The organism is Desulfovibrio legallii, from assembly GCF_004309735.1.
In the GTDB taxonomy this organism is placed as follows: Bacteria; Desulfobacterota; Desulfovibrionia; order Desulfovibrionales; family Desulfovibrionaceae; genus Desulfovibrio; species Desulfovibrio legallii.
Window position 1 is genome coordinate 114,920 of record NZ_SIXC01000005.1, and the last position, 112,573, is coordinate 227,492.

The following is a 112,573-nucleotide window of genomic DNA, read 5'->3' on the forward strand; positions in this document are numbered from 1 at the left end:
TGCCCTGGTGGCCTCCATGATCCCCGACGTGGCCCCCGCGCCTGTGGGGCGCGGCCTCACCCTGCACCAGACGCTCTTTCCCATTCTTCCGGGGCTTTCGGTAAGTTTTCGGGCCGACGCCTTTTCTATGGTTTTTGCCCTGGTGGCTTCATTTTTGTGGATTATCACCGTGTTCTACTCGGCGGGCTACATGCGCGGCCTCAAGGAGCACGCCCAGACCCGCTTCAGCGTCTGTTTCGCGCTGACCCTGTTCGGAGCCATGGGCGTGGCCTTTGCGGACAACCTCTTTACCCTCTACCTGTTCTATGAGGTGGTCAGCATCTGCACCTACCCCCTGGTGGCCCACCACCAGGACGAAGAGGGGTATGAAGGCGCGCGCAAGTATATCGTCTACCTGACCACTACGGCCAAGGGTCTGGTGCTGCCCGCCATGATCGTCATCTACGTGCTCACGGGCAATCTGGACTTTGCCCACAACAGCCACGAGGGCATCTTCCACGGCGGGGTCAGCAATGCCCTGGCCACGGTGCTCTACGTCTGCTGCCTGCTGGGCTTTGCCAAAAATGGCATCATGCCGCTGCACCACTGGTTGCCGGGGGCCATGGTTGCGCCTACGCCGGTGTCGGCCCTGTTGCACGCTGTGGCCGTGGTGAAGGTGGGCGTGTTCTGCACCACGCGGGTCATGCTCTACGTCTTCGGCACAGACCTGATGAAAAGCCTCAACCTGGGCGTGCCCACGGCCTATTTTGTTTCCTTCACCATCCTTACGGCCTCGGTCATCGCGTTGACCAAGGACAACCTTAAGGCGCGGCTGGCCTATTCCACGGTGAGCCAGCTTTCCTACATCATTCTGGGCGTGGCCCTGCTTACCGTGGACGGCATTCAGGGCGGCATTGTGCACATTGCCAACCACGCCTTTTCCAAGATTACGCTCTTTTTCTGCGCCGGGGCTATCTATGTGGCCACGCACAAGAAGTGCATTTCGGAGATGAGCGGCCTGGGGCGCACCATGCCCTTTACCTTTGCGGCCTTTGCGGTGGCTTCTCTTTCCATGATCGGCGCGCCGCCCGTGGCGGGCTTTGTGACTAAGTGGAAGCTGCTGACCGGGGCCATGGAGATGCCCGCCCATGCCGTGGGCATCATGCTGGTGCTGCTGGCCAGCACCTTGCTGAACGTGGCTTACTTTGCCCCGGTGACCTACAAGGCCTTTTTCGGCAAGCGCCCGGCAGGAGAGGCGACGCAGGGCATCCGCGAGGCCCCGCTGGCCATGGTGGTGCCCATTCTTCTGGCCGCAATCGTGTCTGTGCTTCTGGGCGTCTATCCCGACGCCATCATGTCCTTCGTGAAGGCGGTGACAGGATGATAGTCAGAATCATCGAATTTTTCCGCGCCAGGCTCAAGGGCACTATCCGCGCCTGTCTGGTTTTGCTGGCCTTGGTGGTGCTGTGGGACGCCCTGTTTGTTCCCAAGGAGCATGTGCACACCTTTATGGAGCGCCTGCCAGGTTTCTGGGCTGTCTTCGGCTTTGTGGCCTGTGTTGTAATCATCATCGTTTCCAAGTGGTTTGGCCATTTGGGCATCATGACCCGCGAGGATTATTACGATGACTGAACCCTGGATCCATCCCTCTGCCGTGCTCCTGCTGGGGGCTGCGCTGTTGCCCTTTGTGCCCAGGGCGGCGCGCAAGGTCTTTCTGGTGCTGGTGCCCGTGCTGGCCTTTGCCGCCGTGCTGCTCATGCAGGGGCACAACGGCGTGTACGGCGTGGTGCCCTTCATGAAGTGGACGCTGACCTTCGGCCGGGTGGACGCCCTGAGCCTGGTTTTTGCCTACATCATGACGCTCATGTGCATCATCGGCACCGTTTATGGCCTGCATGTGGAGCAGCCGGCCCAGCACATGGCTGCCTGGATCTATGTGGCGGGCTCTCTGGGCGTCATCTTTTGCGGCGACTACCTGACGCTTTTTCTGTTCTGGGAGGTCATGGCTTTTTCATCCGTATTTCTGGTCTGGTTCCGGGGGCGCAAGGCCTCGCTGGGCGCGGGCTACCGCTACCTGCTGGTGCACACGGCGGGCGGCCTGCTGCTGCTGGCCGGGCTGGTGCTGCGCTACCGGGCTACGGGCGACCTGAGCTTTGGGCCCATAGGCGTGACCGACCCGCAGGCGTATACCTATCTGATTATGGCGGGCTTCATTCTCAACGCCGCCGTACCGCCCCTGCACGCCTGGCTGCCCGACGCTTACGGCGAAGCCACGGTGACGGGCGCGGTGTTCATGTGCGCCTTTACGACCAAGACGGCCGTGTACGTGCTGGCGCGCAGTTTTGCGGGCATGGAGGTGCTGGTGCCCCTGGGCGTGGGCATGGCTCTCTACGGCGTAGTCTACGCCGTGCTGGAAAACGACGCCCGCCGGCTGCTGGCCTACCACATCATCAGCCAGGTGGGCTACATGGTGGCAGCCGTGGGCATAGGCACGCCCCTGGCCATCAACGGGGCCTGCGCCCATGCCTTTGCCCACATCCTGTACAAGGGCCTGTTGTTTATGGGCTGCGGCTCGGTGCTGCAGATGACGGGCGTAAGCAAGTTTACCCAGTTGGGCGGGCTGTATAAAAAAATGCCCCGGACCTTTGTGTTCACGCTCATAGGGGGGCTTTCCATTTCGGCCTTCCCGCTGTTCAGCGGCTTTGTGAGCAAGGCCATGATCGTGTCCGCCGGTTTTGAGGCCCACAACTACTGGGCGGGCTTTCTGCTTACCCTGGCTTCGGCGGGAACCTTTTTGCACACAGGGCTGAAGGTGCCGTACTTCATCTGGTTCGGCAAGAACAACTGCTCTGAAGAAACCTGGAAGCGCGCCTGCGATCCGCCCAAGAACATGCAGGTGGCCATGGCCGCGGCGGCCTTTTTGTGCATCTTTATCGGCTGCTACACGCCGTATCTCTACAACATGCTGCCCTTCCCCGAAGCGGCGGCCGCCTATGATCCGTACACGGCGGCGCACATTTCAGAGACGCTGCAAATCCTGCTTTTTACGGCTCTGGGCTTCTTTTTGCTGCTCAAAAAGCTCACGCCCGAACCCACCATCAGCCTGGACCTGGACTGGTTTTACCGCATGGGCGGGCGGCTGTTCTACTGGTTTGCGCGCAAGCCCGTGCAGTCTGTGGATACGGCCGTGGGCCAGACCTGGAACCGGCAGGGCATAGTGCCGCTGATGCGCTCCGCGCGCTTCTGGTCCTGGTTTGACTGGCACGGCATAGATACGGTGGTGGACGGCGCGGCTCGGAGCGTGCGCGCTCTGGGCGGGGTGCTGCGCCTGGTGCAGAGCGGCAGGCTGCAAACCAATATTGTTTCCATGGTCGCGGTAATGGCTGTGGTGCTCACGCTGCTGGCGCTGGTCTGAACGGATCGGGAAGGAGATGGCCACCATGGATTTTTTGAGCATGAACACCCTGGGCTTTCCCATTCTTTCACTGCTGATTTTTCTGCCCCTGGCCGGGGCGGCGGTGGTGCCTCTGCTGCGCGGCGACAACCTCGTGCGGCTCTGGACGCTGGCCGTCACCTTGGTCAATGCCGGGCTTTCCCTGCCGCTGTACACGCATTTTGACCCCACGTCGTCCCTGTTCCAGTTTGGCGAGCACCGCCCGTGGATTGAGACCTTCAATGTCAATTATACCTTGGGGGTGGACGGCATTTCGCTTTTGCTGGTGCTGCTGACTACGCTCATCATGCCCATCTGCGTGCTGGGCTCCTGGCGGTATATCCAGAGCCGGGTCAAGGAGTTTATGGTCTGTTTGCTGGTGATGGAAACGTCCATGCTGGGCGTGTTCATGGCCCTGGACCTGGTGCTCTTTTACGTGCTCTGGGAGGCCATGCTCATCCCCATGTACCTGCTTATCGCCGTGTGGGGCGGTCCGCGCAAGGCCTACGCTTCGGTGAAGTTTTTCCTGTACACTCTGGCCGGATCGGTTTTTCTGCTGGTGGCCATTGTGGCCCTGTACATCAATCAGGGCACCTTCAGCATTCCGGCGCTTATGGGGCAGCAGTACGCCGCCAACTTCCAGCTGCTGGTCTTTCTGGCCTTTTTCATCGCCTTTGCCATCAAGGTGCCCATGTTTCCCTTCCACACCTGGCTGCCCGCAGCCCATGTGGAAGCGCCCACGGCGGGCTCCGTACTGCTGGCTTCTGTTCTGCTCAAGATGGGCACCTACGGCTTTCTGCGCTTTTGCCTGCCCATTACGCCGACGGCGGCCATTGACCTGTTGCCGGCCCTGCAGTGGCTTTCCGTGGCGGGCATCCTTTACGGCGGCCTGACCGCCCTGGCCCAGCAGGACATGAAAAAGCTCATTGCCTATTCCAGTGTGGGGCATATGGGCTTTGTGACCCTGGGCATCTTCTCCCTGAATCAGCGCGGTCTGGAAGGGGCCATGCTGCAGATGATCAACCACGGCGTGACCACGGGCGCCCTGTTCCTCTGCGTGGGCATGGTCTACGAACGCTCCCACAGCCGGGAGCTGAACGACGCTGCCGGCCTGGGCAAATTTATGCCCATCTATGTGACGTATCTGACGTTCTTTTCTCTCTCGTCCTTAGCCTTTCCCGGCACCAACAGCTTTGTGGGCGAGTTTCTCATCCTGGCCGGGGCCTTTTTTAACAACAAGATCGTGGCGGTCTGCGCCGTGCCCGGAGCCATCCTGGCCGCCGCCTACATGCTGCGGATGCTGCAGCGCGTCATCTGGGGCGGCACGCACAACCCGGACCAATCCCATATGCGGGATCTGGGCTGGCGTGAAACCGTGACCCTGGCGCCTTTGCTGGCCTTTGTTTTCTGGATAGGCCTGGCCCCGGAGCCCTTCCTCCGGGTCATGCGGCCAAGCCTGGACCATCTGCTGGCCCAGACCGGCTACCAGGCCCACAACGCCCTGGCCCTGGCCGAGCTTTTTGCGCGTTGACCCGAACCCCAAGCACAGACAAGGCCCACGCATGAACGCACATCTCTTTGCCCCGGAACTGGTTCTTCTTGCCGGCTGCCTTCTGGCCTTCGGCATGACCCTTACGGCATGCCGCCCGCAGAGCCTGCGCCTGGTGGCGCTGGGTGTGGGCGCGGCCTTTGCCGTGGCCTGTTTTGTCAGCCTTTCCGCCACGGGAGAGCTGTTTTACGGCGCTTACCGGGTGGATCTTTTCTCCCAGCTGGTCAAATGCGCCCTGGCCACGGGCTTTACCCTGCTGACCCTGTTTGGTGCGGACGTGCGGGGTGTTTCCGTGCGGATGCGGGCGGAATACTACCTTTTTCTGCTCACGGCCCTGCTGGGGCTGACCCTGCTTTCCAGCAGCGTGGAGCTGATCACCCTGTTTGTGGCCCTGGAGCTTTCTTCCTATTCCCTGTACCTGCTGGTGCCCATGCGCACGCCGTCGGAGAGCCTGCGCCTGCCCATGGAAGCGGCGGTCAAATACCTGCTGTTCGGCGTGACGGCTTCGGGCATCATGCTCTTTGGCATGAGCTGGATTTTTGGCCTTACGGGCACCACCTATCTGGCCAAAGCCCTGCCCGTCATGCACGCGGCCGGCGTGCAGGTTACCGCCGCCATCGCCCTGTGCATGCTGCTTTGCGGCATGTTCTTCAAGTTGGCCGTGTTCCCCTTCCATTTCTGGGCGCCTGACGTCTACCAGGGCGCTTCCAACGACACCACAGCTTTTATTTCCTCCTTGCCCAAGGTGGCGGCCGTGGCCGTGCTGGCCCGCTTCTGCGCTTTGGCTGAACCGGGCCCCGGACCGCTGGTCTGGCTGCTTACGGCGCTTTCCATCGCCTCCATGTGTTACGGCAACCTGGTGGCTCTGGTGCAGACGGACGTCAAGCGCATGTTGGGCTTTTCGGGCATTGCCCACGCGGGCTATATTTTGCTGGGCATGGTGACCTTGCAAAGCTGGGGCTTTGGCACGGCCCTGTACTACGCCACGGGCTATCTGTTCATGATGCTGGCAGCCTTTCTGGTGCTCTGCGCCGTGGCCCCGCAGGGCGAGAACCCGGCCGTGCGCGACCTTAACGGCCTTGCCGGGCGCTCACCCCTGTTGGCTTTTGTGCTGGGCGTGAGCATGTTTGCCCTGGCGGGCATTCCGCCCTTTGTGGGCTTTATGGGCAAGTTTCTGCTGCTGACCGGGGCCTGGAAGGCGGGGCACAGCGTTTTGGTGGTTATTGCCGCCATCAATACGGCCATAGGCATCTATTATTATTTGCAGGTGGTGCGCGCGGCCTACACTGAAGCCGCCCCTGCGGAAGCGGCCGCGCCGGCCCCGGCCGTGGGCACGCGTCTGGCGGGCATCTGCCTGGTGGGGCTGGTGGTGGCCTTGGGCGTGGCCCCTGAAAGAATGGTGCAACTGGCTATGGAGGCCGTGCAGTCTATCTGGTAGGTCTGCCGCTGCCGCCTTGCTTTACGGCCGCCTTGGGCGGCCGTTTTTTGTGGCGCGCCGGTTCGCCGGAAGCGTGAAGATCCTTGTGTCGCGCTTGCCGCAGCATATGGACGGGGCGGAGCACCGGTCGCAGCCGCCAAAGAGTGTTTGCTGCGGGGTGCAGAGGGGCATCGCGGGGTAGAGAATTCGGCCGTGTTGCGGCAGGGGGCGGCATTGAAGTGCAGAAAAACGGCCCCGCAGGGGCGAAATTGCGCGCGGCCCGCCGTACGGAGAACTTCCGTCCGACGGGCCGCGGCATAACGGATGCGGAGTCAGCGTCAGGCGGCTTCCGCTGCCAGGGCTTCTCCCTTTTTATCAAGCACGTCGCGCATCCTGTCGCCGTCGAGCTGACCGGTCATCTTGGCCACGGCGATGGTGCCCACGCCATACCCCACCAGGTTGGTGAGGGCGCGGGCTTCGGACATAAAGCGGTCAATGCCGAAGATGATGGCAATGCTTTCGGGCGGGATGCTGCCCACGGAACCCAGGGTGCCGGCCAGCACGATAAACGCGCCGCCCGTTACGGCTGCCGCGCCCTTGGAGGATATGAGCAGCACGGTCAGCAGGATCAGTTCGTCACTGAGGGTCATGGGCGTGTTGGTGGCCTGGGCCAGAAAGACCGAAGCCATGGTCAGGTAAATGGCCGTGCCGTCCAGGTTAAAGGAATAGCCGGTGGGGATGACCAGGTCCACCACGCTCTTATGACAGCCAAGGCGCTCCATCTTGTGCAGCATATTGGGCAGCACGGATTCGGACGAGGAAGTGCCCAGCACGATGAGCAGCTCTTCCTTGATGTAGCGGACAAATTTGAGCACGTTGAAGCCGCAGAGCCTGCCGATGAAACCCAATACCACGACCACAAAGAGGATGCTGGTGATATAGAAGCAGACGATCAGCTCACCCAGCGAAACCACCGAACCGATGCCTTCCTTTGCCGATGGTGAAGGCCATGGCCCCGAAAGCGCCCAGGGGAGCCACATACATGATGATCTTGATGATGCGGAACATGACTTCCGAAAAACTTTTGATGAAATCAAAGACGATTTGCCCCTTGGCTCCGCTGAAGTGCAGCGCAAAGGCAAAAAGAACGGCCACCAGCAGCACCTGCAGAATTTCGCCGCTGGTAAAGGCTGAGGCAAAGGTCTTGGGAATGATGTTCATGAAAAAGTTGACCAGGTTGTTGCTGTGAGCCTTGCCGGCGTACTGATCGGCCAGATGTCTTTCGGCTTCGCCGAAGGTGCTCACGTCCACATTCATGCCTACGCCGGGCTGCGCCAGATTGACGACCACCAGGCCGATGATCAGGGCCACAGTGGTGAGCACCATGAAGTAGGCCAGCGCGATGCCGCCGGTTTTGCCCACAGACTTCACGTCCGACATGCCGGCAATGCCCGTAACAACGGTACAGAAGATCAGGGGGGCGATGATCATTTTGATGAGATTGATAAAACCCCTGCCCAAAGGCTGCATCTTAACGGCGATATCGGGGTAAAAATGTCCGAGTAAAATGCCGATGGCAATAGCGATCAGCACTTGAACATAAAGAATTTTAAGATATTTCAGCATAAGGCCCCCTCGTGTTGTTGCAGTTCAGTCTTTGCGGCAGCACCTTCAAGAGTACGATAGTTTGGCGTGGGAGGTGGACGGTCTTGCGGGACGGCCGACGCAGGCCGTTATACCGCGTTGTTGTCGGCGGTGTTCGGGTGTGGGGGAGGGGGGCGGGAGGCATTACGCCGCAACGAGAGGTGTTTTTCAGGCCTGTGGGCGTGATTTCGGCGGCGTCCCCGGCAGCGGGACGGCTCGACGCAGTGGTCAGTATGCCTGAAGGTACAGATGGTTGGCGGATCGTAGGGTCGGTAATCCATATGGAACCTCTGCGCTGCAGGTGCAAACCGTGGAACCTTTCGCATACGGACAAGATCTGTTTTGGATAAAGTCATATTTTGATACCGCATCGCCGCAATTATTGGCAATCAAAAGAAAAATTTCGCAGCCGTTTTGGTACAGCTTTTTTTGATAACTGCGTATAATAAAAGGATGAAAATAATTGTTGCAACTATATCCACAAAAAGGTGCGGTCGCTTGTGCTGTGCGGCTAGAGCAGTTAGCGAATGAAATGAGCTAACTGCTCTGCAAGGATTTTCTTGAAAATCCTTGCCACGAAATGCGAGAAGGCAGGCTTTTGCCTGCCGTAAGCGAGCATTTCAAGTGTTAAATGCTCTAAGCGTCGAAGGGGGCATCTTGCTGCCAGCGACAATGCATAGGGGCAAGGCCGCTTGCCAACGGGAAAAGGTTGTGAGGGCGCAGGCAGGAAAGGGCAAAGAAAAGCCCCCGCACGGTCTGGCCGCACGGGGGCTGAGCTGTCCAAAAGGGGCGTGGAGCGCCCCCCCAATACTGTGTTTGTAACCTTACTCTTCGGCCAGGACGCGCACGGATTCTCCATAGGCGTCCTTGACGGTAGTCTTGATGCCCATGAGTTCATTCCAGCGGCGGAAGGTGCCTACAAAGACGAAGATCATCAGCACCATGACCAGGCAGGCCAGGGTGGCCAGCAGATACTTGCCGTTGGGGATGTAGTCGCCCGCCACCTGCAGATAGCCGGCCCAGAACGTGACCGCCGCCATGAACACGCCGGGTATGGCCGTGAGCAGGCAGAGCTTGCCGCGGTTCATACGCAGCAGCATGGTGGTGCTGACGATCAGGGCGCAGGCGGCCAGCAGCTGGTTGCTCATGCCAAAGAGCGGCCAGATGCTGCTGATGTTGCCGGTGTAGACCAGGTAGCCCCACATGGAGGTGAAGATCAGGCTGGTAATGACCACGCCGGGGGCCCAGTTCTTATCGCCAAAGGGCGCGTAGACCTTGCCCAGCATTTCCTGCAGGAAAAAGCGGCCCACGCGCGTGCCGGCGTCAATGGCGGTAAGGATGAACACCGCCTCAAACATGACGGCGAAGTTGTACCAGTAGGCCATCAGGCTGTCCATGTACGGGATTTTGTGGAAGATATGGGCCATGCCCACGGCCAGAGAAACGGCCCCGCCGGGACGGGCGTGCAGGTTCAGGCCAATTTTTTCTTCAAAAAATCCCAGGTCCACGGTATTGAGGGCCGGGTGCGCGGCTACCAGGGCGTCGAACTTGGCCGGGGTAGCGTTGATGGCAAAGTAGTCGCCGGGCATGAGCGTGCAGGCGGCGATAAGGGCCATAATGGCCACAAAGCCTTCCGTCAGCATGGCGCCGTAGCCCACAAACAGAATGTCGCGCTCATTGGCGATCATCTTGGGTGTGGTGCCCGTACCGATGATGGCGTGGAAGCCGGAAACGGCCCCGCAGGCAATGGTGATGAAGATGAAGGGCAGCACAGGCCCGCCGATGACGGGGCCGCCGCCGTTGATGAAGGGGGTAATGGTGGGCATGAGCAGCGTGGGCCGCACAAAGATGATGCCCAGGGTCAGCATGAGGATGGTGCCGATTTTCAGATAGGTGGAAAGATAGTCGCGCGGCACCAGCAGAAACCACACCGGCAGCACCGAGGCGATGAAGCCGTACACGGCAATGGCAATGGCCACGGTGTTGCGGTTCCAGTCAAAGGCCCAGCCCAGCACGTCCTGTTTCATAAGGTCGTGCCCGCTGAGGATGCCGATAACCAGCAAAACCACGCCCACCACGCTGGCCAGGATGACGCTGTTCTGCTTGTAGCGCATGATCAGGCCCATGAGCATGGCTATGGGCATGGTGATGACCACGATGAACAAAGACCAGGGCGCGTTGTGCATGGCGCTGATGCAGGCCAGCGAAAGGCCCGCCAGGGTCAGAACCAGGATGCAGAGCACGGCGATGCCGGCTACGGTGCCGGTTACCGGCCCCACTTCGCGCGTGGCAATGGCCGCAAGGCTCTGCCCTTTGTGGCGCACGGAAGCAAACAGAATGACCATATCGTGCACGGCGCCGCCCAGCACGCAGCCGATCAGAATCCAGAGCGCGCCCGGCAGATAGCCGAACTGCGCGGCCAGCACCGGGCCCACCAGCGGGCCAGCGGCGGCGATGGCGGCAAAATGGTGCCCGTACAACACAAATTCATTGGTTTTGACATAGTCGTGGCCGTCGGCAAAGCGCACGGCCGGGGTGGGGCGGCTGCCGTCCAGCCGCAACACTTTGTTGGCAAGAAAAATGCCGTAAAAACGGTAGGCGATGGCAAAAACGCACAATGCCACAAAGACCAGAGTCAGGGCATTGATATGCTCCAGAGCTTCCATCTGGCTTCTCCCGTCAGAACTGTTTACGAATCCAGCGGTCACGCATCCTTGAGACCGTGATCGTGGCAATAGCCAACATACTTGAATTATTGCTTCCTTCCCCCCAAACGCCTCCTTGCTGCAAAATTGTGCGTATACACATGGGCGGGCTGTACCATGCCGAACATTCCCGCTGGTGTGCTCAGATAGTGAAGATGTACTTTTGCCTACACCAAACAAGTTTTACTGTCCATAACCCCGCACGGCGCGTGGCGCGTGGGTTGTGCGGCATACATTTCCCATTAAATACGTCAGGAATATATCCGTTGCGCGCCAAGGCCCTGCCCTCCGTCCGGCTTGCCGCCCTTGCATTCGCCCCGGCTCGGTACTATGGTAAGACATACCGGCTGGGGGAGCCCACACAAGGCTGAGAAAGGGTGATCGCGCCCTGACCCCTAGAACCGCGCAAACAAACGCGGTTCTGCACCTGACGCGGATAGTGCCGACGAAGGGAAGCTGGCCAGCCTGCCACAACGCAGGTTTGTGCTCGCCCGCAGCCGTAATGGTCTGACGGGCGTTTTTTGTGCCGCATGCGAGCCGTTTCGTCATGAAGCCCTGCAGCGGGGCGCCCGCCGGTCCGTTACTCACCAACCTGTAGTTTGGAGGTGCGTTATGGACATCCTGGTCAACGGCGTGGCTGAGCCCCACCCGCAAGGGTGCAGTGTGGCCGACCTGCTTGCCGCGCGCGGGCACGACCCCGCGGCGGTGGTGGTGGAGCGCAACGGGCAGATCCTGCCCCGCGAGCGTTTTGCCCAGACCCGGCTTGCGGACGACGACCGTCTGGAAATTGTGCAGTTTGTGGGCGGCGGCTAACCGCCGCGTCCCGGCTTCGGCCGGCGGCGTTTTTCCCGGATTCCTCTTTCCGTTGAAACCACGACCCGCAATTTTTTTGCAGACGGAGCAAACATCATGGAAGATTCTTTTGTCATCAACGGCGTGACCCTCAGCAGCCGTCTTTTTATCGGCACCGGCAAGTACGGGGCGGACAGCCTTATTCCGCAGGTGGCCGCCGCCAGCGGCGCTGCCGTCATTACCGTGGCCATGCGCCGGGTGGATCGCCAGAATCCCGCCGATGCGGCCGACCCGGCCCGACAGGGCGTTATGGCCCACATCCCCAAAAATCTGCGCCTGCTGCCCAATACGTCGGGCGCGCGCACGGCCGAAGAAGCCGTGCGTCTGGCCCGCCTGGCCCGCGCAGCCGGCTGCGGCGACTGGATCAAAATAGAAGTCATCGCCGACACGCGCCACTTGCTGCCCGACGGCTACGAAACTGCCAAGGCCACGGAAATCCTCGCCAAAGAAGGCTTCACCGTGCTGCCCTATATTAATCCCGATATCTATGTGGCCCGCGCCTGCGTTGACGCCGGAGCCGCCGCCGTCATGCCTCTGGGCGCGCCCATAGGCACCAACCGGGGCCTGCGCACCAAGGAAATGATCGGCATCCTCATTGACGAGCTGGATCTGCCCATCGTCGTGGACGCGGGCATCGGCCGGCCCTCCCAGGCCTGCGAGGCCATGGAAATGGGCGCGGCCGCCTGCCTGGTCAACACGGCCATTGCCTCGGCCGAAGACCCTGTACGCATGGCCGCCGCCTTTGGCGCGGCGGTCAAAGCCGGGCGCGAGGCCTGGCTGGCCGGCCCCGGCGCGGTGCGCGTCCAGGCCGAAGGGGCGCAGGCGTCCTCGCCGCTGACCGGCTTTTTGCGGTAATGCTGCGGGATAGGGCATTGCAGCGTTGCAATACCCTGGCGGTTGCCCAAGCAGCCGCCCCCTGTGGAGGCACAAGCGCAAGGTATTTGCGCGGTTAAGCGCCGGAGCGAGCGTGCCGTAAACTTTTTGCTGCCGCTCCGGCAGGCACGCGGTTTTTGAGGGCTTTTGCGGCAACGGCCTTTTGCCGGTCGGGAAGCCGCACACCGCGTGCGGAACTGCAGCTCTGCCCCTATGCGTGCAGGAAGCTGCGCACAATCTGCAAAGAACGTACGACAGGTGACCTATGGAAACCTTTGAAGAATATCTGCAGCAATGGCCGACTGAGCGCCGCAGCGCCGGTGCGGCCCGCGCCACGGGCGATGCCGTCCTGGCCGTGCTGGAAAAGGAATCGCTCACCCCGGCCGATTTTTTAACCCTGCTCTCGCCAGCGGCCCAGCCGCATCTGGAAGCCCTGGCCCGCAGGGCGCACGGCCTCACCCAGCGGTATTTCGGCCGGGCGGTCAACATCTTCACGCCCCTTTACATCTCGGACGTCTGCACCAACCAGTGCCGCTACTGCGGCTTCAACGCCAAAAACAAACAGCCTCGCCGTCACCTCAGCGTAGACGAGGCCTGCGCCGAGGCCTTTGCCATTGCGGACAGGGGCTTCCAGCATATTCTGCTGCTCACGGGCGACGCCCGCAAGCTCTCTTCCCCGGAATACATCGCCGCCGTGGCCAGGCGCATCAAGCCGCGCTTCGCTTCTGTGGGCATTGAGGTCTACTCCCTCACCACCGAGGAATACGCCCTGATGGCGGCCGCCGGCGTGGAAAGCATGACCATGTTTCAGGAAACGTATAACCAGGAACTCTACGCCTGGCTGCACCCGGTGGGGCCCAAGCACGATTATGCCTTCCGGCTCAATGCGCCCCAGCGCGCCGCCGAAGGCGGCATCCGCTGTCTGGGCCTGGGCGCGCTGCTGGGGCTGGAATCCTTTGAGCAGGATGCTTTTGCCACGGGCCTGCACGCCTGGTGGCTGCAACGCCGCTATCCTGGCGTGGATATGAGCGTATCCATCCCGCGCATCTGCCCCCATGAGGGCAGCTTTGAGGTGCAGCACGGCGTGGACGACCGTCATCTGGTGCAGTACGTTACAGCCCTGCGCTGCTTTTTGCCCCGTGCCGGCATCACCTGCTCCAGCCGCGAGAGCGCCTTCATGCGCGACCACCTGGTGCCCCTGGGCGTTACTCGCGTGTCTGCCGGGGTTTCCACCGCCGTGGGCGGCCGCGCCACCGCAGACCTGCACAATCCCGGCCAGTTTGAGATCACCGACCACCGCAGTCTGGATGAAATGATGGATTCCCTCGTCCGCCTGGGTTATCAGCCCGTGCTCAAGGACTGGGAACACCCCGTGGCCGTGTAGCCGTCCACGTCGAAGCCAGGGCATTGCAACCCGTTGCAATGCCCTGGCGGTTGCGTAAACAGACGCCCGGTATGTGGGGAAAAACGGCGTCGGGCCGTTGGGGCCCGACGCCGTGACAGTGTCCGCAGCGCGGCTGCAGGCTATTCGCCGCGGCTTTTCTGGTGCTCGGTCATGACCTTTTCGACCACGGGCTGCGGGGCCTCTTCATAGTGGTCAAATTCCATGGTGAAAAAGCCCTGGCCGCCGGTCATGGAGCGCAGGTCCGGGGCATAGCGCAGCACTTCACTCATGGGCACATGGGCCTTGATTTCCGTGGCGCCGCCCTGGGAATCGGAACCCAGCACCTTGCCGCGGCGGGAGGAAAGGTCGCCGATGACGTCGCCCATGCTTTCGTCCGGCACGGAAACGGTGAGCAGGACGATGGGTTCCAGCAGCACGGGTTTGAGGGTTTCCATGGCTTTTTTGAAGGCCAGGGACCCCGCCACTTTGAAGGCCATTTCAGAGGAGTCCACCGTGTGGTAGCTGCCGTCGTAGACCTTCACGCGAAAGTCCACCACCTGGCAGCCGGCCAGAAAGCCGCGCGCTGCGGCTTCCTGCACGCCTTTGTCAATGGCCGGGATATACTGGCGGGGGATGACGCCGCCCACGATGGCGTCTTCAAAAATATAGCCGGAGCCGCGCGGCAGGCCTTCCATCTCAATCCAGCAGTCGCCGAACTGCCCCCGGCCGCCGGACTGTTTTTTGTGCCGCCCCTGCACCTGGCACTTGCCCCGCACGGTTTCGCGGTAGGGCACCTTGGGCGTTTTGAGCACAATATCCACCTTGAAGCGGCGTTTGGCCTTTTCTACCGAAAGCTCAATGTGCAGCTGGCCCATGCCTGAAAGCAGGATGTCGCCGGTTTCTTCATCGCGGCCCAGGCGCAGGGTGACGTCTTCGTCCAGCAGCCGCTGCATGGCGGTGTAGACTTTGTCTTCCTCGCCTTTTTCCTTGGGGGCCAGGGCGTAGGTGATGAGCTGCGGGGGCAGGTCGGGCACGGGCAGGCTGAAGGGGGCTTTTTCGTCACACAAGGTGTCGCCGGTGCGGGTATTTTTGAGCTTGGCCACAGCCACCAGCGCGCCGGGGCCCACGGCTTCCTTGCAGGGGGTCTGGGTTTTGCCCAGCAGGTAGAGCAGCCCGCCCAGGCGTTCGCCCTCGCCGCTGCGGGCGTTTTTAAGATTCATATCGCCGCCGAGCGTGCCGGAAAGCACTCGCAGCAGGGAGAGCTGCCCGGCAAAGGGATCCGCCAGGGTTTTGAATACAAAGCAGGCCACCGGGGCTTCGGGGTCGGGCGCGCGTTCCGCGCCGTCTTCGCCCACAAAGGCCGGGCGGTCCAGGGGGGAGGGCAGCAGGGCCTCAATGGCCTCCAGCAGGGCTTTGCCGCCCTTGTTTTCCAGGGAGGAGCAGGCCAGCACCGGGGTCAGCTCGCCCTTGAGCACGCCTGCGCGCAGGCCCGTGCGCAGGTCTTCGGGGCTGAGGCTGCCTTCCTCCAGATATTTTTCCATGAGTTCTTCATCGCTTTCGGCGATGTTTTCTACGGCAACGTCGCGCAGCAGGGTTACGTCGTCAGCCAGGCCCGCGGGGATGTCCGCGTCGGCCACGTCGCCGTCGGCGCCGTACATCCGCGCCCGGCCTGCGAGCACATCAGCCATGCCCACCAGGGTCTCGCCCTGGCGTATGGGCAGCTGCAGGGCCACGGGCTTGATGCCCAAGGCGGTCAGACCGTCAAAGGCCATTTGAAAATCGGCCCGGTCGCGGTCCATTTTGTTGATGACCAGCAGGGCGGGCAGGCCGGCGGCGCGTACCATGCTCCAGAATTTTTTGGTCAGGGGGCGCACTCCGTCCACAGCGTCCAGCACAAAGACCACGCTGTCCACGCCTTTGAGCAGATATTCCATATCGCCCGTAAAATTGCCGTCACCGGGGATATCCAGCAGGAAATGGCGGTTTTTGTTCCAAAGGTAGGTGGCGCAGGCGGGCTGCACCGAACCGCGGCGGCGCACTTCTTCGGGTTCGTAGTCCAGGCAGGTGCTGCCTTCTTCGATGGCGCCCAGGCGGCTCACGGCCCCGGCGTTGAAGAGCAGCATCTCCGCCAGAGACGTTTTGCCGCAGCCGCCGGTGCCGACGAGTGCGAACGTGCGTTGCATTTCCAGTGGAGTAGGCATGGTTTTCTCCCTTGCTAAGCGATATGGCGGGCGCGTCGGGCGCTGGCCGGATGTACGGAACAAAGGACGGGCAGTATCCTCCTGAAAAGGCGGCTCAAGCTCATGGATTGCGGCTTCTGGTCCGGCGTCGGTCCCCGTGCGGACGGGGGCCCGGCGTCGCGGCAAAGGCGGCCGCCCCGCTTGGCCCATTGTCTTGTACCCTACAGGGTTGCCGTCAAAAAGGGAAGAGGGGCGGTGCGGCGGCGGGAAGGGGATGGCTCCTCTGCCCTTTTTGACGGCAACCTTTGTGGCGGGTGGGGACGCGCGTCGGCGGGTCAGTCTTCGGCCCGACGGGAAAAGCGCGGCACGGAAAGGTGACAGGCCCCGCGCCCCGTGCGCCGGGCAAAGTGCTGGTGGTAGGCCTCGGCCGGGTAGAAGGGCCCGGCGGGCAGCACCTGGGTGACCACGGCGTAGCCCAGGCCGCGCAGCGCGTCCAGCAGCCGCAGGGCCGTGTTTTTCTGGTCTTCATCCACATAGAACACGGCGGAGCGGTATTGCTCCCCCACATCCGGTCCCTGGCGGTCCAGTTGGGTGGGGTCGTGGATTTCAAAAAAGCGGCGCAGGATCTGTTCGTAGCTGATGCGGGCGGGGTCGAAGGTCAGGCGCACGGCTTCGGCGTGGCCCGTGAGGCCGGTGCAGACCTCTTCATAGGTCGGGTCGGGGGTGTGGCCGCCCGTGTAGCCGGACTGGGCCGAACACACGCCGGGCAGACGGCCCAGAGCGTCCTCCACGCCCCAGAAGCAGCCCCCGGCCAGCAGGGCCAGCCCCGTGCAGGCGGCGTCCGCGTCCGGCCCGGTTGCGCCGGGCTGCGGAGCGGCGGCTTTGGCCGTGGGGGCCGCCGGGTCTTTCCCGGCCGGCACAAAGTGCAGGGAAAGGGAATTGACGCAGTGCCGGGTGTTTTTGGGGGTAAAGCCTTCGCCTTCAAAAACGTGGCCCAGGTGGCCGCCGCAATGGGCGCAGACGATCTCCGTGCGGCGTCCGTCGGGGTCGGGCAGGCGGCGCACGGCCTGGGGCAGGGCGTCGTCAAAGCTGGGCCAGCCGCTGCCGGAGTCAAACTTGTCTTCGGCGCGGAACAGGGGTGTGCCGCACTGGCGGCAGAGGTAAGCTCCCGGCGTTTGGGTATGTACATAGGCTCCGCTGAAGGGCGGTTCCGTGGCCTTGTGCAGCAGGACGGCGGCTTCTTGCGGCGAAAGTGGGGGCATGGCGGGCATCAGGAATCCTCCTCATAGCCGTGGGGATGGCTCTGGTGCCAGGCCCAGGCCGTGGCGATAATGCTTTCCAGCGGGGCGTGGGCGGTCCAGCCCAGCACCTGGCGGGCGCGCTCCGGCGCGGCTACCAGTCGGGCTGGGTCGCCGGGCCTGCGGGGGCCGATTTCGATGGGGATGTCTTTGCCGGTGACCAGGCGGGCCGCGTCAATCATTTCCCGCACGGAAAAGCCCCGTCCGTTGCCCAGGTTACAGACCACGCTCGCGCCGCCGGCGCGCAGATAGTGCAGGGCGCGGCAGTGGGCGTCGGCCAGTTCCAGTACGTCCAGATAGTCGCGTATGCAGGTGCCGTCCGGAGTGGGGTAGTCGTCGCCGAACACGGTGATGTGGGGCCGCAGGCCCAGAGGCACCTGCAGGATGAGGGGCACCAGGTGGCTTTCGGGCCGGTGGTCTTCGCCCATGCTGCCGTCGGGCCAGGCCCCGGCCACGTTGAAATAACGCAGCACTACGGCGCGGATGCCGTGGGCCCGGCCCGCCCAGTGGGCCATGCGCTCCATGATGTGTTTGCTTTCGCCGTAGGGATTGGTGGGTTCAAGAGGCGTGTCTTCGGGGATGGGCACGCTGGCGGGCTCGCCGTAGACGGCGGCGGAGGACGAGAACACGATTTTGTCCACGCCGTGGCGCAGCATGGCTTCCAGAAGAACCTGCATTCCATGGATATTGTTGTTGAAATAGGGCAGGGGCTGTTCCACGCTTTCCCCCACCAGGGACCAGGCCGCAAAGTGCAGCACGGCCTCTATCTTATGGCGCGCAAAAATGGCGTCCAGTTGGGCCGGGTCGCGCATGTCGCCCACATACAGGGGCACGCCTGCGGGCACCGCCGCCCGGTGGCCGGTGCGCAGGTTGTCCAGCACCACGGGTTCTTCGCCGCGCGACTGCAAGAGCCGCACGTTGTGTGAGCCGATGTAGCCGGCGCCGCCGCAAACCAGTATGGACATACCTTTTCCTTTCGTTGGGGGTGACGGGGCCCCGGCGCAGCGGGGCCTGATTCCAGTCTGCCCCGCTGCGCCGGCTTTGACAAGAGTGCGCCGCAGCGGCCGAGACAGGAATGATTCCGAAAATTTTACTTGACACAGCTTCGATCTATTCTTATTAAAAAACTATGTTGAAGCGGAAAACCTCCATATGCGTCATCCTGCTCATGGCCCTGCTTGCGCTGGGCCGGGCGCAGCCCGCCTTTGCCGACGGGTGCGGTCAGGCCGCGCCCGCAGGGGCGGTCTGCGCCATGGGCGATGCTGCGCCGCTTGCGACGTGTTGCGCCACAGCCATGCACGGGGGGTGGGGTGCGTCAGCCGATGTTGACGGCGCAAGCGCCGCCAACGCGGGTCACGCCAATGACGCGCCCGCCCCTGCGGGGCAGGCCTGCTCCATGCAGCTCTGCCTGCAGTTCTCCGCTTCCATTCTGCCGCAAGCGCTCACCGTGACTGCGCCGTCGCCTTTGGCGGAGCCCCTCGCGGTTTTGGGCGAAAGCGTCCTTCCTTTCCGTCTTGTCCACGATCTCTTCCGTCCTCCCCGTTCGACCACCTTCCGGGGATAGTGTCGGGCCTGCGGCCTTCCGTCCTTTGCGGGCGGCCTGAACGCCGGGGCCAGACCTCCCCTCCGGGCCGGTGCGGCGCGTAATGGCGCGGCGCGTCCGGCGTGCAATCCGAGATTCTGTTTTGGCAACCTTCGTGCGCGTCCGTACCTGCGGCGCGGCGGGCGGGTTGCGTGGATTGACCCCAGAGGTGGTGCCTTATGGATACTACGCGTGTGCCGACCGTGGTGGCCCTTGTGCTGACACTGTGGCTTGCCGCCTGCTCTCTTGCGCCGGAATACCAGCGCCCGGCGGCCCCCATTCCGTCTTCGGTGACGGATGCGGGCTACGGCCCCGACGTCGTTGCTCCGGCCGCAGGGCAGCCTGCGGATGCGGCGGCCCCGGGCTGGCGCGATTTCTTCACCGACGACCAGCTGCGGGCGCTTATTGCGGAGGGCCTGCAGCAGAACCGCGACCTGAAGCTGGCCGTGCTGGCCGTAGCCGAAGCCCGCGCCCAGTACGGCGTGCAACGGGCTGAACGCCTGCCCCAGTTGTCGCTGGACGGCAGTGATACGGTTTCCGGTTCCTTCTATGATCAGAAACCCAAAGACAAGTTTGCGCCCATGCTGACGATTCCGGCTTTTGAACTGGACTTCTTCGGCAGGGTAAAAAACCTCAGCGGCGCGGCTCTGGAACGCTACCTCGCCAGTGAGGAAGCGGCTAAAACCGCGCAAATCAGCCTGGTGGCGCAGATCGCCCAGAGCTGGGCCGACCTGCGCCTGGCCCGCGAAAGTCTGCAGCTGGCCCGCGAAACAGCGCAAAGCTGGCAGGCTTCTTACGCCTTTATGGAAAATCGGCTGCGCTCCGGCCAGGCTTCGGTGCTGGAGCTGGAGCAGGCCCGCGGCGCGGCGGCTTCGGCCCAGGCGGCGCTGGCCCAGCAGGAGCAGGAGGCCGTGCGGGCCGCCAACGCCCTGTCCTTGCTGTTGGGCAGCTTTGAGAAGCGAAACCTGCCCCCTGCCGTACCCCTGGCCGAGCAGGTCATGGCGCCGCTGCCGTCCAGCTTGGCCTCGTCCGTGCTGCTGCGGCGGCCGGACGTGCTGGAGGCCGAGCACAAGCTCCGGGCCGCCAATGCGGACATCGGCGCGGCGCGGGCGGCCTTCTTTCCCGTCATCAGCCTGACAGGCAGCGCGGGCTACGCCAGCGGCGCGCTCACAAGCCTGTTTGACGGCGCGGCCTCGGTCTGGACTTTTGTACCGCGTCTGGTCCTGCCCATTTTTACGGCGGGACGCAACAAGGCCAACCTGGATCTGGCCACGGTGCGGAAAGAAAGCTCCGTGACAACCTATGAAAAAACCCTGCAGACGGCCTTCCGCGAAGTGGCGGACGCGCTCATGACCCGGCAGCACTACGCCGGGCAGCTGGCGGCGCAACAGGAATACCTGGCGGTTCAGCGTCGGGTGCTGGCCCTGGCCAAGGGCCGTTACGCCAGCGGAACCATCAGTTATATTGAAGTGCTGGACGCACAGCGTACGGTCTATGCCGCCGAACAGGCCCTTTTGACCATCCGGCGCAACCAGCTGGTCAACGACAGCAACCTCTACGCCGCTCTGGGCGGCGGGCAGACGGAACACGCGCCCGCTCCCGCGGTGCGGCCCTGACCAAAACCCTTATACCCATACCATGAGGAAGATCATGAATACCCGTATCTTTGCTTTTGCCGCAGCCCTGGCCCTGACCCTCTCCTTTGGCCTTGTTTCCCGCAACGTTTCTGCCGCCCAGAGCCTGGACCACGCGGCCCACGGCGCGGCCCCGGCCGTCGATATGACGCAGAACGGCCCGATGGCCGGCATGAGCCACGACGCCCCCGCAGCCGACGCCGGACAGGTGTATACCGCCCAGGGGACGCTGGTGAGCGTGGACGCGACCATGCCCAGGGCGGTCATCAAGCACGCCCCGGTGACAGCTCTGAACTGGCCGGCCATGACCATGGGCTTCGCCGTGGAGGACGCCGCCTTGCTGGATGGTCTCAAGCCCGGCGACGCGGTGCGCTTTGACTTCCGTATGGAAGGGACCAAGGCCGTCATCGTGGATCTGGAACGCCGCTAACAAAGCCAAGCCCGGCGCGCGGACGCCTGTCCGCGCGCCGCAAAGGAATACGCCATGACTGCGAAACATCTGCTGCTGGCCGCTGCTCTGCTTACAGGCGGCCTGGCTTTGGGCTACGCCTTGTGGGGACACGGGGGAGCCGCGGGGGGCGAGGCCCCCGGCGGCAGCACGGCTGCCGCGCCCACGGGCGAACGCAAGGTGCTGTACTGGTACGACCCCATGTATCCGGGCACCCACTTTGACAAACCGGGCAAATCGCCCTTTATGGATATGGACCTGGTGCCGCGCTATGCCGACGCAGGCGATGGCGCGGGCGTGCGCATCGACCCAACCCAGGTGCAGAACCTGGCCGTGCGCACGGAAAAGGTGCGGCGCGGTCGGTTGATTTTTGCCCGGCAGCTGCCCGCCAACATCAGCTACAACCAGTACAGTATGGCCAGGGTGCAGCCCAGGGCTGAAGGCTTTGTGGAAAAAATTCAGGCCTATGCTGTGGGCGACGCCATAGCCAAGGGCGCGTCCCTGGCGGAAATCACCGTGCCCCAGTGGGCAGCGGACCAGAGCGAATACCTGCTGCTCAAGGCGCAGAAGGGCGACCCCGCCGTGGTGCGCGGCGTGCGGGAAAAAATGCGCCTTACGGGCATGCCGGAAGAAATGCTGGCCGCCGTGGACAGGACCGGCCGGGTGCAGACCCGCATGGCCCTCAAGGCTCCGGTGGCGGGCATCATCACCGCGCTGGACGTGTACCCCGGCATGAACGTGGGCAAGGACAAGACCATTGCCGTCATAGAGGGCGTGGACCCCGTATGGGTAACGGCCAACGTGCCGGAAAGCGACGTACACCTGCTGACAGGCCGAAGTCGCGTGCGCCTCAGCGTGGCGGCTTATCCGGACCGGGTTTTTCAGGCGGAATCTTTCACCTTGCTGCCCGACGCAGACCCGGCCACGCGCACCGTGCCCCTGCGCCTCAGCGTGCGCAATCCGGAAGGGCTGCTCCGGCCCGGCATGACCGCCACCATAAGCCTGCGCGGCAGCGGGCCGGAAAGCCTGCTCATCCCCACCCAGAGCCTCATCGACTTCGGCGAGGAGCAGCGCGTCATTGTCCGCGCGGCAGACGGCAGCTTTGTACCTCGGCGGGTAGAGGTGCTGCGCTCCTCGCGGGAGCAGACGGCCGTGGCCTCCGGCCTGGAGGAAGGGGAGGACGTGGTGGCTACAGGCCTCTTCCTCATTGATTCCGAAGCCAATCTGCGCGGCGCTCTGGAAAAGATGCGGGCAAACGTCGCCCCGGCGGAAACTGCGGCGGCCCCGGCGGCCGGTTCCGCAGTTCCGGCAGGTGCTGCGCCTTCGGGTGGACCGCAGACGGCACAGGATGCGCCGTCTGTCCCGGCGGCGCAAACGGGGGCGGGCCATGCCCCCGATCACGGCCAAAGCGGCGCGGGCGCTGCGACGTCCGGCGGGAGGCAGGGATCATGATCGGCGCTCTTATCCGCGCCTGCGTGCGCAACCGTTTTTTTGTGCTGCTGGGGTCCGTTCTGCTGGCCGTCTGGGGGGCCTGGGCCGTTTACCATACGCCTGTGGACGCCCTGCCCGACCTTTCGGATACCCAGGTCATCATCCGGACGTCCTATCCGGGCAAGGCCCCGCAGTTGGTGGAGGACCAGATCACCTATCCGCTGACCACGGCCATGCTTTCTGTGCCGGGGGCCACCAGCGTACGCGGCTATTCTTCCTTCGGCGATTCGTATGTCTACGTCATTTTTGACGACAAGACAGACCTCTACTGGGCCCGCAGCCGTGTGCTGGAATACCTGAACCAGGTGCAGGGGCGGCTGCCCGATGGCGTGACGCCCGCCCTGGGGCCGGACGCCACGGGCATCGGCTGGATTTATGAATACGCCCTGGTGGACAAAAGCGGCAAACACGACCTGGCCGAGCTGCGCTCTTTGCAGGACTGGATGCTTAAGTTTGAGCTGGCCGCCGTGCCCGGCGTGGCCGAGGTGGCTTCGGTGGGCGGCGTGGTCAAGGAATACCAGATCGTTGCGGACCCGGTGAAGCTGGCGCAGTACAACATCCCCCTGGGCGCTATTGCCAGCGCTGTGGGCAAGGCCAACCAGGAGGCCGGCGGCTCCGTCATCGAGCAGGCCGAGGCCGAATATATGGTGCGCGCGGGCGGCTATCTGCAAAGTCTGGACGATTTTCGCAAGATCGTGCTCAAAACCGCCGCCGACGGCACGCCCGTCTATCTGGAGCAGGTGGCCACGGTGCGTCTTGGCCCGGAAATGCGCCGGGGCCTGGTGGAGCTTAACGGCCAGGGCGAGGTGGCGGGCGGCATTGTGCTGCTGCGTTCGGGCGAAAACGCCCGCGCGGTCATCAACGCCGTGCGTGAAAAGCTGACCGAGCTGAAGAAAAGTCTGCCCCAGGGCGTGGAAATAGTCACTACCTATGACCGCAGCCAGCTCATCCAGCGCGCCGTGGACAACCTTACGGATAAACTTAAGGAAGAATTCCTGGTGGTGGCTGTGGTCTGCGCGCTCTTTCTGCTGCACCTGCGTTCGGCCATGGTGGCCGTGCTGGCCCTGCCCCTGGCCCTCTGCGCGGCCTTTATCACCATGTACTATCAGGGCATCAGCGCCAACATCATGTCTTTGGGCGGCATAGCTATCGCCGTGGGGGCCATGGTGGACGCCTCGGTGGTTATGGTGGAAAACGCCCACCGCAAGCTGCGCCGCTGGGCGGACGCCTCGCCCGGCGAACCCCTGACCGAGGCGCGCCGCTGGGAAATCATCACCGATGCGGCGGTGGAACTGGGCCCGGCCCTGTTTGTGAGCCTGCTCATCATCACCCTGTCGTTCATTCCGGTCTTTGCCCTGGAAGGGCAGGAGGGCAAGATGTTCCGCCCCTTGGCCCTGACCAAGCTCTATGCCATGGGCGCTTCGGCCATTCTGTCCGTGGTGGTCATCCCTGTGCTCACGGGCCTGTGGGTGCGCGGCAATATCCCGTCGGAGGAGAAAAACCCCATCAGCCGTTTTCTCATCCGGCTGTACAATCCGGCCATCCGGGCCGTGCTGCACAGGCCCAGGACGACGTTGGTCGTGGCCCTGCTGGTGCTGCTTTCCACCCTCTGGCCCCTTGCGCGCTTGGGCGGCGAATTTTTGCCGCATATGGACGAAGGCGATCTGCTCTACATGCCTTCCACCCTGCCGGGCGTTTCTGTGGCCGAGGTGGGCCGCATCCTGCAGCTGACGGATAAAATGATCAAAACCGTGCCGGAAGTGGATACGGTTTTCGGCAAGGCGGGCCGGGCCGAAACGGCCACAGACCCCGCACCGGTGGAAATGCTGGAAACCACCATCCGCCTCAAACCCCGCGAGCAGTGGCGCAAAGGCATGACCATTGAGAAAATCATTGAGGAGCTGGACGCGGCCGTGCGTCTGCCGGGCATGGCCAACCTTTGGGTGCCGCCCATCCGCAACCGTATTGATATGACCTCCACCGGCGTAAAAAGCCCCATAGCCGTGAAGGTGTCCGGGCCGGACATGGCGCAGATCGACGCCACGGCCCTGCAGGTGCAGCATGTGGCCGCCAGCGTGCCCGGCGTGGTTTCCGCCCTGGCCGAAAGCCTTACCGGCGGCCGCTATGTGGACGTGCGCGTCAACCGGGAGCGTGCGGCCCGCTACGGCATGAACGTGGCGGACGTGCAGCTTTTCGTTTCTTCCGCCGTGGGTGGGGAAAAGATTGGCGAGACCGTGGAGGGCGTGGCCCGTTACCCCATCAATCTGCGCTATCCGCAGCAGTACCGCGACAGTCTGCCCGCCCTGCAGAGCCTGCCCGTGCTGACCCCCGCCGGGGAGCAGATCACCCTGGGCGACGTGGCTGACGTGCGTATGGTCTCCGGCCCCACCATGCTCAAGAGCGAGCAGGCGCGCCTGGCCGGCTGGGTATACATTGACGCGCGCGGGCGGGACATGGTTTCCGTGGTGCGTGACCTGGACAAGGCCATCCGCGAGCAGATCAGCCTGCCTGCCGGGGTGAGCGTGTCCTTCACCGGGCAGTACGCCATGCTGGAACGGGCTACGGAGCGGCTGACGCTTATGGTGCCCGCCACCCTGCTGATCATTTTTGTGCTGCTCTACATGGAGTTCAAAAGCGTACGCGAATCCCTGCTGATCATGCTCTGCCTGCCCTTCTCGCTGGTGGGCGGGGTGTGGTTCATGTACCTTAAGGGTTACGCCATGTCCGTGGCCACGGGGGTGGGCTATATTGCTTTGGCCGGGCTGGCGGCGGAGTTTGGGGTGGTCATGCTCATCTATCTCAAACACGCCGTGGCGGAACGGCCAGGTCTGGCTTCGCCCGCCACAGCCACGGCGGCAGAGCTGGACGAAGCCATCCACGACGGCGCGGTGCTGCGCGTGCGCCCCAAGGCCATGACTGCCGTAACCACTGTGGCGGGCCTGCTGCCCATCTTCTGGACGGCGGGCACGGGCTCGGAAATCATGACCCGCATTGCCGCGCCCATGTTTGGCGGCATGATCAGCGCAGCGGCCCTGTCCATGTTCATTCTGCCGGCGGCCTACAAGCTGCTGCTCGCCGCCCGCCTGCTGCCGCACGGCAGGCCGCAGGCGTAGCGCGGCAGCGTGATACTGCGCCACAAGGCCGGAGAACCTGCAGGTTCTCCGGCCTTGTGCGTTATGAGGGGGAGGTTGTCGCGCGGGCTCGCGTGCGGCGCGCGCCCCGGCGGGACGGGCTAGAGGTTTTTGAGGACGTCTTCGGCGAAGGAGGCCACGGCGTCGGGGTCGTTCATGGCGTCGCCTTCCATTTTGAGGCCTTCGGCGATGATGGTGGCGCCCAGATCCTTGGCGCGCTCTTCAATGGCGTTGACGGCCCCGCAAAAATGTTCGTATTCCCGGTCGCCGGAGGCAAAGGCGGCCACCTTGCGGCCCTTGAGGTTCATCTGGTCGAATTCGTCAAACAGAGGGGCGAAGTCGTCCTGCATTTCCAGGTCGTCCGTGCCCCAGGCCGAGCAGCCCATGAGCACGGCGTCGTAACCGTCGGCCAGATTGTCCGCCGAGGCTTCGGCAGCGTTGAGCAGCTTCACGTCGTGCCCGGCCGCGCCGATAAGCTCCGCGAGCTTCTGGGCGATGCTTTCCGTGTTGCCCGTGCTGGAACCGTAGAGAATGAGAACCTTGCTCATGAGGCGAACTCCTCCCGGCATGGCCGGGGATTAAAATTGAAATCCATTTTCACAAAAGAAGTAAAGACCTTCGTCCTTGCTGTCAAGGGGATATCCCGCAGGGATTTTATCAGGGGTTGCGGACCAGTGCCGGGGCAGCCCGGTGGGGTCCGCAGACTGCCCGCGTTGGCGCAGGGTTTGGGGCTGATGCCGGGCGGATCTGTGCGGGGCCCCATGCGTCGCCCTCCGGCGCATCTTTTTGATTCTGGTCCGAGAAGACGGCGTGGGGGCCGCGTGTCCTGCCGGGGCGCAGGCCTGCCTGCGGATACAGTGTGGAACCTGCTCTAGGAGTAAGGCGCTCAAGGGCGGTTCAGAAGTCCAGTTTGAACTGCATGCCCAGGCCCAGTTGGGAATCGGGCTGGCGGTTGTTGCCGGGGCGTTCGCGTTGTTCGTTTTTAAGGATGAGTTCTGGGCCCACGCCGATGCTCAGATCCTCCGAGGGGGCCATATCCGCATAGGCGCGCACCACATGGCGGCTTTCCAGGGTCAGATTTTCGTCCGGGGCGCTGTTTGGGTCGGCAGGGGATTCGCGCCAGGAGGCGCTTTCGTCCGCCACCTGTACGTTCATGCCGCCCCGTTTTTTTTCTTCCTGCTGGGCTTTGTCCAAGGCGGAATTGATGCCGGCGGCCGTGTCCACACTACCGGATTTTTTACCCACGGCCCGCTGCTGCAGATTTTCGGAGGGCAGGCCCTTTTGCCAGGCGTTGCGGCTGGAATCCGCCGGGCCAAAGGCCCACGGGCGGGCGTGCAAGCCCTGAGCCTGGCGGTGGGCAACCGGGTGACGGGGCGGGGCCTTCTTGCCCGCGTAAGATTTTTGGGGCGTGCCCGCTTTGGACGGCACAAGCCGGGCCTTAGCGCCGGTTTTGCCGGGCGCGGCAGGCTGGGGCTGGTCCGCACCTGTCGGGCCCGCAACAGCGGGCGCGGCCGCAAAAGCGACCACAAGCAGGCAGCAGAGCAAAAAAAGCCACAGTCTGACCATAGGCACAAGTGTATGCGGGGGACAGGCCCCCTGTAAAGGGTGGGCCGGCGTCCTTGCCCGGGCCCGTGGGCAATCCGCCTGGGGTTTTGTCAGCGTTGGGCCGCGTTGCCCAGCACCACCACGGCTTCTGGGTGGACCTGGCGCACGGCTTCGTGCATGGCGGCAGCATCGGCAAAGGCGCGGTAGGGGCCCAGGGTCTCATCGCCCATGGCGGCCTTGTAGCGCACGTAATAGGCTTCATCGGGGCTCAGGGGGGTGCCGCTTTCGTCGCTGACAACCTCCAGGGCCACGCGCCCCACGCCCTTGTTGCCGATATCGATCTGCTGGGCTGCGGCGTAGGAAAGATCGATGATGCGACCGCGTACAAAGGGGCCGCGGTCCGTCACACAGACCATGACACTTTTGCCGTTTTCCTGGTCCGTGACGCGCACTACAGTGCCCATGGGCAAAGTGCGGTGAGCTGCGGTGAAGGTGTACATGTCGTAGTTGAGCCCGCTGGCCGTGGGGCCGCCGTGAAAGTCGCGGCCATACCAGGAGGCCTTGCCCGTCATGATCTCGCTTTCCTGGGCGCGGCGCAGCCACACGTCACGGCTGTCCACGCTTTCGCGCGTCACACGGCTTTGCTTTTTGCCGTTTTTGCGCTGCGTTTTCTGCTTTTGGGCGGAGGTTTTTTTGACGTTGCGCTTGGCGTTGCGCACATCTTTGGAAGCGGATTTTTTGGAGGCGGCTTTGGAAGAAGCGGAAACCTTTTTGACGGAAGCATCGCCGGAAGAAGCCGCGTCGGCTTTAAGGGGAGCGACCAGGAGCATACAGGCTGCCAGGACCGCCGGCACAAAAAGCCAGCGTGAATACTGCATGACCATTCCTTTGTTGTTGTTCGAGGCTGGCCGGCGAATTTGCCGGACGGACCGCGCCCGCAGTCCTGACCCCAGAAACCTTCCTCTGGCGGCGGCAGCGCCTTGCGCCCCGTTCCGCCGGTTTCCCCGGGGAATGCCTTTTCTGATGCATCAAGTGTACCGTAGGTAAATGGTTTGTGTCAAACTGTGAATAAACTTTTTATTTCAATGGATTAGCATGAAATTTTTTCTAAAAAAAGTCAAAAAAACGGCCGCCGTGGGTCTTGTGACGCCCGAACGTTTTGTCTGTTTTTTGTCGCCGTACCGCAGCGGCCAATGGCGTGGGGGCAGCATAAAGGTCTGGTTCAGGGCCGGATGATTTTGTCCGCCAGGTCAAGGCTGGTGACAATGTCCAGCATGTTGGAAGTTTCGCCTACGGCCTTGGCTTCCAGCAGGCCGTAGTGGGTGAGGCAGGTGCCGCAGACCAGCACGGAAACGCCGTCGGCGGCCAGACGCTGCAAAGCCTCCAGGGCCGGGCCCGGTGTGGCGGCCAAGGTGACGCCGCCGTTGATGAGGATCACCCGCCAGAGGTGGGAGCCCAGTTCCGGCAGGGTGGTCAGAAAGTTGGTCATGAGCTTGGCGCCCAGGCCGTCATCACCCCTGCCCAGGGTGGGCGTGGTGATAAGCGCCAGGGTACGCGGGCCGTTTTTTGCCGCAGAGGCAGCGGGGCGGGCTTCCGGCGCGGCGGGCGGCTGCCCTGCTGCTTCGTCGGCGCTGGCCGTAAGGCTCCAGCAGGCCGGTCCTTCCTGCGCCACACTCACGGCAAAGCCCTGGCCGCGCAGAAAGCGGCTTACATTATCCACTGCGGGTTCGTTGTCTACCAGCAGGCGCAGGTCTTTGGCGCCCGCCCGCAGCAGGTCGCGGCAGCGCACCACCGGCAGGGGGCAGGCCAGGCCGCGGAAATCGGCTGTTTCCATATGTCCTCCTCACGCTCCGCCTGGGGCGGGCCGCGTCAGTTGTGGTTTGTGCACGGCCCCTTAAGAATAGAGTTGAATCGGCCGATAAGCAAGCAAGGGCCGCGTCGGCAGATGCAACGCGCGGCCACGCGCAACATAAGGCGGGTTGGTTATGGGTATTGGACTGCAGGTGTTGGTGCTGGCGATTCTGGGGGCCCTGACTTTTTACGCGGATCTTGGCGGCGACAGGCTGATTTTTGTTGGGCTCGCGGCCCTCTGCGCTCTGGCCGACATGGCCTTGTGGCTGCAGGCGCGCGCTCAAAGCCGGAAACTCTACGACTACACAGGCACGCTTATTGACGTCGGCGATAATGCCCTGCACGGCGATGCCGCACAACGCGCCCTGCACTGCCTGGAGCAGCTGCGTGCGGCCGCGGCCCGCCAACCGGAAAACGACGCCGCGCTTGTGCGGCTGCAGGAGGAAAATGCGGACCTGCACAGTCGGCTGACAGCGCTGGAGGCAGAGAAGGAAGCCTTGCGGCAAAAGACCGAGCAGGGGGGCAGCGTGCTGCACAAGGCCCACACGGTCTGCAACAAACTTTCTGAAGAGGTGCGCGGCCTTTCGCATCTGATTACGGCCGTGAACAAGGGGGTGGAGGTGCAGCGCGACCACCTGGCCGAAACAGCACAGGCCATGAAGCGGGTGGCCGCCACGGCCAGCGAGGCTTCGGTACAGGTGCGTGGACTCTCGGACAGCGCCCAGAACTCCAGCGCCAGCGCGGCCACGGGCGAGCGCGAGGTGGAGGGATCCGTGGCCTCCATTGAACGGGTCAAGGACACCATTGTGCAGCTCAAGGAAGCTATGGCCGGGCTGGGCGACAAGGCAAGCAACATCGGCCAGGTCATGTCCGTCATCAATGAAGTGGCGGATCAGACCAACCTGCTGGCGCTCAACGCGGCCATTGAGGCGGCACGGGCCGGCGAGGCCGGGCGCGGTTTTGCCGTGGTGGCCGACGAGGTGCGCAAACTGGCTGAAAAGACCATGGGCGCCACCAAGGAAGTGGAAGAGGCCGTGCGGGCCATTCAGGACGAAACCCGCCGCAACGTGCTTACGGTGGACAGGGCCGCCCAGCTTAGCGTGGACGGCGCGGAGCAGGCCTCGCGCGCCGGCAACTTCATGCGCGATATTATCCATGCCATGACGGAAACGGCCAGCAGCCTGCAGGTCATTGCCGACAACGCGGCGGAGCAGTCCAAAAACAGCGCGGGCACCAACGGCGCGCTGGAAGAAATCCGCAATGTGGCCGAAAACACGGCCACGGCCATGGAAAACTTTACCGCAGCCCTGCTTTCCTTCCAAAGCGGCATGGAAGAGCTGGACATGATCGTCAACGCCCTGGTGAGCGGCGACTACGACCAGGCCGCCACAGACCAGTTTGTGCAGTGGACGCCCAAGCTGGACCTGCACGTGCCCATGGTGGACCGGCAGCACAGGATGCTGGTGGGCTATATTAACGAGCTCTACGAAGCCATGGCCCACAACCGCACCAGCAAGGAGCTGCAGGCCATTGTCAAAAAACTGCGCGACTACACGGCCACCCACTTCAGCGACGAAGAAAAGCTCTTTGCTCCCACCAGCTACCGGGGCACGCAGGAGCATATCAAAATCCACAGAAAATTTGTGGCCAAGCTGGACGAAGTGGAACAGGAACTGCAAAACGGCACGGCCACGGTGAGCATGGAGCTGCTTACCTTCCTCAAAGACTGGCTTGTGCAGCACATTATGGGCACGGACCCGACCTATGTGCCCTACCTGTCGGCCGAGGACAAGGATCCGGAAGCGGACCTGAAGAGCGCGGCGGTTTAGCGCCGGTTTATCCTGAACGTGCGTTGGCGGTCTGACGACTTGCCCGGGCTGCACGTCCGGGCCCTTGCTTTTACCGTATTTCAGTGTTACGATTATTTTAAAGATAACTTTAGGGCATTGCAACGTTGCAATGCCCTAGCAGTTGCGTGAGCAGACGCCCGCCATGGAGGCGCAAGCGCAGCTTTAGCCGTTACGTCGCAAGAGCTTGGCCCGCTACGACGAAGGAAGTTCCGGGCAAAGACAGCGGCGCTGGCTACGGATGAAGACGGCACCGCTATGTATTTGCGCGGGTAAGCGCCGGAACTCGTGTGCCGTAAACTTTGTGACTACCTCTTTTCAAAGGTAATCTGCTCTAGAGCATGTAACACTTGAAATGCTCGCTTACGGCAGGCAAAAGCCTGCCTTCTCGCATTTCGTGGCAAGGATTTTCAAGAAAATCCTTGCAGAGCAGTTAGCTCATTTCATTCGCTAACTGCTCTAAAAGCCGCCACATTCTGCCGCCCGCAAGGCGGGGCCGGCGCGTAACAACGCATTTGAAGGTAAGATAAGGAGTCTGCGGCATGGGTCGTTCCGCGCATCCCCTCCCGCTTCCCGTCCTGACGGTTTCCGCCGTCGGCGCTCCGGCTATGGCTGCGGAGCCCGGAGTGGGCGCGTCGGAGGCGGCGGTCTTGCCTGCTCTGCCCGCGCCGGAATCCGGCGGCCGCCTCGCGTGCTGCAGAGGGGTGTTCTCTTCCCTGCTGCTGCACGCCGCTCTGGTCATCCTGGCGTTGGCGGCTCCGCTGACCGGCGGCGGGCCGCAGCCCGTCCCCTTGCTGCGGGTCACTCTGGTCAGCCTGCTGCCCGGCCCGGCGGTTTCCATGCCTGCGGCCCCTGCCGCGCCCACAGCCGCCGCGCCCGCCCCGCCGTCAACGCTGTCTGCCGCGGAAGCGGCTGCGTTGGCCCCCAAAGCCGTTACCCCGTCCCCCGTGCCCCGCAAAGGCGCCGCCCTTGCTCCCAGACCGCGCGCGCCGGCCCGGCCCGCATCCGTGCGGCCCACGCCCGTAAAGCCAAATCCTGCCCGGCCTGCCGCTGCCGGTTCCGCGCCCGTTGCCGCAAGTCCGGCCAAAGCAGCCGCCGACGCTCCGGCAACGGCCTTGGGCGCAGGCACGCCCGGCCCGACGCCCGGCGCGGCCCAGGGCGAGATTCGGGGCGAGGCCCTTTACACGCCCAGCCAGCTGGACAGGCCTCCGGCCGTCACCCGTCCGGTACGGCCCCACTATCCGGACAGCGCCCGCAGCCGCCGCCTGGAAGGCCGGGTAGTGGTGCGGCTGGTGGTGGAATCTTCCGGCCTGCCGGGCCCCTGCGCCGTCCACGCGGCCAATCCGCGCGGCTATTTTGAGGACGCCGCCCTGGAGGCCGCGCAGCGCACGCGCTTTCGTCCCGGCAGCAAGGACGGTCGGGCCGTGCGCACGGTGGTGCTGCTGCCCTTTGATTTCCGGCTGCAATAGCCTGCGATAGCCCGCGGAAAAGGGGCGGGTCGCTCACCGCTCCCCAAAAAAAGCGGAGAAAGCCTTTGGTGCAGCTTTCTCCGCCCGTGTAGGCGCATATGGAATTCCAGGCTCCAGGACCGGGAGGGCGCGTAGCGCCGCTACCCCCGGAGCCGTTCCACCCGGACAGGAATGCCCTGGCGCACAGCGCTGCCCGAATCGCTTTCGGTCAGGGCGGTAACGCCTTTGCGGCTGGGGTCGCCGGGCACAAGGTCATTAAGGTTCATGCCTGTGCCGCAGCCAGGTACAGCGGGGATGCGCCTTCCGTCCACCCAGACGTCGGCGGCGCCCAGGGCCTTGTGCCCAAAGCCGTGTTCTACGGCCACTACGCCGGGCATAACTGTTTCCGTCACCGTGACCTGCGCTTCAGTCGCGCCGCCGGGGCTGACCAGACGCACGCGTTCCCCTTGCAGTACGCCCAGGGCGCGGGCGTCGTGCGGGTGCAGAAGGACCATGTTCACTGGTTTGATGGTCCGCAGACGCGGCGAAACAATGGCGTAGGAATTGATCAGGTTGGATTTGAACGAAATCATCAGTAAAGGATAGTCTCGCTCGCTCCAGTGCTGCCGCAGGGGCGTGCCGTCGCTGAATTCTCCGGTCCGCAGGGTAGGAAGGCCGCTGTAGTGCCGCCCTGTCTGCCAGTGCACAGCCTTGGCGGCGTCTTCGTTGTATACGCACAAGGCGCGGGTCCAGCGGCTGCCCAGTTTATCGCCGTCGTAGCTGGCGGCAAAGGGCGCGAAGAGGCCGCCCCGGCTGTAGATGCGGGCCACGGGGCCGCGTTCTTCGGGCGGCAGCACGGCCGTAATGTCCGGTAAAATGCGCCCGATGCCCGAAAGCCGCGTGTCTTCCGCACTGGGTGCGGCCTGAACCTGCCCCTTGCCGAAGGCCATGTTAGCGGCCAAGCGCAGATAATAGTCCTGCGGCGTGTTCAGGGGGTGCAGCGCGCCGTCCGCGCCGGGGATGGCCTTATCCCCAAAGCCGGGCAGATCCATGCGTCTGGCCACGGCAATGAGAAACTGCTCCATGCACACGGGTTGTCCTTCGGCGGTCTTTTGCTGCGACGGGGCCACAGCAGGCCAGCGGGCCGTGGACATGCGGGTAAGCACGCCGCACCAGGCCCCGGCAAAGCCGCCCCAGCCCTCGTACATGCAGGGGTCCGGCACCAGGTAGTCGGCATAGGCGTTGGTTTCGTTGTGAAAGGCGTCGATGCCGATGATTAGGGGCAGATTTTTGGGTTCGCGCAACAGCGGGTCCATAACCTTGTGCAGCCCGCCGTGGCCGTACAGCACGTTGCCCGTCCAGTTGATCCAGGCTTTAAAGGTAAAGGGATAGCCGTTGGCGTGGCCCAGCAGATGCTCGCCCGGCATATTGGGGGGCGTCAGCGGAAACCAGGGTGAATCTGCCGGATAAGGATTGAGGCCCGCCGCCTTCCTTTTCCGGAAGGCCGTGGATTTTTCGTAGGGGGCGCGGCAGCGGTTGGCCGGAAAGCCCTGCGGTCCCTTTTTGCCGGGAAAGTTGTTCAGATCGTAGCGCGGCCCGGTATAGGCGGCCTTATGGAAGTTCGGCGGGGGCACGGCCACGCCGCCTTTAACGTTAAGGTTGCCGATAAGCGTGTTCAGGGTCAGGGCCGCAAAGGTGGCATTCATTCCGGAAAGGCTCATCATGCCGCCGTGCACGTCCACCACGGCCCGCTTGCCGTGGGCGGTAAACTCTCGCGCCAGGTCTTCTATGGTTGCACGCGGTACGCCGCAAAGCGCGGCATACTCGTCCAGACTGTGGGCGCAGGCTTCTTCCTTCAGCAACTGCAGGGCCGTGGCCGCTGTGGCCGTGGTTCCGTCGGGCAGCGTTACCTCGCCGCGAAAGAAAAGCGCCGCCGTGGGGCACTGCCCCGCCGGGGTCAGCTCTCCTTGAAGGCTCATGACCAGGGGCTCGCCGGGCAGGGGGGTACCGTCCGGGCCTTTTTGTCCCGTGGGGGGCAGGCGCAGTATTTTGTTTTGCTGCGGGCCGGAAAGGCAGACCAGGTGGGTGGCGTTGGAAAAGGCCGCTTCCCCGGCAGAAGTGGCGGCCTCCAGGGTGGGGTGGCTCAAAAAGGCCGCGTCGTGACGCGCGTTTTCCAGAATCCAGCGGATCATGCCCAGGGCCAGGGCCGCGTCTGTGCCGGGCCGCACAGGCACCCAGCGGGCCCGGTCGCGCGCGGCGTCAGTGACGGAAAGGCGCAGTACCGGGTCAATGACCACATAGTGCAGGTTGCCCAGGGTGCGGGCCTCGGCCACCATGCGGGCCGAGCGGTTGAAGGGGTTGCCCGCCTGGGCCGGGGCCGTGCCCCAGAATAAGGCAAATTCGCAGTGCTCAAAGTCCGGCTTGGCGTGCGTGTTGGTGGCCAGATTGTTCAGGGCCATGCCGGAACCCATGCGGAAGGAAAGCCCGCAGTAAGCCCCGTGCTTGCCGAAGTTGCGCGTGCCGTAGGATTGGATGCCGAAACGCTGGAAGAAAAAGACCTCCCGCCCGTCGTCAAAGGCGTAGGTCAGAAGCAGGCGGTTGGCGTGGGGGCCGAACTCCGGGTGTTCCGGATTGGCTGGGCCGGGTGTTTCACGGATGGCGCGCAGGCCGTCCACCGGCCCCTCGCCGAACAGGTCTCCGCCTTCCACCACCTCTTCCACCAGCTGCTCAAAAGAGATGCTCTTCCAGCGGCCTTCGCCGCGCTTGCCTACCCGTTTAAGGCACTGCCGCACGCGAAAGGGGTTTGTTTGGGCGTCGGTCATGGCCGCGCCGCGTCCGCAAACAGCGGCCCGCCCGCTGTGCCCGGCCAGGGGGGATTCAGGCGCATCGGCTCTGGCGGAAAGGGCGCGCAGGGCTTCGCTTACGGGAGTCTGCATGGGCAAGGCGTGGGAGGACGCCAGCGGATTGTAGGGATTGCCCGCCACGCGCGTCACCTGCTCCTTGCCCGCATCAATGTGCAGACGCACGCCACAGAGCGTGGTGCAGCCCCAACAGAGGTTGAAGGCGGTGCGGACGCCCTGACCGGGACTGACCTGCCCCTGGGCGTCCACCGAGTATTCGGGTTCCAGAGCGTTTTTGTTCACGGGGTCGCGCACGGGTATGCCCGCCGTGCCCCGCATAATGCCGTCCAGAACGTTCTTGCCCGCACCGGCCGAGGCGGCGGCCAGTGCCCCCGCGCCCAGCAGGGCTGCGCCTGTGCCCAGAAATTTACGTTTCTTCGCGTCCATGGTCCTATCCTTCCAGAGTGGGGGCGGCCGGCGGCAACAGCCGGGGCAGGAGCACGGCCACCAGCACGGCCAGCCCCGCCGTGCCGGCAAAGGCGGCCAGCGCGTCCGGCCGCAGCAGGTCAAAAAAGGCGGCACGCGCCGGATACAGCGCAGCGTTGCGCCCAAAGATTTCCCCCATGTGTACAATCTTCCACAACAAAAGTACGCCGGACAGCAGCGCGGCAAGCCCCCAGGCCGTCCGGCCGCCGCGCCCCGTATTGTGCAGCAGCAGCAGGGCCGTCAGCCCCAGCAGGACCATGAGCGTTTCCGGCCCGTGCCACCAAGGTCCCACAAAGGGGGCAAAACCCTGGGGCGCGGGCAGCAGCAGTGCGGCCAGAGCGCAGAGCGGCACAAGGGCGGGCGCGGTGCGGCGCAGGCCTTCCGGCGGGGCGGAGCAGCGCCCCAGCACGGGCCAGAGGCGCAGGGCCAGCAACAGGGCCAGGCCTGCAGCCCCGGCGGTCCCGCCCGCCAGCAACACGGGCGTGGCCCAGAGGGCGGACCAGAGCGGACGCCCCACGCAGGCGCGCAGCTCGCCCGTGGCATAGGCCAGCACCAGTCCCCCCAAAATCAGGGCGGCCAGCGCCAGGGCAAGCCGGACCGGGGCGATCAGGCCCCCTGTGCGGACCGCAGGTTCCTTGCGCCGGTGCAGCCAGAGCAGGGCCAGGGAGCAGAGCAGGGCCAGGGGCAGAATATAGGCTCCCCAGGCCGTCCACGACGAAAAAGCCGGATGGGCCACAAATTCCCAGACGCGCAAGGGCTGTTCCAGGGGCACGAACACGCCCAAAAGGCCGCAGGCCAAGGCGCAGAGGGCCGTGAGGGCAAAGAGGTAGGCCCAGGAAGCGGCGGCGTGCCAGGCGGCCAGCCCCGCGGCCGGCAAGGCTACGCCGCCCGTCAGGATCATAGTCAGGGCCAGGGGTTCCCAGGCCCCCCACTGGGGCGGTCGGGCAAAAGGCACGAGGTCAAGAAATTCAGTCATGGCTGGCCCTCCCTGCCGGATCCACGGGCAGCGGCTCCGGCACGCCGTTCGCATGGATGAAGCGTGCGTCCAGGCCGAGGTAGAAGACGTGCGGCCTGGTGTCTTTTTCAGGATACAGCACGGCCACCTTGCCCGTGTAGGCGGCCAGCAGGCGGCTGACCGGACTTAGGGGGTCGTGCAGGTCGCCAAAAACGCGCGCGCCGCCCACGCAATTTTCTACACAGGCGGGCAGCAGGCCGGCGGCCATGCGGTGGGCGCAGAAGGTGCACTTGTCCGCCGTGTGGGTTTCGCGGTTCAGAAAGCGCGCGTCATACGGACAGGCCTGCACGCAAAAGCCGCAGCCGATGCAGGTGGCGGCGTTGATGAGCACCAAGCCGTCCTTCCGCTTGTAGGTGGCGCCCACCGGACATACGGGCACGCAAGGGGGATTTTCACAATGGTTGCAGAGACGCGGCAGCACGGCCAGGGCAGGGGCGTGACCGGCGGCCGGATCGCCGCCCAGAGCGTATTCGTTGACCGTGGTGCGGAACTCGCCCAGGGGTACGGCATTTTCCGCCCCGCAGGACACGGTACAGGATTGGCAGCCCACGCAGCGGCGCAGATCCACCACCATGGCGTAACGCGGGCCTTGCGGCGCATCCGCCTGAGCCGGATCTGCAAGCAGACCGGCCGCGCTCACGCAGCAAAGGGAAAGGAAGGTTCTTCGGCGCATCAGGCCCTCCATTAACACGATCCCGGCGAAACCGTGACTGTTGCATGTCAATCGTAATTAGACCAGTTTTGTAGGCTTTGGACCTCTGGCTGTCAACTTTGGACCATTTGGCACAATCTGTTGCCAGGCTGGAGAGGAACCGGCCCGCCGCGCGTGGACAAAAAAAGGCGGGGGCAGACCGCAAAGGTCCACCCCCGCCGCAGCGGTCAGGAAGTACGCGCGCGTGCTATCGGGGCGCGGCGCTGGATTCCAGGCGGTTTTGCCCGTCCCAGACCTGGTCGGCCTTGGGCAGCACGGGCAGCAGTTTGGTCCAGGGGTTCTTTTGCAGGAACTCGCCGTCCTGCTGCAGCTTGCGGCTCAGCTCCAGAATGGGCGGCACCACTTCCCTGATGTCCTTGGCCATGATCGGCGCAATGGTGAACTGCGTGGCCTCGGTGGCCAGAGCCACGGCGCGCTCGCTGCATTCCAGCGACACGGCCAGCGTGTTCATGGTCTTCACGGGGTTATGGAAGCCCATGCTGTTTTCGGCCGAAACGTAGTCCCAGAAGAGCTGGCCCTTGCGGACCATCTCGCGGGCTTCGGTCATAAGAGCGTCATAGTTGTCGGGTCGGGGGCCTTCATAGGCATTGGCCAGGCGTACGGCCTCATGGGCCTTGACCGAAAGCGCCTCGGCCCTGATGAGCTGCTTGTACGCCTTTTCCTGTGTATAGAGCACGCGGCTGCGCAGGTAGTCCGCAGTCTTGTCGGCGTGGCACTGGCGGCAGGCGCGCATTTCAGGATCCTTCATGGGCGAGGTCATCCAGTGGCTAGAAACCTTTTTGCCGTCTTCTCGCACGTACTGCATGTGGCAGTCGGCGCAGGAAACGCCCGCTGCGCCGTGGGGGCCGTCCTGGAAGGTTTCGTAATCCGGGTGCTGCATCTTGATCATGCCCACCTTGGAGGCGGCGTGCACCCAATCCACAAAGGGGCCGGGCTTGCCGTCGGGGCCCTTGGGGCCGTGGCTCTTGTAGTACTGGTACATGTCTTCGGGGTTCTTGCCGTTGTCCCAGGGGAAGACCGGACGCAGCTTGGGGCCGTTGTCCTGGTGGGTAAAGTAGTATTCTACATGGCACTGGGCGCAGACCAGGGTACGTTTTTCGTTGCGGCTGAGCTTGTTCCAGTCCTGTCCGCTGCGTTTGAGCCAGTCCTTGAGAGGCTCGGAGTAGGGGCGCAGCTCCATGGTGGCCGGGTCGTGGCAGTTGGCGCAGCCGATGGTTTCGTCTCTGGCGTCGATGGATTCCTTGCCGCGAAATTCGTTGACGTCCTTGGACCAGAAGGAATCGCCGTACTGGGCGATCCAGTTCATCATGCGCGGCGTTTTGCAGTTCCAGCAGGTGGCGGGCATGTTGCCCTTGCCGTCCGCGCCAAAGCGGTTGAGGCGATCAATATTGACAAAGTCTTCCACCGCGTGGGTGTGCCCGCGCGTTTCATTGTATTCATACATAAAAGGGTAGCCCAGCCAGAGATTTTTAAGATAGGGCTGGGCGTGCTTGAAGCCCTTGGGCAGCGGGTTGACGCCGTCGTTCTTGTGGTAGGGCACGGAGCCTTTGTACTCCGTCATCACCTTGTCTTCGTCGTTTTTCATGTACGAAGCGTGCTGCTGCGGAAAGGCTGCCTTGAAGGCGGAAATGCGCGTTTCCGTTGCGGCAATGCCCGTCTTGTAGGTGGGGGCCTTGAGCTCGGTGGAAACATCTTCACAGCCGCCAAGCGCCAGCACGGCCAGCAGTGCGGCCCCGGCAAAAAGAGGAGAAACTACGGTCTTATTCATAGGCTACCGTCCTTGTGCTGATGGGCCGCATGCGCATGTGGGCCACGTTGCGGTGACAATCCACACAGTAGGGTTTGGCGTCCATACTGGCCACGTTGACGTTGGTCTGGGCGTGGCAGGCCTTGCAGTTGGCATTGACGACGTCACGGGTGTGCAGACTGACGGGGTGCGGCACGTCCTTGCCGGTGATGTTGCCCCAAAAGTCGCGCAGGCCCTCCTGGGCCTTGAATGGCAGCTTGACCAGCAGGTTGTGCGGCGCGTGGCATTCGTTGCAGGCCAATCGCGCGTGCGTGCCTTTCTTCTGGGTGACGGCGGCCTCTTCCATGATGTGACAGGTGGAGCAAAAAGGCCGACTGTCCGTGGTCGTCATGGCGTAGGCCAGCACGCCCAAAAGCGCCATGCCCGCCACAACGCCGCCCGCCAGCCACTTGAGCCAAGGTCCATGGCGGGGTGTTCCCATAAAGCCTCCTTGGATGCGTTGCCCGCGGCCCCCATGACCACGGTTTGGCGGCATACATCAAAAAGCATACCAGTTTCTTATTTCCATCTGTAAAAAAAATCACATTATTTTTCAAGCAAGTACAGAAAGCTACAGCATGGCGTCGGTTCGCGCTGTTGCTTTTTTCATAAAAAAAAGACAGTATTCATAAAAATCAGACAAGCCAGGTGCCATTGTCATGTCCCCCATATGCCCTTTTCGCTATCCTCCCGGTCGCCTGCTCTGGCTGCCGCTGGCGGCCTGCGCGCTCTGGCTGGCCCTGGTCTTTGGGCTCTACCGTCAGGCTCTGCACGCGGAAACCGCGCACCGTCTGGAGCTGGAGCGCACCAGGCTGGCCACAGTGGCCCAGCAGCTGCTGGACGTACGCAACTGGAACGCGGCCCACGGCGGCGTCTATGTGCGCCAAAGCCCTTACGGCCCACCCAATCCCTGGCTGCCGGAGGAAGACCGCACCCTGGCCGTTGCCGACGGCCGCACCCTGGTGCTTATGAACCCCGCCTACATGAGCCGTCAGCTGGCCGAGCGCGTGGCCGAACCGGGCCTGCGCATCAGCATCGTCAGTCCGCATCCCCTGCGTCCGGACAATCTGGCCGACGCCTGGGAAAGCGGCGCGCTTGCCCGCTGCACCGAAGGCGCACGCGAAATTTTTGCGCCGCCGCAGGCTGATGGTCAGGGGCGTCTGCGCCTGCTCAGTGTGCTTACGGCAGGGCAGGACTGCCTGCGCTGCCACCATGACCGCGCTGAAGGCGAAATCCTGGGCGGCATCAGCGTGAGTCAGGACGCCACGGATTTCCAACGCGGTCTGGCAACGCAGGTCCGCCACATGCACCTGCTCTACGGCCTGCTGGGGCTTACGGGCGTGCTGAGCGTCGGCGGCGCCAGTCTTTATCTGACCAGGCGACGCTGGCTGGCGGAGGAAACCAGCCGCCTTAAAAGCGCCCTGCTGGCCCGTCTGGGCCACGACATGCGCACCCCGCTTTCTGCCATGCTGGGCATGGCAGAGCTTTTGCGCCGTCCGGACCTGCGCGCGCCGGAAAAAAACCGCGCCTTGGACTACCTGACCCAGGCGGGCGGGGCCCTGCTGGAAATGGTCGGCGACATCACGGACCACGCCGCTCTGGAACAGGCTGCGCCCCCCTTGCGGGAAATCCCCTTCAATCTGCGGGCTTGTCTGGAGGAATGCCTGGCCCTTTACCGTCCTGTGGCCGAGGCCAAAGGCCTTTTCCTGCGCCTGGAGGCGGCCCCGGACCTGCCCCAGACCGTGACGGGCGACTGCTTTCGCCTGCGTCAGGCTCTGGGCAACCTGGTCAGCAATGCGGTGAAATTTACGGAACTGGGCGGCGTGCAAGTGGACGTGCGCGCCCAGTCTGAGGGGGACCGGCTGCGCTGCGTCCTGGCCGTGACGGACACGGGCCCAGGTCTGCGGCCGGAAGAGCAGGAACGGGTCTTTGCCAATTTTCAGCGCGGGGAGGCCGCTTCCAGTTGCCCTGGCACGGGCCTGGGCCTGGGCATGGCCCGCCAGCTGGCCCGACGTATGGACGGCGAGGTGCGCCTTTGCTCCAGCCCTGGCCAGGGGGCGCGTTTTACTCTGGAAGTTCTTTTGCGCCCGGCCGCGACACCGGCCGCGTCCGCCGCGCTGCCGCCGGAGCCCGCAGGCCCTGCGCCCTCTTCCGGGGCCCTTGCCGCGCCGCCCCTGCCGAGGGCCGCAGGTCGGGACGCGCTGCCCGGTCTGCGCGTGCTGCTGGTGGAGGACAATCCGGCCACGGCCTACTATCTGCAACAGATGCTGACCCGCGCCGGGGCTGCCGTGCGCGCCCTGGACGACGGCGATGCGGCCCTGGCTCTGCTGCGGGACGCCTCCCGCGGCCCTTGGGATGTGCTTTTGCTGGACGCCTGCCTGCCCGGCCGCAGCGGTCTGGACCTGCTGGAAGCCGTGCGTCAGGGCCGCACCGCCGTGCCCAGCGACCAGAAAATCCTGCTCTGCACGGCCTCGCCGGCCATGACTGAAACGGCCGAAGCCCGCCGTCGCGCGGCCCTGGCCGACGGCCTGCTGCGCAAGCCCTTTACCTTTGCGGTCCTGCGTCAGGCTCTGGCGGCCACCCTTGGCCCGGCAACACCTTTGCCGGTCTGGGACCGTCAGGCCGCCCTGGCCGCCGTGGACAACGATCCCGCCCTCCTGGCCCAACTGGCGGCCGTGGCCGCGCAGGATCTGCGGCAAAGGGCCGCTGCCCTGGCCGCGCTGCCCCTGGAGGCCGCCTGCGGCCCGGAACTGCGCCGCCAGGCCCATGCCTGCAAAAACACTGCGGGCAGCCTGTGCCTTGAGCCCTTGCGCCGTGCCGCCGCCGCGCTGGAGCAGGCCCGCCCGCAGGATGCGCCTGCCGCCCGCACGGCGCTGACCGCCGCCCTGGGCCATGCCCTGGAAGCCCTGGAAGCCCTGGAAGCACCGGAAGCCTGAACACGGACGTCGCGGTATCCGTATGATGGCCGCGTAAAACCTGATTTGGATGCCTATGGCCCGCATACTGGTGATTGACGACGAAGCGCTTATGCGCACCATGGTTACGGTGGCCTGCGCCCGGCTGGGGCATGAGGCTCTGGCGGCGGCGGACCTGCGGACAGGTCTGGAGCAAGGCCGCACCGGCGTGGACGTGGTCCTGCTGGACGTCTGGCTGCCGGACGGCAATGGCCTGGAGTGGCAGAACGACTTTGCGCATCTGCCGGGCCGCCCCGACGTGATCATTGTCACCGGCCACGGGGACGGCGACGCGGTGGAAGCGGCCCTGCGTTCCGGCGCCTGGGAGTTTTTGTGCAAGCCCTTGCACGTGCGGGATATTGAACAGTGCCTGCGCCAGGTGCTGACCTTTCGTCAGCAGCGCAACCCCGCTACGGAGGCTCTGCTCCTGGACAGCGGGCACATAGCCGGTTCCGGGCCGGAAATGTGCCGGGCCCTCAAGCTCCTGGGGCAGGCGGCGCGCAGCGAGGTCAACGTCCTGCTGCTGGGAGAAACGGGCGTGGGCAAAGAGGTTTTTGCCAAGGCCCTTTACCGCAACAGCCCGCGCGCGGCGCGGCCCCTGGTGACGGTAGACTGCGCCTCCCTGCCGGACACGTTGGTGGAAAGCCACCTCTTCGGCCACAGCCGGGGGGCCTTTACCGGGGCGGACCGGGCGCGCGAGGGCCTGTTGCTGGCGGCAGACAAGGGCACCCTGTTTCTGGACGAGGTGGGCGATCTGCCCCTGACCGTACAGGGCTCCTTTTTGCGCGCCCTGGAGCAGCGGCGTTTTCGGCCTGTGGGCGAAGTGCGCGAGGTGTCCAGCGACTTCCGCCTGGTGGCGGCCACCAACCGCGACCTGGAGGGGATGGTTCTGGAGGGGCTGTTCCGGGCTGATCTGCTCTACCGTCTGCAGGGCCTGACCATCCGGATTCCGCCGTTGCGGCGGCGGCGGGACGAGATCCCGGCCCTGGCGCGGCAGGCCGTGACGCGCTTTTGTCTGCGCAACGATCTGCCGGAAAAAGCCTTGGCGCAGCCCCTGCTGGACGTGCTTTTGCAGTATGCCTGGCCGGGCAACGTGCGGGAACTCATCCACAGCCTGGAACGCGCCTGTCTGGCCGCCGGACAGGCGGATGTGCTGTTGCCCGCGCACTTGCCGACACGCGTGCGGGTGGATGCGGCGCGCCGCCGCCTGGCTGGCGTGGATTCGCTGACCTGTTGTTGTGAAGGCCGCGCCGCCGGGCGGAACGCCAAGGGGCAGGGCCATGCCGGGCGGGATCAGGCCGGGCGGGATCAGGCCGGGCGGGACCGGAATGCAGAAGCCCAGAACGGGTGGATGTGGGACGATCGGGGCCTGGACGACTGGCCGCAGGCCTGGACGGAAGCGGACGGCACATCTCCGGCCCGGAGCGCCAGACCGGATACTCCAGAGCAGTGGGCCGCCGCAGGCCGGGAAGCGTCCGCCCCCCTGCCGGCGGCAGACCAAACGGGCCACGCGCCCTTGCCTGGCCTGCGCCAGTGGAAGCGTCAGGCCGAGGCGGCCTATGTGCGCCGCCTCTGGGCCCAGTGCGGGGGCGACGCCCGTCGGGCCGCGGCCGCGGCCGGGGTTTCGCGCGGGCACTGGTACGAATTGCTCAAGAAGTACGTGGCCGGCTAAGGCCTTGCCGTTTTGATAATAGACATTTGTAACGTGGTCTAGGCATGTTGGCGTGCAAGGGCTTTAAATCAGCCCCAGGTACTGGAACAGCCAGACAAAGCCCGTGAGGGTAAGCAGGCTTACGCCGTTGGAAAGCACGGCGGTGAGGGCGGCCTCTTCCGGTACGGCCTTGTAAACTTCGGCTATGACTGTGACCAACAGGGCCGTGGCTGTGGCGCTGACCAGCACGCCCACTACCAGCCAGCGGCCGCCGACGCCCAGCCAGGCCAGGGCGGCCCAGCAGAGCAGGGGATGGATGAGCAGTTTGCAGCCAAGGTACCAGCACTGCCGCAGCACGGTGTGGCCCTGGGCGCGGCGGCGGGCCAGCAGCAGCTTCTGGTGCAGGTCGAGCCCCAGGGCCAGCAGCATGCAGGGCGCTGCCGTGTAGCCTATCAGGCTGGCGGCGCGGTCCAGCGGGGTCCACAGCCCCAGGCCGGATACGGCCAGGGCCATACCCAGCAGGGTGGAGAGCAAGATGGCGTTGCCCAGGAAGAACACGCGCAGAAAACGCCCCAGCCGGACCAGCGTGCCGGATCCGTCCCGGACTGCCGCGCTGTTAAGCAGGTCCAGCCGCCCCTGGGCCAGAATCATGACCACATTGGGCGTGAGGGTGGCAAGCCCCGCCGCGAGCATGGCCTCTTTGTCGCCGGGCAGCAGATTGGCCACAATGGGCAGGCCCACGAAGGCCGCGTTGCAGGCCGAGCAGGAAAGCCCGCTGACGACCGCCGGGCCTGTCCCTCGGCGGCAGAACAGCCTGTCCCCCGCATAGCCCAGGGCGTAGACTGCGAGCTGGGAGCCGATGACCCCCACCCAGAAGCCCCAGCGGGCCAGGTCCTGCGGGCGCGCGTCGGCCAGCAGATGCAGGATGAGCAGGGGCAGGGCCACCCGCAGCACATAAATCCCCAGTACGGCGCCGGCGCTTTCGGGCAGCACGTCCCGGCTGCGCAGGGCAACGCCCGCGAGGATGATCAGAAAAACCGGCACAACGGCGGCAAGAGCGTAGAGCATGAGAATACGGCGACGATTGTTTGGCCCGCCTGCGACCGCCGGGCATATGCCGACGCCGCGGGCGGGCCGTGTAGTGTTTGCGGTAGGGGCCTTGCAACGTTGCAACGCCTTGGCGGTTGCGTAAGCAGGCGTCCGCCGTGCACGGTTAAGCGCCGGAACGGGCGGTCTTTGACGTTGCTCTCCGGGCGTGCCGGGGCAAGCCCCGGCAACGGCCTTACTTCTTGGCGGGCGCGGCCTTCTGGTCCGCGTCCTTGGGGGCCTGTTTGGCGTCCTTGCCGGCCTTCTGGTCAGCGGCGGGCGCAACGTCCTTGCCGGCGGCCTTGTCGGCGGGCGCGGCTTCCTTGGCTTCCTGGTCGGCTTCTTTGGCGGCGGGCTTGAAGTCCACCTTCTGCTTGTTGACGGCAGCCACGATGTCGGCGGTGACGTCGGCCTTGGCGTCATAGGCGGCCGCAGCCTCGCTGTTGAGGATAACGGCGTAGCCCTTTTCGGTGCGGTAGCCGTTGATGACGCGCTGAACCATATCGTAGAGCACGTTGATCACGTTCTGCTGCTCCGTCTGCATGCGCTGCTGGGCGGCCATGTAGATGGTCTGCAGTTCTTTTTGGGCCTGGGCGTCGTTGGGGTTCTTCTGCAGTCGGGACTGGATGTCGTTAAGCGAAGACTGCATTTCGGCCTGGATGCCTTCCAGGAATTTGACGCCGGCTTTGCCCGGTTCGCTGTCGCGCATGATGCGGGCCATGTCCACCACGGCCAGCTGGGGTTTGGCGGTATCAGCCTGTTGGCAGGCGGGAAGCAGCAGGCAAAGCCCCAGGGCCAGGGGCGCAAAGAGAGAAATTCGCATGGTAGTGAGCACTCCTTGTGGGATATCCCGACGGTTCTCCGGGCGGTCGGACGGGCCCGCTGCGGCGTGGGGATCAAAAGTAGCCGGCGACGCGAAGGTCCGGACCGCCGTCGGCCGTTCAGATGTACGTTGTTTTGCCGTCCGCCACAACCTTTTTCCAGGGGCATTCAGCGCAGGGCCGCATAGTGGTCCTTCATGCGCCGCACCTTGGCCACATAGAACCGCGTTTCGCGCGCGGGCAGGCGGGAGGTCAGGTCGGCATAGAGCTCCGTCGCGCTCATGGTGTTGATGCGGGCCACGGCGGCCGCGTCCGTAGCTCCGTAAAGCCGTAGAAAACGGTTGGGGCCCATGTTGTAGGCCGCCACAACGCAGTATTCCCGCGCCAGTTCGTCTTCCACTCCGGCAAAATAACGGGTCAGCAGAATGTGCAGGTAGGTGGTGCCGTAGCGGATGTTTACCTCCGGCACGCGCAGTTCGTCAAAGCCGATTTCCCCGCGATGGCCGTACAGGTAGCGGTGCACTTCGTCGCTGGCTGTGTCTGGCAGAATCTGCATGAGCCCCATGGCCGACTTGTTGCTGACCAGAGTGGGCGAAAAATCACTTTCGCTGTGAATGATGGCGTAGACCAGGTCTGTATCCAGGTCGTAGCGGCGGGCAAAATTCTCTACCAGCCGACGGTAGCGGGCCGCGCGGGCGTGCAGGGCGGCGGGGCTTGCGTCTTCGCCCGTGAAAGGCGGGGCAACCGCTTGCGGCGCAGGGGGCTGCCAGGGGCTGTAGCCCGCCAGCGTGCCGGGCCCCGTCAGCCAGCGCAGGGGCCGTCCGCCGGTGTCCAGGGCGTCGCCGTAGAGCGGCGGCAGGCTGCCCAGCAGCAGGGGAGGGCTTGCGCCGTCCAGAGACAGCAAGGGGGCAAAGCCGCCGGGCTCGCCCACGGCGGCCCGCAACTCCGGCGGCCATGCGCCGTGCGGAGCAGCGGGTCCGGCACGGCCCTGCGCGGCACCGGCTTTGGGCGAGGCGGCCGTCACTGGTCTGCGCACAGCCCACTGGCGCGCGCCGTCCCCCAGGGGCACGATGGGCGCAGGCAGGTCTGCGGGGGTCAGGCTCACCACGCGAGGGTTGGCCCGCCGCCGCAGCTCCGGGCCTTCGGTCTGCGGTACAAAGCCCGCCAGCAGGCCCAGCACCAGCAGGGCTGTCAGCAGACCGAGCATGAGCAGTAAAAGAGCAGTACGGCGTTTCATGGCAAACCTCATTACGGGCTCTGGCGTGCAGGGCCCGCCGCAGGTAATGCAATTCTTCTGCCACTAAAAAAATAACCTTTGTTTCCGATTTGTTGCCGACAACTTGTGAACAGTGTGACACATGCGGTCAATTTTCTGAACGGCGTTGACCGGACGGCCCCGAAGCCGTATACTTTTTTTTCGACGGAAAAGCGGTTTCAGGAAAACGCGCGTCCGGTTCCGCAGATGGGCGGGCGCGGCTGGTTCCGGACGGGCGACCGTCCTCGGGGCCGCTTTGGCCCTGTCCAGGCCTGCGGGTATGGAGTTCACCGTGTCACAGCACAGTCCCGAGTATATCCGCGAAGAAATCAAGCGCCTTCTCAAGTATGCCCCGCCGGAAATGCGCGTCGCCGCGCTGGCTCTGTTGCCGGCGGCCAAAAGAACCCTCAATACGGGCTACCATCCCGCCGTACGCGGCGTGCCCATGCGCAGCTGGCGTTGCCTGCTCATGCTGCTCACCTCCGTGGCTTCCATGCAGAATGACACGGAAATGCTGCTGCGCGTGTCCAACGACCTGCTTTCCATTGCCGACCGCATGGCCCCGCCCAGCGAGGTGCTGCGCCAGAGCGCGGAAATCCTGGTTCACGCCCTGTATGCCGAAATGTACGTCTGTCGCCTGCGCACGCCCAACGGCGAGTGGGTGGTGAGCACGGCTAACCAGGTGGACGGCAAAAGCATCCCCATTGTGGCCCCCATGCTGGAAGAGGGCCTGCGCAGACACCCGGTCATGCGGGCCATCCTTGAAGGGCACACCCGCTATGTGGTTTCCAACAACCTGCACGCCCTGGACCGTGGGGGCGAATCTTTCGACTGCATTATTTATAAAGAAGGCTACCGCTCCCGCCTGGCCTTTGTGCTGCGCGAACGCAGCAACCGTCCGCCTTTCGGTCTGGTCATGCTTTACACCAAGCGGGAATACGGCTTTGAGAGTTTTGACGAACGCTTTCTGTCCAAGTGCGCCAGCATTGTTTCACTTTCCGTAGGCCGCCGCGTGGCCGTGGCCCGCGACACACTGGAAAAGGCCGCCGGGGCTATGGCCCACTACGGCAACAACGCCCTCAACGTCATGCGCAACCAGGCGGAATATTGCGGCGAACTGGTGGAGGACATCGACGCCAACCAGGCCCGCGCCCTGCGCCTGGCCCGCGAACTTTTGGCCGAATTTCCTGAAGACTCGCGCGGCCGCAGCCTGGCCCTGGAGCTGGAAAGCATCCTCGCCCGCACAGACCTCACCGAGCTGGCCGGTCATCTGGGCGGCGTGCTGGAAGGCAACAGGCGCATGACGCGGATCATCAATTCGTTGATGAAGTCCGCCGAGCGCCCCCGGCTTATGCACTACGCTTTGGGCCACGACGTGCTGCGTCTGGAAGACGACAATCAGTAAACGGGCACGGCCTGTGCCCCCCTGACGGCTGCGTGTGCCGCAGACGCCGCAGACGCCGCAGACGCCATAGAGGACGCCGGAAACTATCGTGAACACGCGCGCCGCACGCTTCTTTCCCTTTCTGGAAACCCTGCGGGGCTACTCCCGCGCAGACTTCCGCGCGGACCTGCTGGCCGCCGTGACGGTGACGCCCATGGCCGTGCCTCAGGCCATGGCCTACGCCATCATCGCCGGGGTGCACCCGCAGTACGGCATCTACGCCTGCATGCTGCCCGTGGCCCTGGCCGCCCTGTGGGGCTCTTCCCGCTATATGGCGGCCGGGCCCACCAACGCCATCTCCATGGTCATCTACTCCACCTTCGCCACGGTAAGCGTGGGGGGCGTGCTTATTTCCAGCCTGCCCGAAGCAGCCCGCATGGCCTACGTTTTCGGGCTGGCCGTGCTCTGCGGGCTGATCCAGATCGGCATGGGCCTGGCCCGGCTGGGCGACCTTGCCAATTTCATTTCCCATTCGGTCATGGTGGCTTTTACCACCGGCGCGGCCCTGCTCATTGCCGTGGGGCAGATCAGCACGGTGCTGGGCCTTACCGGGCCCAAACCCGCCGGCTTTTTTAACCAGATTTTCGCCGCACTGCACGGTCTGCCCCAGGCCAACATCTGGTGCCTGGCCCTGGCCGTACTCACCGTGGTTCTGACGCTGACCTTCCGGCGGGTCTCGCGGCGCTTTCCCGCCTCACTGGCGGCGCTGGCCGTGGTCACGGCCGTCAGCGCCCTGTTGGGCGCGGGGGAGCGCGGCGTGCCCCTGGTGGGGGCCATCCCCAGCGTGGTTCCGCCCCTTTCCCTGCCGCCCGCTTTTGATCTGGACGCCCTGCGCGATCTCTTTATGCCCGCCCTGGCCCTGGCCCTGCTGGGCACGGTAGAATCCCTGGCCATCGGCAAGCAACTGGCCAACGTCAAAAATGATTCCTTTGACGGTAGCCAGGAGCTCATCGGCCAAGGGCTGGGCAACCTGGCTGCCGGGCTTACTTCGGGCATTCCCGGTTGCGGCTCTTTCACCCGCAGCGCTCTGATGGTTTCCTCAGGCGGGCGTACGCGTATGGGCACGGTTTTTTCCGGTATTCTGGCTCTGCCCATGCTTTTCCTTCTGGCCCCGCTCATCCGCTGGCTGCCCCTGCCCGCCCTGGGGGGCATACTGCTGCTCATTTCTTTCAAAATGATCGACGTGGAGGCCATCCGCCTGTGTCTGGTGGCCACCCGCGTGGACCGTGTTGTTCTGCTGATTACCTTTCTCTCCACCTTGTTGTTTGATCTGGAAAAAGCCATCTTCATCGGCGTGCTGCTCTCGCTGGTCCTGTTCATTTACAAGACCTCCCACCCCCGTGTGCGCCGTCTGCAGCCCGGCGACCCCCTGCTGCGCGAGGCCCCGGCCGATCTGCCCGACGGCGTGGCCGTGTACGTCATCGAAGGCACGCTCTTTTTCGGGGCCATCCATGAGCTGGAACGTCAGCTTTATGAAGAGGACCGCGAACCCGCCCGACTGGTGCTGCTGCACCTTTCGCGCGTGTTCTGGCTGGACGCATCGGGTGCGCACGCTCTGGCCCAGTTTGTGGAGCGCTGCTATGCCCGCAGCATGCCCGTCATTCTGGTGGTGGGCAGCAGCAGCGTGCGCAATATTTTGCAGCGCACGGGCATTCTGGACTACCTCAGCAATGGCTTTGTGGCCGACACCATCAACGAGGGCCTGCGCCTGGCCGCCACCCTGCTGCGCCGCGTGAGCTGCCGCGACGGCCAGTGCGCCTTTCCCATGCCTGCCATGCCCGCTTGGCGGGACGACCAGGAGACGGATCCCCTGCTCTCGGCAGGCGAGGCCGGGGCCGCCGCAGGCCTTGCCCCCACTCAGGCGGACCAGCTGCCCGGCCCTCTGCGCTCCGCGCCCGGCAATGCGGCCGCAAACGCCGCGCAGGCCCGCTCCAACGAGCCCGCCCCGGCCCGGTCCACACCTGCAGCCGAAGCCCGCGTGACCCTTACGGGCCCGCAGCCGCCTGCGGGCGGTCCGGCGCATCCCGCATCCGAGGATGCGGCCGCAAGCGTTGTCTCGGCGGCCCCCTCCGCCGACGGCCCGGCAGGCTTTGTCCCCGCGCCCCAGCCAACGCCGTCCCCCACCGCCGCCCCCGCGCCGCCCGCGGGGCGCAAATCCGGGTCGGACCCCAAAGAACTTGCATGAGCCTGTCCCTGCCTTCTTGTCCCGCCAATCCCGCAGCCTTGCCTTTTGGGCGGGAATTCCCCTGGCTGGCCCCCCTGGCTGGGTACAGCGATCTGCCCTTTCGCCTGCTCTGCCGGGAGTACGGGGCTGCCGTTTGCGTTACGGAGATGGTCAGCGCCAAGGGCCTGGCCTACCAGAGCCCCGGCACCAATGAACTGCTCCAGACCCTGCCTGAGGATCAGCCCCTGGTGGTGCAGTTGTTCGGGGCTGAGCCCGTTTTTCTGGGTCGGGCCGTAACCCTGCTGCGCGAGGCGGGCTTCGGTTGGTTTGACCTGAACATGGGCTGCTCCGTGCCCAAGGTGCTGCGTCAGGGCGCGGGGGCGGCCATGCTGGACCATGTGGACAACGCCCTGGCCGTGGCCCGGGCCATGCTGGCCGCCGCCGGGCCGGGGCGCGTGGGCTTTAAGCTGCGGCTGGGCCTGGACGCGGCCCGCCCCGTGCTGCCCGACTTGGCCCTGCGTCTGGAGGACGCCGGCGCGGGCTGGCTGACCCTGCACCCCCGCACGGCGCGTCAGGGCTTTGGCGGCACGGCGGACTGGGAGGCTCTGGCCCGGCTGGTTCCGCGTTTGTCCATCCCCCTGCTGGCCAGCGGCGACCTGTTCAGCGCGGCGGACGGCCTGGCCTGCCTGGAGCGCACGGGCGTCGCGGGTCTCATGTACGCGCGGGGCGCGCTGCACAATCCCGCTGTTTTCGCCGACCACGCAGCCCTCTGCCGCGGCTGCGTCCCTAAACCTCAGGACGCTGTCGGCCTTAAAGCCATGATTCTGCGCCATATAGCCCTGGCCCGCCGCCACTGCCCCGGCCGGGCAGCGTTGTGGAAGATGCGCTCGGTGGTGCCCCGCTATGTGCGCGCCCTGCCCGGAGCGCGTGCCCTGCGGCAGGAGCTTTGCCGCTGTGAAGACTGGGAGGCCGTGGCCGCCGCGCTGGACAAATTCCTGGACGGCTGCGACAGTGGTACGGCACAGAGCCATCTTTTTTGAACACGCTTTGGAACAAACGGCTTGTCACGTTTTTGAGGAGAAATCGGTATGGAGGTCATCCGCGCCGGAACCGCGGGGTTCTGCATGGGCGTAAGTCTGGCTCTGCAGAAGCTGGAGGCCGCCCTGCGGGAGCGCACGGCGGATACGGAACGCATCTGCACCCTGGGCCCCATTATCCATAATCCGCAGGTGCAGGAAGAGTACGCGGCCAAGGGCGTGGCGCGTCTGGACGACCCAGAGCAAGCCCGCCCTGGCGATGTGGTGGTCATCCGCGCCCACGGCGTCACCCGCCAGACCGAGGAGCGCCTGCGCGCCGGCGGCGCGCGCGTACTGGACGCCACCTGTCCCAAGGTCAAAAAGGCGCAGCTGGCCATTGCCCGCGCCACGGCCTACGGGGCGGTGCTGCTGCTCTTTGGCGAGGCAGATCACCCAGAGGTGCGGGGCCTGGTTTCCTACGCCGGGGGGCCGGCCCACGTTTTTGGCGGCATGGAAGAGCTGACGGCTCTGCCCCTGCCTGTGGACCGGCCTTATGTGCTGGCCTCGCAGACCACGCAGGACCGTGCCCTGTTCGGTACTATTGAAGCCTATCTGCTGGAGCGCCTGCGAAAACTCACGGTGCTTGCCACCATCTGTGACGCCACGCGCGAACGCCAGGAAGAGGCCCGCAACATCGCCTCCCGCGTTGACGCCATGGTTGTGGTGGGGGGGCGCGAAAGCGGCAATACCCGCCGTCTGGCGGATGTGGCCCGGGCCGCAGGCATACCCACCTACCATGTGGAGCGCGTGGACGAGCTGCAGGCCGACCTTTTTGCGCAAAATCGGCGCGCAGGCCTAACGGCCGGCGCATCCACGCCGAAAAGCCTCATAGATGCGGCGGAAGAACGGCTCGCGTCCTTGTAGGGCGGAGGTATTTTTGTCATTGTTTCAAGGCGGGCGCAGCCCGAAACAGCCCGCAAGGCCGATCTGCGCGGGATATTTTTGCTGGAGGCAGCATGGCCCAGACCAATATTTTGCTGGAAGCCGGCACCAACGAACTGGAAGTGGTGGAATTTTATCTGGACGAGGCCGTGCCCGACCAGACGGACGTTGCGGCGGACAGACCCGCTGACGCGCCTCCGCCGCCCGACCGGTACCGGGGTTACTACGGCGTCAATGTGGCCAAGGTGCTGGAAATCATCCGCATGCCCAAGGTCACGGAACTGCCTGAAGTGCAGCACCCCAGCGTGCTGGGGGCGTTTAACCTGCGTTCGCGCATCATCCCCCTGGTGGACTTGGCCATGTGGCTGGGCAAAACCCATCCGGCCTCGGAAGATCAGCCCAAGACCATTGTGACGGAATTCAACAACGTCACCACAGCGTTTATGGTTTCGGGCGTCAACCGCATCCACCGCATCAGCTGGGAGCGGGTGGAACCGCCCAACAAATATGTGGCTGCCGTGTCCAACAATACGGTCATCGGCGTGGTTAAGCTGGAGGACCGCATCGTCTTCCTGCTGGATCTGGAAAAAGTGGTGGCAGACCTGAACCCCAAGCTGGGCCTGCGTCTGGACGACCTGGGCGCGGACTGGACCAATACGGGCTACAAAGCGCTGGTGGCGGACGACTCCGCCCTGGTGCGTGAAATGCTGCGCGACCTGCTGGAAAAGGCCGGCTTTGCCGTGGAGGTGGTTTCCAACGGACGGGCCGCCTGGGACAGGATGGAAGAATTCAAGCGCCGGGCGGAAGAAACCGGGTGCGACATCAACGATTTTGTGCACGTGATGGTTTCGGACATTGAAATGCCCGTCATGGACGGCCTCAACCTGACCCACCGCATCAAGACCGACCCGGTGCTCAAAAAACTGCCGGTGGTATTGTTTTCCTCGCTCATCACGGACAAGCTGCGCCACAAGGGCGTGAGCGTGGGCGCGGACGACCAGATTTCCAAGCCCGAAGTCACCCAGCTGGCCCAGCGGGCTTTGGCCTTGATCAAGGCGCGGGAGCATCCTGCGTAAAGGGGGCCCGCCGGGGGCGGGGGAACTCTGACCGGGAGTTTTTGTCGCCCTGCGGCGACTGGAGAAAAGGGGGGCTGACCGGGAGTTTTTGTCGCCCTGCGGCGACTGGAGAAAAAGGCGTGTCCTGACCGGGACTTTTTGTTGCCCTGCGGGCATGGCGGCCTGGTTTTTTTATGGCATTTGGGCCGCCTCCGGCGAGGGCAGGGGGCCAAGGGCGGGGCTGCGCCCCCCCTTAGGCCCCCTACAACCCCCATAACCCCCCGCTTTCCCAGGGCAGCCCCACCATGTTCGGCGCGGCTGGGACGCGCCGCTTGCGCGACCGCGTCCCTTATGCCGGGCGCAACAGCCGCAGGCCCTGCAGCCTAAATCTATTGTCGTGTCCCGCGGCCGGTATCCTTCGCGCCGCACAGGTTCTCCTCGCGTTTGCTCTCACCTTTCCCCTTCTGTCGGTTGGGCGTCAGCCCGACTGTGCCCGGCGCGGCTGGGGTGTGCCGCTGCGCGACCACACCCCTTTATGCCGCGCGCAACTTCCGGGGGGAGTCCAAGACGTGGATGTGGTAGCTGCGTTGAACAAAGCCGGGCTATGGCGTGTATGTAGTAGCTGCGGTGAGCAAGGACGGGCTATGGCGTGGATGTGGTAGCTGCGGTGAACAAAGTCGGGCCATGACGTGGATGTGCAGGTGCGGGGTGGCAAAAGCCCGCACCGTGGTCATCTGCCATGCAGAGTTGTTTCGGGCAGGGTACGCCCGGCGTATTCCTTCGGGGAAAAAAGTTTTTTGAAGGATGGGGGGCGTGGGGGGAAGGGAACTTTTGTTCACAAAAGTTCCCTTCCCCCCACAAAAAAATCTCCCCTCTAAAATGTCCACTCGCTGCGGCGGCCGTGGTCGAAGACGGTGTGGCGGGTGAAGCCAAAGGCTTTGGCGTAGGAGGCCAGGCGGGCGAAGCCGTAGCCCACGTCGGCGGTGCCGTGGGCGTCGGAAGCAAAGCTGATCTGCAGGCCCAGTTCCGCTGCGGCGGCCATGATGGGGGGGGCGGGGTAGATTTCGCGGCAGGCCTTGCGCAGTCCGGCGGAGGAAACTTCCATGCTCATGCCCGCGTCGCGCAGGGCGGTGAGGCCCTGGCGCACAAGGGCCATGCTTTCGGGTTTGGCCAGCCAGATGTGGAACTGCTCCACGGAGAAGATTTTGATCAGGTCCGGGTGGGCCGCAATGTTGAACAGGCCTGAGCGCAGCATGGCGATCCAGGCGGCGAAGTAGGCGCGGTAGTGCTGTTCGCATTCTTCCTGCGAAAAAGCCTTCCAGGGCTCTGCGCCGTCGTCAAAGCCCCAGTGCCCCACAAAATGGACGCTGCCCAGCAGGTAGTCGAAGTTGTAGGCCGCGCAGCCTTGTCGGGTATAGTCTTCCTGTCCTTCCAGCCAGTCCATTTCCATGCCGAACAGCACCCGGCAGGGGCCGTGGGCATTGGCGGTCTTGAGCTCCTGCACTTCGCGCACATAGTCCGGCAGGTGGCGGGTGAGCTGCTCGCGGTATTCGTGGGTGTAGTCAAAGCCCGCAGGCCGGGGGGAATGCTCGGAAAAGCCCAGCAGCGTAAGGCCGCGGGCCACGGCGGCCGCGTGCATGGCGGCGGGGGTGTCGCTGCCGTGGGAATAGCGGGTGTGGGTGTGCAGGTCGGCGAGAATCATGGGGCGTTCCTTATGGGGCAGGGGCGGCGCGTGCGGCGACAAAGGGGCGTGCCCAGGCGTCGGGGCCCGTGGTCAGGGGTTGTCGTGGGAGCGTGCCGCGGGCCTGGGGCGGAAGACCCAATATTTGCACGCCGCATAGACCACCACGGGCACCAGCAGCAGGGCAATGGGCATGGCGGTTTCGTATTTCAGCCCCAGGCTCATAAGCAGCCAGACGATGAGGGTGTTGAGCGTCAGTCCCAAAGCCTGGGTGGCGGCAAAGCGGGGCAGCATGGCGCTGTGTGCGGCTTTTGTGTGGGGGGCGCTGAAGGTCCAGAGGCTTTGCCCCAGGTAGGAGACCACAAAACTCAGCACATAGGCCAGGCCATTGCCCACCAGGGCGGGCAGGCCCAGCACGTTCACAAACAGCAGGCCCAGCAGCGCGTAGCACAGGGCCGCAGTGCCGCCGACCATGCCAAAGCGCACCCAGCGCCTGGCCAGCAGGCTGCGTACAAAACTAAAAAAAGCGTCGGTTCCGTTCATGGCCTTTACCGTTCGCAGATGTAAGCGCTAAACCAGGGCATTGGCAAGAAGTGTCCGCATGGGCGGCGGCACTGCCTCAGGAAGCCTTTGCCGCTGCAAAGGCGCACGGCTGGCCGTACCGCCGCAGTACGGCGCTCAGGCTGCCGTCCAGCAGCATGGTTTTTTCCACATGGCGCGCGGGGCTGTGGTAAAAAGCGCTGTGCCGCAGGCAGGGGTCGTCAGCCTTCTGGCCGCCGGGATGACACATGATTTCCACCAGCGGGGAGGTCTGGCTTTGACGGCGGATGGCCGCGAGGGCTTTTGCCGCGCGCGTGGCGGTAAGGTTGCCGCCGGAAACCAGGCCGCAAAGAAAGTCGTTGTGCGCAATGCCGGCCTGATCCAGCAGGGAGACGAAGCGGGCCGACCACAGCGCCAGCAGGGCCCGGCGCGCGCAGCCTGTCAGCAGCTGCGCCGCAGGCAGCGGCGGCAGATGCGCGGGCTCTCTGGGCAGGCGCACATAGGCGGGCGCGCGTTCGTGGAGGAGGCCGCGCATGGTTGTCGCCAGGGCTGGAATGGTATGGACGTGCAGGTGCCCGTCCAGGTGCAGCCCGCCCCGCTGCCGCCACTGGGGAAAGGCGGTGGTGAAGGCGTCGATCTGCGCTTCAAATTCGGTGCGGATGGCGCAAAGCAAGGCTTTTTTGCGGCTGCCGACAGCGCAGGCCAGCGCGATGAGCAGCTGGCCCAGACTGTGGCGGAAGACGCCATCGGCAGTGACCAGCGGGCGCACTTGCGGGATGGGGGCGGAGCAGCGGCCTTCAAGAAGGTTGAGGTGCAGGCAGACGCGCGTGTACGGCAGGGCAGCAAGCCGCCGCAGGCTTTCCGTAGCGTGGGAACCGCCCATGATGACGGAAACGGAATTGAGCGGGCCCTGGGCAAGGCAGGCAAAAATGTCTGCGCTGACGGCCGGAGTCAGCCCGCAATCGTCCGCATGGACAATAAGGCGCATGGGCGACGTGTTTTCCGGGCGGGAAAAAGGCTGCATGGTCAGAATTCCGTGGTGTCGCTTTCCAGTGTTTCCGAAAGCAGAAAACGGGGCCTGCCTTTCAGCTCGACGAAGGCGTGGTGGATGTAGGCCGAGAGGATGCAGAGGCCGGTGAGGATGGCGCTGCCGGTGAGCAGGGTGAGCAGGATGAGCGTGGTAAAGCCTGACCGCGCCTGGCCCGTGGCATAGTTCCACAGCGCCTCGCAGCCCACAAAAATGGACAGGGCGTAGAAGAGCAGGGTGATGCAGCCGATGAGCAGCAGGGGCTTGCCGCTGAACGAGGTCATGGAATCCACAGCCAGAGTGGCCCGGCGGGCCAGGCTCCACTTGCTGGTGCCGCCGTGGCGGGCCAGGGGCGTAAAAAAGATCTGTTCGTGGCGAAAGCCCATCCATGAGGTCAGGGCGCGGTAAAAGGGTTTGCGTTCGCCCAGGCTTTTCCAGGCCTCCACCACCTTGCGGTCCAGGAGCTTGAAGTCGCCGGAACCTTTGAGGTCATAGGAGGTCAGCGCCTGAAACAGACGGTAGAAAGTCAGCGCGCAGAACCTGCTGAAAAAGGATTCTTTCTGTCGTTCCTGCTTGCGCACGTCAATGACGTCCACCGTGCCCGTACGCCAGCGCGCCACCATTTGGGGGATGAGCGTGGCCGGGTGCTGCATGTCGCTGTCCATAGTGATGACAACGTCGCCGCGTGCGGCTTCCAGCCCTGCGGAAAGCGCGGCGTCCTTGCCGAAATTGCGGCTCAGGCGCAGGCAGCGCAGGCGGGGATAGCGTTGCGCCAGGGCGCGCATGGCGGCCCAGGTGTCGTCAGTGGAACCGTCGTCGACCAAAATGATTTCGTAGCCCAGGCGTGTTTCCGCCCGCAGTTGGTCCAGCACGGCGATAAGGTCGGTCACAAACGCGCCCAGGCAGGCGCCTTCACAGTATGCCGGTGCGATTACGGAAAGTGTGGACTCCATGCGATGCCTCACTGCAGAGGGGTTTCGGGCGCAAGGTCGCGCCTGGCGATAAACCAGCGGTCATTGCTCCAGACGATACGGCCGTGTCGGGCGATATTTTCGCTTTCTGCCATGTCGCCGCACAAAATCCATGCCGCGCCTGAGGCCAGCCATGTTGCGGTCAGCCCCAGAGTATCGCGCGTGGCGGCCAGGTCAAGCCAGCGCGCCGCCCCGCGCGGGTCTTCATTGTAGAGGTAGGAAGACCCGTCCTTGAAGGCGTAGGCCAGGGGCCGGTAAAGCTGATAGCGCACAGCCATGGCGTCGGGTTCCGCAAAAACGGGCGTCTGCGGCGGTACAATGCGCTGCAGGGCCTGCAGGGCCTGTCCGTAATCGGCGGCATTGCGCGCAAGGCGTTGTACGGCGGCCGGCTGTTGCAGCCCCAGGGCATGCCGCAAGGCGTACCGCCCCCCACAGGCCCAGCGGCCCTGATCGAAGGCCAGCACGCAGACCACCGCCGCCAGGGCGATGCCGCCGGCCCAGCGGGGGGCGCGCCGCCACAGGCAGGTAAAGGCGCAGAGGATCATGAGCCAGCACAGAAGCACAACAAACCGGACGCCGCGCAGCAGTTCCGAGCCAAGAGGCAGCCTGTGCAGCCTTTCGGCCAGGCTTGTTTCGGCCACGGAAAGCAGTACCGCGGTGCACACGCCCAAAAACAGGGTGGGCACAATGGAGGCCAGCCTCTTCATGACCGGGGTGCCGCAACGCCGCACGATAAAAAATCCGGCTACGCCGCCCAGGAGCAGCGGAAAGCTGTCGCTGGCGTAGTGCAGATGGCTGATCAGTCTGTGCCAGCGATTGCCTTCATCTTCAAGAAAGCGCCGGCCAAAGACGTGCTGGAGCGCGGCCAGCTCTTGCGCCGAAAATGCCGAGGATGTTTTGATGGAACTGCACAGAAAGGCCAGCGTGGGGACGCTCCAGGCCAGAAGGCTGAGCAGCAGCCACAGGCAGTGCCGCCGCAGGCTGTCGTTGGGGGCCCTGTGGAAAAAAAAGACTGTAAACAGCATGCAGCTGGCCACAAGGGAGCTGATGCCGTGCAGGTACATGCCGCAGCCCGAAACAAAAAGGATGATGGGCCGCAGCTGTGGTTTATCCAGGGCGGAAAGCGTCGCCGCCAGCAGCAGGGGAAAGAGCGCCGCGTAGAAGACCCGGGGGGTGATGTCGCCCGAACCGAAACCCCAGTACGTGCCGAAGTTGACCCACACGGTCACGCCTGTAAGCAAAGCGAACAGGGCGGCGGGCAAGGGCGCGCCCAGCAGGCGGCGGCCCAGATAATAGAAGGCGGCGTAATGGAAAAAAACGCCCGCCGCGCCGGCCCGCAGCAGGCCCTGCGCAATGTCGCCGCCGGGCTGCAGCAGGCCCGCCAGCGCGGACTGAAGGTTGACGATGGAATTGGCCGTGGTGGGCACGGCCAGCAAAGGATCCTGTGCAAACAGCCCTCGGTGCAGCTCGCCCGCGATATTCTGGGCGTAGCAGCAAAGGTCGCTGCTGATGGCCAGCCCGTTGGCGGAGAGCTGCGTCACCCCCCACAGGCCAATCAGGGCGTAGCCGGCCGCGACAAGCAGGAAGGCCAGATCCCAAAGCGCATATTTTTTTGAGCAGTCAACAAATGCCATGTGCGATGCCTGCGGAGCACAAAAAAAGAGTGCCCCGTCCAGAGAAGGACGGGCGAAATCGGCTACGCCGCCAGGGCGTTTTACGGATGCAATGCCTTGACGGTAGGGATGAACATGGCGCAGGGACACCAGAATGTAAAGGCCAATTTTATAGTGAAGCTGTGCGGTTAAAATTTGTCGGCGGAAGCTGCCGCACGCGCAGGCCCCGCCGCAAGGAAAAGGTGTGGTGGTGCGGGGGGCGCGTGACGGAAAGGGCGTTTTGTGTGTTGCGTGCGCAAGAGGGCGGCCGTACGGCGTAAGGCCGCCAAGGGCGGTGAGGCCTTGCCCCCAGGCGCGAGGAGAAAGGCCGCCGATGCCTCGCAGCGGCAAGAATATGCGGGCCTTGCCACGGCCGCAGGGGAAAAACTGTCCGGGGTCAGGCTATCGAGGACGCAGAGCCCTGGCACAGCCGCGGAGAAGAAAGCCCCTGGCGGGCTTTCTTCTCCGCGGCAAAATAGCTGGTTACGCGCAGACGGCGTTTTGTTCAGCCCCGCAGGCGGCGGACAATCTCCTGTCCGGCGCGGCGGCCTGCGCCCATGGCCAGGATGACCGTGGCCGCGCCGGTGACGATGTCGCCGCCGGCAAAGACGTTGGGGATGGAGGTTTCGCCTGTTTCCTCATTGACCTGGATGTAGCCGCGCTGGGTCTGGGCCAGATCGGGGGTGGCCTCCAGCAGGATGGGATTGGAGCGCGTGCCCAGGGCCACGATGGCCAGATCTGTGGACATGTCGTATTCCGATCCGGCAATGGGCACGGGGCGGCGGCGGCCTGAGGCGTCGGGTTCGCCCAGTTCCATTTTCTGCAGGGTGACGGAGGTCAGGTGCAGCTCCGCATTGCCGTTGAAGCGCAGCGGCGCGGAGAGCATGGCAAACTGCACGCCCTCTTCTTCGGCGTGCTCCACTTCCTCCAGGCGGGCGGGCATTTCGGCCTTGGTGCGGCGGTAGACAATGTGCACGCTTTCCGCGCCCATGCGCAGGGCGGTACGGGCCGCGTCCATGGCCACGTTGCCCGCGCCGAATACGGTGACGTTTTTGCCGGGAAAGGCCGGGGTGTCCTGGGTGGGAAAGTCGTAGGCCCGGCCCAGGTTCACACGGGTCAGGTATTCATTGGCCGAGAACACGCCCACCAGGTTTTCGCCGGGCACGCCCAAAAAGGTGGGCAGGCCCGCGCCCACGCCGATGAACACGGCGTCGTAGTCCTTGCGCAGATCGGCCACGTCCACGGTGCGGCCGCCCACGCTGTTAAGGTGGAATTCCACGCCGGACTGACGCAGTCCGTCGATTTCCGTGGCCACCACGCTCTTGGGCAGACGGAAGGCGGGGATGCCGTAAATGAGCACGCCGCCCGGCTCGTGCAGGGCCTCAAACACGTCCACCCGGATGCCCGCGGCGGCGCAGACGCCCGCACAGGTGAGGGAGGAGGGACCGGAACCGATGCAGGCCACCTTTTTGCCGTCCAGCGGCAGGGAGCAGGCATTGGTGCCCGTCACCTGCTCGCAGGCCGTGGTGGCGATGTAGGTGTCGGCCACAAAACGTTCCAACCGGCCGATGGCCACGGCCTGACCCTTGGCCTTGAGCACGCACTTGCCTTCACACTGGTGTTCCTGCGGGCAGACCCGGCCGCAGACCGCCGGCAGGCTGTTGGTGCTTTTGATGATGCGGTAGGCGGCGTCCATATTGTTCTGGGCCACTTGGTGGATGAAGTCGCGGATGGGCACTTCCACCGGGCAGCCCGTGACGCAGAGGGGCTTTTTGCACTGCAGGCAACGCGCGGCCTCCTGCAGGGCCATTTCCCTGGTGTAGCCCAGGGCCACTTCCTTAAAATTGCCGCGGCGCACCGCGGCGGGCTGACAGGGCATGGGCGTCCTGGGGGCCACGGTCTTTTTGGGCTTGCTAGTTTCCATGTGTGGACCTCTGGTAGGCTTCAAGAGAAATGCGTTCCTGTTCCCGGTAGGCGGCCAGACGGCGGCGCAGTTCGGGAAAATCTACTTCATGCCCGTCAAATTCGGGGCCGTCCACGCAGGCAAATTTGGTCTTGCCGCCTACGCTTACGCGGCAGGCGCCGCACATACCGATGCCGTCCACCATGATGGGGTTGAGGCTTACCGTGGTTTTGACGCCGAAAGGACGGGTGGTTTCGGCCACGGCGGCCATCATGGGTACGGGCCCCACAGCCACCACCTCAAAGACGGCCTTGTCCTTTTCCAGTCGATCCCGCAGCAGGTCGGTGACCAGGCCCTTGTGGCCGTAGCTGCCGTCGTCTGTGGAGATGAGCAGCTCGTCCACAAAGGAGGCCAGCTCCTTTTCAAAGAGCAGCAGATCCTTGCTGCGCGCGCCGATAATGCCCACCACGCGGTTGCCCACGCGGGCGTGCCCCTTGGCGATGTGGTGCATGGCGGCAATGCCCGTGCCGCCGCCCACACAGATCACGGTGCCGTGCTTTTCAATGTGGGTGGGGTGCCCCAGGGGGCCGCAGACGTCCAGGACGGCGTCGCCCTGGTTTAGTTCTTCCAGCATGGCCGTGGTCTTGCCCATGACCAGGTAGACGATGGTGATGGTGCCCTGCGCGGGATCGGTATCCGCTATGGTCAGGGGGATGCGTTCGCCCGTGGGGCTCACGCGCAGCATGACAAAGTGTCCGGGCCGCGCTTTTTGGGCGATTTGCGGCGCGTGGAGCACCAGCTTGCTGGTTTTGCCCGGGATCAGGCGTTCCTTGTGCAAAATGGGTGTCGGCATAGGCTCTCCTCATTCAAGCAGCATTGTTGCCGATAGTAGCCATGACGTCCACGGCTTGCAAGCGGGCCGCGATTTGTAACGCTATCGCTACAATTATGTTAATAGTTATACCATGAAAAAGGCAGGAAAAATCTGTCCTGCAGAGTTGCATGGTCAGCAAAAACGTCCGAACTGATGCCCTTGTTGCGCCCGGAATATTTCAGGCATGCCGAGCCCTCGGCAACTGCGCGGGCACGGCCCCGCCATGATGCGCCATCATTGCTTGGCTGTGCGCCAAAGCCCGCGGCAGCGTTCCTTTTGTTTTTGCGGATGCGCATGTCCACTGGGGATCTGCCCTAAAGAACCTTGTCGGTTTACCGATAATGAGAAGTGTTGTGGAGAAACAGGGGCCGTTACGGCGCGCCGTGGAGGCGGGCGGGCGCGCCCCCACAAACGGGAAGCAATGACCGATTCAGGGAGGAATGGTCATGATGCACGACTGGTTGCGCGCGCTTCCCACGGCGGCGTCGCCGCCAGAGCCGGAATACGCGCCGGAACAGCGCGATCTGGAGGCTCTGGAGCGCTACCTCGCCGTGTTGGAAGCGAACAAAAAGGCCGGCCGCACGGCGGTTACAGACGCGGTGCTGGCCCTGGATATGGCTGGATTTGTGCGGGAGCGCCTGCGTGAGTCCGAGGGACGTCCTTGCGGCGCCAGCGCGGCGGTGCTGGCCTTGGCCCTGGTGCGGCGTACGGTGGACGCCCCGGACCAATAACACGATCATATTTCCCGCAGGCTAGAGCAGTTAGCGAATGAAATGATCTAACTGCTCTGCAAGGATTTTCTTGAAAATCCTTGCCACGAAATGCGAGAAAGCAGGCTTTTGCCTGCCGTAAGCGAGCATTTTAAGTGTTAAATGCTCTAGGGGGCCGACCCCTGAGCCTGCGGGAATCCGCCTGTGGAAGCGCCGTCGCGAAGGCATCCTGTGCCCTCGCGGCGGCGTTGTTTTTGGGGAAAAGGGCACAGCGTCCTGTGGCGGGCAACTTTTGACGTCCGCTGTGGACGCAGAGCTTACGGCCGCCGCTTTTACCCTTGCGGTTTTTGGGCTATGCTGGGCTGGTCGCCGGGGTGCGGGCCAAACGGCCTGCGGCACGTGGTGCTGGTTGGCATCCAGGCTGAAAACTTTTGCGCGGGGAGGATCTATGGACGGGCAAGGCGTGTTGCGGCGGGCCATTTTTCTGGACCGGGACGGCACTCTGAACAAAGATACGGGTTATGTGCACCGCAAGGAGGACTGGCACTGGCTGCCCGGCGTGGTGGAGGCGCTCAAACGCTTCCACGCCGTGGGCTATGCCCTGGTGGTGGTCAGCAACCAGTCCGGCCTGGCGCGCGGCATGTACGACCTGGCGGCCCTGCACGAGCTGGAAGCCTGGATCAACGCCGATCTGGAGGCCAAGGGCGCGGCCATTGACGCCTGGTATTACTGCCCGCATCTGCCGGAGATCACCGGCCCCTGTTCCTGCCGCAAGCCCGCGCCGGGGCTGATTCTGCGCGCGGCGGAAGAAATGGGCCTGGACCTTGCGCGCTCCTGGATGGTGGGCGACCGGGTGCGCGACGTGGAGGCGGGCCTGGCCGCGGGCTGCCGCTGCGTGCTGTTGCGGCCGGCGCAGGGCGGTTATGAGGCCGATGCGCCTGTGCCCCCAGGCGTGGCCGTGGCGCCGCATCTGGCTGCGGCGGAAGTGCTTATTCTGGGGCCGGAGCTGCGCCGTTTGCGCACAGAGCGCGAAATCCGCTCCGGACGTTTAAAGGGAGTAGGTTAATGACTCAGGGGAGGGAGTGCTGCCAAAAGATTTTTGGCTTGAGCAATTATCCCTGCGTCAATTTTTTTTGCTTGAAAAGCTACATAGGTAAGACATTCCCGCAGGAGGAAAGGGTTTGAAAAAATTTTGCGGGCGGCATTAGCTCTTCGTGCAGCTCCAGCCTCATTAGAAATTCGTTTGTCTATTAGATAGTTGATTGCTGTCTTGAGATTGGGTTTCGAAGTAAAAAGCTATACTCAGTTATAAATTTTTCTATTCCGAGGCTTTGTAACTCTCGTGGAGCTGGCATTTGTACACTCCTTGCGGGTGTTAGGTGTACTGCGGCTCGTTTTCCTTGATGATCTGAAAGGCCTTCATGGCTTTGACCGTGCCGGCAATGCCCTGATATTTGCGCACGCCCGCCACAGTGCAGGGGAGCAGGTCTTCCTGGTCCGTGTCCAGCACCAGCACGTCGCCCACCTGCATGCGCAGCAGCTGGTTGCCGGTGATGGTGGTGCGGCCGAAGAGCACCTTCATCTCTACGGGCGTTTCCATGAGCCGTTCCTTGAGACGGGCCACCCAGGCGTGGTCCACCTCCAGGCGTTCGGTCTGGAAACTGGCGTGCAGTTTGGAACGGATGGGTTCGATGGTGGCATAGGGCAGGCAGATGACCATGGAGCCCAGGGCCGTGTCCAGCTCCACCTCAAAGGTGATCACCACCACCACGTCGCTGGGCGGCACAATGGCCGCGAACTGGGGGTTGATCTCGCTGCGCACCAGCTCCAGCTTCACATCGTGCACGGGCCGCCAGGATTCTTCCATGTTGTCCAGGGCGATTTTGACGATCTTGTCCACCACAGCCTGTTCAATGCGGGTGAACTCGCGGCCCTCCACCTTGGGCTGGGAGCCGGAGCCGCCGAAGACGTTTTCCACCAGGGCGAAGACCAGGCGTGAATCCACCACCATGATGGCGTTGCCCCGCAAAGGGTCCATCTTGAAAATGTTGATGGAGGTGGGCACGGGCAGGGAGCGCATGAACTCCCCGAACTTGGTCATGTCAATGGAAATGGGGTTCAGCTCCACCCTTTTGCGCACGGCATTGGAAAGGGCGTTGGTGCAGAGGCGTGCAAAACGGTCGTTGACGATTTCCAGCACGGGCATGCGCCCGCGGATGATGCGGTCCTGGTTGGCCAGGTCAAAAGGCACAATGCCGGAGTCGTCCTCCGGCGCTTCGGTCTCGCTTTCAATTTCGCCGCCCGAAAGGCCCCGCAACAGGGCGTCAACTTCGTCTTGCGCCAGCACTTTGTTCATGTCTGCCCCGAGCCCCCGCCGGAAGGTCTTGCCGCAGCACGGCGTTATTTTTTTATAATGCAAAAAAAAGGCCAGTTTGACAAGCGGCAAAGGCCCGGGCGCGGTTTCCCTTGCCTTTGCCCCGGCCTTGAGGCAGGCTGCGGACATGCGTCTGCGTCTTTTTTCTCCAGACCCGGCGGCGGGCGTTCGGCCTCTTGAGCTGGAGGCCGCGCCGGGCGTGCCCCTTTCGCAGGCCGTCTGGCTTTCGGGCCTTGTGCCGCCCCTGCCCCTCTGCGGCGGGCTGGGCCGCTGCGGCCGCTGCCGGCTGCGCTTTCGTCGCGCTGCCCCACCCCCGCTGCCCGCCGAAAGCGCCGTATTTACGCCGGAGGAACTGGCCGTCGGCTGGCGGCTCGCCTGCCGTCACACAGTACCGGAGGCCGGGGGCGATCTGGAACTGGAACTGCCGGCCGAGGATTTTTACGCCCCCGACGCGGGGGCAGGGGCGGCGGCCCCCAAAGCAGCCGCATTGAGCCCGACGGGGTTGCACGCGGGGCAGCTTGGCACGTCCGCCTTTGCAGCGGCTGCGCCCGGCTCGAAAACGGCTGCGCCTGGCTCGGAAACGGCTGCGCCTGGCTCACAGGTCGACGCGCTCCCGGATCTGGTCCTGGCCGTGGACCTGGGCACTACCTCGTTGTACTGGCAGGCCGTGGATCAGGAGGGCAGGACGGCGGCGCAGGGGCACGGGCTTAATCCTCAGGCCGGGGCCGGCGCGGACGTCATGTCCCGTCTGGCTGTGGCGCGGGAGCCGCAAGGCCGCGGCATTCTGGCGGCGCTGGTCCGCCGTGAGCTGCAGGCCGTGGCGGAAGGGCTGGCGGTGCGGGGCGTGGGCCGGATCGTGCGCTTGTGTCTGGCGGCCAACCCCGCCATGACGGCCATTTTTTTGGATCGCGACGTATCGGGCCTCTGCGCCGCGCCCTACAGGCTGGATTTTACCGGTGACGTCGTGGCGGACGTGCCGGGTCTGCCGCCCGTCTATGTGCCGCCCCAGCCCGCGCCCTTTGTGGGCGGCGACGTGAGCGCCGGGCTGGCGGCCCTGCTGGAGCGCGGCGCGCCCCGGCCTTTTGTGCTGGCGGATATGGGCACCAATGGGGAAATGGCGCTGCTGACCGACACGGCGCTTTGGCTTACCAGCGTGCCTTTGGGGCCGGCCCTGGAGGGCATCGGGCCCCAGTGCGGCCAGCAGGCCGGGCCCGGCGTGGTCACGGGCTTTGCCCTCACGCCCCTGGGCCTGACGGCGCGGCTTTTTGCGGAGCCTGCGGCGGCCGCGCCCCACGGCGCGGCCTGTCCTTGTTCCGCCTGTGCCGCTGTCGGGCCCGGCACGCAGCCGGAGCCTGCCGCGCGGGCGCGCGGCATCAGCGCCACGGGGTACTTGTCCCTGTTGGCCGTGCTGCTGCGCGCGGGCCTGCTGCAATCCGATGGGCGGCTGGACCCGGCCCCGGCCATGCCTCTGACCCGCCGTCTGGCCGCCGGTCTGGAGCACGGGCGGCTGCGTCTGCCGCACGGCCTGTGGCTGGATGCCGGGGATGTGGAGGAACTGCTCAAGGTCAAGGCGGCCTTTGCCCTGGCCCTGGAGGCCCTGCTCCGGGCGGCGGATCTGCCCGTGGCCGGGGTGGCGCGTCTTTGTCTGGCCGGCAGTCTGGGGGCGCACGTTTGTCTGGAGGATCTGGAAACCCTGGGCTTTTTGCCCGCCGGGCTGGCCCGCCGCACCGAGGCCGTGGGCAACACGGCTCTGGAAGGGGCCGCCCTGCTGGCCCGTTGTCCGGAACGGGGCGCGGCTGTAGCCCGGCTCTGTTGCAAGGCCCACGTCCTGGCCCTCACCCAACAACCGGATTTTGCGCACGACTATTTGCGTCAGATGCGCTTTGGAGGTTGAATGTCCCGCTCTGCCGCCGCTCCACGCGGCGTATCGTCGTCCCCCAAATCCCGACGGGACGGTTCCCGGCCCCGTAAGCCCGCGTCCCCCGCAAACCCCGCTGCTCAGGGGCAGGGCCATTGGCCTGACCGCAAGGGTATGGGGCGGGGGGAGCCGGATGGGGAGCGCCGTCCGTCCGGGCAGTCGCGCCCGTCGCGTGCGGGTCGGGACGCGCCGCAGCCCACGGGGCCGCGTCCCCCGGCGGAACGTCCGGCCCGTCCCTCTTCCGCAGGGCGTGCGTCCCACGCGGGAGCCGCGTCCCAAAGGAAAGCGGAGGCCGGGCGTCCGTCTGTCGGCGGGCCCGGCTCTTCACTCTGGACAACGGCGGAGCGCCTGCTGCCCCCTGTGCCTGAGGCTGCGCGCCTTCTGCTGGAACGCCTGCCCGAAGCCTTGCGCCGGGTCCGTCCGCTCAGTGCGGCCCACCGGCGTTCTCTGCCCGACGATGTGGCCGCCCTGTCTCAGCTGCTCACCACGGAGCGGGCCGGGCTGCAGCGCCCGTACTGGAGCTCTCCGGCGGCGGTGAGCGCCTATCTGTATTACTTCCTGCCCTGGAATCTGCTGCGTCTGACGCGGCTTTTGGCGGCGTTGCCCCTGTCGGACCCGCGCGCGGCAGCTCCGGCCGGGGGGCAGGCCCTGTTGCTGGACCTGGGGTCCGGGCCGCTGACCCTGCCCCTGGCCCTCTGGCTGGCCCGGCCGCAGTGGCGCAGGGCTCCCGTGCAGGTGCTGGCCGTGGATACGGCGGTGCAACCTTTGGAGTTGGGCCGGGACCTGCTGGCCGCCCTGGGCGAGCTGAGCGGCGAACCGGTCTGGCCCGTGCGCCTGGCGCGCGCCCCCCTGGAACGCGCCGCCCGCGCCGCCGCCCCGCTGCTGGCCGGGGGACGGACCCGGCCCTGGCTGGTGAGCGCGGCCAATGTGCTCAACGAACTGCGTTTTGGCGGACACGGCGGGCACGGCCCGCATGAAGATGCGGACGTGGAGGCTGAAGAACGCCCCCAGGGCTGTCGGGACGAACGGCTGGAAGCCCTGCTGGCCTCGCTGGGGCCGCTGTTCTGGGAGCGGGATGCGAACAGCGAAGCGGGCACGGCCCTGGCGGACGCGGCAGGAGGGAACAGCCCGGCGAAGCTCGGCCCGTGTCGCAGCGCGGACCGCAGCCAGGACGGCGTGTCCGTTGTGGCGTCCGGAAGCCCGTGCGGGGCGGCATCCGAACTTGTGTCCGGGCCGGACCTGCTGGTGGTGGAGCCGGGCACCAGGCTGGGCGGCGGCACGGTCATGCGCCTGCGTCGTCTGGCCCTGGAGGGCGGCCTGCGGGCCGTGGCTCCCTGCCCGCACAGTGCGGCTTGCCCTCTGCTGGAAGAACGCGGCCGGGGCTGGTGTCATTTTACCTTTGACAGCGGCGGCGCGCCTGCCTGGCTGGAGAAAATTTCTGTCCAGGCGAGGCTGGCCAAAAGCGGCTTGAGCCTTGCGCCCCTGCTGTTGACCCCGCGTGCCGCAGGGGATGCCGGAACGGTGGAGGCGCGCGGCGCGATGGCCGGAGAAGGCCCCGCCAACAGAGGGCATGGTGAGGGCGGCGCGCCGTCGGCTGTGACAAAGAGTCTGGCCAGGGTGCTTTCCGCACCTTTTGCGGTGCCGGGGCTGCGCGGCGAGGCGCGTTATGCCTGTATGGACGAAGGGCTGGCCCTGCTGGAGGATGCGGCTGGCCTGGCCAGTGGCGACCTTGTGCCCGTGCGTGTGCCGGAACGCGCGCGCCGCGACCGCAAAAGCGGGGCCGTCATCCTGCCCGCGCCGCCAAAAAAATAACGGCAGGACAGAGCAGGGCGCAGCCGCGCCGATGCGACGCAGGGGCTTGACACCCCCCGCCCGCCAATGGTTAAACCAAGCCCGAAGCCGATACGGAAACCAATTTCGGAGCGTGGCGCAGTCTGGTAGCGCACCTGCTTTGGGAGCAGGAAGTCGCTGGTTCGAATCCAGTCGCTCCGACCAATTAAATCAAGGGTTTATGGTTATTCACCATAAACCCTTTTTTGTTGGGACATACAAAAGGACATACAAAATATTTTTTCGAGATGTCGATATGAAAATAAAAACAAATCATTCAAGCATGTTATTATTTTATTGATATTAATGTCATGTGCAATCGTTGACCTTACCCCATTGCGTATACCACTTGTAACTTAGTGGTTCCTGTTGGGTTATGGGTTCTGTTCTGTCGGCAAAATTCTTCTGGCGTCAGCCAGCCCAAGGAGCTGTGCGGACGCTGCTGGTTGTAGTCCCCCCAGAACGTTTTCATGAACAAGGACTTTTAAAGGCAGCCTGATAAGGGTAAAACTAGCTGACAAAGCGCTATTTGCTGTCCGAACAATGGGGACCACCTCTCCCCCCCACTCAAAGGATTCAGGCTCTCTACAGAGATAAGCCCTATCATGGCGCTTTGGTACTCAAAAATGAGGTGGCAGATGAATTGGCAAGACTTATCAATCAACATTGGATTGAGCATTGTTACAGGTATCATCTCTGGCGTGTATACGGGCCTTGTGATGGCTAAGTTTACCTCTTTTTGCCAAGCGCGGTTGATGATCGTGACTATCTGTCGAGGCTTTAGCGCCGGTGGCACAAACGGAGTATTAGACTGTGCCGCTTTTCCTCGCGAAGAGGAAATTGTTCAGCATGCATGCACATTGCTCTATCTGGGCCACAAGTCCGCAGGAGGCAATGCGCTACAGCTATCCAAGGAAATTGGCCGAATAAAGTATGCTGTTGAAGCATATTTTCATTGCAAGATGCTCAACCAGAAACCAGATCCGGAAAGCCTCGCAAACATCACATTACAGGAGGTGTTCGCCCACCTTAAAACATGGCAGGAGCAAAGTATGAAGCTGCAACCGAGCATTCGCACGCTCTTGTCAATTTCACCGCGGCTCTGATTCAGTTTCAGGTTGATTAAAAAAACTGAACCTCAACGGACAGGACCTCAGAGGTGGTCCCCATTGTTCGCCGACAATCCTCTTCAACCGAGTGTTTTCATCCTCCAATTGCGTAGCCGTTTGGCATCAGGGACTTGCATCCCACCGAATTTGCTGCGCTATTTATAAAATGTCGCGTCCGAGATGCCGTTCTGTCGGCACAAATCGACAACGCGCACTCCTGCCTCGGCTTGCCGCAATATCCCAATAATCTGCTCTTCGGTAAATCTGCTACGTTTCATCCTTGTGCTCCTATGTCAGGAACACGAACTTTTTAATGGCATACTTTTCGGGGGGAGGGTCAAAATGTGTTTTATATATTAAAAGAGTTTTAAATGTTTTTGGTGTATTCGTTAGGTATGCGGAACCTATTTGCACATAGGCAGGTGGTATTTGTTCGCAGGGCAACAGAAAAGCCGGATTGCTCCGGCTTTTCTTATCTTCTCTGCGTGGATGAATTTTATCTGGCGCTGTGGGCGTCACGCGCAAGGCAGTTGGCTATCCAGACCTTGACCAGCGCCTGACGGCTCACGCCCAGGTGGCGGGCCTCCGTATCCAGCGCTTCCACCATCCAGGTGGGAAAGTCCACATTTACCCGCTGTGTCTGCTTGTTGGGCCTGCGGCCTGCTGCCCAGTCCACATGGCCGGAAATGTCTTCGCCAGCGTCAAAACGGCGGTCAAATTCCTCTGCGGAAATATGTTCACGATCCATAGTGTTCCACCTCGTCCTTGCGGGCGCGCCGTACGGAAATGATGCGCACGGCGTTGCCCCTGTATGTGATAACCCCGGTCCAGATCTTGCCCCCAATGCAGCCAATGACAAGAAAGCGCGGCTCCCCGGTGCGCAGCACGGGAACCTCCAGCAGGTTTTCGTCTTTCCACAGGGCCTTGGCCTCTTCAAAATCGAGGCCGTGTTTGGCCTTGTTGGCCGCGCTCTTGGCCGGATCGTATTCAAACTTCATACTCATAAGGTATAAAAAATATACCGTTTGTCAATGGGCGGAGAGGGGCTGCCTGGGGGTGTTTGCATATAAAGCGGCACAGGGGTTCGCAACACCGTAATAAGTGTAATCGTCTGTAATTCAGGTGTGATATGGTGTAACATTTTTTAGGGCTATTTGTAATATTTGTATAAATTCAGTTAGTTAAAAGGACACAAAAATTACAGCAAAGAGTAATTTTATTACATGGAAAAGTGTAACCATATTACAAAAATATTACACTTTAATATACTGAAATATAATGAGATTACACTTATTACACCTTTCCGATGCCCCCGAAAATATTTTGCGGTTATTTTTCCAAGAGGGCCAAGTTTAGAGGCATTAAACAAACTTTTCAGCATGTTGTGCTGTTTTTGCGTTATGTCTGCTTATGGACAAAAAGCCCCGCGCCGGACGAGGGGTTCCGGCATGGGGCTGGACCGTGGGAAGCGACCCGGGAGGGAAAGATCAGAGGGCCAGCCGGGCCTGCCCCAGGGGGCGCCTGTTGCGGCGGCGGCAAAAATGCAGCAGATATTGCACATAAGGCGCGCGCCCTCGGCTGGGTCGCTTTGCCGAGCCGCGTAGCTCAGCAGGCGGCGGAACGCCTCGCGTTTATACGCTTCCGGCAGGCGCATGATCTGCTGCACGTCGTCCATGATCAGGGGCAGGCCGTAGCAGCTGGTTTTGCGGATAGAGGGCAGCACCCCGCCATAAATCCATCTTTGAAAGGGCAGGGCTTGGGGGTTGTCGCTGCGGCCCAGAAACCAGTACAGACCAGGTTCGGCAAGGCAGGGTCTAGACCAAAGACAGGGGCAAGCCCTTTTTAAGGGTTCACTCCGAAATGCGCGTTGGCCCGCGTTTGCCTGTCCCAAGCGGGCATTTCTTTTTGAAGTGCCCTGGCAGGTCAGCAGCCGCCCGTCGCTGAGGCGCAAGCGTAGCTCAGACGCTGAGATGCAGGAGCCTGATCCGTTACAACGAGAAAGTTACGGGCAAAGACAGCAGCGCCAGCTGCGGATGCAGACAGCACCGCTATGTTATTTGCGCGGGTAAGTGCCGGAACAAGCGTGCCGTAACCGTTGAGAATGCGTATTCTCAACGGAACGCTGTTCTAGAGCAGTTAGCGAATGAAATGAGCTAACTGCTCTGCAAGAATTTTTTTGAAAATCCTTGCCACAAAATGCGAGAAGGCAGGCTTTTGCCTGCCGTAAGCGAGCATTTCAAGTGTTAAATGCTCTAATAGACCAGCGCTTCGGGCAGAACGCAGAAGTCCGCCGGGGCCCCCGGTTCCAGGCGGCCCGCGCCGCTGGCCTGCAGGTTGAGGGCAGCTACGCCGTTGACCGTGAGCAGGCGCACCAGGGCTTCGGGCGGCACGTCCAGGGTTTCGCGCAGCCACGCGGCCTCCTGGCGTACGTCCAGGTCGCGGTTGGAGGTCAGGCCGTCTGTGCCCAGGCAGAGCAGGCAGCCGCTTTCCATCAGTTCGCGCACCGGGGCCAGACCTACGTCCAGGCGGCGGTTGGAGCGGGGGCAGAGGCAGAGGGCCGCGCCGCTGGCCGCCAGCACTTCCACTTCCTGCTGGTCCAGCTGTACGCCGTGCACGGCCAGGGTCCCCGCGCACAGTAAGCCCAGGCGCAGGGCGTAGGCCAAAGGCCGCAGGCCCGGCGCGCGCCAGTCCGGCGGCAGCACCACCCCCGCATAGCAGTCCAGCAGGGGCCCCGCGCCTTCCGTGAGCAGCTGCGTTTCCTCCGGCGATTCCGCCAAGTGGAAGGAAAATACCCGCCCCATGCGGCGGCAGTTTTCGTGCGCGGTTTGCAGCACGTCCGGCCCGGTGGAGTAGAGGGCGTGTCCGCCGGGGGCGCAGCGCGCCGCCAGAAAGGGGTCTTCCTCGGCGGCCTCGCGGCAGCGCGGCGGCCAGGGGCCTTCCCCCTGGGCAAAGGGCGGGCCAAAGCCGAACCACTCACAAAAATGGCTTACCGTAAGGCCTGCAGCACGGGAAGCCGCATCGGCCACCAGGATGCCGTGGGGCAGGGAACCGGCCACATTGCCCACGCAGCGCGTGCCCATGGCGGCCATATCGGCGCAGGCCGCCTCTGCCGCAGCCACCACCGCGCTGGCGGCCGCCGCGTCCTGGGGCGGGCTCAGCAGGGGGATGAGGCTTTGGAGCCAAGCCGTAAAACCGGCTTCCCAGCGGGTACGCCCGGCCAGGTGGGAGAGCTCCAGGTGGGTATGGGCATTGACGCAGGCCGGGGCCAGGCATACGGGCCCCACGTCCCGCACCAGCGCGCCCGGCGGCAGGGGCGTGGAGCCCCAGCGGCCCACGGCCTCCACCAGACCGTGGCGCACCACCAGCACGGCATTGTCTACGCGCTTCAGGGGGGCAAAAAGGCGCGCGCCGCGCGCTGGTTCCTCCCCGGTCAGGGGCAGCAGGCTTTTGGCGCGGATGGCAAGCACGGGGCCGTGGCCTGCATCCCGATCGGGTGCGATGCCATCGGGCAGAGGCTGCGCTGGTGAGGAAAGGGGCGGCGTGGCGTGCACAGGGCCTCCGCGTTCAGCGAGGGCGGCGGGCAAACTGGCCGCCAGCCACGTAAAACGTGTTTTCCACAATGAACAGGGCATGGGGGTCAATGCTGTAGACCAGGTTTTCCAGGCGCTTGAGAGCCACGTTGTTGGTGACCGTGAGCAGAATTTCGCGGTCCACGCCGGAATAGGCCCCCTTGCCGCGCATAAGGGTCACGCCAAAACGCTCTGAAACCAGGATGGCCTCGCTCACTTCTTCCCCGTGGTCGGAAATGACCATGACCAGCTTGTAGCGGTTAAACATGCCCAGCACGTATTCCAGGGTCTGGGACGAGATGAACATCATGATCATGGACGCCACAATGCTGTCCAGGGGCATGTGTGTGCCTGCCGCGAGAAAGAGCAGGCAGTTGAAGGCGAAGTTGAACTGGCCGATGGGCACGTTCCAGCGGTCCTTGAGAGCTACGGCAATGACGTCCGTGCCGCCGCCGCTGCCCAGGGTGCGCAGCATCATGCCGCCGGCCGTGCCGTGCAGCACGCCGCCCACCACTGCGGCGTAGAGTTCCGTTTGCAGAGGGATGGTAAAATTGATGCAGAAGCCGAACAGCGTGGTGCAGAGCGTGCCGTAGGCCGTATAGAGCAGAAAGCGGCGGCCCACAACAAACCAGCCCAGCACATAAACCGGCGCGCAGAGCAGGGAATACCAGATCAGGGGGGTGAGCGTGTCGGACCAGTAATTGGTCAGCAGGGCGAGCCCCATGACGCCCCCGGACAGAAAGCCGTGGGGCGCGGCCACGCCCTGAATGCACAGGGCCATGAGCAAAGAGCCCAGAGTGAGCCAGAGCAGGTTCCACCAGATGGCCCGTGCGCGCTGGATGTTGTGGGTGTGTAGTTTCATAGTTCCGTCTTGGTCGGGTGGAGTGGAAGAACCGCCCCCACACGGGTGCGCCGCAGCGGTCGGCCCAAGCTGCGGCAGAACTGGCAGCCTCTTGCGTAAGCGCCGCCGCGCCGCTGTCCAGCGTGTCGCTCGGGCGCGTCGCGTTGCGAAGGGCGCTCCCCCAGGTTTTTTGCCGGTGGTGCGGCCATGCCGTCAGGCTGCCGTTTTTCCGGTGTCAATGGACGTTCATGGCTTGGGGATGGGGGTTATAGAAGCCCCCAGGCCATTTTTGCGGCTACAATGATCAGAAAACAGGCAAAGCCTTTTTTGAGCTTGGCCGCAGGCAGGGCGTGGGAAAGACGCGCCCCCAGCGGTGCAGTGCAGAAACTGGCCGAGGCTATGCCCACCAGAGCCCAGAGGTTGACAAAGCCGAGGCTGGCGGCGGGCAGATCCGGCCGGCCCCAGCCGCCTATGATATAGCCCAGGGTGCCGGCTACGGCAATGGGAAAGCCGATGGCCGCCGAGGTGCCCACGGCGTGGTGCAGAGGCACGTTGCAAAAGGTCATAAAGGGCACGGAAAGCGTGCCCCCGCCGATGCCCACAAAGCTGGAAACAAGCCCGATGCCGCCGCCCACGCAGGCCGTGCCCAGGGATCCGGGCATGTCGCGGCTGGCCGGCGGCCGATAGTTGGAGAGCATCTGCACGGCAACAACCAGCAGAAAGCAGATAAAAAAGACCTTCAGGAACATGGTGGGCAAGTGCGTGGCCAGCAGGCCGCCGCCGAAGGTGCCCACCAGAATGCCGGGGGTGATGGCCTTGAAAATGTCCCAGTGCACGGCTCCACGTTTGTTGTGGGCCCGCGCGCTGGAGATGGAAGTGATCATGATGCTGGCCAGCGAGGTGCCCAGGGCCATCTGCTGCACATACTGGGGCGGCACGCCCACGGTGGGAAAGATGGCGAGCATCATGGGCACCAGCACAAGGCCGCCGCCCACGCCCAGAAGTCCGGCCAGGATACCGGCTACAGCCCCACAGCCAAGATAGGCCAGCAGCGAAAACAACATGACCCCCTCCCTGTTGCAGTGTCGTAAGGTTGTCGCGGCCCCGGTCCGGAGCGCGCGGCCGCAGCCGTCCGGAGGCGGCGGCCCGGGAGCGGGCGGCGTCGGGGCGGCAGTCTGTGCGTCCATAACTAGTCAAAGCCCCAGGGAGCGTCAACCGACTTTTTGCTTTACAAAGGCCGGGCCCGCGCCTACATTTTGCCCATGAAGACCGCCACCCCCATGCCCGGCAGCCCACGGCCGGGAGGGCTTCGAGCCTCTGGTCTGCCGCTTTTTGCGGCTTTTAAGCCGTTTTTTTCCACCCCCGTTGGTTCCAGCGGGGATTTTTTTTGACCGGGCACCGCCATGCACAGTACAGAAATCTACCAATGGCCCCACAAGGACTTGCTGGACGTCACCCAGCTCAGCCGCGTGGATACCCTCCACCTGCTGGACCTGGCCGCCAGTTTTCAGGAAATCAACCGCCGACCCGTAAAGAAGGTGCCCACTCTCAAGGGCAAGACCGTGGTGCTGTTTTTTGTGGAAAACAGCACTCGCACCCGCACCTCCTTTGACGTGGCGGGCAAGCGCCTTTCGGCGGACACCTATTCCCTGGCCAAGACCGGCTCCAGCCTAAATAAAGGCGAAAGCCTCAAGGATACGGGCCTGACCCTGCAGGCCATGGGGCCGGACGTCATTGTCATCCGCCATCCCAGCAGCGGCGCGGCGCGCTTTCTGGCGGAGCTGCTGCCCTGCGGCGTGGTTAACGGCGGCGACGGCTGGCACGCCCATCCCACCCAGGCCCTGCTGGACTGCTTCAGCCTGCGGGCGGCCTGGGAGGGCCGCTTTACGGGCCGCACCCTGCTTATTCTGGGCGATATTGCCCACAGCCGGGTGGCCCGCTCCAACGTGCACTTGCTGCACATGCTGGGCGTGAAGCTGCGGCTCTGCGCCCCGCGCACGCTCTTGCCCGCCGGCGTGGAGCACTGGCCCGTGGAGGTCTGCAGCGACCTTGCCGCCGCCGCGCGTGACGTGGACGCGGTCATGTGCCTGCGCCTGCAGCTGGAGCGGCAGCAGGCGGGGTTGCTGCCCGACCTGGCGGAATATTCCCGCCGCTTCTGCCTGGGCGCGCGCCATCTGGCGCTGGCCCGGCCCGGCGCGAAGGTGCTGCACCCCGGCCCCATGAACCGGGGGCTGGAAATCGCCGACGACGTGGCCGACGCCCCGGCAAGCCTGGTGCTGGACCAGGTGGCCGCCGGCGTGGCCACGCGCATGGCGGTGCTCTATCTGCTGGCCACGCGCCGTGACGGAGGACGCGCATGAAACTTTGCATCAAAAATGCCCGCCACCTGGAAGCCCCGGTGGACCTGCTGATCGAAGACGGCAAAATTCTGACCATGACCCCGGCCGGACACTGCCCGCCGCCGGAAGGCTGCGAAATTTTTGAGGCCCAGGGCTTTACCCTCATGCCCAGTCTTACGGACGCGCATACTCACCTGCGCGAACCGGGCTATGAATATAAGGAAGACATCGCCTCCGGTCTGGAGGCGGCAGCGCGCGGCGGCTTTGGCGCGGTCATGTGCATGGCCAACACCAGGCCGGTCAACGATACGGCCAGCGTCACCACCCTTATGCTGGAGCGCGCCCGCCACAGTCACCCCCACGGCCCGCGCCTCTACCCCGTGGCCGCAGCCAGCATGGGGCTCAAGGGCGAGGAACTGGCTCCTCTGGCCGAGCTTAAGGCTGCGGGCTGCGTGGCCGTGTCCAACGACGGCCGCCCCCTGGAGAGCGCCGAGCTGGTGCGCCGGATTATGGAATACGCGGCCGACCTCGACCTCACCCTCATCGACCACTGCGAAGACCCGCATCTGGCCAGGGGCTGGCGCATGCACGAGGGCGTGACCAGCGGGCTGCTGGGCGTCAAGGGCCAGCCGGCGGCGGGCGAGGCCGTACAGGCCGCGCGCGACATCATGCTGGCCGAGTACCTGCAGTTGCCCGTGCACATTGCCCACGTTTCCGCTGCGCTCACCGTGGACGTCATTGCCTGGGGCAAGGCGCGCGGAGTGCGGGTCACGGCCGAAACCTGCCCCCACTATCTGCTGTTGGACGAAACCGCCCTTGAAGGGTACAATACCCTTGCCAAGGTGAGCCCCCCCCTGCGCACGGCCGAGGACCGCGCGGCCCTGCGCCGCGCCGTCAAAGAGGGGGTCATCGACATTCTGGTGACGGACCACGCCCCCCACGCCGCCCACGAAAAAGAAGGCACCCTGGACGAAGCCCCTTGCGGCTTCACAGGTCTGGACCTGGCTTTGAGCCTGACCTGGGAGCTGGTGCGCGCAGGCGTGCTGGCCGAAGCCGACCTGCAGCGCCTGTGGTGCCGACGGCCGGCAGAGATTTTTCACCTGCCCTGGAACGGCTTTGCCCCCGGAGATCCGGCGGATTTCTTTTTGCTGGACCCGGAGGCCGTCTGGGTTCCCGGCAGGGAGACCATGTACTCCAAAAGTCTGAACACGCCCTTTCTGGGGCGCGAACTGCACGGGCGCGTTGTCCACCACTGGCTGGGCGGCAGGCAGCTGTTCTGATCCCGGCCGCGGCGGCGGTCCCGTGCGTATCTGGGGGAAAAGATGCAAAAACTACTGCGCGATGCGGGCCTTTTTCGTGAGCAATGCCTGATCAACGGCCAATGGTGCGGGGCCGACGACGGCAAGGTGCTGCGTGTGACCAATCCCGTCGACAACAGCCTGCTGGGCCAGGCGCCGGACTGCGGCGCTGCCGAAACCCGCCGGGCCATTGAGGCGGCGCAGGCGGCTTTTCCCGCCTGGAAGGCCAAAACGCCGCAGGAACGCGGGGACCTTTTGCGGGCCTGGGGCCAGGCCATTGAAGACAACCTGGAAGACCTGGCCCGCCTGCTCACCCTGGAGGAAGGCAAGCCTTTGGCCGAGGCCAGGGGCGAAATCCGCCAGGGGGCGTCTTATTTCCCCTGGTTCGCCGAAGAAATCCGCCGCGCTGCGGGCGAGGTGACGCCCGTGTTTCGGCAGGGAGTCCAGGCCTTGACCCGGCGCGAGCCCGTGGGCGTGGCCGCAGCCATTACGCCCTGGAATTTCCCCATGTCCATGCTGCCGCGCAAGGTGGCCCCGGCCCTGGCTGCGGGCTGCACCGTGGTGGTCAAGCCCGCCAGCGCCACGCCTTACAGCGCCCTGGCCCTGGCCGAGCTGGGCCAGCGCGTGGGCCTGCCCGCGGGCGTGCTCAACGTGCTCACGGGCGGGGCTGCCGCCATTGGCGGCGAAATCACCGCCAACCCTCTGGTGCGCAAGCTGAGTTTTACCGGCTCCACCGCCGTGGGCAAGGCCCTGGCCGCCCAGTGCGGCCCTACGCTCAAGCGCCTTTCCATGGAACTGGGCGGCAACGCCCCCTTCATCGTCTTTGCCGATGCGGATTTGGACCGCGCTGTAAGCCTGGGCATGGCCTGCAAGTTCCGCAACGCCGGGCAGACCTGCATCTGCGCCAACCGCTTTCTGGTGGAGCGGCCCGTATACGATCAGTTCGCCCAGGCCATGCTGGCCCAGGTGCGGGCCCTGCGCGTGGGCAACGGGCTTGATCCGGCCACGGACATGGGCCCCCTGATCAACCCCGCCGCCGTGGCCCATGCCGACGCTCTGGTGCGCGACGCCCAGGACAAGGGGGCGCAAGTGCTTGCCGGCGGCAGGCCTCACAGCCTGGGCGGCAATTTTTACGAACCTACCCTGCTCACGGGTCTGACTCCGCAGATGCGCATTTTCCATGAGGAAATCTTCGGCCCCGTGGCGGCCCTCATGCCCTTTGACACGGAAGAAGAAGCCGTGGCCTTGGCCAACGATACGGAATACGGCCTGGCCTCTTACGTCTGCACCAATCACATGCCCCGCGTCTGGCGGCTGTTTCGGAACCTGCAGTACGGCATGGCCGGCGTCAACGACATCACCCTGGCCGCGGCGGAGACCCCCTTCGGCGGTACCAAAAACAGCGGTCTGGGCCGTGAAGGCGGCCGCGAAGGCCTGCTGGAATACATGGAAACCCGTTACCTGCTGCTGGGCGGACTGGAGGGGTAGGGCCAGCCCCTGCTGCCCCGGCCGGGCGCATTGCCTGCTGCCTCCCCACCGTAAGCCTTCCTCTGCGGTTTGGCGTCGCTGCAGCGCCGCATGTGAACATTTGCAAGGAGAACCGCCATGCCCCTGCGTCAGCCCATAGCTGCGGGTCGGTTTTATCCCGACGATCCCGAAGCCCTGCGCGCGGCCCTGCGGGCCTGCCTCACGCCTAAAAATCTGCCCGAACCCACGGGCCCGCGCCCGCACAGGGCCGCTTCCCGCCTGTTGGGCGTCATGCTGCCCCATGCGGGCTATGTCTACAGCGGCCGGGTTGCCGGAGCCGTGCTGGCCGGGCCCTGGGGCGCGGGCACGGTGGGGGCGGCCCTGCCGCGCCGTTGTGTGGCGCTCTGCCCCAACCACACGGGGCAGGGGCAGCCCCTGGGCGTCTGGTCCGACGGAGCCTGGCGCACACCCCTGGGCGACGTGCCTGTGGACGCGCCCCTGGCGGCGGCCCTCTGCGCTCAGGGCGGTTTTGCGTCGGATACGGCCTGCCACCTGGGCGAGCACGCCATTGAAGTGCTGCTGCCCTTTCTGCAAAGCCTGCCCGCCGCAGCCGCGCCGGAAGCGCCCCCGCAGCCGGACGCGACAATGGAACCGTCGGTGCGCGTCGTCGTGCCCGTGTGCGTGGGCACGCGGAGGCCCGAAATACTGCGCGCCGCCGGTCAGGCTCTGGGCGCGGTGCTGGCCGCCGCTCAGACGGCGGGCGATCCCGTGGGGCTGGTGGTCAGCTCGGATATGAACCACTATGAAGACCAGCAGACAACTCTGCAAAAGGACGGTCTGGCCTTGGAGCGGGCCCTGGCCTGCGACCCCGAAGCCCTGCTGGACACCGTGGCCTGCAACCACATCAGCATGTGCGGCGCGGCCCCCATGGCCTTAGCCCTGTACGCCCTGCGCGTTCTGGGCGAACCCTGGGCCGAGCTGGCCGCCTACGATACCTCAGCCAGCGCCTCCGGCGATGCCGCGCAGGTGGTGGGCTACGCCGGACTGCGCTTCGGCATTGCGTAGGGGGAAAGGGGAGAGGCTGTTGTGGGGGGAAGGGAACTTTTGTACACAAAAGTTCCCTTCCCCCCACGCCCCCCATCCTCCAAAAACCTTTTCTTCCATAACAGCCAAAAAACGTTTTTCGTATAGCGCCGTGCCGGACGGAGTCGGGGCGGGAAGCGCGGCAGTAAAAAGCAGGCGGCGCGGGAAGGATTCCCGCGCCGCCGTGGCATATGTCCGTGGGGAAAGGGCTCGTTAGCGCAGTTTACGAATGCAATGAGTTAATTGCTCTGCAAGGATTTTCTTGAAAATCCTTGCCACGAAATGCGAGAAGGCAGGCTTTTGCCTGCCATAAGCGAGCATTTCAAGTGTTAAATACTCTAGCTGCTGGCTTCGTCCACCAGGAAGACGATGGAGTAGTACGGGATGCCGCTGTGCAACGAAAGGCCGATCTGGCAGGTGCGGCTGGAGGAGTAGCCGACCTCGCACCCGCTGACCTGCATGCGCAGGCTCTTGAGGGCGGATTCGTTGAGTTCCGGATGGGTAAAGCCCCGGTCACCGGCCCAGCCGCAGCAGTCTATGCCCTCCGGCAGCACCACGTTTTCGGCGCATTTTCTGGCCAGGGCCTCCAGTTTGTCCGTCAGGCCCATCTTGCGGATGGAGCAGGTGGCGTGCAGGGCCACGGTTTTGGACAGCTTTTTGAGGGGCAGCACGTCCATAAGGTTGTCCATGATGAATTCCACAGGCTCGTAGAAGCGGATGGCCGGGTCCAGGGTTTCCTTCATGTGCAGCAGGCAGGGGCTGGTTTCACAAAGTACGGGGTATTCCCCATTATTGCTGGCCGCCTTAAGGGCGGCTTCCAGTTCTTTTTCCTTTTTGTGGGCCGCGTCGGTCAGCCCTTTGCTGGCAAAGGCCATGCCGCAGCAGAGTTTTTCCATATTCTTGGGCAGGATCACGTCGTAGCCGCCTTTGAGCAGTACGCTGACCACGGCCTCCGGCTCGGTGCGGCGGTCCGTGTGTTCCGCGCCGGGGCCCATGTTGCGGGCAATGCAACTGGGGAAGTAGACCACCTTTTTGGCATTGACGGCGGGGGCGGTGGGCAGGCGGAGCTTGCTGCCGCCGCGGGGCATGTCCTTGTTCCAGAGAGGCATTTTTTTGAGGCTGATGCGGCGCAGCAGGCGCGCGCCGTTTTCCATGACCGAGGTGCCCAGCAGACGGTGCAGGCCGTCCGCGCCGTTGAGCATGAGGGACATGGCCCTGCAGGTGCCGGCAAAGTGGTCGGCAATGCTGTTGGCCACGGTGTTGGCGCATTTGCCCGCGTCTTTGTGGCGCAGGCTTTTGATGAAAACGCCCGTATCCACGCCTGCAGGGCAGCGGGGTCGGCAGAGACTGTCTGTGGCGCAGGTGGCTTTGCCCATGTATTCATAGGCTTTTTCCAGTTTTTTGAGTTCGGCCCCCTTGGGATCCTCCGCGCGCAGGCGGCAGATTTCGCGGTAGGCGGTAATGCGCTGGCGCGGGGTGAGGGTGAGCTCGCGCGAGGGGCAGACCGATTCGCAGAAGCCGCATTCCATGCACTTGTCCGCCAGAGGGTCCGCCGGGGTGAGGGGCTTGAGGTTTTTAACGTGTCCCTGGGGGTCGTCGTTGAGCAGCACGCCGGGGTTGAGAATGCCCTGCGGGTCCAGCAGCTTTTTGATCTCCTTCATGATGGCGTAGGCCGTGGCGCCCCATTCCAGTTCCACAAAGGGGGCCACGTTGCGGCCCGTGCCGTGTTCGGCTTTGAGGGAACCGTCGTACTTTTCCGTAATAAGTTTGCTGAAGTCGCCCATAAAGGCCTTGTAGCGGGCCACCTCGGCGGGCGCGCCGAAGTCCTGCCAGAACACGAAGTGCAGGTTGCCGTCGCGGGCGTGGCCGAAGAGCGGGGCCACGCTGTAGCCGTGGCGGGAAAAAAGTTCCTGCAGGTCTGTGGCGGCCTCGCCCAGGCGGTCCAGGGTAAAGGCCACGTCCTCAATGACGATGGAGGTGCCCACTGGCCGCATGCCGCCCACCGAAGCCAGGATGCCCTTGCGGATGCGCCAGAGCTTGCCGTATTCCTCCGGATCGTCCGTAAAGGCGTAGGGCCGCACAAAGTGGACATCCTTGAAGGCGGCGTCAATGGCGGCGATGTTGGCGTCCAGGGCTTCCTTGCTGGAGGCGCGGGTTTCCACCAACAGGGAGCAGACCTGATCGTCCAGGGTTTCCAGCCCTTCAGGCAGGCCGGGCGTACCTTCCACAGAGCGCAGGGAGGCGCGGTCCATAAGCTCGGCGGAGGCAACGGGCAGACGAGCCACGGCCGAGGCCAGGTCACAGGCGGCCTTGACCGTGGGCAGGAGCAGCAGGGCCGAGGCCTTGAAGGGGGCTTCCTCCACGGTGCGGTAGGTCACTTCGGCGATGAAGCCCAGGGTGCCTTCGGAACCTACCATGACATGCTGCAGAATTTCAAAGGGGTCGTCAAAATCCACCAGGGCGTTGAGGCTGTAGCCTGTGGTGTTTTTGATCTTGAATTTGCGGCGGATGCGCTCGGCCAGGGCCGTGTCGGCCAGGATTTTTTCGCGCAGGGCGGCCAGGCCCGCAAGGATGTGTCCGTGGCTGCGGGCAAAGGCCGCGCGGCTTTTGGCGTCCGCCGTATCCAGCAGCGCGCCGTCGGCCAGGATCATGCGGGTGGAAAGCACGGTTTTATAGGAGTTGTCCGCCGTGCCGCAGCACATGCCGCTGGCGTTGTTGGCAAAAATGCCGCCGATGAAGCAGCTGTCGATGGAGGCCGGGTCCGGCCCGATTTTTTTGCCGAATTCCGCCAGGATCCTGTTGGCTCCAGAGCCGATGATGCCCGGCTGCAGGGTAATGCGCTCGGCGTTTGCGCCCACCCGCCAGTTGCGCCAGCCCTTGCCGATGCGCACCAGCACGGAATCCGTCACGGCCTGGCCGGAAAGGCTGGTGCCCGCCGCGCGGAAGGTCACGGGCACCAGCAGGCGGTGCGCCAGACCCAGTATCTCCATGACTTCAGCCTCGTCCAGCACATCCACCACCAGCTTGGGCGTGAGGCGGTAGACGCTGGCGTCCGTGCCGTAGGCCAGCAGGCGCAGGGGGTCGGTATAGATGCGTTCTTGGGGGATAAAAGCTGACAATTCCGCTTTGAATTCTTTGTAGGGAGAGGGGAGCATGGAAATCCTCCGGTGCGGACAAGCGCCGCTTTTTTTGAGGGTAACTGCCTGCGCAAGGGCGCTGCGGGCTTTTCACGGAAGAACGGCCCGCAAGGATTGTGCAATCCTTGCCGTGAAGCAAGCGGGGGCGGGCTCTTTGCGCCGTCACGCGCTGCCTTGGGCGCTTGCTGCTCCAGAGACGTCCGGTCTGGGCGACGCGCGGGGGAAAGTCCGCCGTGCGCCGGACGGCCGGGCAGTTGGTCTGCGACAAGCTGGGAAGAGCCCTGCCGGAGCAGGGCGTTTTATAAATTAATAGTATCGATTCTCGCAAGAAAAATCCACTGCTTTGTGTGCGCGGCGGGAACGGGCAGCGGGCTGTTCAAATAGTGCCGTGCGGATAAGGCACGCCCACCGTGCCGCCTGAAAGGAAAAAGTTTTCTCTTCCCCTTCCTACGCGCGCAGCAGGCGGGCCAGAGCATAGAGGCGGCGGAGTATGCGCAGGAACCCCTTCCTACGCGCGCAGCAGGCGGGCGGCCTCTTGGGCCATAAGGCTGTGGCCGGCTTCGGATGGGTGCAGGCCGTCACTGTAGAGGGCGGCCAGGGCGGCTGCGGGGTCGGGGGCGGCGGCCGCGTGTTTGGCAAAGTAACGGGCGAAGTCCAGGCAGGAGAGGCCAAAATCGGCGGCCAGCAGGCGCAGCCAGGCGTGCAGGTCTTCGTAGGCTGCGCAGGCCTGGTCCATGTTTACGCTGCGCAGCAGGGGAAAGGTCAGGGGGTGGCGCACGGCGATGGGCACGCCCAGAATGGGCCGCACGCGGGCGTGGAAGCATTGCTGCACCAGGGCGAAAAGGTTGGCCCGCACGGTCCCGGGGCCCGCGCCCAGGGCCAGGTCGTTGAAGCCGCCCATAAGGCACACGGCGTCGGCCTGCGCTGCCAGCACGTCGGTTTGAAACCGGGCCAGCATGCCGCTGGTGGTGTCGCCGTTGATGCCGGCATTGCGCACGTCCAAGCCGGTCATGCTGCCCAGCAACGTGGGCCAGACGCGGGGGCGCGGCACGCCATAGCCGTAAGTCAGGCTGTCGCCCAGGCAGACCAGAATCATGGCAGACTCCTTTGGTTGCTTCAGGCGCGCGAACGAGGCAGCAGCAGGTTGAGGGCAACACCGGTGACGGCGGCCAAGCCGATGCCGCCGAGCTTGAAGCTGCCGATGTTGAACTGCATGCCGCCCACGCCGAAGATGATGACCAGGGCCACGATGATCATGTTGCGGGGCTCCATGAGGTCCTTGCCCGCGCGTACCAGAGTGTTGAGACCCACCACCATGATGGCCCCGAAGAGCAGAATCATGATGCCGCCCATGACCGGCACAGGGATGGCCCCCAGAAAAGCGCCGATTTTGGCCACAAAGGAGAGCAGAACAGCGCAGAGCGCGGCCCAGGTCATGACTGCGGGGTTGAAAACGCGGGTCAGGCCCACGGCGCCGATGACCTCTGCGTAGGTGGTGCAGGGCGGTCCGCCCACCATGCCCGCGGCCATGGTGGCCAGGCCGTCGCCGAACATGGTGGTGTGGATGCCGGGGTCTTTGAGGTAGTCTTTGCCCGTGATGGTGCTGATGGCCACCACGTCGCCAAAGTGCTCAATGACCGGGGCCAGGGTGATGGGCACAATGAACAGGATGGGTTCCAGCGAAAATTCCGGAAACATAAAATGCGGCAGGCGCAGCCAGGGGGCGGCGGTCACCGTGCTCCAGTCGCCCACGCCCAGGATGAGGCAGGCGGCCAGCCCGGCGACGATGCCGCAGAGGATGGGCATGAGCCGCAAAAAGCCTTTGCCCAGCAAGGAAACCAGCACCGTGGCCGCCAGAGAGGTCATGGATATCCAGAGGGCCAGGTTGCCGGGCACGATCTGCTGCGCGCCGTCGCCGGTTTTGCCCAGGGCCATGTTGACGGCCACAGGCGCGAGGATGAGCCCGATGACCATGATGACCGGCCCGGTGACGATGGGTGGCAGCAGGCGCAGCACAAATTCCGTGCCGCGCCAGCGCACCAGGGCGCTGACAATAAAGTAGACAAAGCCGCAGCAGACCAGCGCGCCCAGGGTTTGCGGCATGCCCCAGGTCTGCACGCCGTAGATGATGGGCGCGATAAAAGCGAAGGAAGAGGCCAGGAAGATGGGCACCTTGCCTCTGGTGCAGAGCTGGAAGAGCAGTGTGCCCACGCCCGCCGTGAACAGGGCCACATTGCTGTCCAGGCCGGTGAGGATGGGCACCAGCACCAATGCGCCGAAGGCCACAAAAAGCATTTGCGCGCCCAGCACGCAATCGCGCAGGCGCAGGCGGTAGTCGGTGGGGGCGGGCGCGGGCCGCTGGCCGGGGATAGAGCCGGGGGTGGGGCTGGTCATGGGCGCTCCGGTAGTTATTTGGTGCCGAAAATACGATCCCCGGCGTCGCCGAGGCCGGGGATGATATAGCCGTTTTCGTTCAGGTGGTCGTCCACGGCGGCGGTATAGATGTCCACATCGGGATGCTTGGCTTCCACCTTGGCGATGCCTTCGGGCGCGCAGACCAGGTTGAGGCTGCAGATCTGTCGGCAGCCGTGCTTTTTGAGCAGGTCTATGGCTGCGATGATGGAGCCGCCCGTGGCCAGCATGGGGTCAAGGATGATGGCCAGGCGCTGGTCCAGGTCGCTGGCCAGCTTCACATAGTATTCCACGGGTTCCAGGGTGCTTTCGTTGCGGTACATGCCCACCACGCTGATGCGCGCGCCGGGGATCATGTCCAGTACGCCGTCCATCAGGCCCAGACCCGCCCGCAGGATGGGCACCACCGTGACCTTTTTGCCGGAGATGGCTTCCACGTCCACCGGTCCGGCCCAGCCCTGCACGGTGAGGGTTTCCGTCAGCATGTTTTTGGTGGCTTCGTAAATGAGCAGACGGGCCACTTCGTTGGAAACGGCGCGAAATTCGTGGGTGGAGGTGGACGCCTGCCGCAAGATGCCCAGCTTGTGGCGCACCAGAGGGTGGTTAACAATATGCACAGCCATGAAAGTGCTCCTGCGAATAAGGATAAACATTTGTTTTACAAAGGTAAAATCGAGAAAGCCTAGGCGTTTGAGCGGGTCTTGTCAAGGCTCTGGCGCGGTTCGGCAGGGCCCCTCAGTCGCCAAAAAAAACGCGGGCCTTGGGGGCGCCGCGTTTCGGTCAGATTTTTTTGAGCACATACTCCCGGTTGCCCAGGCCCAAGCTCTGGCCGTAGCTCAATTGCACTTCGCCCCTGGTGTGGGGCCAGCGGGCGACAAAAACGTCCGGAGCGCCGTTGAGAGCGGGATCCAGCCGGGGCGCGGCATTGACCATGTCCAGACAGGCCTGGTCCAGAGCCACCGGGTCGGTGGAGGCCAGCAGGCCCACGTCGGGCACCAGGGGCAGGTCGCTCCAGCCCACGCAGTCGCAGTCCGGGGTCACGTTGAGCACAAAGTTGATGTAACAGACGCGCTTGCCCCGGCCCTTGACCGCGCCGTAGGCGTATTCGGTAAGGCGTTCCATAAAGGGGACCATTTCTGTGGCCCAGTCCAGGCTGATGGCCTTGACCGGGCAGACGGTCATGCATTCAAAGCAGCCGATGCAGCGCGCTTTATCCAGTACGCTTTTTTTGTTGTGCAGGCTCAGGGCCTGCTGCGGACAGACCTTAACGCATTTGCCGCAGCCGATACAGGTTTCGGCCTCCACGCTGACGTGGGTGGCGTGCTGGTCGCGCTTGCCGCGTACGGCCGCGCCGCCCATGGCCAGGTTTTTGATGGCCCCGCCAAAGCCCGCCATTTCGTGCCCCTTGAAGTGCGAGAGCACAACCATGGCTGGCGCGCGGCGGATTTCCGTAGCAATGTGTACGGTTTTGAAGTGCTTGGCGTTGATGCGCACGGGCACGTCGTTTTCGCCGTACAGACCGTCGGCCAGGATGACGGGCGCGCCCGCCACTGCGGAGGTGAAGCCGTGCCGGTAGGCCGTGTTGAGGTGGTCCACGGCATTGTGGCGCGTGCCGGAATAGAGCGTGGTGGTATCGGTAAGGAAGGGTTTGGCCCCGGCTTCCAGCATTTTGTCCACCACCTGGCGCACCAGGGTGGGGTTGAGGTGGGTGTCGTTGCCGTATTCGCCAAAGTGCAGCTTGACGGCGGCCAGATCATTTTTTTTCAGGATTTTTTTCAGGCCCAGAGCGTCGCAGAGGCGGGCCAGCTTGGCCAGCTTGCTGTCCTCGTGGGATCGGGTGCGGGAGGCCGCAAAATAGACTGTAGAGGGCATATTTTTTCTCCCCGAAGTCTTCCGCTGTATTCAACAGCCTGCTGCGCGCTTGCCTGCGCAAGTGCGTCGCACGGCTTCAGTGCGGAACTCCGTGGTGGCTGTGCGCTCCGCGCGGGGCGGAGCAAAAAACAGAAAGCCGTCCGTAAGCCTCCCCACGGGGGCGCGCAAACGGTACCGCGCTCCGGGCAGGACGGACGGCTCAAGAATGCCAAACCTGAGGGCGGAGGTCGAGAAAAAAATCTGGGGTGGCGGCGGCGCGCCGTCAGTGGGGCGCGGTTCCTGCCGGGGGCGTGCTTTCCGGCGGGGTGGCGCTGAGCGGCGGGGGCAGGGGCGTGCTTGCCCCGGCGGCCTGGCCGCTCGCTGCGCTGCCGGGAAGTGCCGGGGGCGTTGCATTTTTTTCCATCCATGCCCTTGATCCAGGGTAAGGCAGGGGCGTCGCTCCGGACGCGGGCGCAGCGGCGGGGCGGCCAGAGTTGGAAGCGTCGGAAGCGGACAGCGCACCGGAAACGGAGGCTGCATTGCGTGCTGGGGCTGCGGCCGGGGCGGCCTTTTCCCCCACGGGCGGCATGAGTGCGGCAGAGCCCACGCCCTTGGGCGCGGCAACACGGGGGACCGTGGCCGGGGCGGCCTTGCGCGCCTGCACTTTTTTGTGACCGTTCCGGTAACGGCGGGGAACGGGCTTGATTTCCGGCGGCGTAAGGCGCAGTTCCGGCACGGCGGCAGGGTCGTCAAAGCGCGCGCCGGCCATACGTATCTGCAGGGGATCCACCAGGGTATTCCAGTACAGGCGCGCGCCGCCCTTGTCGGTCCAGATTCTGGTCAGGTTGGTCTGCCCGGCGGGAGTGCGGGCCGGCGGCAGGGTATAGGCTTCCACCGCAAAAGCGGACGGAGCGGGGCAGACAACCAGGGCCAGCAGTCCGGCCCACAGGGTGCGACAGAGCAGGCGCATGACAAATCCTCCACTAGAGCAGTTTACGAATGAAATGAGTTAATTGCTCTGCAAGGATTTTATTGAAAATCCTTGCCACGAAATGCGAGAAGGCAGGCTTTTGCCTGCCGTAAGCGAGCATTTCAAGTGTTAAATGCTCTAGAGCAGTTATCGAATGAAATGAGCTAACTGCTCTGCAAGGATTTTATTGAAAATCCTTGCCACGAAATGCGAGAAGGCAGGCTTTTGCCTGCCGTAAGCGAGCATTTCAAGTGTTAAATACTCTAGTAGAGCGGATAACCTTTGAGGATACATATTCTCAAAGGTTACGGCACGCTCGTTCCGGCGCTTAATCGCGCAAATACAGTGCGCTTGCGCCTCCACGGCGGGCGTCTGCTTACGCAACCGCCATCCTGATATCGGGCGCACAGGCGCTCGCCACGGCGGTTCCTGCAGCGCCACCGCGCCGCTGCCGTCTGAAAACGCCCTTTCAACTACGCTTATCGGCGTGCGTCCGCAAAACTTGAGGCCTCCCTTGACAGGGGTTCCGGCCGTTGGCACAGTCGATGGGCGTCCGGTTGGCCCGGCACGCGCATTTCAAGGAGCTTTCATGGCTGCTACCGCTCTTATTGCCGCCCCCAAGGCCGCTCTGCCCTGTGTTGTGCTTATCGGCATGGCCGGAGCGGGCAAAACCACCGTAGGCAGCGCGTTGGCCCAGGAACTGGACTGGGCCTTTGTGGACAGCGACCACCTTATTGAAGCCGTCTACGGCGCGCGTCTTCAGGATATCACCGACGCTCTGGGCAAAAGGGCCTTTCTTGATGCCGAAGCCACGGTCGTCTGCGCCATCCGCGCGCAGCGCACAGTCATTGCCACCGGCGGCAGCGTGGTCTACAGGCCGGCGGCCATGGCGCATCTGGCCTCCCTGGGGCCGCTGGTTTTTCTGGACGTACCCTTTCAACTTATTGAAGAGCGCGTGGCCCGCAATCCGGAACGCGGCATCGCCATGAACCCCGGCGAAAGCCTGCGCGATATTTTTGACGAACGCCAGGCCCTCTACAGCCGTTACGCCAGAGTGCACTGCCCGGCCCTTGAGAGCCCCCAGGCCTGCGCCCGCTGGATCCGCGCCAATCTCCCGCCGCACAGCCTGGACCCCAGGGGGTAAGGGAGCTTTTATAAACAAAAGTTCCATTTTTCCCCCCGCTCCTCCATTTTCAAAAAACGTTATCCTTCACGATGAACCATGCGGGGCGTGCCCTGCACTGCGGCAGTGCGCCTTTGCGCCTCCACGGCGGGCGTCTGCTTACGCAGCCGCCAGGGCATGGTAACATTGCAATGCCCTAGTCCTGATCTTTTTCCGCCCCATTGCGGGCGGCACGGCAGGCGTGGGCAAAGTCCGCGGCGTAGAGGCGCGAGGCCGTGCCTTTGCGGCATTCGCCGGGTAGGATCAGAAAAACCGTCTGCCGGGTAAGGTTGTGCCGGGCCACGCAGTGGGCCAGATCCGCCAGCCGGGTCCAGTGCAGTTCTTCTTCGGGCCAGCCCACCAGATGCGCGCAGAGCACGGCTGTTTCCGGCGGGAGGTGGCGCAGCAGCTCTGCCTGCAATGTGCCGGCCTCGCGGGCCGAAAGATAAACGGCCATAGAACTGCCGTGGGCGGCCAGGGCGGCCAGGCTTTCGCGTTCCGGCACGGGGGTGCGGCCCTCCAGCCGGGTAATGATCAGGCTCTGGGTCACTTCCGGCACGGTAAAGGTCACGCCCCCGGCCGCAGCCGCGGCGCAGGCGGCGGTGACGCCGGGGATGACCTTCCAGGGGATGCCCTCGGCCTCCAGCAGCGCGGCCTGTTCGCGCAGCGCGCCGTAAAGAGAGGGGTCGCCCGTGTGCACGCGGGCCACCGTGCCCCCGGCCAGGGCTGTGGCCCGCACCAGGGCGTGGCATTCCTCCAGAGTCAGAGGGGCGGAATCCAGCACTTCCGCTTCGGGCGCGGCGCAGGCTACCACGGCGGGGGGCACCAGGGAGCCCGCGTAGAGCACCAGGGTGGCTTCTTCTATGGCTTTGCGGCCTTTAATGGTGAGCAGTTCCGGGTCGCCGGGGCCGGCGCCCACAAAGGTGACCATGCCGGGCCGGGGGGCCTGGCGCGGGGCTGGGGAGGGTGTGTCTGCAGGGGTGGAGTGCATGTTGTTTCCTTGGATGCGCGCGGGGCGCGGCGTTGCGGCGGCCTTCAGACGGCGCGGACCGGCGCGGGCGCGCCTGGCTCCGGCTTTTGGGCTGCCAGCAGGAAAACGGGATTCATGGCCGCCAGGTGTACGTCACCGCCCAGGGGGCGACCTTCGGCGGCGGCGATCTGTTCAATTTCTACGGGCCAGCCCAGGCGTTCGAAAAAGCGACGGCAGAGGCAGAGGGTCTCCAGCAGCACGCAACTGGCCACTACCCGGCCGCCCACAGGCAGGCGGTGGCAGACGTGGCCCAGGATGTCTTCGCCGTCTTCGCCGGAAAGACCGCCGCCGATAAAGACGCGCTGCGGGTCGGGCAGGGCGGGCAGGCATTCCGGGGCCTCGCCCAGGCGCACGTCCAGAATGGCCACACCGAAGCGGCGGCGGTTTTCCTGGATGCTCATGGCCCGCCCGGCGGAACGTTCCACAGCCACCACCCGACCTTCGTGGGCCAGTACGGCAGCCTCCAGCGCCACAGCCCCGGAGCCTGCGCCAATATCCCAGACCACATGACGCGGCGCAATGCGCAACAGGGCCAGAGCCGCGGCCCGCACGGGCTTTTTGCTGATCAGGCCGCGTTCTACAGCCAGTTCTTCGCTGTTCAGCCCCAGGCAAGGGCGACGCGACGCTTCGCGCGGCGTGAGGATCAGGGTGCAGGCCGGGCCGAAGTTGCGGCCCGCAGCCGCAGCCATGCTCAGATGGTGCACAGCTTCGTCCGGCGCGCCCATGCGCTCAAAAACATGGGCGTCAAACCAGTCTACGCCCCGGTCCAGCAGGTGCCGTGCCAGCACATCGGGGGTAGTGCGCGCGTCTGTGAGCACGCAGAGGGGCGCGTTTTTACCCGCAGCCGCGTTGAGCGGCCCCAGGTCGTCGCGGCCGTGCAGGGAAAGGCAGATGACTTTGTGCCAGGGCAGGGCCAGACGGGCGCAGGCCTGCTGCAAGGAACTGACCGCCGGCAGCAGCCGCACGGCCTCTTCCCCCAGCAGCCGCACCAAGGTGGCCCCGATGCCGAACAACAGCGGGTCGCCGTCCGCCAGCACCAGCACGCGTTCGCCCATGGCGCGCAGCTGACTCAGGCGGGCGAGGACATTTTCCAATGGTGTGGTCAGCGGCAGCAGGCGGGCCGTGAGGACCGGCGGTGGGGCTGCGGCCGCGTCGAGGGAGGGCAGCGCGGCCGCAGCAGCGCCGGAAAGGGGAGTGCCCTGGGGGGCCGCAGCAGCAACGTCCGTGGTTGCCGCGCTGTCGTGTTCACGGTCTGGATGATGGTCCGGCGGGCAGCGCTGTCCTGTCAGTTCCTCCAGCAGGGCCCTGCCGCCGCAGATGACGTCCGCCTCCAAAACCAGGGACCGGGCGTAGGCCGGCAGTCCGGCCAGGTCGCGCGGGCGGCCGCAGTCCAGGCCCAGCACGGTAATGGGCGCGGGGACTGCCGTGGTGGGCTCAAAGATGAACATGGACTGGAGCATCTGGCTCATGGGTGGCCAGTCTTCGGGCTCCGGGGCGGCCGCTGCTGCGGCGGCCGGAGCGTCCGGGGAAGGATGGGGCTCGTCTGCCGGACGGGCTTCGGTGTCGGGAACGGCGCGTTGGGGCCAGGGGTGGGGCAGGTTCCGGCCTGCCCCGTCGGTTACTTTTCCGGACGGGTTTGGCGCCGCATCGACGCTGTCCGTAACAGCAGGCGGGACGGCGGACGCTGCGGACATGTCCACGGCAGTGACGGCTTTGTTCCCGAAAGACGCCGGGGGCGCGTCCGCAGCGTCGGATCGGGGCGGGGCGGCCGGTTCCGGCAGGGGGATTCCGGGCAAGAGGATTTGTTGTTTCATAACGTCACCAGCTCCCGACCGTCGGTATGAAAAAGGTGCAGCCGTACGGGGCGTCCCGCAAAGCCGGCCGCCACACCAGCGGCTTGGGCCGTCACGGCGCGCAGCACGGCGGGGCCTGCAGCCTCGGGCAGCAGCAGTTCCAGGGCCTGGGCCGCCGTGGTGCAGCGGGCCACGGCCTGGGAGCAGGCAGCGCCGTGCTTTCGGCAAAGGGCAGCCAGGGTTTCCAGGTCCAGGTCGGCGCTGCGGGCGTGGGTGTAGGCGTGGCCTTGCGCCAGTTTGAGCAGTTTGCCGAAAAAACAGCCCCAGATAATCTGTATGTTCGGCAAGGCCCCGGCGGCTTTAAGGGAAAAAGCCGCAAAATCCGCCACCTGCACAAAAGCCAGGGCGGGCAGGTGGGGATGCCGGGCCATAAGCAGGCGTTCGGAGCGCCGTCCTGTGCTCAGCCCCACGGCGGGGCAGCCCGTGGCCCGGACTACTTCCAGTCCTTGGGCGATGGTGGCCTTCCAGGCGGCGTGGCTGAACGGCCGCACCGTGCCCTGGGTGCCCAGAATGGAGATGCCCCCCACAATGCCCAGCCGCGAGTTGAAGGTGTGCTCGGCCAGGGCCGCGCCTTGGGGCACGCTGACCAGCACGGTGAGCGGGCGGCGCGCGCCGGGATGGGTCTGCAGGGCGTGGCGCAGGGCCCATTCCATTTGCCGGCGGGGTACGGGGTTGATGGCCGCCGCGCCCACGGGCACGGGCAGGCCGGGCAGGGTAACCCGGCCCACGCCGGGACCGCCGTCAATATGGATGGGCGGGGAGGGGCGATCGGGGCTGCCTGCGGTCTGGCGCGCTTCCGTCGGGTCTTCCGCAGCGTCCGCGCCTTCGATGACGGTGACGGTGATGCGCGCGCCGTGGGTGGCGTCCGGGTCGTCCCCGCCGTCCTTGATCACCACCGCGTGGGCCGCGCGCCCGGCCGGAAGCGGCTGCGGCGGGTCGCACAGTTCGGGGGCGGGACCGGATCCGCAAAAGGCCACGGGCAGCCTGCGCCAGACGTGGGGAACGTCTGTGAGCGCCCCGCCTTCTCCTCCGGCGGGCGAAGGGTTGGCTGGTCGGACATCGGCTGGCGCGGGGGCAAAAGGGGGCAAGGGCACGTCCACCTCGTGAGGGGCATGGCCTTCCCGCAGCAGGCAGAGGGCCGCCAGAGCCGCGCCCGTGGCTGCGCTGCCAGTGGTGAAGCCTTCGCGCAGCACGGTTTTCATGGTTGGGACGCGTCCTCCAGCCAGGCAACGCCTTGCGCCGTAAGCGCCACGGGGCCGTCCACGCCGGCCCAAGGGCCCGCCCAAGGATTTGTCCCTGGGGCGGCTGCGTCCTGCTCAGTGCAGAGGCGCACCCGCAGAACGGATCCGCCGGGCTGGGCCAGGTCAAAAATTCGCACCTCTCCCCGACGGGAGAGGTGCAGCGCCAGCGCCAGCGCCCCGGAGCCGCAGGCGCTTTCCAGAAAGGTGGTGCCTGCGTCCCGCACGTGCACCAAAGGCGTCATGCGCAGGGCCGTTGGCGTGCGTCGCCACCAGACCACGCCGGCGGCGGCTTCCGCATCCAGTCCGTATCGGCGGCGCAGGGCAGCGGCTTCCGTGTGGCAGTCCTGGGGCAAAGGGTGGAGGGTTTCGTCCAGCAGCAGATGGCTGATGCCCGGCAGCCGCGTCAGGCAGACGCCAGGGGCCGCGTCTTCCAGGGGGCAGGGGGGCAGAGGCAGGCGGGCCTCCACCTGCCAGAGGGGGAACGCGCCGCGGATGTGCAGATGCAGGGGGGCGGGCCAGCCGGAAACGTGGAATTCATCCAGCCGGTCTACGAGAACGGACGCGGTCTGGGGCACGGGCGTGCTTTGGGACGGTACATCGACGCGTTGGGCCGCAGCCTCCGTCAGGGCCAGCAAGGCGCCCGCCGCGCGGCTGGCGTTGACGCAGAATTCGCCGCCGGCCATGCGCAGGCGGCGCGCAGGCAGATCCACAAATCCCGCCTGCTCCCCGCCCAGGCAGGCGGGGGTCAGCGCCACGGCGGCCAGCCGGGCCTGGGCGCGCGCGTCAAGCCCGGCGGCGGGAAAGAGCAGGGTGGTGTTGCCGCCGGGGCTCCATTTGGAAAAAGGCAGTGCTGGCATGCGGACAATCCTTGACGCTTGGCGTAAGTATGCCCCATGCACGGCGCGCTGTCCAGCCGGAGGGCCGCCCTGGACAAGCCAGATCCGCCTGCCCGTGCGGCGGCGGCTGGAGCGCCTTTTCCATTTATGCCTTGCGGTTTTTCGCAAAGCCGGGTATGGGAAAAGCAGTTACCGTTCCCAGAAAGCCCTTGGCCGGACGAAGGGCGGTAATGTGGCGGGCATACCGCGATCTGCCGTCGCTGGATGACGGCAATCGACGACACTTTCAACGTTTGGGAGGCACTATGAAATCATTTCGTCTTCTTGTTCTGGCGGCTGCACTTGTGTTGAGCTACGCCGTGGTCGCGGCGGCCGCACCCGCGTGCAATAAAAAAATCGAAAGTTTCGACTTCGTCGTGGACTACTCCGGGTCCATGATGATGAAAAACGCCCAGCTCAAGCAGGATAAAATTGTGGTGGCCAAAAACGTGCTGCAGCGCGTGAACGCGGCCATCCCCGCCCTGAGCTACAACGGCGGCCTGCACACCATTTCGCCCAACGGCACCATCGTGGCTCAGGGCCCCTGGGACCGCGCCGCCATGTCTGCGGGCATCAACAAGCTGCGCAGCGGCTTCCAGATCTTCGGCCGTATGACCAGCATGGGCAACGGACTGCAGGTCTATGAACCCTTCCTTTCCAGCATGAAGCGCGACGCCGCCCTCATTCTGGTGACCGATGGCGACAACAACCGCGGTACCGACCTGGTGGAAGTGGCCCGTCAGCTCTACGCCAGCCAGCGTAACCTGGTGGTGCACATCATCTCCCTGGCCGACACCAAAAACGGCGAAGCCACCATCAAGCAGATTGCCGCTCTGAACCCCAACAGCATCGTGGTGCGCGGCGAAGAGCTGGCCACCAGCGACGCCGCCGTGGAACGCTTTGTGCTGGCCGTGTTCTGCCAGGACGAGGACGTGATCGTGCTGCGTGGCGTGCACTTTGCTTTCAACTCTTACGCTCTTGACGGCAAGGCCATGGGCATCCTTAACGAAGCCGCCGGCCTGATTAAGTCCAACCCCAACAAGCGCGTGATCCTCTCCGGCTGGACCGACTGGATCGGCTCTGACGCTTACAACATGAAGCTCTCGCAGGAGCGCGCCAATTCCGTGAAGAACTACCTGGTGAAGCAGGGCATCCCCGCCAGCCGCATGACTTCCATTGGCCGCGGCAAGTCCTTCAAGTACAACAACAAGACTGATGAAGGCCGCGCCATGAACCGGCGTACCGAAATCTCTTTCGAGTAGCCTTTATCGGCAAAATTATGTGAACTTGCAGTAAAGCCGGGCGGCCTGGGCCGCCCGGCTTTGATGTGAGGAGGTCTGGTACATGCGTAATATGCTGGCTTGTATATTGGCTTTGGGGCTTGCCACCGGCGGTTGCGCCTGGTTTGGCGGCGATACCGACCAAAAAGACGTTCCCCCCGCGCAGCCTCAGGAGCAGACTGCGGCCCCCGCCCCGGCCCCTGACGCCTCGGCGCCGACCAAAGCCGGCAAAAAGGTGGACGCCAAGGCCACCAAGGCCGAGAAGTCCGCCAAAACCGCCAAAGCCAAGGGGGGGAAGAGCGCGCCCAAGAGCGAAGCTCAGATTGCTGCGGAGCTGGATATGGTGGGCAAACGCCTGGCGGCCCAGGCGGCGCGTACGGTGGTGCCTTCCAAGGCGGAAAAGCAGGTGCGTCAGCAGGGTAAGGAATATGTGGCGTCGTATGTGGATGTGGATACCGGCAACGTGAGTACGGAACTGCGCCCCGGCGCCAAAGGCCAGTATGTGGGCTTTGTGCGCTACCACGAAAATGTTTTTGAGTGCCGCGGCAAGTCCAGAAAGGAAGCCCTCACCGCCTCTTGTGATCAGGTCAAGTCCCGGCGGCTTAACGAGCTGATCCGCTACGACGGCAGCTCCTGGCAATATTAGAGCAATTTTTAAACGGAGTTGTTCTGATCGTTATTGCCCGTCAGCCTGGCAATATTTGCAAGGCCCCGGTCGCCCAAGCGGCGGACGGGGCCTTTTGCGTTCCTTCAGAAAAAAAGCGGCAACATGTTTGGGGCCATTGCAGGTGAAGCGTAAGGTGTTTGCGCGTTTAACTACCGAAGTGGGCACAGTAACTTTTTTGAAACGGTGGCCTGCAGTCTGTGCCCGCTATTCCCGCGAACTGTCCGTGCTCAGCAGGGCCACGGCGGCCAGCACCAGCGCGCCGCCCAGCCAGCCCGTCGGGGGAAAGGTTTCGTCCCAGAACAGCCAGACCCAGAGCGTGCCCAGCACGGGTTCCAGGTGACAGGTGACGGCGGCCCGTACCAGGCTGATCTTTTGCAGGCCCTGGCCATAGCAGATGTAAGCAAGGTAGCAGGTTAGCAGGCCCAGAGCGCTCAGCCAGCCCCAGGTTGTCGGGTTGTAGTGAGGCGGCAGCGGCACCCAGGGGGTCAGGGCCAGAATGCCGCCCAGAAGCATAAAGGCGTAGATGGCGGCAGTGCCGTAGCGCGGCTGCCACCAACGATAGAAGGGGTAGTGCGTGGCATAGCACAGGCCCGCCAGCAGGCCGCAGGCAATGCCCGCCGCTGAGGGTTCGCCCGGCAGGCTGCCGCCCGAAAGGCAGACCAGGGCCGTGCCCGCCAGGGCCGCCAGAATGGCCGTGGCCTTGCGGCCCGTGATGCGTTCGCGGAACAGCAGGCGGGAGAAGACCGCCACCCAGACCGGAGCCGTGTACAGCAGCACCACTGCCGTGGCCCCGCCGCTGAGCTTGATGGAATACTGCATGGCCCCGAAAAAGACCCCCACGCCCCAGACGCCGAAGGCCATAAAGGCGAGCGCGTGGAGCGGGCGCACGCGCAGCGCGCCCGTGAGCCCGGCGTGCAGGAAAAACAGGGCGCAGCCGAGCGCCGCCCGCCAGAAGGCCGTTTCCAGCGGGGCCACGCCCGCCTGCAGACAGAATTTGGAAAGCACACCCAGCAGGGACCAGAGCAGGGCCGCCAGCAAAATCCAGATATAGCCGCTCACGGAGCCGCGCATGTGCATGGTGTGGTTTGTCCTCAGGCCCTGACGGGCGATTGCGGGCGCAGGCCCAGGGCCTGCAGAATCACGCCGGCCACGCCGGTCTGCGCCTGCGGCAGGGGCAGAGTTTGCCAGGCCGGGCCCACCAGCCACAAGGGCACGCGGCGGGCTTCTTCAGTCACGTCGTTGTGCGCTCCATCGGCGGTCATGCCGTGGTCGCTGGTGACCAGCACGGCGTAGCCCGCGTCCAGCCACTGCGGCAGCCAGCGGGCCAGCAGACTGTCCACCAGCCGCGCGGCCTGACGGTAGGCCCGGCTGTCCGCACCACGGCAGTGCCCGGCGTAGTCCACGCCCATGCTGTGCGCCAGCAGCAGATCCGGCGCGTGGCGGCGGCAGAGGCAGGCGGCGTCCGCAAACAGCGCCTGGTCCGGGTAGGCGTCCTGGTCGTAAAACAGGCCGTGGCCTATGGGCAGGGCAGGGTCGTCCGTCAGGCGGTGCAGGGCCGGGTCGTAGGGCGTTCCGTTGCAGAGTTCGTGCACCCAGTGGTACGCGGCCGCCGCCGTAACCAGCCCGGCGTCACGGGCCAGAGAAAAAATGGTGGGCGCGGGGCAGGGGGACGGGTCGTCGTTGCGCAGAATGCCGCTCTGCACCGGCGTCAGCCCACTGAACAGCGTGACGTAGAGCGGGCGCGAAAGGGGCGGCAGGGCGCAGTCCAGCTCCGTATAACGGGCTTTGTCCGCTTCTTCCAGGGCGCGCAGCACGGTCAGGCAACGTCGGGCCGTGGCCGCGTTCAGGCCATCCAGCAGAACCAGACAGACGCGGGCCATTACCAGTCCCCCGGTCCGGCCGGACGCGGGCCGAAACCCAGGGCCGGAGCCTCGGCCCGCAACTGTGCGGCCGTAACGCCCCGCACCGGGCGGCTTTCCCTGAGCCAGGCCAGAAAGTCGTAGAGCTTGCGGTAAAGGGCCGTGGCCGCCGCCGTGTCCGGCACGTTGGGCGAAGCGCCGGGCAGCAGCTCCGAAGAGTGCAGAAAGAGGTGCAGCACCCGCCCGCCGCGCCAGGCGTGCAGCCGGACGCAGCCGCGCATGACCGGGGCCGCGTGCCAGACGGGATTGGGACTCAGCGCGCCCCAGAAGTGGAAATTGTCCGTCCGCGCTTTGCCCCGGCCCAGCCAGTGCCACAAGCGCGCTAGGGGCCGGAGGATGGGAATCTGCGTAATGGGGGAGATGAGCAGGGCGTCCCTGGCAGGGCCGTCCGGCGTTGTTGCGGGCTCCGCCCAATAGGGATCCGCCGGGGCCAGAAAGTGGTCCGGCCCGGCATGGTCAAAGACGCGCAGGGGGCAGACGGAGCTGTCCAGGGTAATGCCTTCCGCCGCCAGCAGGGGCCGCAGCACGGCCTTGCAGTCCCAGCGCCCCATGCGAAAGCTGGTCAGCGGCGCGCCCTGAAAGTCGCGTCCGGCCTGCAGCAGGGTGTGCAGGCGCGCCCGCAGCAGGGGCCGGGGCAGGGTGTCCGTGCGCGGGGGCGGGCCGTCGGCAAGGGGGCCTTCGGACAGGGGCGGGGTGCTCCAGTGGTGCAGGTGGGCGGCGATTTCCGCGCCGTAGTGGTCCCGCAGCCAGGCCAGGTGGGGCCGGGCTTCCGCGCTGGCAAAAACCGTATGGGCGCAGAACAGGGTCAAGGGAAAGCCCAGCTCCTGCGTCAGCGGGGCAAGCTCGCGCAGCAGGGCCACGTTGCGCACGCCGCAGCCCGTGGCGGCGTAGCGGCCCGAAAACAGGCCTTCTTCCTCCACGTCCAGGCTGACAATGACGCGCAAGGGGGCGGCAGGGGGGGGCAGTTGGGTCATGGCGGCATATTATGCGCAAGGGGCGCGCAAGGCAATGTCCCTGGGCGTGCCGCAGCCTTTTCTTTTGGGCGCGCCTTGCCGTCCGGCCGGGCGCTGGCGGCCGCTAAACGGCCGACGCTTGCAAAAGGGCCGGGTTTGCATAATGATTGCTACTGGCATATGGGGCAGACTTGCCCGCGCGTCGGACAAGGGAGCCCCTTGAACCGCCAACGCGCAGCGCGCCCTTTTTGCCGGTTTACCGAGGAGAAGCATGCCCCAGACCCTGCGCGTTTTGTTTTTGATGGAAGACCTCTGTTTCGGCGGCACCCAGCGGCAGATGCTGGAGCTGGCCCGTCGCCTGGACCGCGGGCGCTTCACGCCCGTCATGCTCACCCTGACCGGCCCCACGGACCTGGACGCCCTGGCCCGTCAGGGGGGGGTAGAGCTGCATCACCTGGGGCGCAGCCGGCGGGTGCCGCCGTTGTTTTTTTTGCGCATGGCCAGGGCTTTGCGGCGGCTCAGGCCGGACGTGCTGGTGCCCTGCACGGCTCTGCCCAATATCTGGGGACGCATCTGGGGGCGGCTGGCCTGGCTGGGCCGCGCCAAAGCGCCGCTGGTGCTGGGCACCTGCCGGGGCGGCGGCGGCCCTGTGCGGCAGCACGAACGCTGGCTCTGGCGGCTGGCAGATGAACTTATCTGCAATTCGCAGGCCCTGCGCGAAGTACTGGAGGACCTGGGCGTGCCGCCCGTGCGCCTGCACTACATTCCCAACGGGGTGGATACGGAATTTTTTGCGCCCGCGGCCCCGCCCGTGGCGGAGCGCGGTCCGCTGATCCTGTGCGTGGCGCGTCTGGCCGAGGACAAGGACCATCTGACCTTGCTGCGGGCCTTTGAACAGGTGCTGGCCCGCCACCCCCAAGCGCGGCTGCGCCTGGTGGGCGACGGGCCGGAAGAGGCGCGTTTGCGCCGCTGGACGGCGGAACATCCGGCGGGCGCGCGGGTGGAGCTGACGCCCGGCGGCCTGGACATGCGGGCTCACTATGCGGCGGCGCGGCTGTTTGCCCTGGCCTCGGTGCGTGAGGGGCAGCCCAACGTGCTTCTGGAGGCCATGGCCTGCGGTCTGCCCGTGTGCGCCACGGCTGTGGGCGGCGTGCCCCGGCTGGTGACGGAAGGGACCACGGGCCTGCTCTGCGCTGCGGGCGACGCTGACGCCCTGGCGGAAAACTGCTGCCGCCTGCTGGAGGATGACGACCTTTGCACCCGTTTGGGCCATGCGGGGCGGGAAAGGGCGCAACGGGATTTTTCTTTTTCCCGGATGGTAGCGGATCACCAGACGCTTATGTCCGCTGCGGACGAGAGGTTGTGATGCAGCCACACAATACGGAACGTGCGGGGCTGTCCGGCTTGCTGCGGCGCTGGGTCTGCCTGTTGTTTGCGGCGGTCTGCTGTGTGGGGCCTTTCTGCGGTCCGCAGACGGCGTTGGGCGAAGCCCCTCCCCCTGTCCGGACGGAGCCGGGGGCACAGGGCGCGGCCCCGCCCGCAATGTCTGTCGCTCCAGCGCCGGCGGAAGTGACCGAACTGTGGACCGGCTCCATCTTTTCGTCCACCTACCGGGTAGGGGTGTGCTTTTCCGCTGCCGGGGCGGTGCGCGGGGTGGTGTATCTGCGCCTGCGCAATGGGGAGGTGGACGTCTACCACATTGACGGCAGCGTCAAAGATAATGTGGTCAAAGCGCGTCACAGTTCCGGGCATACCTTTAAGGGCCGGCTGGTGGCGGCGGACCGGGTGGAAGGCGTGATCCATCTGAAAAATGGTCTGCGGCTGAACGTGGAGGGCCGTCGCATCCAGGGCGCGCCCTTGACCGGCGATGACTGCGCGCCGCCCGCAGCAGACTGAGGTCATCGGGGCGGTAAAGGCTTTTTCGTTCCCCGCCGCGGGGTGAAGCCACTGGGAAGAATCCCCGCTGGGAGCCTTTTCCCTGAAATGCTCCGGGCGTTCGTGCAACGGGCGGCCTGTCGCCAGGGGCAAGGGACTCTCCACACGGTTGCGCGCCGGAGTGGCCCCTTGCCTGCCCTTGAGAATGAGGGCGCTCAAAGATACTATGCGGTAGTGAGGAGGTGTTGCCATGTTTTGGCTGTGGTTTGTGCTGGTGGTGGGGCAGTGCGCCCTGTTGTTTATTCTGGCCCGCACAGGCGAGGCTTTGCCGCGCCGGGCGCGGGAGGAGGCTGCTGCGGCGGCCGCCATGCCCGACGCGCAATGGCCTGCCGCGGCCCTCATCGTGCCCGTGGCCGGCGCGGACCCGCGGATGGAAGGCGCCCTGCGCAGCCTGCTGACCCAGGACTACCCCGGACTTGCGCCCGTGCTGGTGACAGCCACGGAAAGCGAACCCGCCGCAGAGCTTGTAACGCGGCTGTGCAAGGATTTTCCGGCCACGCGGCATGTGGTGGCCGGTCCGGCCCAGGGCTGCGGGCAGAAGAACCACAATCTGCTGGCCGGGGTGGACGCTGTGGGCCCTGCAGCGGAAGTCTATTTGTTCTGCGACAGCACCCACCAGGCGGCCCCGGACCTTGCGCGTCAGCTGGCCGGGCCGCTGGTCAGGGGCGAGGCGGCCTTTACCACGGGCTACCACGAAGTGGACCCAGGCGACAGCCAGACGGCCACCCTGGGCTATGCCTTCTGCGTCATGCTCATGCGTCTGCTGCAGGCCATGGGGGCCTTTACCCAGCTCTGGGGCGGGGCCATGGGCATGAGTCGCGCGGCCTTCAAGAAGTACGGCGTGCGCTCTTTGTGGTCTGAAACCGTGGTGGACGATTGCTCTCTTACCGCCCTGCTGCAGGTGCGCGGCGCGGGTGTGCGGCTGTGCCCCGGCGCGCTGTTGCGTACTGAGGCCGCCAATCACCCCCCGCACGTCTGGCGGGCATGGATGGACCGGCAGGTGCTGTTTCTGAAGTTCTGTATGCCGGGGCAGTGGCTGCTGCTGGGGCTGCTGGCCGTTATGACGGCGGTGCCCGTGCTTGGCGCGGCGCTTTCTTTGTTGGGCTGGCTTTTGCACCTGGGCGGCGGCGCGGGCGTGCTGCTGACCCTGTTCTGGCTGGCGGCTACGGCCGGGGCCCTGTATCTCTGGCGGGCGCTTTTGCCCCGCCCCGTGTCCCTGCTGCGCTGGTTGTGGGCCTATGGCCGTTCCGTCTGCCTGTTTGCGCGGGTCTATGCGGCCAGCGTGGGGGCCACGGGCATCGCCTGGCGAGGCATTCGCTATGTGGTGGGGCGCGGCGGCGTAGTGCGCGAGACTTCGCGCCAGTAGGGCCTGGCATTTTTGCAAATGCGCATGCGCAACGTTGGGGGCATCGCAATTTTGCAATGCTCTGGCGGTTGTGTAAGCAGACGTCCGCTCCGGCACTTGCCCGTAACATTTTTGTCATAACGGGCCAGGCGGCGCTTGCGCCTCTGTAGCGGGCGGGAGGATGGATAAAAAAGTTCTTAATGATCAGTGGCTTTGACACAGGTACCCGGCGCTGTGTATGGTTCGCCCCTTGGCTGCCCGTAGAACCGGTCGTCGGTTGTCGCGGACGCGTCCCGGCGGGCGTGCGGAGTTTTTTTATGACGGTGATGACGGTGGTTGACGCATGATTGCCATGTCTGACCTTTTTCGCGTGAGCCTTAGGCAGGTTGTGCGCCAGCGCGGCTTCGGGGTGATGCTTTCCATTGCTCTGGGCATTACGGCCTTTATCGTGCTGGCCGTGCTGGGGCGCGAGATCCGCTACAAGGTGGGTCAGGACATGGTGCTCATGGGCGGGGTCAACGTCATTCAGGTCTATATGGATGACCGGCAGTATCCCGGCCAGCCCCAGCGTGAATTTTACCCCGATACGGTGGCGGCCCTGCGCGCCCTGCCCGGCGTGGGCATGGTAAGCCAGAACATCCGCAACGGCAGGGCCTTTACCCTGCGCGGCGAAGGCGAACGAACCCTGGCCCTGGACTTTATCGGCGTGGACCAGGAGTTTGCCGAGGTCTACTCTCTGGATCTGGTGGCCGGGCGGCTGCTGGACGATCAGGACGTGACGGCGCGCCGAAGGGTGTGCCTGCTGGGCCGCGAGGGCGCGCGCAATCTCTACGGCGAACCTGCCAACGCCGTGGGCAAGTTGTTGTTTCTGGATCAGGACGTCTTTGAAGTGGTGGGCGTGATCAGCGGCGTCATGCTGGGCGGTTGGGGGCAGGGCGGCTTTTTGCCCTACACCACTATGATGGACCGCAACTGGGGCAGCGGCAAGGTGACGCGGTTGTTTGTGCGGGCCGTAGGCTGGGAGGACGTGCCTCCCCTGGTCCGGCGCATTCCCGAAGTGGTGCGCGCGCACCAGGATGCGCCCTATCTGGTGATCCGCACCCAGGAAGATCAGCTCTCGCGCATCAAGACCACCTTTATGTGGGTGGAGGCTCTGCTCTGGCTGGGCATCGCCGCTTCCCTCATGCTGGGAGGCTTCGGCATCTGGTACGGCACGTTTGCCGCCGTGCGCGCCCGCACGCGCGAAGTGGGGCTCAAAAAAGCCATGGGTGGTTCGGATGCGGACATCCTGGCCCAGTTTCTGGCCGAAGCCTTGTGCAAGTCCGTAGCCGGCGGCATACTGGGTATTGCCATCGGCCTGTTGCTGGTAAAAATCGGCTCGTGGAGTCTGGGCACGGATATTTCCTACCCCTTGCTGCTGGTCAGCAGTGTGGGCAGCATTGTGTTTTCTGCGGTCCTCGGCGTGGCCGGCGGTTTGTACCCGGCCGTTCAGGCCAGTCGCATGGATGTGGTCACCGCCCTGCGGTTTGAGTAATTGCGTGTTGCGCCCGCAGGCGTTTTGCATGGCGGACGGCCGTGCGGAACCGTCAATGGCGGACAAGGTTGGAGCATGCCACCGGTAATCGTCGCCCAAAACCTGTATAAACGCTACGAAGGCTTTCCGCCGGTGCTGCGCGGGGTCAACATCACTGTGGAGCCCGGCGAGATGGTGGCCATCATGGGGCCTTCCGGCTGTGGCAAATCCACCATGCTGCACGTGCTGGGCATGCTCCACGCGCCTGACGCCGGCAGCCTGGAGATCCTCGGCGCCGACGTACTGGCCTTCAACCGGGAGCAGACAGCAGCCTTCCGGCGCGGCAACATGGGCTTCATCATGCAGGCCAGCAACCTGTTTGACCACTCCACTGTGTTCGAGAATGTGGAGTTCCCCCTCATCTATGAGCAGGTGCCGCCGCAGGAACGCTGGGAACGCGTCATCCGCGCCCTGGAGCTGGTGCGCCTCTCGGCCAGGGTCCATTACCGCAGCAACCGTCTTTCGGGCGGTGAACAGCAGCGCGTGGCCATCGCCCGCGCTATGGTCAACAATCCGCGCATCCTCCTGGCCGACGAGCCCACGGGCGCGCTGGACGCCAAAACCAGCCGTCTGATCATGGAAAATTTTCGCAACCTCTGCCACACGGGCGGCGTGGCCTTGGTTATGGTGACCCACGACCCTAAGATGGCTGAGTACTGCGACAGCATCTACACCCTTGAAGACGGCGTGCTGCAGTGCCGTCGCCACGAACCGCCGCCCCTGCCGCCTCAGGACGCGCACAATCTGCTGCAGGGCCCCGCGCCTGTGGTGCGCGGCGCGCTGGTGGCCGCACGCTTTCCCGAAGCCGCCGGTCAAGGGCTCATGTACGCGGCCCATCGTCTGCACGCGGCCGGTCTGCTCTCGCGCATCTACGCCCTGAGCGAAAGCGGCTTTCTGAGCAGTCCTGAAGGCTACGCCCTGCCTCTGGCCGTGCGCCGCATGGGTCGGCTGCGCTGCCTTGGGGCCTTTGCGGGCATGCTGCGGCATATGCGCGACACCTCGGCACAGGTCTGGGAGCTTTGGCGACAACGGCCCGGCCGGGACGGCCGCGGCTGGTGGGCGCAGCTGCAGGCCTTTTGCGCCGGGGCCCTGCTGGCCCGCTGGGGCGTGCAGGACGGCATCCAGTTTTTTTACGCGGCTGAGGCCCGTGGGCCTTCTACTGCCAGTTGGGTAGCCGCGCGCCTCATGCGGGCGCCCTTTGCCTTTGCCGTCCGGGCGCGGGATCTGGCCGCCCCCGGCAGCGACTGGGCGGCCATGGTGCACGATGCGGCCTTTGTACGCTGTGATACCGAGGCCACCCGCGCGGCTCTGATCGGGCTGCTGCCCGAAGCCGAAGGCAAGGCCATTGTGCTGCGTGACCCTCTGACCCTCACCCCGCCGGAAGACGACGCGGATATGCCCGTTGCGGGCCGTAGGGACGTCAATCTGCTGGCCGTGGGCACCCTGGCCCGGCGCAAGGGCTACGATGTGCTGCTGCGGGCCTGCGCCCTGCTGGCGGAGCGCAAGGTGCCCTTTCAGCTGGAAGTGGTGGGGCAGGGGCCGGAGCGCATGGCCCTGCGTCGGCTGGCCCGGCGGCTGGGTCTGCGTGGCCGGGTGCGCTTTGTGCCCCGTGTGCCTCACGAGAATATGCCCGACGTTTACGGCAGGGCGGATATTTTTGTGGCGCCTGGCCGCCGGACGCCTCAGGGCGATGTGGACGGCCTGCCCTCGGCCCTGGTAGAGGCCCTGGCCAGCGGCCTGGCCGTGGTGGTCAGCGATCTGCCCGGTCAACTGGAGGCCGTGCGGCAGGGAGAAAACGGCCTGGTGACGCCTCAGGAAGACGTGGAGGCTCTGGCGGGGGCGCTGGAGACCTTGGCCGCTTCGGAGGAAGAACGGCGGCGGCTCGGGCGGGCGGCCCGGCAGGCCTTGCCGGCCCTGCTGGACGGCGAGGCCACGGAAGCCCGTTTTGTGCAGCTGTTCAAATCTGCCTGCGCTGTGCAGAGGTAAGACGTTTTTCAGACCAATGATACTTTTCAGGGCAAGCGCACTGTGAAATTGTTCTGGCGGCCGCACAGACAGATCCCCGTTGCGGCGGGGCGGCAGGCGTACTGTATTTGTTCTGTTCAACACCGAAGTGAGCGTAGTAAAAACGTTGAGAATGGCTGTTCTCAGCGCTGAAAGGCCCTGGGGCAATGCTTTGTCGGAGCCTTTTCGGCGTGGCGTGCGGCAGAAGCTGTCTGAAATTGTAGTGTAGAGGTAGGTATGGATTTTAACGGCGTGCGCGTTCTGGTGGTGGGCGATGTGATGCTGGATCGCTACGTTTCCGGCGGCGCACGGCGCATTTCGCCGGAAGCTCCGGTGCCGGTGGTGGCTGTGGGGCGGCGCTGGTCCGCCCCCGGCGGTGCGGCCAACGTGGCCCGCAACCTGGCGCGTCTGGGGGTTGTGGCGGATCTGGTGGGCCTGGCCGGACGGGACGCGGATGGCGAAGAACTGCGCACGGCCCTGGCGGCCGAGGGGCTGGACGACTGCCTGATTTACTCTGCGGCGCGGCGCACCACCTGCAAAACGCGGATTCTGGCCCAGGGGCAGCAGATGCTGCGCCTGGACGAAGAAGTCTGCGCCCCTCCGCAGGCAGACGAACTGGCCCGGCTGCGGGGGCGTGTGCTGGACCTGCTGCCCCGCTGCGGGGCCGTGGTGCTTTCAGATTACGCCAAGGGCGTGCTGCTGGCCGACGCGGAAGGGGCAAGCCTTTGCGCGGCGGTGACGGCGGCGGCCGCCGTCAGAGGGATACCCGTGCTGGCGGACCCCAAGGGCGGGCAGTGGGGGCGCTACAGGGGCGCACAGTGCGTTACGCCCAACAGTGCGGAATTTGTGCGCGCCGGGGGCGAGGACGGCGGCGCGGAGCCGGACGCGGCGCAACGCGCGGCCCTGGCTGCCCGGCTTTGCGCGGACTATGGGCTGGAACGGGTGCTGCTGACCCGTGGGGCCAAGGGCATGGAGCTGTACGCGGGGCAGGGGCTGCTCTGCCGCTGCGCGGCGCGGGCGAGGGAAGTGGCGGACGTTTCGGGCGCGGGCGATACGGTGGCGGCGGTGCTGGCGGCCTGCGTGGCTAAGGGGCTCGCCTGGGAAGAGAGCGTGCGCGTGGCCAATACGGCAGCGGGCGTGGTGGTGGGCAAAATGGGCACCGCCCCCGTGACCTTGGCTGAACTGCGCGCCGCCCTGCGCGAAAATGCAGAAAATCCTAAACTCTACGCCCTGCCGGATTTACTGGAAAAAGTGGAGGACTGGCGGCGCAAAAGCGAAACCGTTGTCTTTACCAACGGCTGCTTCGATTTACTGCATCCAGGGCATGTTTCCCTGCTGCGGCAGAGCGCGGCTCAGGGCGACCACCTCATTGTGGGGCTCAACAGCGACGCTTCGGTACGCCGGCTCAAGGGCCCCAGCCGTCCCATTCAGGACGAGCGCAGTCGGGCGCAGCTGCTGGCCGCCCTGTACGGGGTGGAGGCGGTGGTGCTGTTTGACGCGGACACGCCCCTGGAGCTCATTACGGCCATCCGGCCCGACGTGCTGGTCAAGGGCAGCGACTATACCGAAGCCGCCGTGGTGGGGGCCGACGTGGTGCGGGCCGCCGGGGGCCGCGTGTTTCTGGCCGCTTTGACGCCCGGCTGCAGCACCACCGGCATTGTGCGTAAAATCGACGATGGATCCCATGCCGGGGGGCCGCGGCGCTGATGGCCGGACAGCGCATCCTGGCGGCCGACATCGGCGGCACCAACGCCCGATTCGGCTGTTTTTTTGTGGAGGACGGCCAGTTGCGCCTGGAGCGCGTGTCCTGGATGCCTTCGTCCGGTCTGCGGGATACGGAAGCTGTGTTGCGGACCTTGCAGCACCGCCTGGACCTGGAGCTCAGTCCCCAGGATGTGCTGGCCTTGGCCCTGGCGGGACCGGTGGCCGCCGAACGGGGCAGGCTGACCAACGGGTCCCTGCAATTGGACTTGGCCGTGGCGCGGCAAAGGTTCGGCTTGCGTCGCTGCCTGTTGTGCAATGATTTTGCCGCGGCGGCTCTGGCCACCCTCACCCCGGCAGGAGAAGACGCCCGGCTGGTGGCCGGAGACCGCTTGGCGGAAGGCGCAGGGCCGGAAGGCCGTGCCGCGCGGGCCGTGCTGGGGGCAGGTACGGGGCTGGGCGCGGCGCTGCTGGTCTGGACAGGGCGGCGCTGGCTGCCCGTACCTTCGGAGGCGGGGCATGCGGCCTTCCCCTTTTCTGGACGTCCGGAGCACGATTTTGAGCGATTTTTGCAAAGGGATCTGGGGCAGAGCTGGATCAGCGCCGAAGATGTGCTTTCTGGTCAGGGGCTCAGCCAGCTGCATTTTTTTCTCAGCGGCGAGTACTTGTTCCCCCCGGTGGTGGGCGCGCGGGCATTGCAGTCGGAAACGACCACTTTGCAGTGGTACGCCCGTTTTCTGGCCCGGTTTTGCCGCAACTGGATGTATGCGGCCTTGAGTCTGGGGGGACTGTGGGTCTGCGGCGGCATTGCCGCCCGTAACCCTCTGTGTCTGACCTGCTCCCAATTCGGCGAAGAATTGCAGCGCGCCAATCCCCTGCGCGCGCTGTTCGCGCCTGTGCCAGTGCGTCTTATGGAGAATGAAAACAGTGGGTTGTGGGGTGCGGCCCGCGCCGGGCAAAACCTTGTCGAAAAGGGCGGTCGGGCCTAGCGTCGATTACTTTTGAGAATAGGTAGCCTCAAAGGTTACGGCATGTTCGTTCCGGCGCAGGGGCGTGCAACTACACAGCGGTGCTGTCTTTATCCGTAGCTGGCGCTGTTGTCTTTGCCCGTAACGTCCTTTGTCGTAACGGGCCAAGCTCCTGCAGCGCACCGGCTGAAGTTACGCTTGCGCCACCATGGCGGGTGGCTGCTTACGCAGCCGCCAGGGCACTACAACGTGCAATGCCCCGGAGCCCTGTGAGGACGCCGTTTCCGGGCGGGACGGCGCGGGGGCGCAGGGGGCGTGCAAAAGCTGCAGCTTGTCCTGCCGCGCCGGTAAAAAAGTTTCAAAAAAAAATCGTTACCGCAGCCGGGGCTTGACAAACATTCTGTAGTAACGATAATGTTTATTACAAATCAGTGGAGAAGAGCTATGGCCCAAGTACAAACCCGAATGACGCGGCAACGGGCGGTAATTCTGGAAGAGCTGCGCAAAACCGCCACTCACCCTACGGCGGACGAGCTGTACAGCATTGTCCGGCGGCGTCTGCCGCGGATAAGTCTGGGTACCGTGTACCGCAATCTGGATTTTCTGGCAGACAGCGGCGAGATCCGCCGTCTGGAAACCGCCGGCAGCATCAAACGCTTTGACGGCGACATGTCCCCGCACCAGCATGTGCGCTGCGTTTTCTGCGGCCATATCGGCGACGTGATGGAAACCAGCGCAGCACCTTCGGTGGAAGGCATGCGGGTGGAGGGCTTTGCCCACATTCTCAATTCGCGCGTGGAGTACGACGGCATTTGCGAGGCCTGCGCCCGTCAGCGCGCTGTTGACGCCGCTGCGGAGCGGGGGGATGACGACGCCCGACGCACGGCTTGAGTCTTTGCGCCGACAAGGGTATGCAAAAAGGCATGCGCGGCCTCGTGGACAGCGCCGCCCGGCGGCGTTGTCCGGCGGCGCGTCCGGTCTGACTCAGGCGTGCCGTTGTACAGAATGAGGCAGCCCGCCCCATAACCACCAAGGAGAAGATCATGGCAGAAAGCAGGGAAAGCCGGAAAGAAAAAGTCGTTGAAGTGCTCAACAAGGCCCGGGCCATGGAGCTTTTCGCCATCCACCAGTACATGAACCAGCACTACAGCCTGGACGACATGGATTACGGCGAACTTGCCGCCAACATGAAGCTCATCGCCATTGATGAAATGCGCCATGCCGAGGCCTTTGCCGAACGCATCAAGGAGCTGGGCGGCGAGCCCACCACCCAGAAAGACGGCAAGGTGGCCACCGGGCAGGACGTGCCCGCCATCTATCGGGCCGACAGCGCCCAGGAAGACCATACCATTGAGGCGTACAGCCAGTTTCTGCAGGTCTGTAAGGAGCAGGGCGACATTGTTTCCGCCCGGCTGTTTGAGCGCATTATTGACGAAGAGCAGGCCCACCTGACCTACTATGACAACATCGCCGGCCACATCGAGCGCCTGGGCGATACGTACCTTGCCAAGATCGCCGGCACGCCTTCCAGCACCGGCACGTCTTCCAAGGGCTTTGTGACCGGAACCGCCGCTGCGGAATAAAAAGCGGCAAGTGAGGCAAGCTATGGCCGATACCAAGGATATGTGGCGCTGTCAGACGGTCAACTGCGGCTATGTGTATGATCCCGATCGCGGCGATCGCAGGCACAAGATACCCGCTGGAACCAAGTTTGAAGATCTGCCGGACGACTGGCGCTGTCCCGTGTGCGGGGCGGGCAAAAAGATGTTCCGTCCCCTGAGCGAAGGCTAGTTTCGGCTTACCCCTTTCCCGGCCCCGACCGCTCCAAGGCTGTCGGGGCCTTTTCGTTGGGCCTGGTTGATTGCACCCATGGCCGTCTTGGCGTATGCTGCAACAAGCAGGAGCGAGGGCGCGCGGCGCGGGCCCGCTTCCGGGAGGCGCAACAGTGCGGCGTTTTTATCAGGAAAGTTGGCAAGGCATTCCCTTTACCTCATTCTCGCATATCTCCTTTTTTCACTTGGCCGAACCCAAGTTCTACGCTGTGTTTTATGAAGAATTGTTCCGCCGTTACAAGGATTGGGACGATCTGCCCGCCCAGTGGCGCGAAAACAAGCGTAAGGACGCCCGTTGGTTGGTGGGGCAGTTGCGCGCCAAGCTGGTTCAGGAGCCGGCGGGCCGCACCGAGCCCGTGCGCGTGCTCTCCATCGGCAGCGGCGTGGGCTATATGGAAAACGTTTTACTGGACGAGATGCCCGATCTGGAGCTGCACGTCAACGAACCCAGCACCGTGAGCATGCGCTGGCTGCGGCAGCGCGTGCCCAACGAGCGTATCTACATCGGCCTGCCGCCCGCCTGTCTGCCCGCGGACGTGCGCTATGACATGATCTATCTTTCCACGGTAGATTACGGCATTCCCACGCGGGAATTCGCTCATCTGCTGAGTGAACTGCGCGCCCAGCTGCTGCCCGGCGGGGAGATCATCCTGCTTTCCGCTTCGCTTCTGGAAGAGGATTCGTTCATCGGCAGCTTTGTCAACGCCATCAAGATTTTCATCCGGGGGGCTCTGCATTTTCTGGGCATCCGGCGGCAGCAGTTCTGGGGCTGGCGGCGCACCCGCAAGGAATACCGCGATCTGTTCAAACAGGCGGGCTGCGCCAACGTGCAGGACGGTTGGCTGGAAGACGGCTTTGAAACCTACTGGATACGCGGCAGCTAGAGTATTTAACACTTGAAATGCTCGCTTACGGCAGGCAAAAGCCTGCCGTAAGCGAGCATTTCGTGGCAAGGATTTTCAAGAAAATCCTTGCAGAGCAATTAACTCATTTCATTCGTAAACTGCTCTAGCTGTAGAGTGTCAATACGTTGTTCACCCTCGCTCCAATTTTGAAGCCGGAGGTTTCCTGCCAAGAGCCGTGTGAGGACGCGAATAATTGTAGTGATGCGTCCATATGGGCAAGTTGGCTGCCCTTTTCCATGAGTGGGTGTACGTTTCG

The 112,573-nt window shown here is 64.6% G+C and carries 92 protein-coding genes, 1 tRNA gene and 2 pseudogenes (1 of these 95 only partly in view); 46 read left to right on the top strand and 49 right to left on the bottom strand.

From position 1 onward, the window contains the following. The 5 genes in view from EB812_RS05230 to EB812_RS05250 are tightly spaced (at most 31 nt apart) and all read left to right on the top strand, a layout consistent with a single transcriptional unit that may run on beyond the window. Nucleotides 1–1,363 carry the 3' portion of a monovalent cation/H+ antiporter subunit D family protein gene (locus tag EB812_RS05230; protein ID WP_118230206.1) on the top strand. The gene continues 134 nt to the left of window position 1, outside the view, so 1,363 of the gene's 1,497 nt are visible here — the last part of the coding sequence; the start codon falls outside the window, past its left edge; the stop codon is at nt 1,361–1,363. Then, nucleotides 1,360–1,611 (top strand): hypothetical protein, encoded by a 252-nt coding sequence (locus EB812_RS05235; protein WP_118230205.1) that lies wholly within the window; start codon nt 1,360–1,362, stop codon nt 1,609–1,611. Before EB812_RS05230 ends, EB812_RS05235 begins: the two co-directional genes overlap by 4 nt. Continuing rightward, nucleotides 1,604–3,394: a Na(+)/H(+) antiporter subunit D gene (locus EB812_RS05240; protein WP_118230204.1), complete on the top strand. Its 1,791-nt coding sequence runs from the start codon at nt 1,604–1,606 to the stop codon at nt 3,392–3,394. Before EB812_RS05235 ends, EB812_RS05240 begins: the two co-directional genes overlap by 8 nt. A 25-nt stretch (nt 3,395–3,419) precedes the next feature. Continuing rightward, nucleotides 3,420–4,943 (top strand): NADH-quinone oxidoreductase subunit M, encoded by a 1,524-nt coding sequence (locus EB812_RS05245; protein WP_118230229.1) that lies wholly within the window; start codon nt 3,420–3,422, stop codon nt 4,941–4,943. 31 nt (nt 4,944–4,974) lie between these two features. Beyond that, complete coding sequence (locus EB812_RS05250) at nt 4,975–6,399, top strand: NADH-quinone oxidoreductase subunit N (protein ID WP_130957900.1); 1,425 nt, start codon at nt 4,975–4,977, stop codon at nt 6,397–6,399. 317 nt (nt 6,400–6,716) lie between these two features. Here the strand turns inward: EB812_RS05250 and EB812_RS11885 are convergent, their stop codons facing one another. The 3 genes from EB812_RS11885 to EB812_RS05260 all read right to left on the bottom strand — a co-directional run bounded on the left by EB812_RS11885 (nt 6,717) and on the right by EB812_RS05260 (nt 10,688). Beyond that, nucleotides 6,717–7,418 (bottom strand): cation:dicarboxylate symporter family transporter, encoded by a 702-nt coding sequence (locus tag EB812_RS11885; protein WP_278184279.1) that lies wholly within the window; start codon nt 7,416–7,418, stop codon nt 6,717–6,719. Further along, complete coding sequence (locus EB812_RS11890) at nt 7,336–8,004, bottom strand: cation:dicarboxylate symporter family transporter (RefSeq protein WP_278184280.1); 669 nt, start codon at nt 8,002–8,004, stop codon at nt 7,336–7,338. The genes EB812_RS11885 and EB812_RS11890 overlap by 83 nt, the downstream gene beginning before the upstream one ends. A gap of 842 nt (nt 8,005–8,846) precedes the next feature. Further along, nucleotides 8,847–10,688 (bottom strand): carbon starvation CstA family protein, encoded by a 1,842-nt coding sequence (locus EB812_RS05260; protein WP_242621208.1) that lies wholly within the window; start codon nt 10,686–10,688, stop codon nt 8,847–8,849. A gap of 651 nt (nt 10,689–11,339) precedes the next feature. Here EB812_RS05260 and thiS point away from each other — a divergent pair. From thiS to thiH, 3 genes are all read left to right on the top strand, one after another. Beyond that, nucleotides 11,340–11,540 (top strand): sulfur carrier protein ThiS, encoded by a 201-nt coding sequence (gene thiS, locus EB812_RS05265; protein WP_118230202.1) that lies wholly within the window; start codon nt 11,340–11,342, stop codon nt 11,538–11,540. A gap of 96 nt (nt 11,541–11,636) precedes the next feature. Beyond that, nucleotides 11,637–12,434 carry a thiazole synthase gene (locus EB812_RS05270; protein WP_118230201.1) on the top strand — a complete coding sequence of 266 codons (798 nt, stop codon included), beginning with the start codon at nt 11,637–11,639 and terminating at the stop codon, nt 12,432–12,434. 283 nt (nt 12,435–12,717) lie between these two features. Further along, nucleotides 12,718–13,836, top strand: a complete 1,119-nt coding sequence (gene thiH / locus EB812_RS05275) for a 2-iminoacetate synthase ThiH (protein ID WP_118230200.1) — start codon at nt 12,718–12,720, stop codon at nt 13,834–13,836. 140 nt (nt 13,837–13,976) lie between these two features. Here thiH and EB812_RS05280 read toward each other — a convergent pair whose 3' ends face one another. From EB812_RS05280 to galE, 3 genes are all read right to left on the bottom strand, one after another. Then, a complete protein-coding gene (locus tag EB812_RS05280; RefSeq protein WP_118230199.1) occupies nt 13,977–16,037 on the bottom strand; it encodes an elongation factor G in 2,061 nt (686 codons plus the stop codon). Nucleotides 16,038–16,351: 314 nt separating this feature from the next. Beyond that, nucleotides 16,352–17,278 (bottom strand): bifunctional methionine sulfoxide reductase B/A protein, encoded by a 927-nt coding sequence (locus tag EB812_RS05285; protein WP_118230227.1) that lies wholly within the window; start codon nt 17,276–17,278, stop codon nt 16,352–16,354. Between the two features lie 8 nt (nt 17,279–17,286). After that, nucleotides 17,287–18,279: a UDP-glucose 4-epimerase GalE gene (gene galE, locus EB812_RS05290; protein WP_118230198.1), complete on the bottom strand. Its 993-nt coding sequence runs from the start codon at nt 18,277–18,279 to the stop codon at nt 17,287–17,289. Between the two features lie 164 nt (nt 18,280–18,443). On the opposite strand from galE, the gene EB812_RS05295 reads away from it, so the two are divergent. The 5 genes from EB812_RS05295 (at nt 18,444) to EB812_RS05315 (ending at nt 25,582) form a co-directional block, all read left to right on the top strand. Then, a complete protein-coding gene (locus EB812_RS05295) occupies nt 18,444–18,878 on the top strand; it encodes a hypothetical protein (protein WP_118230197.1) in 435 nt (144 codons plus the stop codon). 197 nt (nt 18,879–19,075) lie between these two features. Then, nucleotides 19,076–20,512, top strand: a complete 1,437-nt coding sequence (locus tag EB812_RS05300; RefSeq protein ID WP_118230196.1) for an efflux transporter outer membrane subunit — start codon at nt 19,076–19,078, stop codon at nt 20,510–20,512. Nucleotides 20,513–20,546: 34 nt separating this feature from the next. Beyond that, entirely contained in the window at nt 20,547–20,960 is a 414-nt protein-coding gene (locus EB812_RS05305; RefSeq protein WP_118230195.1) for a copper-binding protein, read from the top strand. A 54-nt stretch (nt 20,961–21,014) separates the two neighbouring features. After that, nucleotides 21,015–22,430, top strand: a complete 1,416-nt coding sequence (locus tag EB812_RS05310; RefSeq protein ID WP_118230194.1) for an efflux RND transporter periplasmic adaptor subunit — start codon at nt 21,015–21,017, stop codon at nt 22,428–22,430. Further along, nucleotides 22,427–25,582 (top strand): efflux RND transporter permease subunit, encoded by a 3,156-nt coding sequence (locus tag EB812_RS05315; RefSeq protein ID WP_118230193.1) that lies wholly within the window; start codon nt 22,427–22,429, stop codon nt 25,580–25,582. Before EB812_RS05310 ends, EB812_RS05315 begins: the two co-directional genes overlap by 4 nt. 119 nt (nt 25,583–25,701) lie before the next feature. On the opposite strand, the gene EB812_RS05320 is transcribed toward EB812_RS05315, so the two are convergent. The 4 genes from EB812_RS05320 to yedF form a co-directional block, all read right to left on the bottom strand. Continuing rightward, nucleotides 25,702–26,148, bottom strand: coding sequence for a flavodoxin (locus EB812_RS05320; protein WP_118230192.1), 447 nt, complete (start codon nt 26,146–26,148; stop codon nt 25,702–25,704). Nucleotides 26,149–26,497: 349 nt separating this feature from the next. Next, entirely contained in the window at nt 26,498–27,172 is a 675-nt protein-coding gene (locus tag EB812_RS05325) for a hypothetical protein (protein ID WP_130957901.1), read from the bottom strand. Between the two features lie 83 nt (nt 27,173–27,255). Beyond that, nucleotides 27,256–28,023 (bottom strand): septal ring lytic transglycosylase RlpA family protein, encoded by a 768-nt coding sequence (locus EB812_RS11895; RefSeq protein WP_118230190.1) that lies wholly within the window; start codon nt 28,021–28,023, stop codon nt 27,256–27,258. 344 nt (nt 28,024–28,367) lie between these two features. Further along, nucleotides 28,368–28,979: a sulfurtransferase-like selenium metabolism protein YedF gene (yedF, locus tag EB812_RS05335; protein WP_118230189.1), complete on the bottom strand. Its 612-nt coding sequence runs from the start codon at nt 28,977–28,979 to the stop codon at nt 28,368–28,370. Between the two features lie 151 nt (nt 28,980–29,130). On the opposite strand from yedF, the gene EB812_RS05340 reads away from it, so the two are divergent. Together EB812_RS05340 and EB812_RS05345 are read left to right on the top strand one after the other, a co-directional pair. Further along, complete coding sequence (locus EB812_RS05340) at nt 29,131–30,825, top strand: bacteriohemerythrin (protein WP_118230188.1); 1,695 nt, start codon at nt 29,131–29,133, stop codon at nt 30,823–30,825. Nucleotides 30,826–31,385: 560 nt separating this feature from the next. Beyond that, the gene (locus EB812_RS05345; protein WP_118230187.1) at nt 31,386–32,312 is read left to right on the top strand and encodes an energy transducer TonB; all 927 of its coding nucleotides are present in this window, start codon (nt 31,386–31,388) and stop codon (nt 32,310–32,312) included. Nucleotides 32,313–32,452: 140 nt separating this feature from the next. Here EB812_RS05345 and EB812_RS05350 read toward each other — a convergent pair whose 3' ends face one another. From EB812_RS05350 to EB812_RS05370, 5 genes are all read right to left on the bottom strand, one after another. After that, the gene (locus tag EB812_RS05350; RefSeq protein WP_130957902.1) at nt 32,453–35,578 is read right to left on the bottom strand and encodes a molybdopterin dinucleotide binding domain-containing protein; all 3,126 of its coding nucleotides are present in this window, start codon (nt 35,576–35,578) and stop codon (nt 32,453–32,455) included. Nucleotides 35,579–35,582: 4 nt separating this feature from the next. Next, complete coding sequence (nrfD, locus tag EB812_RS05355; protein WP_165450895.1) at nt 35,583–36,593, bottom strand: NrfD/PsrC family molybdoenzyme membrane anchor subunit; 1,011 nt, start codon at nt 36,591–36,593, stop codon at nt 35,583–35,585. Next, nucleotides 36,586–37,305, bottom strand: a complete 720-nt coding sequence (gene dsrO / locus EB812_RS05360; protein ID WP_118230184.1) for a sulfate reduction electron transfer complex DsrMKJOP subunit DsrO — start codon at nt 37,303–37,305, stop codon at nt 36,586–36,588. Before dsrO ends, nrfD begins: the two co-directional genes overlap by 8 nt. Nucleotides 37,306–37,531: 226 nt before the next feature. Then, the gene (locus EB812_RS05365; protein ID WP_118230183.1) at nt 37,532–39,112 is read right to left on the bottom strand and encodes an ammonia-forming cytochrome c nitrite reductase subunit c552; all 1,581 of its coding nucleotides are present in this window, start codon (nt 39,110–39,112) and stop codon (nt 37,532–37,534) included. Next, the gene (locus EB812_RS05370; RefSeq protein WP_118230182.1) at nt 39,105–39,572 is read right to left on the bottom strand and encodes a cytochrome c3 family protein; all 468 of its coding nucleotides are present in this window, start codon (nt 39,570–39,572) and stop codon (nt 39,105–39,107) included. The genes EB812_RS05365 and EB812_RS05370 overlap by 8 nt, the downstream gene beginning before the upstream one ends. A gap of 217 nt (nt 39,573–39,789) precedes the next feature. Here EB812_RS05370 and EB812_RS05375 point away from each other — a divergent pair, with 217 nt between their 5' ends. Both EB812_RS05375 and EB812_RS05380 read left to right on the top strand, forming a co-directional pair. Next, nucleotides 39,790–42,066: an ATP-binding protein gene (locus tag EB812_RS05375; protein WP_130957903.1), complete on the top strand. Its 2,277-nt coding sequence runs from the start codon at nt 39,790–39,792 to the stop codon at nt 42,064–42,066. 55 nt (nt 42,067–42,121) lie between these two features. Further along, nucleotides 42,122–43,756 carry a sigma-54-dependent transcriptional regulator gene (locus EB812_RS05380; protein ID WP_118230180.1) on the top strand — a complete coding sequence of 545 codons (1,635 nt, stop codon included), beginning with the start codon at nt 42,122–42,124 and terminating at the stop codon, nt 43,754–43,756. Nucleotides 43,757–43,819: 63 nt separating this feature from the next. Here EB812_RS05380 and EB812_RS05385 read toward each other — a convergent pair whose 3' ends face one another. The 3 genes from EB812_RS05385 to EB812_RS05395 all read right to left on the bottom strand — a co-directional run bounded on the left by EB812_RS05385 (nt 43,820) and on the right by EB812_RS05395 (nt 46,879). Further along, nucleotides 43,820–44,803 (bottom strand): AEC family transporter, encoded by a 984-nt coding sequence (locus EB812_RS05385; protein ID WP_118230179.1) that lies wholly within the window; start codon nt 44,801–44,803, stop codon nt 43,820–43,822. Between the two features lie 214 nt (nt 44,804–45,017). Then, nucleotides 45,018–45,644 (bottom strand): OmpH family outer membrane protein, encoded by a 627-nt coding sequence (locus EB812_RS05390; protein WP_118230178.1) that lies wholly within the window; start codon nt 45,642–45,644, stop codon nt 45,018–45,020. A 167-nt stretch (nt 45,645–45,811) separates the two neighbouring features. After that, nucleotides 45,812–46,879 (bottom strand): transglycosylase SLT domain-containing protein, encoded by a 1,068-nt coding sequence (locus tag EB812_RS05395; RefSeq protein ID WP_118230177.1) that lies wholly within the window; start codon nt 46,877–46,879, stop codon nt 45,812–45,814. A gap of 310 nt (nt 46,880–47,189) precedes the next feature. On the opposite strand from EB812_RS05395, the gene EB812_RS05400 reads away from it, so the two are divergent. The 5 genes from EB812_RS05400 to EB812_RS05420 all read left to right on the top strand — a co-directional run bounded on the left by EB812_RS05400 (nt 47,190) and on the right by EB812_RS05420 (nt 53,539). Then, entirely contained in the window at nt 47,190–48,302 is a 1,113-nt protein-coding gene (locus tag EB812_RS05400; protein WP_118230226.1) for a hypothetical protein, read from the top strand. An 88-nt stretch (nt 48,303–48,390) separates the two neighbouring features. Continuing rightward, a complete protein-coding gene (locus EB812_RS05405; RefSeq protein WP_130957904.1) occupies nt 48,391–50,526 on the top strand; it encodes a SulP family inorganic anion transporter in 2,136 nt (711 codons plus the stop codon). Beyond that, nucleotides 50,523–51,545, top strand: coding sequence for a tRNA dihydrouridine synthase (locus EB812_RS05410; protein ID WP_118230175.1), 1,023 nt, complete (start codon nt 50,523–50,525; stop codon nt 51,543–51,545). Before EB812_RS05405 ends, EB812_RS05410 begins: the two co-directional genes overlap by 4 nt. 48 nt (nt 51,546–51,593) lie before the next feature. After that, on the top strand, nt 51,594–52,445 hold the full coding sequence (gene ispH / locus EB812_RS05415) for a 4-hydroxy-3-methylbut-2-enyl diphosphate reductase (RefSeq protein ID WP_118230174.1): 852 nt from the start codon (nt 51,594–51,596) through the stop codon (nt 52,443–52,445). Nucleotides 52,446–52,537: 92 nt separating this feature from the next. Further along, nucleotides 52,538–53,539 (top strand): chemotaxis protein, encoded by a 1,002-nt coding sequence (locus EB812_RS05420; protein WP_118230173.1) that lies wholly within the window; start codon nt 52,538–52,540, stop codon nt 53,537–53,539. Between the two features lie 853 nt (nt 53,540–54,392). On the opposite strand, the gene EB812_RS05425 is transcribed toward EB812_RS05420, so the two are convergent. The 8 genes from EB812_RS05425 to EB812_RS05460 all read right to left on the bottom strand — a co-directional run bounded on the left by EB812_RS05425 (nt 54,393) and on the right by EB812_RS05460 (nt 62,468). Continuing rightward, nucleotides 54,393–55,220 carry a histidinol-phosphatase gene (locus EB812_RS05425; RefSeq protein WP_118230811.1) on the bottom strand — a complete coding sequence of 276 codons (828 nt, stop codon included), beginning with the start codon at nt 55,218–55,220 and terminating at the stop codon, nt 54,393–54,395. Between the two features lie 72 nt (nt 55,221–55,292). Next, on the bottom strand, nt 55,293–55,742 hold the full coding sequence (locus EB812_RS05430) for a GtrA family protein (protein ID WP_118230812.1): 450 nt from the start codon (nt 55,740–55,742) through the stop codon (nt 55,293–55,295). Nucleotides 55,743–55,818: 76 nt separating this feature from the next. Then, nucleotides 55,819–56,763: a carbohydrate deacetylase gene (locus tag EB812_RS05435; protein ID WP_165450896.1), complete on the bottom strand. Its 945-nt coding sequence runs from the start codon at nt 56,761–56,763 to the stop codon at nt 55,819–55,821. 2 nt (nt 56,764–56,765) lie between these two features. Beyond that, complete coding sequence (locus tag EB812_RS05440) at nt 56,766–57,719, bottom strand: glycosyltransferase family 2 protein (RefSeq protein ID WP_118230813.1); 954 nt, start codon at nt 57,717–57,719, stop codon at nt 56,766–56,768. An 8-nt stretch (nt 57,720–57,727) separates the two neighbouring features. Next, nucleotides 57,728–59,371 carry a translation initiation factor 2 gene (locus EB812_RS05445; RefSeq protein WP_118230814.1) on the bottom strand — a complete coding sequence of 548 codons (1,644 nt, stop codon included), beginning with the start codon at nt 59,369–59,371 and terminating at the stop codon, nt 57,728–57,730. Between the two features lie 523 nt (nt 59,372–59,894). Further along, entirely contained in the window at nt 59,895–61,313 is a 1,419-nt protein-coding gene (gene gltA / locus EB812_RS05450; RefSeq protein ID WP_118230815.1) for an NADPH-dependent glutamate synthase, read from the bottom strand. Beyond that, nucleotides 61,303–62,145: a sulfide/dihydroorotate dehydrogenase-like FAD/NAD-binding protein gene (locus EB812_RS05455; protein WP_118230816.1), complete on the bottom strand. Its 843-nt coding sequence runs from the start codon at nt 62,143–62,145 to the stop codon at nt 61,303–61,305. Before EB812_RS05455 ends, gltA begins: the two co-directional genes overlap by 11 nt. Nucleotides 62,146–62,243: 98 nt before the next feature. After that, nucleotides 62,244–62,468, bottom strand: a complete 225-nt coding sequence (locus tag EB812_RS05460) for a hypothetical protein (protein ID WP_130957905.1) — start codon at nt 62,466–62,468, stop codon at nt 62,244–62,246. A gap of 144 nt (nt 62,469–62,612) precedes the next feature. Between EB812_RS05460 and EB812_RS05465 the strand changes: the two genes are divergently transcribed. Continuing rightward, nucleotides 62,613–62,897 carry a hypothetical protein gene (locus EB812_RS05465; RefSeq protein WP_118230818.1) on the top strand — a complete coding sequence of 95 codons (285 nt, stop codon included), beginning with the start codon at nt 62,613–62,615 and terminating at the stop codon, nt 62,895–62,897. Between the two features lie 427 nt (nt 62,898–63,324). Next, nucleotides 63,325–63,942, top strand: a complete 618-nt coding sequence (gmhB, locus tag EB812_RS05470; RefSeq protein WP_118230819.1) for a D-glycero-beta-D-manno-heptose 1,7-bisphosphate 7-phosphatase — start codon at nt 63,325–63,327, stop codon at nt 63,940–63,942. Nucleotides 63,943–64,251: 309 nt separating this feature from the next. On the opposite strand, the gene fliM is transcribed toward gmhB, so the two are convergent. Next, nucleotides 64,252–65,232, bottom strand: coding sequence for a flagellar motor switch protein FliM (fliM, locus tag EB812_RS05475; RefSeq protein ID WP_118230822.1), 981 nt, complete (start codon nt 65,230–65,232; stop codon nt 64,252–64,254). A gap of 145 nt (nt 65,233–65,377) precedes the next feature. On the opposite strand from fliM, the gene EB812_RS05480 reads away from it, so the two are divergent. The 3 genes from EB812_RS05480 (at nt 65,378) to EB812_RS05490 (ending at nt 69,163) form a co-directional block, all read left to right on the top strand. After that, a complete protein-coding gene (locus EB812_RS05480; protein ID WP_118230820.1) occupies nt 65,378–67,144 on the top strand; it encodes an ASKHA domain-containing protein in 1,767 nt (588 codons plus the stop codon). 384 nt (nt 67,145–67,528) lie between these two features. Continuing rightward, nucleotides 67,529–68,980, top strand: a complete 1,452-nt coding sequence (locus tag EB812_RS05485) for a small ribosomal subunit Rsm22 family protein (RefSeq protein ID WP_165450897.1) — start codon at nt 67,529–67,531, stop codon at nt 68,978–68,980. 106 nt (nt 68,981–69,086) lie between these two features. After that, nucleotides 69,087–69,163: transfer RNA gene (locus tag EB812_RS05490), tRNA-Pro, on the top strand. Nucleotides 69,164–69,326: 163 nt separating this feature from the next. On the opposite strand, the gene EB812_RS11970 is transcribed toward EB812_RS05490, so the two are convergent. Continuing rightward, nucleotides 69,327–69,470 carry an integrase core domain-containing protein gene (locus EB812_RS11970; RefSeq protein ID WP_130957907.1) on the bottom strand — a complete coding sequence of 48 codons (144 nt, stop codon included), beginning with the start codon at nt 69,468–69,470 and terminating at the stop codon, nt 69,327–69,329. A gap of 166 nt (nt 69,471–69,636) precedes the next feature. Between EB812_RS11970 and EB812_RS05500 the strand changes: the two genes are divergently transcribed. Further along, a complete protein-coding gene (locus tag EB812_RS05500) occupies nt 69,637–70,104 on the top strand; it encodes a hypothetical protein (protein ID WP_130957908.1) in 468 nt (155 codons plus the stop codon). Nucleotides 70,105–70,170: 66 nt separating this feature from the next. Here EB812_RS05500 and EB812_RS11825 read toward each other — a convergent pair. The 7 genes and pseudogenes from EB812_RS11825 to EB812_RS05535 all read right to left on the bottom strand — a co-directional run. After that, nucleotides 70,171–70,385: pseudogene (locus EB812_RS11825) on the bottom strand (transposase); the annotation flags it as partial. Nucleotides 70,386–70,603: 218 nt separating this feature from the next. Beyond that, entirely contained in the window at nt 70,604–70,855 is a 252-nt protein-coding gene (gene brnA, locus EB812_RS05510; RefSeq protein ID WP_207287321.1) for a type II toxin-antitoxin system BrnA family antitoxin, read from the bottom strand. Then, nucleotides 70,845–71,105: a BrnT family toxin gene (locus EB812_RS05515; protein ID WP_118230486.1), complete on the bottom strand. Its 261-nt coding sequence runs from the start codon at nt 71,103–71,105 to the stop codon at nt 70,845–70,847. Before EB812_RS05515 ends, brnA begins: the two co-directional genes overlap by 11 nt. Before the next feature lie 410 nt (nt 71,106–71,515). Then, the gene (locus EB812_RS05520) at nt 71,516–71,830 is read right to left on the bottom strand and encodes a hypothetical protein (protein WP_165450893.1); all 315 of its coding nucleotides are present in this window, start codon (nt 71,828–71,830) and stop codon (nt 71,516–71,518) included. A gap of 529 nt (nt 71,831–72,359) precedes the next feature. After that, nucleotides 72,360–73,658, bottom strand: coding sequence for an amidohydrolase family protein (locus EB812_RS05525; protein WP_242621210.1), 1,299 nt, complete (start codon nt 73,656–73,658; stop codon nt 72,360–72,362). Nucleotides 73,659–73,671: 13 nt separating this feature from the next. Further along, a complete protein-coding gene (locus tag EB812_RS05530; protein WP_118230483.1) occupies nt 73,672–74,538 on the bottom strand; it encodes a YitT family protein in 867 nt (288 codons plus the stop codon). 245 nt (nt 74,539–74,783) lie between these two features. Continuing rightward, entirely contained in the window at nt 74,784–75,581 is a 798-nt protein-coding gene (locus EB812_RS05535; RefSeq protein WP_118230482.1) for a sulfite exporter TauE/SafE family protein, read from the bottom strand. A 339-nt stretch (nt 75,582–75,920) separates the two neighbouring features. Here EB812_RS05535 and EB812_RS05540 point away from each other — a divergent pair, with 339 nt between their 5' ends. From EB812_RS05540 to amrB, 4 genes are all read left to right on the top strand, one after another. Continuing rightward, entirely contained in the window at nt 75,921–76,877 is a 957-nt protein-coding gene (locus EB812_RS05540) for an aspartate carbamoyltransferase catalytic subunit (protein ID WP_118230481.1), read from the top strand. Next, nucleotides 76,874–78,136 carry a dihydroorotase gene (locus EB812_RS05545; protein ID WP_118230480.1) on the top strand — a complete coding sequence of 421 codons (1,263 nt, stop codon included), beginning with the start codon at nt 76,874–76,876 and terminating at the stop codon, nt 78,134–78,136. Before EB812_RS05540 ends, EB812_RS05545 begins: the two co-directional genes overlap by 4 nt. A gap of 42 nt (nt 78,137–78,178) precedes the next feature. Next, complete coding sequence (locus tag EB812_RS05550; RefSeq protein ID WP_118230479.1) at nt 78,179–79,642, top strand: NAD-dependent succinate-semialdehyde dehydrogenase; 1,464 nt, start codon at nt 78,179–78,181, stop codon at nt 79,640–79,642. A 117-nt stretch (nt 79,643–79,759) separates the two neighbouring features. After that, nucleotides 79,760–80,686 carry an AmmeMemoRadiSam system protein B gene (amrB, locus tag EB812_RS05555; protein ID WP_118230478.1) on the top strand — a complete coding sequence of 309 codons (927 nt, stop codon included), beginning with the start codon at nt 79,760–79,762 and terminating at the stop codon, nt 80,684–80,686. A 356-nt stretch (nt 80,687–81,042) separates the two neighbouring features. On the opposite strand, the gene EB812_RS05560 is transcribed toward amrB, so the two are convergent. The 6 genes from EB812_RS05560 to EB812_RS05585 all read right to left on the bottom strand — a co-directional run bounded on the left by EB812_RS05560 (nt 81,043) and on the right by EB812_RS05585 (nt 89,074). Next, a complete protein-coding gene (locus EB812_RS05560) occupies nt 81,043–83,859 on the bottom strand; it encodes an FAD-binding and (Fe-S)-binding domain-containing protein (RefSeq protein ID WP_118230477.1) in 2,817 nt (938 codons plus the stop codon). Nucleotides 83,860–84,349: 490 nt separating this feature from the next. After that, on the bottom strand, nt 84,350–84,937 hold the full coding sequence (locus tag EB812_RS05565) for a GDSL-type esterase/lipase family protein (RefSeq protein WP_118230476.1): 588 nt from the start codon (nt 84,935–84,937) through the stop codon (nt 84,350–84,352). A 20-nt stretch (nt 84,938–84,957) separates the two neighbouring features. Next, nucleotides 84,958–86,235, bottom strand: a complete 1,278-nt coding sequence (locus EB812_RS05570; protein ID WP_130957910.1) for a uracil-xanthine permease family protein — start codon at nt 86,233–86,235, stop codon at nt 84,958–84,960. A gap of 14 nt (nt 86,236–86,249) precedes the next feature. Next, nucleotides 86,250–86,876, bottom strand: coding sequence for a uracil phosphoribosyltransferase (upp, locus tag EB812_RS05575; RefSeq protein WP_118230474.1), 627 nt, complete (start codon nt 86,874–86,876; stop codon nt 86,250–86,252). 157 nt (nt 86,877–87,033) lie between these two features. Then, on the bottom strand, nt 87,034–88,125 hold the full coding sequence (locus tag EB812_RS05580; RefSeq protein WP_118230473.1) for a DUF362 domain-containing protein: 1,092 nt from the start codon (nt 88,123–88,125) through the stop codon (nt 87,034–87,036). A 262-nt stretch (nt 88,126–88,387) separates the two neighbouring features. Then, complete coding sequence (locus EB812_RS05585; RefSeq protein WP_118230472.1) at nt 88,388–89,074, bottom strand: hypothetical protein; 687 nt, start codon at nt 89,072–89,074, stop codon at nt 88,388–88,390. A 589-nt stretch (nt 89,075–89,663) separates the two neighbouring features. On the opposite strand from EB812_RS05585, the gene thrB reads away from it, so the two are divergent. Then, nucleotides 89,664–90,218 (top strand): homoserine kinase, encoded by a 555-nt coding sequence (gene thrB / locus EB812_RS05590; protein ID WP_242621211.1) that lies wholly within the window; start codon nt 89,664–89,666, stop codon nt 90,216–90,218. 175 nt (nt 90,219–90,393) lie between these two features. Here the strand turns inward: thrB and cobM are convergent, their stop codons facing one another. Genes cobM through EB812_RS05610 form a run of 4 tightly spaced genes read right to left on the bottom strand, consistent with a single transcriptional unit; the run spans nt 90,394 to nt 95,217 of the window. Beyond that, nucleotides 90,394–91,227: a precorrin-4 C(11)-methyltransferase gene (gene cobM / locus EB812_RS05595; protein WP_130957911.1), complete on the bottom strand. Its 834-nt coding sequence runs from the start codon at nt 91,225–91,227 to the stop codon at nt 90,394–90,396. A 44-nt stretch (nt 91,228–91,271) separates the two neighbouring features. Then, on the bottom strand, nt 91,272–93,080 hold the full coding sequence (cbiE, locus tag EB812_RS05600) for a precorrin-6y C5,15-methyltransferase (decarboxylating) subunit CbiE (protein ID WP_242621212.1): 1,809 nt from the start codon (nt 93,078–93,080) through the stop codon (nt 91,272–91,274). Continuing rightward, complete coding sequence (gene cbiD / locus EB812_RS05605; protein WP_130957912.1) at nt 93,077–94,321, bottom strand: cobalt-precorrin-5B (C(1))-methyltransferase CbiD; 1,245 nt, start codon at nt 94,319–94,321, stop codon at nt 93,077–93,079. The genes cbiE and cbiD overlap by 4 nt, the downstream gene beginning before the upstream one ends. Further along, complete coding sequence (locus tag EB812_RS05610; protein ID WP_130957913.1) at nt 94,318–95,217, bottom strand: histidine racemase CntK family protein; 900 nt, start codon at nt 95,215–95,217, stop codon at nt 94,318–94,320. The genes cbiD and EB812_RS05610 overlap by 4 nt, the downstream gene beginning before the upstream one ends. 284 nt (nt 95,218–95,501) lie before the next feature. On the opposite strand from EB812_RS05610, the gene EB812_RS05615 reads away from it, so the two are divergent. Both EB812_RS05615 and EB812_RS05620 read left to right on the top strand, forming a co-directional pair. Then, nucleotides 95,502–96,497 (top strand): OmpA family protein, encoded by a 996-nt coding sequence (locus tag EB812_RS05615; RefSeq protein ID WP_118230466.1) that lies wholly within the window; start codon nt 95,502–95,504, stop codon nt 96,495–96,497. Between the two features lie 82 nt (nt 96,498–96,579). Beyond that, entirely contained in the window at nt 96,580–97,161 is a 582-nt protein-coding gene (locus EB812_RS05620) for a translation initiation factor 2 (RefSeq protein WP_118230465.1), read from the top strand. 225 nt (nt 97,162–97,386) lie between these two features. On the opposite strand, the gene EB812_RS05625 is transcribed toward EB812_RS05620, so the two are convergent. Genes EB812_RS05625 through EB812_RS05635 form a run of 3 tightly spaced genes read right to left on the bottom strand, consistent with a single transcriptional unit; the run spans nt 97,387 to nt 100,075 of the window. Then, the gene (locus EB812_RS05625; RefSeq protein ID WP_118230464.1) at nt 97,387–98,259 is read right to left on the bottom strand and encodes a DMT family transporter; all 873 of its coding nucleotides are present in this window, start codon (nt 98,257–98,259) and stop codon (nt 97,387–97,389) included. 14 nt (nt 98,260–98,273) lie between these two features. Continuing rightward, nucleotides 98,274–99,062: an alkaline phosphatase family protein gene (locus EB812_RS05630; RefSeq protein WP_130957914.1), complete on the bottom strand. Its 789-nt coding sequence runs from the start codon at nt 99,060–99,062 to the stop codon at nt 98,274–98,276. Beyond that, the gene (locus EB812_RS05635) at nt 99,062–100,075 is read right to left on the bottom strand and encodes a polysaccharide deacetylase family protein (RefSeq protein ID WP_118230462.1); all 1,014 of its coding nucleotides are present in this window, start codon (nt 100,073–100,075) and stop codon (nt 99,062–99,064) included. The genes EB812_RS05630 and EB812_RS05635 overlap by 1 nt, the downstream gene beginning before the upstream one ends. A 250-nt stretch (nt 100,076–100,325) precedes the next feature. Between EB812_RS05635 and EB812_RS05640 the strand changes: the two genes are divergently transcribed. The 11 genes from EB812_RS05640 to EB812_RS05690 all read left to right on the top strand — a co-directional run bounded on the left by EB812_RS05640 (nt 100,326) and on the right by EB812_RS05690 (nt 112,296). Next, complete coding sequence (locus tag EB812_RS05640; RefSeq protein ID WP_118230461.1) at nt 100,326–101,420, top strand: glycosyltransferase family 4 protein; 1,095 nt, start codon at nt 100,326–100,328, stop codon at nt 101,418–101,420. Nucleotides 101,421–101,596: 176 nt separating this feature from the next. Beyond that, the gene (locus EB812_RS05645; protein ID WP_130957915.1) at nt 101,597–101,950 is read left to right on the top strand and encodes a hypothetical protein; all 354 of its coding nucleotides are present in this window, start codon (nt 101,597–101,599) and stop codon (nt 101,948–101,950) included. A gap of 229 nt (nt 101,951–102,179) precedes the next feature. Continuing rightward, on the top strand, nt 102,180–103,355 hold the full coding sequence (locus EB812_RS05650) for a glycosyltransferase family 2 protein (protein ID WP_118230459.1): 1,176 nt from the start codon (nt 102,180–102,182) through the stop codon (nt 103,353–103,355). Nucleotides 103,356–103,677: 322 nt separating this feature from the next. Continuing rightward, on the top strand, nt 103,678–104,868 hold the full coding sequence (locus EB812_RS05655; protein ID WP_118230458.1) for an ABC transporter permease: 1,191 nt from the start codon (nt 103,678–103,680) through the stop codon (nt 104,866–104,868). A 75-nt stretch (nt 104,869–104,943) separates the two neighbouring features. Further along, nucleotides 104,944–106,893, top strand: a complete 1,950-nt coding sequence (locus tag EB812_RS05660) for a glycosyltransferase (RefSeq protein WP_118230457.1) — start codon at nt 104,944–104,946, stop codon at nt 106,891–106,893. 255 nt (nt 106,894–107,148) lie between these two features. Beyond that, complete coding sequence (rfaE2, locus tag EB812_RS05665) at nt 107,149–108,618, top strand: D-glycero-beta-D-manno-heptose 1-phosphate adenylyltransferase (protein ID WP_118230456.1); 1,470 nt, start codon at nt 107,149–107,151, stop codon at nt 108,616–108,618. Further along, on the top strand, nt 108,618–109,601 hold the full coding sequence (locus EB812_RS05670; RefSeq protein ID WP_118230455.1) for a glucokinase: 984 nt from the start codon (nt 108,618–108,620) through the stop codon (nt 109,599–109,601). The genes rfaE2 and EB812_RS05670 overlap by 1 nt, the downstream gene beginning before the upstream one ends. 423 nt (nt 109,602–110,024) lie before the next feature. Further along, on the top strand, nt 110,025–110,471 hold the full coding sequence (locus EB812_RS05675) for a Fur family transcriptional regulator (RefSeq protein ID WP_118230454.1): 447 nt from the start codon (nt 110,025–110,027) through the stop codon (nt 110,469–110,471). Nucleotides 110,472–110,623: 152 nt separating this feature from the next. Then, entirely contained in the window at nt 110,624–111,163 is a 540-nt protein-coding gene (locus tag EB812_RS05680; RefSeq protein ID WP_118230453.1) for a bacterioferritin, read from the top strand. A gap of 22 nt (nt 111,164–111,185) precedes the next feature. Further along, a complete protein-coding gene (locus tag EB812_RS05685) occupies nt 111,186–111,371 on the top strand; it encodes a rubredoxin (protein ID WP_118230452.1) in 186 nt (61 codons plus the stop codon). 154 nt (nt 111,372–111,525) lie between these two features. Continuing rightward, complete coding sequence (locus EB812_RS05690) at nt 111,526–112,296, top strand: class I SAM-dependent methyltransferase (protein ID WP_118230451.1); 771 nt, start codon at nt 111,526–111,528, stop codon at nt 112,294–112,296. A 124-nt stretch (nt 112,297–112,420) separates the two neighbouring features. Here EB812_RS05690 and EB812_RS11900 read toward each other — a convergent pair. Further along, nucleotides 112,421–112,573, bottom strand: a pseudogene (locus EB812_RS11900) (integrase core domain-containing protein); the annotation flags it as partial.

Coding starts and splice junctions, on each gene's coding strand:
- EB812_RS05540 (WP_118230481.1), top strand. CDS start 75,921: ATGCACAGTACAGAAATCTACCAATGGCCCCACAAGGACTTGCTGGAC.
- EB812_RS05245 (WP_118230229.1), top strand. CDS start 3,420: ATGGATTTTTTGAGCATGAACACCCTGGGCTTTCCCATTCTTTCACTG.
- EB812_RS05350 (WP_130957902.1), bottom strand. CDS start 35,578: ATGGACGCGAAGAAACGTAAATTTCTGGGCACAGGCGCAGCCCTGCTG.
- yedF (WP_118230189.1), bottom strand. CDS start 28,979: ATGGAAACAGCCGATTTCCGCGGCCTGGCCTGCCCCCTGCCGGTGGTG.
- EB812_RS05570 (WP_130957910.1), bottom strand. CDS start 86,235: ATGACCAGCCCCACCCCCGGCTCTATCCCCGGCCAGCGGCCCGCGCCC.
- EB812_RS05615 (WP_118230466.1), top strand. CDS start 95,502: ATGAAATCATTTCGTCTTCTTGTTCTGGCGGCTGCACTTGTGTTGAGC.
- EB812_RS05340 (WP_118230188.1), top strand. CDS start 29,131: ATGGGTATTGGACTGCAGGTGTTGGTGCTGGCGATTCTGGGGGCCCTG.
- EB812_RS05465 (WP_118230818.1), top strand. CDS start 62,613: ATGATGCACGACTGGTTGCGCGCGCTTCCCACGGCGGCGTCGCCGCCA.
- EB812_RS05375 (WP_130957903.1), top strand. CDS start 39,790: ATGTCCCCCATATGCCCTTTTCGCTATCCTCCCGGTCGCCTGCTCTGG.
- EB812_RS05620 (WP_118230465.1), top strand. CDS start 96,580: ATGCGTAATATGCTGGCTTGTATATTGGCTTTGGGGCTTGCCACCGGC.
- EB812_RS05435 (WP_165450896.1), bottom strand. CDS start 56,763: ATGCAGCCTTTTTCCCGCCCGGAAAACACGTCGCCCATGCGCCTTATT.
- EB812_RS05580 (WP_118230473.1), bottom strand. CDS start 88,125: ATGCCCTCTACAGTCTATTTTGCGGCCTCCCGCACCCGATCCCACGAG.
- EB812_RS05610 (WP_130957913.1), bottom strand. CDS start 95,217: ATGCCAGCACTGCCTTTTTCCAAATGGAGCCCCGGCGGCAACACCACC.
- EB812_RS11970 (WP_130957907.1), bottom strand. CDS start 69,470: ATGAAAACGTTCTGGGGGGACTACAACCAGCAGCGTCCGCACAGCTCC.
- gmhB (WP_118230819.1), top strand. CDS start 63,325: ATGGACGGGCAAGGCGTGTTGCGGCGGGCCATTTTTCTGGACCGGGAC.
- cbiE (WP_242621212.1), bottom strand. CDS start 93,080: ATGAAACAACAAATCCTCTTGCCCGGAATCCCCCTGCCGGAACCGGCC.
- EB812_RS05560 (WP_118230477.1), bottom strand. CDS start 83,859: ATGCTCCCCTCTCCCTACAAAGAATTCAAAGCGGAATTGTCAGCTTTT.
- EB812_RS05530 (WP_118230483.1), bottom strand. CDS start 74,538: ATGAAACTACACACCCACAACATCCAGCGCGCACGGGCCATCTGGTGG.
- EB812_RS05650 (WP_118230459.1), top strand. CDS start 102,180: ATGTTTTGGCTGTGGTTTGTGCTGGTGGTGGGGCAGTGCGCCCTGTTG.
- EB812_RS05380 (WP_118230180.1), top strand. CDS start 42,122: ATGGCCCGCATACTGGTGATTGACGACGAAGCGCTTATGCGCACCATG.
- EB812_RS05395 (WP_118230177.1), bottom strand. CDS start 46,879: ATGAAACGCCGTACTGCTCTTTTACTGCTCATGCTCGGTCTGCTGACA.
- EB812_RS05660 (WP_118230457.1), top strand. CDS start 104,944: ATGCCACCGGTAATCGTCGCCCAAAACCTGTATAAACGCTACGAAGGC.
- EB812_RS05345 (WP_118230187.1), top strand. CDS start 31,386: ATGGGTCGTTCCGCGCATCCCCTCCCGCTTCCCGTCCTGACGGTTTCC.
- EB812_RS05645 (WP_130957915.1), top strand. CDS start 101,597: ATGTCTGTCGCTCCAGCGCCGGCGGAAGTGACCGAACTGTGGACCGGC.
- EB812_RS05295 (WP_118230197.1), top strand. CDS start 18,444: ATGTTGAAGCGGAAAACCTCCATATGCGTCATCCTGCTCATGGCCCTG.
- EB812_RS05240 (WP_118230204.1), top strand. CDS start 1,604: ATGACTGAACCCTGGATCCATCCCTCTGCCGTGCTCCTGCTGGGGGCT.
- EB812_RS05630 (WP_130957914.1), bottom strand. CDS start 99,062: ATGGCCCGCGTCTGTCTGGTTCTGCTGGATGGCCTGAACGCGGCCACG.
- EB812_RS05430 (WP_118230812.1), bottom strand. CDS start 55,742: ATGAACGGAACCGACGCTTTTTTTAGTTTTGTACGCAGCCTGCTGGCC.
- EB812_RS05300 (WP_118230196.1), top strand. CDS start 19,076: ATGGATACTACGCGTGTGCCGACCGTGGTGGCCCTTGTGCTGACACTG.
- EB812_RS05480 (WP_118230820.1), top strand. CDS start 65,378: ATGCGTCTGCGTCTTTTTTCTCCAGACCCGGCGGCGGGCGTTCGGCCT.
- EB812_RS11890 (WP_278184280.1), bottom strand. CDS start 8,004: ATGCTGAAATATCTTAAAATTCTTTATGTTCAAGTGCTGATCGCTATT.
- EB812_RS05280 (WP_118230199.1), bottom strand. CDS start 16,037: ATGCCTACTCCACTGGAAATGCAACGCACGTTCGCACTCGTCGGCACC.
- galE (WP_118230198.1), bottom strand. CDS start 18,279: ATGTCCATACTGGTTTGCGGCGGCGCCGGCTACATCGGCTCACACAAC.
- EB812_RS05315 (WP_118230193.1), top strand. CDS start 22,427: ATGATCGGCGCTCTTATCCGCGCCTGCGTGCGCAACCGTTTTTTTGTG.
- EB812_RS05440 (WP_118230813.1), bottom strand. CDS start 57,719: ATGGAGTCCACACTTTCCGTAATCGCACCGGCATACTGTGAAGGCGCC.
- upp (WP_118230474.1), bottom strand. CDS start 86,876: ATGGCTGTGCATATTGTTAACCACCCTCTGGTGCGCCACAAGCTGGGC.
- EB812_RS05420 (WP_118230173.1), top strand. CDS start 52,538: ATGGCCCAGACCAATATTTTGCTGGAAGCCGGCACCAACGAACTGGAA.
- EB812_RS11885 (WP_278184279.1), bottom strand. CDS start 7,418: ATGTGGCTCCCCTGGGCGCTTTCGGGGCCATGGCCTTCACCATCGGCA.
- EB812_RS05455 (WP_118230816.1), bottom strand. CDS start 62,145: ATGCCGACACCCATTTTGCACAAGGAACGCCTGATCCCGGGCAAAACC.
- thiS (WP_118230202.1), top strand. CDS start 11,340: ATGGACATCCTGGTCAACGGCGTGGCTGAGCCCCACCCGCAAGGGTGC.
- EB812_RS05410 (WP_118230175.1), top strand. CDS start 50,523: ATGAGCCTGTCCCTGCCTTCTTGTCCCGCCAATCCCGCAGCCTTGCCT.
- EB812_RS05585 (WP_118230472.1), bottom strand. CDS start 89,074: ATGCGCCTGCTCTGTCGCACCCTGTGGGCCGGACTGCTGGCCCTGGTT.
- EB812_RS05425 (WP_118230811.1), bottom strand. CDS start 55,220: ATGATTCTCGCCGACCTGCACACCCACACCCGCTATTCCCACGGCAGC.
- EB812_RS05365 (WP_118230183.1), bottom strand. CDS start 39,112: ATGAATAAGACCGTAGTTTCTCCTCTTTTTGCCGGGGCCGCACTGCTG.
- EB812_RS05320 (WP_118230192.1), bottom strand. CDS start 26,148: ATGAGCAAGGTTCTCATTCTCTACGGTTCCAGCACGGGCAACACGGAA.
- ispH (WP_118230174.1), top strand. CDS start 51,594: ATGGAGGTCATCCGCGCCGGAACCGCGGGGTTCTGCATGGGCGTAAGT.
- EB812_RS05565 (WP_118230476.1), bottom strand. CDS start 84,937: ATGATTCTGGTCTGCCTGGGCGACAGCCTGACTTACGGCTATGGCGTG.
- brnA (WP_207287321.1), bottom strand. CDS start 70,855: ATGGATCGTGAACATATTTCCGCAGAGGAATTTGACCGCCGTTTTGAC.
- amrB (WP_118230478.1), top strand. CDS start 79,760: ATGCCCCTGCGTCAGCCCATAGCTGCGGGTCGGTTTTATCCCGACGAT.
- EB812_RS05675 (WP_118230454.1), top strand. CDS start 110,025: ATGGCCCAAGTACAAACCCGAATGACGCGGCAACGGGCGGTAATTCTG.
- EB812_RS05550 (WP_118230479.1), top strand. CDS start 78,179: ATGCAAAAACTACTGCGCGATGCGGGCCTTTTTCGTGAGCAATGCCTG.
- EB812_RS05370 (WP_118230182.1), bottom strand. CDS start 39,572: ATGGGAACACCCCGCCATGGACCTTGGCTCAAGTGGCTGGCGGGCGGC.
- EB812_RS05385 (WP_118230179.1), bottom strand. CDS start 44,803: ATGCTCTACGCTCTTGCCGCCGTTGTGCCGGTTTTTCTGATCATCCTC.
- cobM (WP_130957911.1), bottom strand. CDS start 91,227: ATGCACTCCACCCCTGCAGACACACCCTCCCCAGCCCCGCGCCAGGCC.
- nrfD (WP_165450895.1), bottom strand. CDS start 36,593: ATGACTGAATTTCTTGACCTCGTGCCTTTTGCCCGACCGCCCCAGTGG.
- EB812_RS05635 (WP_118230462.1), bottom strand. CDS start 100,075: ATGACCCAACTGCCCCCCCCTGCCGCCCCCTTGCGCGTCATTGTCAGC.
- EB812_RS05285 (WP_118230227.1), bottom strand. CDS start 17,278: ATGCCCCCACTTTCGCCGCAAGAAGCCGCCGTCCTGCTGCACAAGGCC.
- EB812_RS05670 (WP_118230455.1), top strand. CDS start 108,618: ATGGCCGGACAGCGCATCCTGGCGGCCGACATCGGCGGCACCAACGCC.
- EB812_RS05270 (WP_118230201.1), top strand. CDS start 11,637: ATGGAAGATTCTTTTGTCATCAACGGCGTGACCCTCAGCAGCCGTCTT.
- EB812_RS05625 (WP_118230464.1), bottom strand. CDS start 98,259: ATGCACATGCGCGGCTCCGTGAGCGGCTATATCTGGATTTTGCTGGCG.
- EB812_RS05680 (WP_118230453.1), top strand. CDS start 110,624: ATGGCAGAAAGCAGGGAAAGCCGGAAAGAAAAAGTCGTTGAAGTGCTC.
- EB812_RS05310 (WP_118230194.1), top strand. CDS start 21,015: ATGACTGCGAAACATCTGCTGCTGGCCGCTGCTCTGCTTACAGGCGGC.
- EB812_RS05685 (WP_118230452.1), top strand. CDS start 111,186: ATGGCCGATACCAAGGATATGTGGCGCTGTCAGACGGTCAACTGCGGC.
- EB812_RS05655 (WP_118230458.1), top strand. CDS start 103,678: ATGATTGCCATGTCTGACCTTTTTCGCGTGAGCCTTAGGCAGGTTGTG.
- cbiD (WP_130957912.1), bottom strand. CDS start 94,321: ATGAAAACCGTGCTGCGCGAAGGCTTCACCACTGGCAGCGCAGCCACG.
- EB812_RS05305 (WP_118230195.1), top strand. CDS start 20,547: ATGAATACCCGTATCTTTGCTTTTGCCGCAGCCCTGGCCCTGACCCTC.
- thrB (WP_242621211.1), top strand. CDS start 89,664: ATGGCTGCTACCGCTCTTATTGCCGCCCCCAAGGCCGCTCTGCCCTGT.
- gltA (WP_118230815.1), bottom strand. CDS start 61,313: ATGGAAACTAGCAAGCCCAAAAAGACCGTGGCCCCCAGGACGCCCATG.
- EB812_RS05235 (WP_118230205.1), top strand. CDS start 1,360: ATGATAGTCAGAATCATCGAATTTTTCCGCGCCAGGCTCAAGGGCACT.
- thiH (WP_118230200.1), top strand. CDS start 12,718: ATGGAAACCTTTGAAGAATATCTGCAGCAATGGCCGACTGAGCGCCGC.
- EB812_RS05515 (WP_118230486.1), bottom strand. CDS start 71,105: ATGAAGTTTGAATACGATCCGGCCAAGAGCGCGGCCAACAAGGCCAAA.
- EB812_RS05545 (WP_118230480.1), top strand. CDS start 76,874: ATGAAACTTTGCATCAAAAATGCCCGCCACCTGGAAGCCCCGGTGGAC.
- EB812_RS05640 (WP_118230461.1), top strand. CDS start 100,326: ATGCCCCAGACCCTGCGCGTTTTGTTTTTGATGGAAGACCTCTGTTTC.
- EB812_RS05500 (WP_130957908.1), top strand. CDS start 69,637: ATGAATTGGCAAGACTTATCAATCAACATTGGATTGAGCATTGTTACA.
- EB812_RS05390 (WP_118230178.1), bottom strand. CDS start 45,644: ATGCGAATTTCTCTCTTTGCGCCCCTGGCCCTGGGGCTTTGCCTGCTG.
- EB812_RS05535 (WP_118230482.1), bottom strand. CDS start 75,581: ATGTTGTTTTCGCTGCTGGCCTATCTTGGCTGTGGGGCTGTAGCCGGT.
- rfaE2 (WP_118230456.1), top strand. CDS start 107,149: ATGGATTTTAACGGCGTGCGCGTTCTGGTGGTGGGCGATGTGATGCTG.
- fliM (WP_118230822.1), bottom strand. CDS start 65,232: ATGAACAAAGTGCTGGCGCAAGACGAAGTTGACGCCCTGTTGCGGGGC.
- dsrO (WP_118230184.1), bottom strand. CDS start 37,305: ATGCGCCGAAGAACCTTCCTTTCCCTTTGCTGCGTGAGCGCGGCCGGT.
- EB812_RS05260 (WP_242621208.1), bottom strand. CDS start 10,688: ATGGAAGCTCTGGAGCATATCAATGCCCTGACTCTGGTCTTTGTGGCA.
- EB812_RS05445 (WP_118230814.1), bottom strand. CDS start 59,371: ATGGCATTTGTTGACTGCTCAAAAAAATATGCGCTTTGGGATCTGGCC.
- EB812_RS05250 (WP_130957900.1), top strand. CDS start 4,975: ATGAACGCACATCTCTTTGCCCCGGAACTGGTTCTTCTTGCCGGCTGC.
- EB812_RS11895 (WP_118230190.1), bottom strand. CDS start 28,023: ATGCAGTATTCACGCTGGCTTTTTGTGCCGGCGGTCCTGGCAGCCTGT.